Source organism: Actinopolyspora mzabensis, assembly GCF_900101095.1.
GTDB lineage: Bacteria > Actinomycetota > Actinomycetes > Mycobacteriales > Pseudonocardiaceae > Actinopolyspora > Actinopolyspora mzabensis.
Genome location: NZ_FNFM01000001.1, coordinates 287,738 through 401,304 on the forward strand (window position 1 = coordinate 287,738; position 113,567 = coordinate 401,304).

The window sequence follows — 113,567 nt, forward strand, 5'->3', positions numbered from 1 at the left end:
GCTGCGCGGCATCAAGACCCTGGCGGCGCGGATGGAGCAGCACAGCGCCAACGCGGCCAAGATCGCGGCCGCGCTGCGCGAACACCCCAAGGTGACGCGGGTCTACTACCCCGGGCTGCCGGATCACCCCGGCCACGAGGTCGCGGCGCGGCAGATGCGGAGTTTCGGGGGGATGGTGTCGTTCACCCACGCCGACGGGGAACAGGCCGCCGTGGACGTCTGCGCCCGCACCCGGTTGTTCACCCTGGCCGAGTCACTGGGCGGCGTGGAGTCGTTGATCGAACACCCAGGCAGGATGACCCACGCGAGCACGGCGGGATCGCTGTTGCAGGTGCCCGCCGAGCTGGTCCGGGTCTCCGCTGGCATCGAGGATATCGACGACCTGCTGGATGACCTGCTCGCCGCCCTGAAGTGACACCGCGGCGCTGGGGCTGCTCGCCGCGGCGCTGGGGCTGCTCGCCGCGGCGCTGGGGCTGCTCGCGGCGGCGCTGCTCGGGCGGTGTCGATTTCTCGCGAAATCGCCGGGCCGCTGGTGCGGCGCGGCCCGGGCCGCGTAATTTCCCACGAAATCGCCGCGCGGCTGCGGGAGGTCCCGGGCACCGATCTCCCGCCATCCGCACCGGCGGGCAACCCGAGGCGTCGGGCTTCCGCCACGGCCGTTCAGCTCTTGGCGCCCTCGACACTCCAGGACGGCGCCGGCGCGGCGGGCGTGGTTACCTCTTCCGGATTCACCGGCAGGTCCTCGCGGCTCACGCAGCCGCCCACCAGCCGGACGGCCTCACCGTCCGTCTCGTAGCTGCCGGGATCGTCGCAGCCGGAGCTGACCACGGTGAACACGGCGACGGCGCACAGTACTGTCGCCGTGGTCAGTCCCGTAACCAGGGGAAGCGTGCCGGAAGAGGTACTCAGCCGTGGCATGGTGCCTCCATGGGCGGTATCGGTCGGTACGCTGACGACCCGGTCTTGGTGGTGTGACGTCGTCAAGCTTACCGAATCCGTTTTCGAGTGGCGCGTTTCGAGTGAATGGCGCGCGACACTCGGTTACCGGTTTCCGGCGTGGGAATAGCGTGTGAAACGGGTTCCCGGCGATTCGACTGTCCGCTTCGTACCGGCCGTTTCGTACCGGCCGTTTCACGGGGGCGCTTCACGGGGGCGCTTCACGGGGGCGCTTCGAGTCGCCTGTTTCGGGCCGGCCGGTGCGCACTGCTCGCTTCGTGCGAAACACCGACGCCCGTCCCCGACCGAATCGTCGAGGACGGGCTCAATCGGTCATCACCCGACCTGAAACCGATGCTACCCACGAGAGCGCAGCTCTTTCGTGGGTAACGGTGTCGAAGCACTCGGTAGAGTGGCAACTTCAGCCCTTCCGGGTGAGACGTTCGACCGCCGGGTGCTCGGCCACGAATCCCGCGAAACGGCACTCGTGCGTCCTGGCCCCACCGTTCGATGTCTTGCTGTCCGCCACCGGAGAACCGGGGCCTCGGGCGCGCCACCAGCGAGGGGCGAGTTCGATCAGAGGTTGCCGCGCAGTTCCTGCTCCCGCTCTATCGCCTGGAACAGCGCCTTGAAGTTGCCGATACCGAACCCGAGCGAGCCGTGGCGTTCGATCAGTTCGAAGAACATCGTCGGGCGATCCCCGATCGGTTTGGTGAAGATCTGCAGCAGATAGCCGTCCTCGTCCCGATCCACCAGAATCCCGTGCTCCTTGAGCGTTTCGATGGGCAGCCGTACCTCACCGATCCGGGCACGCAGTTGCGGATCGTCGTAATAGGAGTCGGGAACCCCGAGGAACTCGACGCCGGCGGCACACATCGCCGTCACGCTGGCGATGATGTCGTTGGTGGCCAGCGCGATGTGCTGGCAGCCCGAACCGCCGTAGAACTCCAGGAACTCGTCGATCTGCGACTTCTTCCTGCCGACCGCGGGTTCGTTGAGCGGGAACTTGACCCGGTGGTTGCCGTTGGCCACCACCTTGCTCATCAGCGCCGAGTACTCGGTGGCGATGTCGTCACCGATGAACTCGGTCATGTTCACGAAGCCCATGACGCGGTTGTAGAACGATACCCACCGGTCCATCTCGCCCATGGGCACGTTGCCGACGCAGTGGTCGATCGCCTGGAACACCCGTTTCGGTGCTCCCTCCGGTTTGCGGTACCCACCGTCCTTGGCGACGTAGCCGGGGAAGTACGGACCGGAGTACCCCGAGCGGTCCACGAGGCTGTGTCTGGTCTGCCCGTAGGTGGCTATCGAGGCGTAGCGCACCGTGCCGTGCTCGTCGGAGACTTCCGTCGGCTCCTCCAGCACCGTGGCTCCCTGCTCCCGGGCGTGGGCCACGCACTTGTCGACATCGGTGACCTCCAGGGACAGATCGCACACCCCGTCACCGTGCTCGCGGTGGTGGTCGGCCAGGGAGCTGTTCGGGTCGACCGCCCCCTTGAGTACGAACCGCGCGGAACCGGACTTGAGCACGTAGGCCCGGTGGTCGCGGTGGCCGGTTTCCGGTCCCCGGTAGGCGATCAGCTGCATGCCCAGTGCGCTCTGGTAGAACACCGCGCTCTGGGTGGCGTTCCCCGAGATGAACACGACCGCGTCCATGGCTCTGACCGGGAACGGGTCCGTGTCCGGGTCGTGCGGGACCAAGCCGACCAGTTGCTTCATCTGCTCGAACGTCACGTCGTCACGTTCGGCGGTCCCGGTGCGTTGGTTGGCGGTCTCGGTCACGGTGTCCTCCCGCTGAATGCGAACTCGATGCGTACGCAAGCCTGCGAGTACCGCGCACCCTGTGCAACAGGAGGCTCCACGGTTGTACAACCTGCTCGATTCATGGTCGGTTGGGACCGGCTCGGTTGCCCATCCTGTATCACCCGGAAACGTTTGGAGCGTGTCTTGAGTACTACGAGCGGTGAGGAGCCCCTCGACGAGCTGGACGCGCGCCTGCTGCTGTTGCTCTCGGACGAGCCCCGGCTACCGGTGCTGGAATGCTCCCGCCGCCTGGGCGTGGCGCGTGGCACGGTGCAGGCCCGCATGGACCGGATGATCCACCACGGCATGCTGCGTGGTTTTCCGCCGGAACTGGATCTCGCCGCCGTGGGGTACGGACTGACCGCGTTCGCGGTGCTGGAGATCGCCCAGGGGCAGCGCGGCTCGGTGGCCGAGCAGCTCGCCGCGATAGACGAGGTCTGCGAAGTGCACGCCACCACGGGTCAGGGTGATCTGTTCGTGCGCATGGTTGCGCGCTCCAACGACGATCTGCAGCGCGTCATCGACCGGGTGGTGGCGGTCACCGGTGTGTTGCGTACTTCCACTTCCATCGCACTGTCCACACCGGTGCCTCCCCGCGTGCGCCCGCTGCTGGAGCGCCTGGCCGATTCCGAGTGACCGGGCCGGGGGCGTTGTTCGGGGGTGCCCCGCGACGCGGCAGGGCACCCTGCTCACGTTCCGACGTGGGTCCGAGTGAGCAAGCCGCTCCGCACTGTGTTCCGGGAGGGATTCGTGCCGGGGAAACCCGTGAAACGGGAGTGAACCACCCCTGCACAAGGGCGGTTGATGTACGTGGTGTAGCACGCAGGCGGTGGTGCACACCGCCGGGCGGGGTCCTCAGCCCTGGAACGGCTCCGCCTTGATCAGGGTCACCTGCATCTTGCCGCCGTTGGGCAGGTCGTATTCGCAGACGTCGCCCTCGGTGGCGTCCAGCAGGGCCTTGCCGAGCGGCGAGCTGGGGGAATAGACCTCCAGATCACCGTGGGCGCCTTCCTCACGGTTGGCGAGCAGGAACTTCTCCTCCTCGTTCTCGCCCTCGAACCGTACGGTCAGCACCGAGCCGGGACGCGCCACACCGGACTCGGTCGGCACATCCCCGACCTTGGCGTTGCGCAACAGCTCCTGCAGCTGGCGGATGCGTCCCTCCAGCTGTCCCTGCTCCTCGCGCGCGGCGTGGTATCCGCCGTTCTCCTTCAGGTCGCCCTCTTCGCGAGCTTCGTTGATCTTCGCAGCGATCGCCGGGCGCTCGGCCACGAGCTCGTCCAGCTCACCCTTGAGCCGGTCGTAAGCATCTTGGGTCAGCCAGGTCGCCTGGGTATCGCTCACGGTCACCACTCCTCGTCGACTGCGGTTCCGCGTTCCGCGGACCGGTAGCTTTCGCACTCCGAAGAGCTCGGAATGGAAAAACACGGCCCGTGCGGGGCCGTGCTGGTAGCGACAATAACACGAGTAAAGGGGTGTTGTGGGGTATTCAGCCGGTACCACCGGAGTGACGTGACGAGTTCACCCGGATGGCCGTGCACCTTCCCGGAGATACTTCGGCACATCGTAGGAACAACCGAAAACCTCACCGGTCACCGGCTGCTCCGAGGTCGTCAGTGTCGTCTCGACGTAGGTGGTCGTCGCACCCGGTGGGAGGTAGACCTCCTTGCGTCCCGCCTCCTTGCCCGAGATCCCACGGGAACGCACCACGCATTCCGCGGGCCGGGAGGGCTCGTCGCGGCGTACCTCCAGCGTGATGTGCACGGTGTTGTCGTCGCGGAGGTCGAACTGGGAGGCCTTGCCGTCGATGGGGGCGCTTCCGAAGTTCCGGTAGGCCGCGACCGCGAGCACAAGCCCGAGTGCCAGCACCAGCGCGCTTCCCAACCACACCGGCCATCGCCGGTCGCGTCCGGAACCGCGCCTGCCGTATCTGCCCTCGGGCACCCCGTGGCCCGTGCCGGGCGAACCCGGCTCGGATGAACTCGTCACGGCCTCAGCCTCTCGACCTCTCCGGTGATTCGTCCCCCTCGGCAGGGGGCTGCCGCCGGTCGACATCGACGTTCGGGAACAATGGAAAGCGACCTGCGGTTGAGTATCCCTGGGGCGTACCGCCCGGAGTTCGCGGGGGCGGTACAGGTGTCGACAGCCAGACGGGAAGGGAATACCGGACATGGCGGAGAAACTTCGCCTGATGACTGTGCACGCTCACCCGGACGACGAGTCCAGCAAGGGGGCGGCCAGCACGGCTCGTTACGTGGCGGAAGGCCACGACGTGATGGTTGTCACCTGCACCGGAGGTGAAGCGGGCAGCATCCTGAACCCGGCGATGGACAAGCCGGGAGTGGTCGAGAACATGCCGGAGATCCGGCGTCGTGAGATGGCCGAGGCAGCGGAGATCCTCGGTGTGCACCACCGGTGGATGGGCTTCGTCGACTCCGGGCTTCCCGAGGGCGATCCGCCGCCGCCGTTGCCGGACGGGTGTTTCGCCAACCAGCCGTTGGAGCTGCCCACCGAGGAGCTGGTCCGGATCGTGCGCGAGTTCCGGCCGCACGTGCTGGTGACCTACGACGAGAACGGTGGCTATCCGCACCCGGACCACGTGAAGTGCCACGAGGTCTCGATGGCCGCCTTCGACGCGGCCGGTGATCCCGACCGGTTCCCGGACGCGGGTGAGCCCTGGCAGCCGCTCAAGTTGTACTACGGGCACGGTTTCTCCAGGCGTCGAATGCAGCTGTTCCACGATTCGCTGCTGGAACGCGGACTGGAGTCGCCCTACGGGGAGTGGCTGCGGAAGTGGGACGCCTCACGTCAGGATCCCTACGAGCGGGTGACCACTCAGGTCGAGTGTGCGGACTACTTCGAGGTCCGGGACGACGCGCTGCGTGCCCACGCCACGCAGATCGACCCGAACAGCAGGTGGTTCGCGGTCCCGCTGGACATCCAGCGTTCGGTCTGGCCCACCGAGGAGTACGAACTGGTGCGCTCGTTGGTGGACACGACGTTGCCGGAAGACGATCTGTTCACCGGGGTGCAGGAGCGAGTGCACGCATGACGGTGCTCGGTTACGCGGCGGAGCTCGCGACGGAGCGGCAGCCCCTGCTCATGGTGGTGGCGCAGGACTCGGGTCCGGGAGTGCAGGACGAGGGGTTCGGCAAGTCCACCCCGCTCGCGCTGTTCCTGATCCTGGTGCTGCTGATCGCGGTCGTCTTCCTGGCCCGATCCATGACCAAGCAGCTCGGCAAGGTTTCCACCCGGTTCGACGAGCAACGGGCCGCGGCGGCGGCTCCGAAACGCGTCAAACGTGCCGAGGCCGCCCGCCTCGCCAGGCAGCAGGAAGCCGTGGGTACGGCCGGGACCGCCGACGATGCCGCCGAGCGAACCGAGGGGGCCGCCGAGCGAACCGAGGGGGCCGCCGAGCGAACCGAGGGGGCCGCCGAGCGAACCGAGGGGGCCGACTCGTCCGCCGGTTCCGAGGGCCGGGGACGAGCTCCCGGCCCGGGGGTGTCCGCCTCCGAGGTTCCCGGTGGCGAGCACTCCGAGGACAACGCCGCGACGGACGACGCCACGGGAGACGGTTCCGCGGAACCTCGCGAGCGGGATCGTACGGACTGAGCGGAACTCTCCGCCGGGGCGAGCTCGCGGGGGAGCCCCGGTCACATCCGCGCGGAGCGGCCCGCTGCCGGTCCGTTCCGCGCGGAGTGGGTCACAGCCGGGGGTCCACCGGGTCCGATTCGAGCGCCAGCACGGCGGAGACGCACTCGTGCAGCCGCCACAGCGGTTCACCCCCGGCGAGGCGGTCGAGCGCCTCGAGCCCCAGGCCGTGTTCCCGCAGCGCGAGCGAGCGCTTCCTGCCCAGGGAGCGCTTCCGCAGCCGCTCCAGATTGTGCGGCTCGGTGTACTCCGGCCCGTAGACCAGCCGCAGGTACTCCCTGCCCCGCACCTTCACCCCGGGCTGGATCAGGCCGTTCCGGCCGCGCAGCGCCGCCGTGCGCGGTTTGACGACCATGCCCTCCCCGCCCTCGGCGGTCAGTTCCTCCCACCACTCGGTGGCAGCGGTCACCGATCCGGCGTCGTCGATGTCGACCGTGCGTCGCCTGGTCGTGCGGAACACCCCCGGATCCGCCGCGGCGAGTCGGTCGGCCGTTGCCAGGTGCCACTCCTGCTCGGTCTCGCTGTACGCCCGTCCTTCGCTCGCCAGGAGACGAAACGGGGCGAGCCGTACCCCCTCGGTTCCGTCGACCGGGTGACAGTACGAGCGGTATGCGGTGCGGAAGCGCTCGACATCGGTGTACCTGGTCTCGAACCGGGCTCGCAACGCGGCGACGTCGACGCCGCGCCGCTCCGCCTCGCGCAGACCTCGCAGCGTGCTCCGCAACGTGCTCTCGGCGGCCGTGGCCGTGCCCGCGTACCGCTCGTCGATCAGCCCCGCGGCCTTGGCGTTCCAGGGCAGTAACTCCGTGTCCAGCAGTAACCAGTCGGTGTCGAGTTCCTCCCACAGGCCGGTCCGGCCCACGGCGGCGTGGATTCGCGCGAGCAGCGCGGCCGAGGTCGCCTCGTCGAAGAACGCCCGACCGGTACGGGTGTGGATCGTCCCCGGTGTGCCCGAGGGGCGGGGGTCGACCCCGAACCTTTCCCGCGCGGTCCGGTCGTCGCGGCACAGCAGCACCACGGCACGCGACCCCATGTGCTTCTCCTGGCACACCAGTTCCCGCACACCCTGGTGCTGATACTCGGCGAAGGCCCGCTCCGGGTGCTCCAGCAGTTCACCCTCGGTCACCGTGGAGCAGGGCGGCATCGTCGGCGGAAGATACAACAGCAGCCGGGGGTCGATGGCGAACCTGCTCAGCACCTCCAGGGCGGCGGCGGACTGCTCGGCCCCGATCGTCACCCGACCGTGGTGGCCGGTGTGCACCACGCGGCGCCCGGACACGTCCCCCAGGTCGAGCGTTCCCGGTTCGCGTCGCGGGGTCCGCTCGGCGGGATCGTGCCGCTCGTTCCCGTCCCGCGCGGCCGAGTCGCCCACCCGCATCGGGCGTACCGGTTCGCTGTACGTCCGCTCCGCCGGTACCGACACCGTCTGCCGCTCCGGGTAGCGCAACGCCGTGAGTTCCCCGCCGAACACGCACCCCGTGTCCAGGCACATCGTGTTGTTGACCCACTCGGCCTCGGCCACCGGGGTGTGCCCGTAGAGCACCGTCGCGCTACCCCGGTAGTCCTTTGCCCAGGGATAGCGCACCGGCAGTCCCCACTCGTCGGTCTCGCCGGTGGTGTCGCCGTACATCGCGAACGCGCGCACCCGGCCGGAGGCCCTGCCTTGGTAGCGTTCCGGCAGCCCAGCGTGGGCCACGACCAGGTTCCCGCCGTCCAGCACGTAGTGGGCGGTCAGCCCGTCGCAGAAGTCGCGGGCACGTCGTCGGAAGTCCGCACCCAGCCCGTCGAGCTGATCCAGCGTCTCCCGCAGCGACTCCGAGATCCGCACCTTGCGGCCGTCGAGGGCCTTGACCAGCTTGTGCTCGTGGTTGCCGATGATCACCAGTGCGTTGCCCGACTCGGCCATGCCCATGACCAGCCGGAGCGTGCCCGCGCTGTCCGGCCCTCGGTCCACCAGGTCACCCAGCAGTATCGCGCGTCTGCCCGCCGGGTGTTCGGCGTCTACCGCGTTCCCGTCGGCATCGTGCCGCAGCCGGTAGCCGAGCTCGCGCAGCAGTGCTTCCAGCTCCACCCGACAGCCGTGCACGTCGCCGATCACGTCGAACGGGCCGGTGTCGGCACGGCGGTTGTTGAACAGCCTGGTCCACCGTGGTTCCGCCGAGTCCACTTCGGATTCGGAGCGGAGCACGTGCACCCGCCGGAACCCTTCCCGCCGCAACCCCCGCAGCGAGTGGCGCAGGTCCTTGCGCTGCCGCCGAACCACACCCGGATCCGGGGCATCCGGGCGCTCGGCGTTGCGCCGCAGGCAGAGGCTCTCGGGCATGTCGAGCACCACGGCGACCGGCAGCACGTCGTGTTCCCTGGCGAGCCGGATCAGCGACTGCCTGGCGTGGTTGTGCACGTTCGTGGCGTCCACGACGGTCACCCGGCCCGCCGCCAGCCGCTTGCCCGCGATGTGGTGCAGCACCTCGAAGGCGTCGGCCGTCGCGTCCTGGTCGGTGGGGTCGTCGGCCACCATCGCCCGGCAGTGATCGCTCGACAGCACCTGGGTGTGCGCGAAGTGCCTGGCGGCGAAGGTGGACTTGCCGGAGCCGGAAGCACCGACCAGCACGATCAGCGCGAGCTCGGGCAGCTCCAGTTCGGTCCCCGTCGGATCCGTGTTCGCGTCCTCGGTCTCGGTCATGATGTCGTGTCCCTGTCGGAGAGGTCGTTTCGGGTGAACACGGCCAGCTGGGTGGGCTGTCCGAGCCGCTGATCCGCTTCGCCGATACCGCTCGACGTGGCGGCGTAGCCGTGGGTGCTCGCCACCCGCCGCGTCCACTCCGCGAACTCGGCACGGTCGAACTCGAACCGGTGATCGGGGTGGCGCATCCCACCTGCCAGGTCCGGGTAGTGCGAGTTGTACGCCGAGTTCGGGGTGGTCAGCACCACCCGGGCCGGGCGCGCGTGCCCGAACACCGCGTGTTCCAGCGCGGGCAGCCGTTCCGGGTCGACGTGTTCGACCACTTCCATGAGCACGGCCGCGTCGTAGCCCGCCAACCCGGAGTCGGTGTAGGTCAGCGCGGACTGTCGAAGTCGGATCCGGCGGTTCTCGCGTTCCGAACGCCGCTCCAACCGCAGGGTGCGCTCGGCGGCCCGCAACGCACGGGTGGAGACGTCCACCCCCAGGATCTCGCCGAACTCCGTGTCGTCGAGCAGGTCCCGCAGCAGCTCGCCGTCGCCGCAGCCCAGATCGACCACCGAGCGGGCCCCGGTGGTGCGCAGCACTTCCAGCACGGCGGCCCGGCGCTGCGCCGCCAGCGGGCGCGTCTCGGTGGTCTCGTCGTCGTGGTCGGTGCCCTCGTCGCAGGTGAGCCGCCGCAGCGCCTCGTCCACCAGCGGTCGCGCGTGCACCAGGTAGCGCCCGCTGATCAGCTCCCGCTCGGGGTGACTCGCCAGCCAGGCCCCGCCCGCGCGCAGCAGCTTGTCGATCTCGTCCTGGCCGACCCAGTAGTGCTTGGCGTCGTCGAGTACCGGCAGCAGCACGTAGAGCTGGTTCAACGCCTCGGAGACGGTGTGCTCGCCACGCAGTGCCAGCCGCCCGTACCGGGTCTCGCCCCGGTCGGGGTCGTGCAGCACCTCGTGCTCGACCTCCCAGCCCAGCGGTTCGAACAGGCGGCGCGGCAGTTCCCGCTCCCGGCCGTGCGGCACCGCGGGCAGTTCGATCCGCAGCGGCACCGCCCTGGTGACCAGTTCGGGCCGCGCTTCGCAGCGGGCCGCCAGCGCGGTCCGGAACACCTTGCCCAGCGCCACCGCCAGCAGCGAGGAGGCCACGTAGGGGCGGTCGTTGACGTAGGGGCCCAGCGCCCACGAACCGCCCTGGCGGGCCTGGCGCGCCAGCTCCACCGGATCGGTCTCCAGCAGCAGCGCCACGGTGCAGTCGTGCTCGTCGGCACGCGGGTAGTACACGTGCGCCCTGCCCGCCGTCACGTCGAAGGACTGCGCCCCTTCGGGGTGCTTGTGCAGCAGGAATCCCAGATCGCTGGCCGGTCGCTCCCCCATGGTGGTGCTCAACGTCAACAACACGGGCACCAGCATGCCTCGCGGCACGTTCCGCACGCAGCCGTTTCGCTACCAGCCGGCCCGTGGTGCCCCGTCCGCCAGGTGCTCCGTCGGACTCCGGAACGAAGCTGAACGAGGGACGTCGCTTCCCGGATCTCGGTATCCGTCTCGAGGACCGAGCTCTACGATGGGCTCGTTGAAGATCGAAAACCTTTCCGGTTCCGCTTCCGGCGACCGAGCCGGAGCGTGGAAACGGCGACTGCGAACGGCGCTCTACCTGTGCGTGCTCGCCGGGGTGGCTTCGTTGCTGTGGGCGGGCAGCCTCGGGGCCGACCTCTTCGCCCCGTGGGCACAGCTGTCGGCGTTGCGACCCCAGTTGAACGTGCTGGTCCTGCTGTTCGCCGTGGTGCCGCTGTGGCGGCGGCGCTTCGTGATCTCGGCGCTGACGCTGGTCACCGCGCTGGTTTCCACGATCGGGATGCTGCCCCCGACCTGGGGGGCGAGCGGTTCGGTCTCCTCCGGTTCCGGCTCGGTCGGGATAGCCGTCTTCAACGTTTCCGCCGACGGTGCGGACCTGGCCGAGATCGCCCGGGAGATCCGGCGCGCCGATCTGGAGGTGGTCTCGCTGCCGGAAGCTTCCAGGGGTTATGCCGGAAAACTGGTCGACAGGCTCGCCCGCACCGGGGACGAGTACGTGTACGAGACACACGCCCCCCTGGTTGGCGACGTCGAGCACCCGACGCGCAGGCGGACCGGCCCTTATCCCACCTCGCTGCTGGTGAAACCGGAGCTGCGGCCGGAGTTCGGTACCGAAAAAGTCGCGGGCTCGCTGGGCACCATCGACGCGAAGATCAGGGGCTCGGCGGTGACCTGGCACGTGGCCGCCGTGCACCCACCGCCGCCACTTCCGGGAGGGACCTCGGGCTGGTGGGCCAGCCACAGCCTGCTCGAGGAGTACTGCGATTTCGAGCGGCCGTTCGTGCTCGCGGGGGACTTCAACTCCACGCTGAACCAGGGGCCGATGCGGCGACTGACCTCCAACGGATGCACGGACGTCGGCCGCGCCGCGGGTACCGGGTTGAGCACGACCTGGCCGTCCTCGTTGCCGGAGTTCCTCGGGATCACGATCGACCACGTGCTCGTCGGCGGCAGCGAGGTCGGCGCCGCCGACTACCGGACGGTCGACATCAGCGGCACCGACCACAGGGGAGTGATCACCGAAGTGGCCCTGCCGCGACTGAACTGATCCAACTCCGGTCACCCGTTCGGCCGGTCCCGGGCGGCGTCCCGCCCTCGCCGCTCAGGAGCCGTCCCGCTCCGGCGGAACACCGACCGCGTGGGCGGGAACCGGCCCCGCGCGAGTTCCGTCAGGGGCTTCTCGCGGCGGGGCTACTCGGTGTCGGGACCGTCGGCGTGGGACGCTGCGGGTATGGCACAGCGGCTAGCCCGGGCGACGAGTCCGTACCTGCTCCAGCACGCCGACAACCCGGTCGACTGGTGGCCCTGGTGCACCGAGGCGTTCGAGGAGGCACGGCGGCGCGACGTGCCGGTGCTGCTGTCGATCGGCTACGCGGCCTGCCACTGGTGCCACGTGATGGCCCACGAGTCGTTCGAGGACCCCGACACGGCCGGGATCATGAACGAGGAGTTCGTCAACATCAAGGTCGACCGGGAGGAACGCCCGGACATCGACGCGGTCTACATCCAGGCCACGCAGGCCATGACCGGCCAGGCGGGTTGGCCGCTGACCTGCTTCCTGACCCCGGACGGCGAGCCGTTCCACTGCGGCACCTACTATCCGGCCGCGCCGATGCGGGGCATGCCGTCCTTCCGGCAGCTGCTCGACGCGGTGATCAGCGCGTGGCAGGAACGCGCCGACGAGGTGCGGCAGAGCGCGAGCAAGATCGTCGAGCAGCTGGCGAGCCAGCGCGCGGCGCTGCCGGAGTCCGCCGTGGACGACGAGGCGCTGGAAGCCGCCGTGACCGAGCTGGCCGAGGAGTTCGACGCCGATAACGGCGGCTTCGGCAACGCCCCCAAGTTCCCGCCGTCGATGGTGCTGGAGTTCCTGCTGCGCCACCACGAACGCGTGGGCGACACCGGTACCGGCGCGCGGGCGTGGCAGCTCGCCGAGAGCGTGGCCGTGGCGATGGCGCGCGGCGGTATCAACGACCAGCTGGCGGGTGGGTTCGCCCGCTACAGCGTGGACGCGTCCTGGATCGTGCCGCACTTCGAGAAGATGCTCTACGACAACGCGCTGCTCCTGCGGGCCTACACCCACCTGGCGCGGCGGCACGCCGCCGGGGTGCCCGGCACCGAGCCCGAACTGCTCCGGCGGGTCGCGGGGGAGACGGCGGAGTTCCTGGTGCGCGATCTCGGCACCCCGGAGGGCGGTTTCGCGGCCTCGCTGGACGCCGACACCGAGCAGGGCGAGGGGATCACCTACGTGTGGAGCCCGGAGCAGCTGCGCCAGGCGCTCGGCGAGGGCGACGGCACGTGGGCCGCGGAGATCTTCGGGGTGACCTCGGAGGGCACCTTCGAGCACGGCACCTCCACGCTGCGCCTGCTCCACGATCCGGACGACCCCGAGCGGTGGCGGGACGTGCGGGAACGGCTGCTGCGGGAACGCGCGGGACGCCCGCAGCCCGCCAGGGACGACAAGGTGGTCACCGCCTGGAACGGGCTCGCGATCACCGCGCTGACCGAGGCCGCCACCGCGCTGGACCGCCCCGACTGGCTCCACGCGGCGGAGACGGCCGCGCGGCTGCTGCTGGACACCCAGCTGCGCGACGGCAGGCTGCTGCGCACCTCCCGCGCCGGTGTGCCTGGCACCGCCGAGGGCGTGCTGGAGGACTACGGCTGCCTCGCCGAGGGATTGCTGAGCCTGCACCAGGCCACCGGTTCGGCGCACTGGCTGGACACGGCGTGCGAGCTGCTGGACACCGCGCTGCGGCTGTTCGCCGACACCGAGAACCCTGGGGCGTTCCACGACACCGCCTCGGACGCGGAAGCTCTGGTCAACCGCCCTTCGGACCCCACGGACAACTCGAGCCCCTCCGGTGCGTCCTCGCTGGCCTCGGCACTGGTGACGGCGGGGGCGCTCGCGGGTTCCGAGCGTTCCGGGCGCTACCGGGAGGCGGCCGAGCAGGCACTGAACCGGGCGGGGTTGCTCGCGCGGCGTGCTCCGAGGTTCGCGGGGCACTGGCTGGCCGCCGCCGAGGCGAGTAGGCACGGGCCGCTGCAGATCGCCGTGGCAGGTCCCGCTGACGGTGGTCGGGAAGAGCTGATCGCGCTCGCCCGTCGTCACTCGCCGGGCGGCGCGGTGGCCGTGGCGGGTGAGCCCGAGGACGCCGAGGTTCCACTGCTGGCCGACCGGGGACTGCTGGAGGGGGCGGCGGCTGCCTACGTCTGCAGGGGCTACGTCTGCGACCGGCCGGTCGGCACGGCCGAGGAGCTGCTGGCGACGCTGCGCGGCTGATCGCGCACCCTCGTGTCGAACCTCCCGGGGCGGGAACCCCGGGAGGTGCCGCCCACCGATCTCCCGGACGAAGCCGCGCGGAAAACCCCGGTCAGGAGTACAGCGCCAGCCAGATGGCGATGTGGTGGCAGAGCGCGGCGGCCGAGACCGCCGCGTGGAAGAACTCGTGGTACCCGAACACCCTTGGCCACGGGTCGGGGCGGCGCAGCGCGTAGCAGATCGCACCGCCGGTGTAGAGCACGCCACCGACCAGCAGCAGCACCAGCGCCGCGGCCCCGGCGTTGGCCAGCAGGTCGGGCAGTACGAAGACCGCGACCCAGCCGAGGGCGATGTAGACGGGCACCCCGACCCAGCGCGGGCCGTTCGGCCAGGCCAGCTTGAGCACCACGCCGCCGAGTGCGCCACCCCACACCACCGCCAGTACCACCGTCGCCGTGCTCGGCCGCATCGCCATCATGGCCAGCGGTGTGTAGGTGCCCGCGATGAACAGGAAGATCATGGAGTGGTCGAGGCGGCGCATCGTGGTCCGCGCGCCTTCCGTGCGCCACGTTTTGCGGTGGTACAGCGCGCTTATGCCGAACAGGCCCAGCACGGTGGCGACGTAGACGGAGGTTCCCAGCGCGGCCCGTGCGGACACCGTGGTGCCTGCCAGCGCGATCAGCGCGACGCCCGAGGCCAGTGCCCCGAGCGTTGACCACAGGTGGATCCAGCCCCGCAGCTTGGGTTTGACCGGCTGAGCGGCCGAGGGCTCACGCGTGTTGCGGCTCGCAGTTGGCACGTTCCGAGCCTACGGGAAGGCGGGCGTCCCGCTCCGCTCGACATGATGTCGTTCACCCGCCCGGTGGCGGAACGAGTCACGGATCACCCGCCTCGGTGAGCCGCGTGCGGAGCGCGCGTGTCGATCCTGCGGTCGCTTACCGTGCTCGTCGAGCCTCCGAGTAGTCTCGTGGAACGTGGCGCTGAGACTTCGGCTACGAGAGCTTGTCTACGATCTCTACGAACGGCGGTTGCGCCGTCAGCTGGAGGGGGCACAACGCCCCAGACATGTCGGTGTGATTCTGGACGGCAACCGCCGCTGGGCGAAGGAAGCCGGGCTCGACGCCGACTACGGGCATCGTGCCGGGGCACGCAAGATCTCGGACTTTCTCGGCTGGTGCCGGGAGAACCAGGTGGAAGTGGTCACGCTGTGGCTGCTGTCCACCGACAACCTCCGGCGCGCCAGCAGTGAGGTCGACTCGCTGCTGGAGATCATCGCCGGGGTCGTGGAGGAGATCACCCAGCCCGGCACGCCGTGGCGGGTGCGCATCGTGGGGGCGATGGACCTGCTGCCCACCGAGATCGCGGCCAGGATCTCGGCCGCCGCGTTGCGGACTGAGAACCGAAGCGGGATGCAGGTCAACGTGGCGGTCGGCTACGGCGGAAGGCAGGAGATCGCCGACGCCGTGCGCAAGATGCTGCAGCGGCACGCCGAGGCGGGAACCACCATCGAGGAGCTCGCCGAGGTGCTCGACGTCGATCACATCGCCGAACACCTCTACACCTCCGGGCAACCGGACCCGGAGCTGTTGATTCGCACCTCGGGTGAGCAGCGACTGTCCGGTTTCATGCTCTGGCAGTCGGCGCACTCGGAGTTCTGGTTCTGCGAGACCTACTGGCCCGCCTTCCGACGAGTGGACTTCCTCCGCGCACTGCGAAATTTCGCGGCTCGACATCGCAGGTTCGGGAACTGAGGCGTTCGAGCCCGGGTGTTCGAACCCGCTGTCGGATCGAATCCGCTGTCGGATCGAATCCGCTGTCGGAATCCGCGGTGGTGCCGAGAAGCGCTGGGTCCCGGAAGTGTCGCGGTACCGCGAAGTCCTGCGGCGCCGGTGAAGTGCTGCGGCGCCGGTGAAGTGCTGCGGCGCCGACAAGAACCCGGCACCAGAAGCGGGGCCGGACCGCGATGTCCGACCCCGCTCGTTTCACCCCGGTGATTCGGGACGAATCCGTTCAGCCCGTGCTCAGCTGCCGTTGGTGACCGAGGTGGGGTGGTCCACGACCGGCGCGTTGACGCACTGCGAGGGCTGCGAGTGCAGCAGGTTGACAACCGCGCCGGCCACGGCGACGTTGTTGCCGCACAGCTGGACCGGCAGCACGCTCAGGTTGTTGTCGTTGAGCACGTTGATGCCGTCGTTGTCCTTGGTGTCGGCGCTGGCCATGGGAGCCATGGCCATCATGCCCGCGGCGGCGATACCAACGGCGGCGGCGGTCTTCTTCAGCATGGGGGACTTCTCCTTCGATTTACACGTCGATTCCGACGATCCCCGCCGACTCGTACTTCGAGCGGCGGAGGAGATTTTCTCGTGAGGTGGCTCGGAACGAGCCCAGCGGAGTGGAAATCGCCCGGCGGTGCGGGAATCGGGTGCCGAATCGGGTCGCGCGGTCGCGCGGAGGAAACGCACCGGTCTCGTTCCGAGTTCTCCGGGGGTCGTTCGGTTCGCCGCTGAATCCGGAGTGGACGGCGTATACGTCAGCGCCGTCCACTCCGGCTCTTCCGGTTCCTGATGGGATCCGGGCTCAGCTGATCGCCTTGGGGTGGTCCACGACCGGCGCGTTGACGCACTCGGAGGACTGCGAGGTCAGCACGTTGGCGACAACGCCGAGCACGGCGACGTTGTTGCCGCAGGCCTGGACCGGGACGGCGCTGATGTTGTTGTCGTTGAGCACGTTGATGCCGTCGTTGTCCTTGGAGTCGGCGCTGGCCATCGGGGCCATCGCGACCATCCCGGCGGCGGCGATACCCACGGTGGCTGCGGTCTTCTTCAGCATTTTCTCGCTCCCTGTCGGTACGGGTGATTCGTGAAACGCGGTTCGCACGACGGAACCCCAGAAAATTCCGCCGTGGGCGCGCACACGAAAGAAACCTATCGAGTGCATGATCGAGAGGAAAGCTCGATAACACTATCGTGTAAATATCTAATTTGATTTCTAAAGGTATCTTTCGGGTGACACACGAAAGGTGACATCGGTGCTCGAAGTGATCGACCGGGACTTTCCACTCGGGAGTGATCCGTAGCCGGAGCTTTCCGGGAGCGACGACGCGAACGCGGCACGAAAGCCGCGAATTCCGCTATCCTGCCGACATGCCCGAAGCGCCGGTCGCCGAGTACCTCGTCCTCGGCCTGCGACTCGGGAGGCTGTCCCGCGGTTTCGTGCAGAGCTACACCGGCGATCAGGCGCTGCGTGGGCAGGTGGACCGCGAACCCGCACCGCTTCCCGGCGTGCTCGCCTCCCAGGCACGGGCACTGCGTCGAACCGTCCGGCAGGCCGCGCTGGATGCCGACCGCGAGGACTTCCTGCTCGGGCAACTCGCCGCGCTGGACTGCGCCGCCCGCGGGCTCACCGGTGCTCCAGTCTCGTTCGCGGGCAAGCTGCGCCGCTGTTTCCAGCTCGAGGCGGACCGCACCGACCCCGAGCGCTACGCCGCGGTCCACGCCGAACTCGCCCACTGGCTGCCTCGGGGCGCTACCCTCCTCGAACGGATGGCGAATTTCCGCGAACGCGAACGCATCCCGACCAAAGCGCTGCCCGACTGCGTGCGTGCCCTTTCCGAGGTCCTTCGTGCCCTGACTCGCGAGGCGTTCCGGCTACCCGCGCACGAGCGGGTGACTTACCGGTTCCGCCACGAGCCGTCCTTCGGCGGGCTGCAGCACTACCTGGGCGATGGCCGCTCCGTCGTCACCGTCAGCACCGCCGTGCCGCACCGGCTCAGCGACCTCCCCCGGCTGCTGGCGCACGAGAGCTACCCCGGCCACCACACCCAGCACTGCCGCGGCACGCTTCCCGAGCACGAGATCTCGCTCGCCCCCACCCCGCAGTGCGCGCTCTCGGAGGGACTGGCCGAACGGGCGCTGGACGTGCTGCTCGGCCCCGCCTGGAGTGTCCGGGTTTGTGAGGTGCTCCACGGGATCCTGCCGCTGCCCGCGGCGGAGGACCTCGAACGGATGGACGCCGCGCGGCGCGTGCTCGCGGGAGTCCGACGGGACGCCGCGCTGATGCTGCACGAGCACGGCACCGACCCCCACCGGGTGCGCGAGTACCTGCGGCGCTGGTTGCTGCTGGACGACTCGCGGGCCCGGGTGCTGCTGGAACGCCTCTCCGACCCCTCCGCCGCCGCGTACGCCGCCGTCTGCCCGAGCGCGTACGAGCTGACCGGCGGCTGGTTGGACGCCGAAGGCCCCGATTGCCGCCGCGCCCGCTACGCACGGCTGTTGGACCGGCCGCTGCCGCCGCACACCCTGCGGTCCGAGCTCTCCGGCATCATCGCGGCTTGACCACTCCCCGGCGCGAACGCCGGAGTTTCCGCCGATTGGAGGACCGATGAGCCGACGCGCCGTGCTGTGTGCCGGAATGGTGACGCTGGACCTGCTGCAACGGGTGGCCGAGTTCCCCGGGCCGAACGAGAAGACCACCGCCGAGCGGGCCGAGCTGAGCGCGGGCGGGCCTGCCACCGGGGCAGCCGTGACCGCCGCCGCGCTCGGTTCCGGGGTGAGCCTGCTGACGGCGCTGGGGAGCCATCCGATGGCCGGTGTCGTGGCGGACGAGCTCGCCGAGTACGGAGTCGAACTGCTCGACGTCACTCCCGACAGCGGGACGCCGCCGGTGGTCTCCGCCGTGACCGTGCACAGCACGACCGGCAGTCGCAGCGTGGTCTCGCGTCCCCCGCCGGATGCCGCTCCGGAACCGGGAGCACTGCTGCGGGACCTGCCCGACGCGGTGCTCGTGGACGGGCACCGTCCGGTGCTCGCCCGAGCCGCCGTGCGGCACGCCGAACGAGCAGGTGCTCCCGTGGTGCTCGACGGCGGCAGCTGGAAACCCGTGCTCGCCGAGATCCTGCCCCGAGTGGACCTCGCGGTCTGTTCCGCCGACTTCCGGGCGCCCGGTACCACTGAGCTCGAGGAGCAGCCCGCCGCCCTGTTCGAACGTGGTGCGGGGGCCGTGGCGGTCACCCGTGGCCCCCGGGACGTGCTCTGGTGGTCGCCGGACGGCGCGAGCGGCAGCGTTCCGGTACCTGCTGTCGAGGCGGTGGACACGCTCGGCGCGGGCGATGTGTTCCACGGTGCGGTGGTCCACGCCGTAGCCGGTGGCGCCCCGCTTTCCCACCTGCCGGACACGCTGGCGTTCGCGGCCGGGGTCGCCGCCGACCGGGTGCGTCATCCGGGGCACCGGGAGTGGTTGAGCGGCGTCTCCCGTCGCTGACTCGATGGCGGCGGTGCGAACCACGGGATCGATTCCGTGCGGCGTGCGGGATGCGAAACCACCCACTACCCACTGTCGGGTGATGGGTTCACCGTAGGGGCCGTGCGGGTGTGCACACTGTGGCTTTTGGGTGACGATTCGTTTAATCACCTGTGTGGCTGCCTGCCAACGTCCGATCACACGGGTAGCGTCCCCGGTGACGGGTCGTGCAGCTGCGGCCCGTCCGGGGAGGCCCTTCACCCGTGTCGAAGGTCGGATCGGGCTCCACCGGGTGGCTGCCCACGGCCCGACTCCGACGGGGGGTGCGGGGCGGCCCGGCCCGCCGACGAACGGGCACGATCGCTCGTGCCCGTTAGGGAGTAGCCGTGATGACACGACGTTCCCAGCAAGCGGAGCCCCTGTCCGGTTCCGAAAGCGTGAATTCCTCAGCTCCCGCACCGCGTCCGTCGGACGCGTCCGAGGGAAGGGGAGCGCGTAGCTACGTCCTGGACACTTCTGTGCTGTTGTCGGACCCCTGGGCTTTCACCAGGTTCGCCGAGCACAGTGTCGTCCTGCCACTGGTCGTGATCAGCGAGTTGGAAGGCAAGCGCCACCACCCCGAACTGGGCTGGTTCGCACGCGAGGCACTGCGTGGCCTCGACGATCTGCGACTGCGACACGGCAAGCTGGACGAGCCGGTTCCGGTCGGTGAGTCGGGTGGTCGACTGCACGTCGAGTTGAACCACTCCGATCCCGAAGTGCTGCCTCCGGGGTTTCGCAACGAGTCCAACGACGCCCGCATCCTGGCGTGCGCGCTGAACCTGGCCGGTGACGGTCACCTGGTGACCCTGATCAGCAAGGACATGCCGCTGCGGGTCAAGGCCGCCGCCGTGGCGCTCGACGCGGACGAGTACCGGGCGCAGGACGTGATCTCCACCGGCTGGTCCGGCATGGCCGATCTGGACGTGCCGCCCAACGAGGTGGACACGCTGTTCAAGTCCGGCTCGGTGGAGTTGGCGGAAGCCGCCGAACTACCGGTCAACACCGGGTTGCGGCTGCTCGCGGGAACGAAGAACGCGCTGGGTCGGGTGACCCCGGACAAGACGGTGCGGCTGGTGCGCGGTGAGCGCGAGGCGTTCGGGCTGCACGGTCGCTCCGCCGAACAGCGGATAGCCCTGGACCTGTTACTGGACCCCGAGGTCGGCATCGTCTCGTTGGGCGGCCGGGCCGGAACCGGCAAGTCCGCGTTGGCGCTGTGCGCCGGGCTGGAATCCGTCATGGAGCAGAACAGGCACCGCAAGGTGATGGTGTTCCGGCCGCTCTACGCGGTGGGCGGCCAGCAGCTCGGCTACCTGCCCGGCAGCGAGGACGACAAGATGCAGCCCTGGGGCCAGGCGGTCTACGACACGCTGGGCGCGCTCGCGGGGCAGAACGTCATCGACGAGGTCATCGACCGGGAGATGCTCGAGGTGCTGCCGCTGACCCACATCAGGGGGCGCTCGCTGCACGACTCCTTCGTGATCGTCGACGAGGCGCAGTCGCTGGAGCGCAACGTGCTGCTGACGGTGCTGTCGCGGCTGGGTGCCAATTCGCGGGTGGTGCTCACCCACGACGTGGCGCAGCGCGACAACCTGCGGGTCGGCAGGCACGACGGCGTCGCGGCCGTGATCGAGAAGCTCAAGGGGCACCCGCTGTTCGCGCACGTCACACTGACCCGCTCCGAGCGGTCCCCGGTGGCCGCCCTGGTCACCGAGATGCTGGAGGGTGAGTTCATGAGCTGACGCTCCGCTCCGGGGCCGAGTTCTCGGATACCGCGTGGCTGGGCGCGATTTCGCGAGAAATCGCGCCCAGCCACCCCCGCAGCCCGGAAAATCCGAGTACCGATGGTGGCCCGGGGCCGGTTGACGGTTCGACGGCCGTAGCGGTGGGGAAACGCGGCTCAGTAGTAGGCGCAGCTGCCGTACAGCGGTTCGGTCGGCGCGGGTGAGGGCTGCTGCTCCGGAGCGCCGCAGCCGGTCCGCACGAACTTCCCCTCGAACTCCAGGTAGGTCTCCCAGTACCTCGGTGCGTCCGCGTAGTTCGGGTCGTAGGTGCTCTGCCGCAGCGCCACGTCCGGTCGTCCGTTGCCGTCCAGTTGACGGAGCGTCGCGCCCGGGGCCCCGCCCCGCACGCTGTCGGTCTCCTCGATACCGCGATCGGCGGTGAGTAGTGCCGACAACGCGCCCGTGCTGTGCGCACCGGTGTAGTAGGTCACCGCGCACCGCTGCGCGTCGCCGTCCCAACCGCACTCGGCGTCCTGCACGCCCCTGTCGGGCAGCTCCCGGCTGTCGTGCAGCTCGTCCCCGATGTAGTAGGCGAGCACGCTGCGACCACCGGGAGCCGAGTCGTCCCGCCAACCCGTGAAGCGCACGTCGTAGGGCAGCGACAGGTCGAAGACCTTTTCACAGTCCGTCTCACAGCCGGGCGGCGGCTGCTGTCGTGCCGGTTCCGCCGCGCTCGTGGCGGGGAGTACCGCCCCGGAAGCGGCCGCGGCCAGTGCCGCCGCGCCGATCCCGGCAGTGGCCGCTCGGGTTCGTCGAGTACGCAATCTGGACCTCCTCGGTTCCGCCGCGTTGCCGCGCACGACGGGAACGCGATGCGGAAAGCGCCGTGATGGTTACCCTTCGTCGCCGGTTGTACTACAGCCGGAACCACGGGGGCACACCCGGCGCGCGAGCAGGCCAGCCGATCGTGCTAACTCCGTCCCGGTGGACTCGGCGTGGTTTCACCAGCGGCGGTCCTCGGCGGGTTCGGTCGTGGTGTGGAGGAAGGCGCGCCAGGCGTGGTGAGTGAAGGTGTGGACGGGGCCGTCGGGGTTCTTGGAGTCGCGGACGCCCACGGCGGTGTCGGTGAGTCGTACCTCCACGCAGTTGTCGCTGGCTCCGGAACTGCGACTGCTCTTGATCCAGCCGGTGTCGTACATCAGAAGAACTCCTCAAGAGTGCGTTCCATGAAATCTCGCGATTCCTCGTGATCGAGCGCGAGTTCGTGTATTCGGTCGAACAATAGGTAGAACACGTTCGTGTCCTCGATGCCGTCGAGGTAGACCGAAGGGCCGTAAAGTACCGATGAGAAGGCTACCGGCGTGCCTTGCTCACCGAAACCGAACAGCGTGAACCCGCCGCCGCAAGCCGGATTCCACGGAGTGCCCGCAGGTAGTACTGCTACGGAGAGGTTTTCGTACTCGTCCAGTAGTGACATTATCTGCTTCAGCTGCTCGGTCAACAGGGCCGGAGTGGCTTTCAGGTCCGTGATCGCGTGTTCCGAAAGCACGACGCGGACACTTCCGGGTTTCTCACTGTGCAGCGCCCTCGACTGGCGGTGTATCCGGTAGTCGATGCGCTGCTCCACTTCCTCCGGTGTGAAGTCGTTGAGGATGCCCTGCCATGATTCGATGACCGAACGGATGTAGGAAGGCGACTGCAGTAGTCCGGGGACGATGCTCGGTTCGAACGCTTTGATCTCGATCGCGTTGCTTTCCAGATCGGCGAACCGCTGGTAGGCATCGGGCAGCGTGTCCACGTACGCTCTGCGTTTCTGGCGTTTTCGGGCCGAGCCCGCCAGCGCTTGTACCGTTTCCCGTTCCTGAGGCTCTACCGAGCAGAGATCGAGTAGGCTGTCGAGACTGTCCGGTGGCAGGGTTCCCTCGCCGTCCTCGATCTGGACCAACCGCGAGCGCGCCTTGCCGATCTCCTGCGCAGCGGCGTGCTGTGATTTGCCTGCTTGTTCCCGGAGTCGACGCAGGGTGAGCCCCAGTTGCCGCCGCTCGAACGTCTGACGGGCACGGCCCATGCGCTTCCTCTCGTAACTCACCCGATCAGATGGCTGTCAAAGACTGACGGTCAGTCTTATCTTGGTTGTGGTGGCCACCATTCCTGTCAGCTCGATCAACCATCGTATCGACCGGCAAGGAGCTTGGATCATCAGTCTTTACCGGCGCACCGGGGTATCGGTGGAGTCCTACGTGGAGATGGCCCGTGGGGTGGCGGTCCGCTGTGAGGTGGACCGGCTAAACGAGCAGGCCAGCCTCGCGTTCGGTTCCTCGGAGAGTTTCGTGCTCAGTCTGGATCGCGACGCACTCGAACAGCTGGTGTCGCTGGGCAGTCGCGCCATCGTCGAGCTCGACGTCGAGGGCGAGCCGTTGACAGTCATGTGAGCGCGTGGGTCGTCCTCGGTGTTTTCGACAGGTGGCGTCGGTCCCCCGAACGGAACCGAGCACACTGCCTCGGTGTGCTCGGGGCGGAACGAACCTCGCGACTCAAAGGGGCGAGTATGCGTCGTGAGGCCTACACGGCACTGCTGAACCTCGCCGGTTGAGCGCGGGGATGTTGATGCACGTGAGGCGGTACTCGGCGAGCCTGCCGGGCACCGCCTCCTCCTGAAACGTAACCAGCGGAAAATCGGGTTGAGCCGGGCACCGGCAAGGATCACCGAGACCCGGCTGCGGTACTAGAACCAGCCCATGACCGCTTTGATGCTCACCCAGATCGCCAGGGCGGTGGTCAGGACCAGCACGGTGTTCTCCCCGATGTTCGCCTTGTGCTCGCCCAGGTGGCTCGATTTGTTCACGAGAATCATGAGGCCGATCGCCGTGATCGGCACGACTACGGCCTGCATCCCGGTGACGAAGATCGCCATCTCGACGAACCCGGGCATTCCGGGAATGGACCAGATGATGGGCGAGATCAGAATGAACAGGCTGAACCACTTGAACCACGGGTCGTCGTCGAACTTCCGTCCGAACTTCCCCCGGCGCTCCGGCCTGATTATGTGCAAACAGTCGATGATGATTTTGGGGAAACCGTTCGCATACCCGATCACGCTGCTGTAGAGGATTCCGAACGCTCCGAGGTAGAAGACGACGGCGCCGAACGTGCCCAGGTGCAGCGACAGGGCCTTGGAGATGTCCTCCAGGCTGTTGACCTCGATGTTGTTCGGGCTGAGGATCTCGGCGCCGACGACCCAGACCGTCAGGTTGATCACGATGGCGGCGCAGATGCCGAACAGGATGTCGTTGCGCTGGATCTTCTTGTGGCGCACGCCCTTCCAACCCTTCTCCTGCACGAAGTAGGGGTACAGGAAGTTGGCCATCGATCCCGCCACCGCTCCGATCAGCGAGAGGGCGACGGCGAAGACCCCGAAGGCGCCGGTATCGCTCGGGATGCCGAATCCCACCGTGCCCTTGACGATCCCACCCACATCGGGAACCGAGTAGATCGCCAGCCCCAGGAAGGCGGTCGTCATCAACACCAGGAGGAGTTTGAGGAGCTTCTCGATGGTGTTGTAGACATTACGCCCGATGACGAACAGGCTGAGCAGCACCACTGCGCACGACCACAAGAACGGATGGCCGATACTGAATATCCAAGCGAGGGCCTCGCCCGCCCCGGTGATCATGTAGGCATTGAAGAAGTGACCACTGACGAGGATGGCGATTCCGATGAACCACGGGTAGTACTTGGAGACATCGTTGTAGCCCTCGACTATCGTCTGCCCCTTCAGGTTCAGAATCTGATACCTGCCCATGAGGTTCACGATGACGAACCGAACGATCAGGGAAAGGGCGAGCAGCCACATGAGGTTGTACCCGTAGCTCGAGCCCGACACGGAGGCGGTGACGAGGTCACCGGCTCCCATCATGCTCAGGACGGCCACGATTCCCGGCCCGAAATTCCGGATTCGGCCCAGGAATGATCTACCCGGGGTGTCCACGGCCGTCTTGTTGCCTTCTTCTTGTTCCATCAGCAAAAACCTCGGTAATTCGTGGAATCGTCACTACTCGGTCCTGAAGGTTTGCGATACTTTCGGAGATCTCCACCGCCGTGGGTGGGATCGAGGGTGCGGCAGCCGCGGCCACCCCGGGGTTAGAAAGCTACCCGTTCCGAGCGAGCCGTCGCTCCGGTAGGCATCAGCGCCTCCTGCGCGGTGTGGGAGGACCCGGCGGAAAGTGCTTTTCGACCGCCGGGCCGACGCGGTGATCCCATCCGGTGCGGCGCCCGCGACGTGGATGAACATCGCAAGCGACACGTCGAAGTGGTTGTTGGAGTGCGCGCCTCAGCTCAACTCCCGCTCGTGGCGCAGCCGTTTCCACTCGCCGGGTTCGTCGGGTTCTCCGGGTTCTCCGGGGGGCACGGTAGTCCGGAGCGGTCCGCTCGCGGTTACCGAGGAAGAACAGGTGGCCCAGCACGCCCGAGCGCCGTGTTCGCCTCCGCCCGCTTCAGCGCCGTCCCGGTTCGCCGTCGACCCGGCGCCACAGCTGTTCGGGGTTGCCCGGCGCGACCGAGTCGGGCAGCAGCGTCTCGGGGACGTCCTGGTAGGCGACCGGCCGCAGGAACCGCTCCACGGCCAGAGTTCCCACCGAGGTGCCGCGGGAGTCCGAGGTGGCGGGGAACGGTCCACCGTGGACCATCGCGTGGCCCACCTGCACCCCGGTCGGCCAGCCGTCGAACAGGACGCGTCCCGCGCACCGCTCCAGCAGCGGCAGCAGCGCGGCGGCCTCGGAGTGGTCGGCCGTCGCGGCGTGCACCGTGGCGGTCAGCTGGCCCTCCAGGTTCCGCGCGACCTCGCGGAGCTGTTCGGCGTCGCGGCAGCGGACCACCAGTGAGCACGCGCCGAACACCTCCTGGTGCAGCGTCTCGTCGGCGAGGAACTCGCTCGCATCGGTGGCCAGCAGGGCGGGGCGGCAGGTGTTCGGCCGGTCCGTCCCGGTTGCCCGTGCCAGTTCCTCGACCGAGGGGTGTGCCGCGAGTTCGTCCAGTCGTGCGGCGTAGGCGTGGGCGATGTCGGGGGTGAGCATCGTGCTCGGTTCGCTCGCCGCGACCGAGTCGGCGGCGTTGCTCAGGAACTCCCGCAGCTCCGGCCCGTCGACCGCGACCACCAGTCCCGGGTTGGTGCAGAACTGGCCGGCTCCCGAGGTCAGCGAGCCGACGAAACCGGTGGCGATGTCCCCGGCCCGCTCGGCGAGCGCGTTGGGCAGCAGGAAGACCGGGTTGGTGCTGCTCATCTCCGCGAACACCGGGATCGGGCGTGGCCGCGACTGCGCCGCCGCCAGCAGCGCCAGTCCACCGGAGCGGGAACCGGTGAAGCCGACCGCCTGGATCCGCGGGTCCGTGACCAGTGCGGTGCCCAGCTCGGGCCCGGAGCCGAACAGCATCGAGAAGGTGCCGGCGGGCATGTCGAGCTCGGTGACCGCCCGGGTCACGGCTCGCGCGACCAGCTCGCAGGTGCCGGGGTGGGCGTCGTGCGCCTTGACCACCACCGGGCAACCGGCCGCCAGCGCGGAGGCGGTGTCACCGCCCGCCACGGAGAAGGCCAGCGGGAAGTTGCTCGCGCCGAACACCGCCACCGGTCCCAGCGGAATCCGGCGCTGCCTGATGTCGGGCCGGGAACGGGAACCGTCGTCGGCGGCGGGGGAGGGGTCGACACGTGGCGCCTCGAAGTCGCCCTGCCGGACCAGCGAGGCGAACATCCGCAGCTGCCCGGTGGTGCGGCCGACCTCGCCGGTCAGCCGTGCCTTCGGCAGTCCGCTCTCGGAGTGCGCGCGTTCGACCAGCGTCTCGCCGAGCGCGTCGATGTTGTCGGCGATCCGGTCCAGCAGCGCCGCGCGATCGCTTCGCGGGGCGGCCCGATAGGCGGGGAACGCTTCCTCCGCGGCGGCGCAGGCCCGGTCGACGTCGGCGGGGGTGCCGTGGCCGAACTCCGGCTCCAGTGGTTGCCCGGTGGCCGGGTCCACGGCACGGATCCCCGTGCCCTTGCCGAGGATCTCCGCTCCCGCGACGAGCATGTGTCCGGTGGGTCGCGTCATCGTTCTCACTCCTCCGATATCCGTTGCACGAGGTTGTCGAGCATCGCCTGTTCGGTTTCGTCCAGATCCACCAGCGGCGGCCGTACCGGCCCCGCGGGACGGCCGATCACCCGCATGCCCGCCTTGACGATGCTGACCGCGTAACCGGCCCGGCGGTCCCTGATCTCGCAGTAGGGCAGTACGAACTCGTTCAGGTAGCGGTAGACCGTGTCCCGGTCCCGGCGCTGCACCGCCTCGTAGAACCGCAGGGCGAACTCGGGCACGAAGTTGAACATCGCCGAGGAGTACGTGCTCACCCCCATTTCCAGATAGGGCAGTGCGAACGTCTCGGCGGTGGGCAGCCCTCCGATGTAGGTGAGGCGGTCACCCATGCGGGAGTAGATGCGCGTCATCCGCTCGATGTGGCCGACGCCGTCCTTGAAACCGATCAGATTCGGGCAGTCCTCGGCCAGGCGAGCCACCGTGGTGTCGGTGAAGATCGCGTTGGCACGGCTGTAGATGATCACACCGAGGTCGGTGGCGGCACAGACGCGGCGAACGTGCGCCGCGAGTCCCTCCTGGTCGGCCTCGGTGAGGTAGGGCGGCAGCAACAGCAGTCCGTGCGCCCCCGCCCGTTCGGCGGCCCGGGCCATCTCCACCGCTGTGGCCGTGCCGTGTCCCGCCGGGGCGATCACCGGCAGGTTCGGCGGCACCTCCTCGACCGCGGCGGTGACCACCGTCTCGACCTCGGCCGGGGTGAGGGAGAAGAACTCCCCGGTCCCGCCCGCCGCGAACAGCCCGGTGGCGCCGTGCCCGGCGAGCCATCGGATGTTCTCGCGGTAGGCGGACTCATCGAAGCTCAGGTCCTGCCGAAAATGGGTCACCGGGAACGAGAGCAGCCCGGAAGCCAGCCGGCGGGCGACCTCGGTTGGTGAGAGGTGGGGCATCGGTTCGTCTTCCTCCGGTTCCGGACGTTGGTTGGAGGTGACGCTAGAGTTAACCGTCGATGCGCGTCTAACTCCGATTAAGCATCCACCAATACCCCGAAAGTATCGATGTTCACACTCACCCAGCTGGCCGGCTTCGTCGCGGTCGCCGAGGAAGGCCACTTCGGGCGGGCCGCGCAGCGGCTGCGCATGACCCAGCCCCCGCTGAGTCGGCAGATCCAGCAACTGGAGAAGGAACTACAGGTCCGGTTGTTCCACCGGGCCAGCCGAACGGTGTGGCTCACCCCGGCCGGGCGCTCGTTCCTGCCGGACGCGCGGAGGCTGCTCTACGAGGCCGAGACCGCCGCGCTCTCGGTGCGGCGGGTGACCGCGGGCCAGGAGGGCGCGGTGCGGGTGGGATTCACCGCGACCTCGGCCTACGGTGTGCTGGGCGGAATGATCGACACGGCTCGACAACACCTGCCGCACGTCGAGCTCGTGCTGCGCGAACTGGTCACCAGGGAGCAGCTCGAACGGCTCTCCGCCGGAGCGCTCGACCTCGGGCTGGTGCGACCGCCGGGCAGGCAGGACCTGCGCTCCCGGCTGCTGCGCCGCGAGCCGCTGCTGGCGGCGCTGCCCGCGAACCACCCGCTGGCCTCGGCCCCCGGACCGCTGGAGTTGAGCGCCTTCGACGGCGCCGACGTGGTGACCTACTCGCCCTCCGAGGCGCGCTACTTCCACGAACTGCTGGTGGGCGTCTTCCGGGAGGCCGCGGTGCGGCCGAACTACGTGCAGCACGTGAGCCAGGTGCACACCCTGTTGGCGCTGGTGGCGGTGGGTCTGGGGATCACCCTCGTACCGTCCATCGCCACCCGGCTCCGGCTGGAGGGCGTCGTGTTCCGGGAGGTGCGCCTGCCCGAACCGGAACCGGTGGAGCTGCACCTGGCCTGGCGGGACGGCAACGACAACCCGGCGCTGCACGCGCTGCTGGAGTTGCTGTGATGCCTCGCCCGACTCGGGGAGCTCCACTGCCCGCGCGGACGCGGCGCGCGGCCTCCGCTCGTCGACGAGTGACCGTTCTCGGGAACCGGGTGTTGCCGGAAGCCGCGAGGTGGGCCTCCTCCGCTTCCCGCGTCGTGCCGAGCTGGTCCAGCGTCCTCGGCGGAGTCGACGCACGGCACACGCTCCGGGAGGCTCACCGGCCCGCGTCAGTCGCCCGGAGCGTTGGCCCGGCACCACGAATGGACTAGAAATACGATTGTGCTGGATAGTGAACCATTCGTGGGTAGGGAAGCCGAACTCGCCGCGGTGTACGAGGGATTGACCGATCCCCGGTGTTCGGTAATCGCCATCACCGGTTCTCGGGGCACCGGCAGATCCCGGATGCTCGAAGCCGCACTGCGAATGTCGCGGGAGCTCGGTGCGTCGGTGGAGCTCGCCCGGGCCACCTCCGCCGCGCGGAACATCCCGTTCGGTGCCGTGGCAAGGATGCTGCCGCAACACGTTTCGGGATGGTCGGCCCCCACCGAGCTGATTCGCACCATGGTCGCGCTGTACGCGGAGCAGTCCTCGCGAACCCGCCAAGTGGTCGCCGTCGACGACGCGCAGCTGCTCGACCCCGAATCGGCGACGTTGTTGCACGCGCTCGCGGGAAGCGGCCACGCGCTCGTGGTGCTGACTCTGGACACCGACGCGGAGGGGCCGGACACGGTGACCGCGCTGTGGAAGGACCTGGGCGGCCGGTTTGTCTCCCTGCGCCCGTTGCGGATCACCGAGATCTCCACTTACCTGCACGAGAACCTCGGAGGGCCGGTGAACGGCGTCCTGGTGCGCTCGGTCGCGGAGGCCACCGAGGGCAACCTGCTCTGGATGCGGGAGTTGCTGCGCGGCGCGCTGGAAGCCGGAGCCATCGCACGCAACCAGGACGGTCTCTGGGAGCTGCTCGAAGTGCCGCCGTTGTCGGATCGGCTGCAGCGGCTGTTGAGCGACCGGCTGCGCCACGCTTCCGCGGAAGCCCTCGAAGTGGCGACATGGCTGGCGATGGCGGGGGACACGTTGCCGATATCCGCGTTGGAGAGGGTGCTGGAACACCCTGTTCCCTCGGCGGCCGAAGCCGAGGGCGTCGTTCGGCTGGAGGGGCGCGACTCGGTCCGACTGACCCATCCCCTCTACGGAGTCCTGCTGCGCGAATGCACCCCTCGGCTGGAGCGTCGCAGGCGACGCTCCGCGCTCGTCCGTTCGATGCTCGCCGACACGCCCATCGCCAGCGCGGAACTGGTTCACGTGCTGTGCGACAGCGAGGAGTGCGATGAACGGGTCGACACGGATCTCGTGCTGCGGGCCGCGCGGGCCGCGATGGACGGAGGGGACTACGGAATCGGCTGGGAACTCAGCCGCTTCGCGGGAGCGGACTCTCCCGAGGCGACTTCCGAGGCACTGGCCGTCGCGGGTGAGTGCGGGCTGTGGTTGGGGCGCGTGGACGAGGCGGAGAGCTATTTCAGGCGGGCCAGATGTCGTACCTCGGACAAGGATCTGCGCGTCGACCTCACGTTGGGGCTGGCCGCCAACCTGTTCATGGTCGCCGGCCGTGCCAAGGCCGCCGAAGAGTTGGTGAACGAGATCACCGCACATCTACCGCCCGAGGACTCGCGGTATCAGTACGCGGTGGCGCTGCGGGTGGGCATGGCGGCCAACGCGGGACGGATGCGCGCGATACTCGCGGAAGTGGAGGAGTCCTCGATCCCGGCGCTGACCGCCGCCAGGATCAGCGCGCTGACCTGGACGGGGCGGTTGCACGAGGCGGTCGATGCCGTTGGCTCCCTGACACGTGTCTCCGGCCCGGACCAGCGTCCGCCGTCCGATCTCGACCAGATCGTGTCCGTTACCGCGCTCGCCTACGCGGGGGAATTCCACGAGGCCCGGCGACGTGCTCACTCCGGCTATTACGAGACGCTGCGCAATCGCAGGCTGCCGGAGCAGGCGATGTGGGCCGCGGCGTGGAGCGAAGTGGAGATGCTCACCGGGAATCTGCGGACGGCCATGTCGTGTCTGCTGGAGGCAGCGGGCATCATGCGGCGCCGCCCCACGAGTCTGGGGCCGGCCGTGCACGGTGCCTGCCTGGGAAACCTGGCTCGGGTCGCCGCCATGTGCGGGGAGTCGGAGCAGGCGGAACGCGCACTGGAGGAGGGCGAGGAACTGCCCCTGCGGGAGTGCTTCGTGCCCGAGCTCGCCGGCGCCAGGGCGTGGATCGAGAGTGGTGGTACCGACCTGAGCCGGAGGCGGCAAGAACTGTGGGAGTGCGTTGCCGAGGCCAGGAACTCGGGTGCGCTGTTGTACGCGGCACGCACGTTGCTCGACATAGCACGCCTCGGCTGGGGTGAGGAGGCGTCTCGTGCGCTGGCCGAGATAGAGGGGGAGCTGCAGGGCGTGGTCGTGGCGAGCTGGGTCCGTTACGTACGGGCGCTCGCGGCCGGGGAACCGGACGGGTTGGTGCGGGTCTCCGAGGAGTTGGACGCGAGGGGAATGCGGCTGTTGGCCGCGGAGGCTCTGCTGGCTGCGGGAGGTGAGTTCCGCGCTCGTGGCCGCACGGTCGCCGCCACGGGCGTGGAGCACTCCGGTGCCGGTCTGGCCGAGTCGTTGGGCGCCAGAAGTCTGCTCAACGCCGCCCGAGCGGCCGAAGTGCCGCTTACCAAGCGTGAGAAGCAGATCGCGCGTCGGGTGCTCGCGGGGAGCTCGTCGGCCGATGTGGCCGGTGACCTGGGGATATCCACTCGTACGGTCGAGTCGCATCTGCAGAACGCCTACCGCAAGCTGGGGGTGCATTCCAGGGACGAGCTCGCACGGATCTACGGCGATTTCCTGTGAAGCCCTCCCGTCGGGGAGAATTCGGAGGGATTCTTCGCGGTGCATTCGGTTCATCGAAAAATTTCCGTACGGATTTTTCACGGTGTCGTTCCGTGCTCGGATCTACTGCCGCTGTTTTCGGTGAATCCGCCCAGCGGGTGATTCTCGGGCTTTGCCCGACTCGTTCCACGGGGTTGACTTCCGTGGTGTCCTGCGGTTTCCGCGCGCCACGCGCAACAGACCGGTCCCGAGTAGGTTCCGGAAGCACTGACAGCACTTCGTCGGTCGGGGCGGGAGTTCCTCTCCGACAGCGACTGGCACACGGTCGTCCGCTCCTGGACGAGGGTCTACCCGCTCGAACGTCCCTTCGCTCCGCCCCGCCGCCGCTGGGGTGGAGAATACGGGGACGAGGGACATTCGGCGGTGAACCGGGAGCTACGAGGAAGCCGGTGCGCTCGTCGAAGCGGTACTCGAACTCGGGGCGCTGCTCGCGTCGGCACTCGTCCAACCAGTGGGGAGCGTGTATCCCCCACTGGTTGTCACCGGTGGGGCGCGGTTCGCCGGGAACGGCCGCGGTCGTGTGAGGAAGTGTTGCGGGTACGGGGCCGGGACCCCTGGGAATCGGTTCCCGGCCGCGGACCCCACCGCGTGTTACCGGGGGGTGCTCGAAGGTGCGCCGGCCCCTTCGCTCAGCAGGTGGTCGAGCTCGGACGCGACCCCGTCGATCCCGGTGTTTCCGCCAACCCCGGTGTTTCCGCCAACCCCGGAGATCCGCTTCATGCGCTCCATGAGCGCCAGCATCTCCCGCGCGGTCGGGAGCATCCTCCTCCCGGAGTCGGTGAGCCTCACCCCTTCCGGGGTTCGTTCGAAGAGCTTCGTCCGTAGCGACTTCTCCAAGCACTTGATCTGGTAACTGATTGCCGGTTGCGAGTATCCGAGCTGTTGTGCCGCACGGTCCATACGCCTGGCGTCGGCGATGGTCACGAAGGCGCGGATCTCTCTTTCTTGCATCGCTACAGCTTTCCGTGAGCGGGTTCGGGACACCGTTCTCGTAACCGCTCGATCGCCTGTTCGCCTACCTGCTGGTGGTAACCGTCCTTTTCGGCGCACGCGGCTGTCCGGTGCTCTCGTGCAGTGACTCCGAGCCCGTGGAACGGGACAACCTTCACGGACATGTGTAGTCGATCGCGGCGTGGCGCGCATCAGTAACCCGTTACGTAGACTGAGACCCACGCGATGGGCCCGCTCGATCTCCGGAGGCCCGGGACGTCGAAGCGGTGTGCGAGAGGCTCCGCCGCGGGGCGCGAGTGCCCGCCGCGTCTACTGAAAGCGGAGGAACGGAGTCACTCCGGCGCGGGGAGGCTGGGCTCGTTCCGGAGCGGAGCGGGGCCGAGCCGGTGTCGCTCGGCCCCGGTAGAGGTCACCAACCGCTGGGCAGCGGCCTGCCCTCGGCGAAACCCGCGGCCGACTGGATACCCACCACGGCCCGGTCGTGGAACTCCGGGAGCGTGCGGGCGCCCGCGTAGGTGCAGGAGGAGCGCAGCCCCGAACTGATCTCGTCGAGCAGGTCCTCCACACCCGGCGCGTTGGGGTCCAACCGCATCCGCGAACTGGAGATGCCCTCCTCGAACAACGCCTTGCGCGCCTGGTCGAAGCCACTGTCCGAACGGGTGCGCGCGGTGACGGCACGCTTGGAGGCCATCCCGAAGGACTCCTTGTAGGCGTTGCCGTGCTCGTCGCGCTGCATGTCGCCGGGCGACTCGTAAGTGCCCGCGAACCAGGAGCCGACCATCACCGAGGCCGCGCCCGCGGCCAGCGCGAGCGCCACGTCCCTGGGGTGCCGGACACCGCCGTCGGCCCAGATCCGCTTGCCCAGCTCGGCCGCCGCTTCGGCGCACTCGGCGACGGCGGAGAACTGCGGCCTGCCCACGCCGGTCATCATCCTGGTGGTGCACATCGCGCCCGGCCCGACACCGACCTTGATCACGTCGGCCCCGGCCTCCGCGAGGTCGCGCACCCCCTCGGCGGTGACCACGTTGCCCGCCACCACCGGCACCTCGCCGGAGACGGAACGGATCGCACGCAGCGCGGCGATCATCTTCTCCTGATGACCGTGCGCGGTGTCGGCGACCAGCATGTCCACCCCGGCGTCCAGCAGCGCCGAGGTCTTGCCCGCGACGTCGCCGCTGACTCCCACGGCGGCGGCCACGCGCAGCCTGCCCTCGGCGTCAACCGCCGGGGTGTAGATCTCGGAACGCAGCGCGCCCCGCCGCGTCATGATCCCTGCGAGCTCACCCGCGCCGTTCACGGCGAGCGCCACCTCGCTGCCCCGCTGGTGCAGCGACTCGAACACCTCGCGTGGCTTGGTCTCCAGCGGCAGCACCACCGGGTCGCGGTCGGCGACCTCGCCGAGCCGGGCGAACCGGTCCACCCCGGTGCAGCACCGCTCGTCCACCACCCCCAGCGGGCGGCCGTCGTCGTCGACGATCACCACCGCGCCGTGCGCCCGCTTCGGCAGCAGGTTGAGCGCGTCGGCGACCGCGTCGCCCTCGTGCAACACCAGCGGGGTGTCCCAGACGGTGTGCCGCGACTTCACCCAGGAGACGATCTCGGCCACGGCCTCCGGGGCCACGTCCTGCGGCAGCACCACGAGGCCGCCCCGCCGGGCGATCGTCTCGGCCATTCGTCGTCCCGCCACGGCCGTCATGTTGGCGACCACGATCGGCAGCGTCGTACCCGAGCCGTCATCGGTCGACAGATCCACGTCGAACCGGGACTCCACCCCCGAGCGCACCGGGGCGAGGAAAACGTCGTCGTAGGTCAGGTCCGTGGTGGGCCGTTGTCCGTTCAAGAACCGCACAACACACCAGGATACCCCCTGCGAGGCAGCGGCTCACCCTTACGTGCCCGGTCGAGGGCGGTGTTGTGCCGATCCGCCGAGTCGAGTGTCCCCGGAGCCCGGACGCTCGTACGAAAGCACGATCCCGAAGTCACGGCCTCGGAGCCAGGGCTCTCCCCGGAACCGGGCCGGCCGGTCAGGGGTCCTCGCCCTCCAGGGTGGGTTCGAACGAGCGGTACCGCGCGTAGTTCCGGAAGAACCTGCTGTAGAGCTCGGAGCCGTCGTCGAAGGTCGCGTCCTCGATCTGCTTGACCTCCACCACGTGCTTGAGTCGCCAGGTGACCAGCTGCTGGTGCTCGTTGTGGTAGCTGATCTCCTGCTGCTTGCCGTACTCGCGCGCCTTCTCGTGGGCTTCCTCCTCCGAGTGAGCCGTCAACAGCACGAACGACTCCTCGTACAGCGGTTGGAAGTCGGGCGAGTCCGAGGTGGACTCCGTCACCAGAACCGCCACGTAGGCCTCCGGCTCCGCCCCCGCGAAAGCGGAGGCCCTGCCTCCCGTGGTGGGCTCGCCGCCGATGTTGATCGAACGGTCCGCGCCTTCCACCAGCTCGTCGGGAAGCTCCACCGGCGGAGGCATCTCTGGAGACTGCTCGGACTCCGGCTCGCTGCCGCGGTTGCTCATGACCCCACTTTCTCACTAGCGGTGCCGCGGAATCGGACGCCCACCCGTTACGGGTTCTCGGCGGCCACGGTCTTCCGGTTCGAACGCTTGCGGCTCAGCATCGCCCTGTCCGCCGTTTCGAGCGTGCCGGAGACCCCGAACGGTTCCGTCAGGTCGGCCCACCCGATCGTGACCGAGATCGGAGTTCCCGCCACCAACGCGTCCCAGTCCCCGTCGGCCACCGCGCTCGCTATCCGGGCCCCGATGCGGTGCGCGTCCGAGAGTTCGGTGTGCGGCAGCACAGCGACGAACTCGTCGCCGCCGTAACGCGCGACGAAATCACCCTGCCGGAGGGTCCTGGCGAGGATGGCCGCCACGCGCTGCAGCACCAGATCGCCCGAGAGGTGGCCGTAGACGGTGTTGACCTCCTTGAAACCGTCCAGGTCGATGACTCCCACCGCGGCATCGCTGCCGTTCTCGGCCAACCGCGAGACGTAGCGGTCGAAGTGTCTGCGGTTGGGCAGCCCGGTGAGCGGATCGGTGAGCGCCTCCGAGGCGTACTGTTCCACGGTGCGACGCAGCGCCTCGTGGTCGAGCTGCGCCCTGGTCCCGTCCACCAGCCGGTCACGCAGCTGTCCGGTGCCGCTGGTGGCCACCTTGATGGCCTTCCGGTCCGCCTCCCTGGCGGCGCGGTGGTTCCCCTCAGCGGCGTGCGCCAGGGCGCGCAACCGGTGTGGTTCGGCGCTTCCCAGCGTGTAGGGGCTGGTCGGGCGTTCGAGGCCGCGCAGTGCCCCGGCGGTGTCGCCCTCGGCGATCGACTCGCAGGCCGCGGCGAGCATCCGCAGGTCGGCCACTTCCCAGCCGTGCTCCTCGGCGGTGAACAGCGCGCTGTCCACCTCGGCCTGCTCGCCGAGTGCCCGCAGCCGCACCGCCGCGTAGCCGTAGTAGTACTGCTCCGCGGGCCAGAGTCGGCGTGGCTCGGTGCGGTCGGCCCAGGTCCGCAGCACTCGGCGCAGCATGTCTACGCAGCTTTCGGTGTCGCCGAGGTGATCCACCGAAACCGCCCAGCGCACCGCCACCTCGGGTAGCGCGTGGTCCCCGCTGGGCAACCCGAGGACCTGCCCGGCGCGGTAGCAGCGTTCGGCCAGCGGCGCGGCTTGTGCGTGGAACCCGAGGTAGGAGTAGGTCACCGCGAGATCGTGGCGGGCGACGACGGTCTCCTCCGTGGGGCCCCGTTCGTTGTCCAGTTCGCGCTCTGCCTGCACCAGGTGCCGCACGCAGCGTTCCAACGAGTCGGATGCGGCGATGATCCCCGCCAGCGCGTGCAGGTGGCCCCGCAGCGCGGGGGTCCGCCGCTCGGACAGCACGTCGAAGGCCCGGTCCAGCACCGCGGGGCACTCCTGGACACGGCCCAGGTTGAACAGCCTGCCGAGCTTGAGCACGAGTGCCCGACAGATCACCAGCGGATCGGCCGCGGCAGCGGCTATCCCGTCGGCCACCTCGATCGCGCCCGCGTTGTCGCCGTCGCGGGCCAGTGACCGGATGCTGTCGAAGTGCTCGGTGAAGTCCTCGGCAGGACCGACTTCCGATTCCGGAATCCGCATATTCCCTGTCCCCGCAGCGTTCGCCCAGCGGCAAGCCGTACCGGAGTGCCGCAATCGCGTCACGATAGTGCCACGGTCGTGTGAGTACCGTCACGAGCCAGTGCCGTGCGACTTCGGCGTGTTCGAGTCCGATGCGGCGTTACCCGCCAGCCGTGCCCCCGAGGTGCGAGGTAACCGCCCGGTTCCGGGCCACGCGGCGCGAGACACCGCGGGAGGAGCCGTCGGGTGCGGCGGAGGGAGATCCGGGCGCGAGCACCGGTCAGGGGTGGCTTCCAGTGGCACACGGGCGACCGGCACACGCCGCCGCGCGGAACCGGCCCGGCCTGTCCCACGGGGCGTGGCACGGCCGAGCCGGACGAGAGCGGTCGTTCAGCGCTCGGCCCGCGCCATGCTCAGCACGTCCAGGGCCTCGTCGAGCTGCTCCCGGGTGAGCTTGCCCGCCTCGATGTGGCCGCGCTCCAGCACCACCTCGCGGATGGTCTTGCGTTCCCGCAACGCCTGCTTGGCCACGGCCGCGGCCTCCTCGTACCCGATGTAGCGGTTGAGCGGGGTGACGATGGAGGGCGACCCCTCGGCGTACTCGCGGGTGCGCTCGGTGTCCGCGGACACCCCGGCGAAGACCTTGTCCGCCAGCAACCTGGACACCGCGGCGAGCAGCCTCGTCGACTCGAGCACGTTGCGCGCGATCACCGGCAGGTTCACGTTCAGCTGGAAGTTGCCCTGCGAACCAGCGAAGGACACCGTGGCGTCGTTGCCGACCACCTGGGCCACCACCTGCATCGTGGCCTCCGGGATCACCGGGTTGACCTTGCCGGGCATGATCGACGAGCCCGGCTGCAGGTCGGGCAGCGCGAGTTCGGCCAGCCCGGTTCGCGGGCCGGAGCCGAGCCAGCGCAGATCATTGGCGATCTTGTTCAGGCTCACCGCGACGGTACGCAGGTTGCCCGAGGTCTCGACCACGCCGTCCTGGGTGGCCTGTGCCTCGAAGTGGTTGCGTGCCTCGGTCAGCGGAAGACCGGTCACCCGGGCCAGTTCGGACGAGACGGCGGCCCCGAAGCCCTCGGGAGCGTTCAGGCCCGATCCCACGGCAGTACCACCGATGGGCAGTTCCCCCAGCCTGTCCAGTCCGGCACGCAGCCGTTCCACGCCGTACCGCACCTGCGCGGCCCAGGCGCCCGCCTCCTGGCCCAGCGTGATCGGCACCGCGTCCATCAGGTGGGTACGACCCGACTTGACCACCTCGCTCCACTCCGCGGCACGACCCTCGATCACGGCCGCGAGCTGTTCCAGCGCCGGGATCGCGTCGGTCAGCACCGCTTCGGTGGCGGCGACGTGGATCGTGGTCGGGAAGGTGTCGTTGGAGGACTGCGAGGCGTTGACGTGGTCGTTCGGATGGACGTCGCGTCCGAGCGAACGGGTGGCCAGGGTGGCGATCACCTCGTTGGCGTTCATGTTCGAGCTGGTGCCCGAACCGGTCTGGAACACGTCGATGGGAAAGTGGTCGTCGTGACGGCCCTCGGCCACCTCGTCGGCCGCGGCGGCGATCGCCTCGGCCATGTCCGCCTCCAGCACGCCCAGTTTGCCGTTGACCCGCGCGGTCGCGGCCTTGAGCAGCCCCATCGCGCGGATCTGGGCCCGTTCCAACCCCTGGCCGGACACGGGGAAGTTGTCCACGGCACGCTGCGTCTGCGCCCGGTACAGCGCCTCGGCGGGCACCTGTACCTCACCCATGGTGTCGTGCTCGGTGCGGTATTGCTGTTCACTCATGCGAGAAGTGTGAACCGTGTCGACCGCGCGGGTCAGTATGGGTTCGGCCACTCGGTGATCGGTTTGTGCTGCTCGCCCACTCGCGCCCTTCCTCGGGCTAGGCTGGGAACCGGTTGTTGCCGTCACTGGACGAGGTGGACATGAGTCGCGACACGCTGTCGGATGAGAAGGTCTCCGCCGAGGTCGACGTGCTGATCGTCGGAGCGGGACCGACGGGACTCTACGCCGCCTACTACGCCGGTTTTCGTGGTCTCTCGGCCGCGCTGGTGGACTCGTTGCCCGAACCCGGCGGTCAGGTGACGGCCATGTACCCGGAGAAGCGGATCTTCGACGTGGCGGGCTTCCCCGAGATCAAGGGGCGGGACCTGATCAGCGGACTCGTCGAGCAGGCCGACCGCTACGAGCCCACCTACCTGCTGGGCAGGTACGCCACCGACCTCACCGTCGACTCGCGGGGCCTGCTCGTGGGACTGGGGGACGGCAGCGCCGTGCGGGCCGGGGCGATGCTGATCACGGCCGGAATCGGCGAGTTCACCCCCAGGCCGCTGCCCGCCGGGGACGGCTGGCTGGAGCGGGGAGTCGTGCATTTCATCCCCGAGATCGCCGCGCACGAGGGCCGCGACGTGGTCGTGGTGGGCGGCGGGGACTCCGCGTTCGACTGGGTACTGGCACTGCACCCGGTCGCCAACAGCGTCACCCTGGTGCACCGCCGCGCCAGGTTCCGCGCCCAGGACGGGCTCATCCGGGAAGTGGAACGTCTCGACGTGCCGCTGCTCACCGGCGCAGAGGTGACCGAGATCCGCGGTGACGAGCACCGGGTTCGGGAGATCGAACTCGAACTGTCCGGAGGGGACACCAAGGTGCTGCGCGCCCAGACCGTGGTGGCCGCGCTGGGATTCACCGCCGAACTCGGCCCCATAACCGAATGGGAACTCGACCTGGACAAGCGTTCCATCAAAGTGGACACCACGATGCGCACGAACCGGGAACGGATCTACGCCGCGGGCGATGTGGCGTCCTACCCCGGCAAGGTCAAGCTCATCGCCACCGGGTTCGGCGAAGCCGCCACCGCCGTGAACAACATCGCGGTGGAGCTCGATCCCTCGGTGCGACTATTCCCCGGACACTCCACCAACACCGGCTGATTCCGGAACTGTGGCACGGCTCGGGGGCCGTAGCTGGTCGCTTGGCGGAACCTCCGGCGGCGCCTCGCTCCGGGGAGGACCGACATCGGGTAGCGACCTACACAACGTCGGGCCTTCCTCGCGAGGCACTCGCCGGAGAACCCGCGGCGGTGCCGATTGTGAGGGTGGTCGGAGCTCGGCCTGCGGAGTGGTGGGGGCTCGACCTGCGAGGGTGGTCGGAGTTCGGCCTGCGGGAGGGGGCGGAGCTCGGCCCGCGGGAGGGGTGGAGACTCGGCCCGCGAGGGTGGTCGGAGTTCGGCTCCCCGCCGCAGCGGCGCGGCGATTTCGCGAGAAATTGACGCCGCACGGGGCGCACTGCCCCGTGTACCGCCCCCGGCCACCCGCGGCGACTCCGGTGCCGGGGCTTCGGAGCCGGCCGCGGGGTCCCGGATTCGGCCGCGAGGGCCGGATTCGGTCGCGGGTCCTCAGGGCAGCAGACCGTGGCGCGCCGTGGGCTCGCCGTTCGTGAAGTCGAGCTCCGAGTACTCGCTGAGCTTGCTCAGTTTGTGCGATCCCTCGATCAGTCGGACCGTGCCCGACTTGGAACGCATCATCAACGACTGGGTGGTGCAGCGCTGCGCCCGGTAGTGCACGCCGCGCAGCAGCGCCCCGTCCGTGATGCCGGTGGCGCAGAAGAACACGTTGTCGCCGCCCACCAGGTCCGAGGTGGTCAGAATTCGTTCGGGGTCGTGCCCCGCGGCGCGCACCTGCTCCCGCTCGGTGTCGTCCTTCGGCCACAGCCGGGCCTGCAACTCGCCGTCCATGCACTTCAACGCGCACGCGGTGATGATGCCCTCGGGGGTGCCGCCGATCCCCATGAGCATGTCCACCCCGCTGTCCGGCCGCGCGGCGGCGATCGCTCCCGCCACGTCGCCGTCCGAGATGAACTGGATCCGGGCGCCCGCCGCGCGCACCTCGGATATCAGCTGCTCGTGCCGAGGACGATCCAGGATGCACACGGTGACATCCGAGACCTCGATCTGTTTGGCCTTGGCCACCCGCCGGATGTTCTCGGCGACGGGCGCACTGATGTCGACCACATCCGCAGCCTCGGGTCCGACGGCCAGTTTCTCCATGTAGAACACGGCGGAGGGATCGAACATCGCGTTGCGCTCGGCGACCGCCAGTACCGCCAGGGCGTTCGGCATCCCCTTGCTCAACAGGGTGGTTCCGTCGATCGGGTCGACGGCCACGTCGCACTCGGGCCCCTGCCGGTTGCCCACTTCCTCCCCGTTGAACAGCATCGGGGCCTCGTCCTTCTCGCCCTCGCCGATCACGACGACCCCGTGCATCGCCACGGTCCCGATCAGCTTGCGCATGGCCTCGACGGCGGCCCCGTCCCCCGAGTTCTTGTCGCCACGTCCCACCCAGCGGCCCGCGGCCATCGCGGCTGCCTCGGTCACCCGCACCAGGTCCATCGCCAGGTTGCGGTCAGGGGCCTCGGGATGACGGGTGGTCTCGTGCGAAGCGGTGTTGGAACTGCTCATGGCGCCTCCCGTGGGCGAGTGCGACTCGCTGTCTCGGTAACTGTCCGCTGCCTTGGTCGTCGGTCGTCCGGCCCCGTCCCGTCCCGACGGACGAGCCCGGTCGGGCGGAGCGTTCACCGCCCGTGATCCTCTCGATGAGCGGATCTTCGCAGATCCGCGGCCGTGCCGTTCCGGTGAAGTGGCGCAGGCCACGCGCCCGTTCGGCCAGGCGGGCGCGTCGGCACGCGCATCGCGGTGGGTGAGAGCATGCGAGGCGTGGCTGAACAGCGCAACCAGAGCTCGGAGGACAATCGATCCAGTGCTCCGGCGGGAGGCCCGTCCCGTGGGCCTCGCGCCATGTTGTTCGCGATGCTGCCGCTGGTACTCGTGGTGCTGGGAATAGCCGGGCTGACGGGGCGCTGCTCGTTCAGCCCGCTGGGGCCCTCGATGGACCCGGTGACGACCCCCACCATCAACGCCTCCGAGGAGCTCGGCTCCGCGGCTCGTCGGGTGGACTTCCAGGTGTTGCGCCCCGAGCTGCCCGAGGGATGGCGCGCCAACTCCGCGGACGTGCGGCAAGTCGCCCCGGGCACCACCGCCGTGCAGGTGGGCTGGCTGACCGGCCGAACCCACTACGTGCGGTTGTCGCAGTCACCGGCCTCGGAGGCCGAGCTGGTCTCCTACGAGACCGAACAGCGGCCCAAGGCGTTGGGAACCGTCGACGTGGCCGGCCGCAAGTGGGTGATCTACCAGAGCATCCGTTCGGAACGGGCGTGGGTCAGCGAGCGTGCCGACGTCCGACTATTGATCACCGGCAACGGTGACGAGCGGGAGTTCCGCACGATGGCCAGGGCCGTCTCGCGAGCTTCCGTGGTGGAACCCGGGCAGTGACGCGGCCGGGCTCACTGCCCGGTTTCCGCCTGCTCCTCGTGCTGTTCCACCGCCGCCAGGGCCTGGTCCACACGCTGTCGCGCACCGGCCAGATGCCGTTCGCAGACCTTGGCCAGCGCCTCACCACGTTCCCACAGCGCGAGGGAGTCCTCCAGGGAGAGCCCGCCCGCCTCCAGCCGTTTGACGACCTCGGCCAGTTCGTCGCGAGCTCGTTCGTACCCCAGTCCGGCGACGTCCGGGTGGTCGGCTTCGGGATCGATTCCGTGCTCGGAAGCGCTAGCTGGGGCGGTCCCCGCGTTCTCGTCGGGACTTTCCGGTTCGCTGCTGGTCACTGCGTGGCTCTTTCCAAGTTCTGCTGTACCGACATGACCGCCTCGGCGATGGCCTGGTCGTAGCCGACGAAAGCCTCGGCGAACTCCTCGCCGTCGCCCTCGCGTACCGCGTCGTTGATACGTAGTTGTGCCGAGGCGACCCTACGCCGGTACCCCACCCCGCGCTCCGACCACCACCGGTCGCCCACGTACCGTGAGGTCGCTTCCGCGAGTGCGCTGAGCTGTGTCGGCAACGCGCGTCGCTCCGGAGGGTGACAACCGCCGAGCAGCGCCGCCCAGCAGCCGGCCGCCACCGTGTCCGTTTCCTCCGCCCGACTCCGGACCACGCGGGCATCACCCCCGGCGGGTGTGCCCGATGCCGTGGCCGCCGAAGCGGTAACGGCGACGGTGAGGGGGAGGAAGGTGGGCTCTCGCCCGTGATTCAGCACCACGACCTCCATGTGCGCTCTCAACTGCCGGAAACCTCGTCATCGCGGGTCACGTAGCGCGACAGCTCCAGGACAGGCGCTGTCGCGGCGGGCGTGCCGTCGGATTCCGGTGCGGCCGGCTACTCGTCCTCGGTCACGACGGCATGTACGGTGCCGTCCTCCAGACGGATCCGCAGGGGCGTTCCGGGGCGAACCTGCTCCGCCGAACGCAAGATGGACGAATCCGGACCGTCGGCGCGTTGCACGATCGCGTAACCGCGAGCAAGCGTGGCTGCCGGACCCAGCGCCGTCAAGCGCGACCTCGTCGCGGCCAGCTCCTGCCCCTCCCCGGTGATCACCGTCAGCATCGCGCGCCTGCCGCGTTGCCGCAGCGCGTCCACCTCTTCGACCCTTCGGTGCAGCGGACCCTTCGGGTCAGCGAGCGAAGGCCTGCTGCGCAGCGAATTCAGCAGTCCCTGCTCGCGTTCCACCCAACCGCGCAAGGCCCGTCTGGCGCGGTCGGTGAGCTGTCCGATACGTCTGGTCTCCTCGGCCACGTCGGGCACCACCCGCTTGCCCGCACCCGTGGGTGTGGAGCTGCGCACATCCGCGACGTGATCCAGCAGCGGGGAGTCCGGTTCGTGCCCTATCGCGCTCACCACGGGGGTGGCGCACGTGGCGACCGCGCGGCACAGCGTCTCGTCCGAGAACGGCAACAGGTCCTCCACGCTGCCGCCGCCCCGCGCCAGCACTATCACCTCGACGTCCGGATCGCGGTCGAGCTCGGAGAGTGCCTCCAGGATCTGGGGCACCGCGGTGGAACCCTGCACGGCCACGTTGCGCACCGCGAAGTCCACGGCGGGCCAGCGCAACCGGGCGTTGCTGATGACGTCGTGCTCGGCAGCCGAACCACGTCCGGTGATCAGCCCCACACGTCCGGGCAGCAGGGGTGGGGAACGTTTCCGGGCGGTCTCGAACAGTCCCTCGGCCGCGAGCAGCTTGCGGAGCCGTTCGATACGTGCCAGCAACTCGCCGACACCCACCGTGCGGATCTCGTCCACCCGCAGGCTCAGGGTTCCCCTGCCCACGTAGAACGAGGGTTTGCCGTGCACCACCACTCTGCTGCCGTCGGTCAGCGGCGGATCCATGCCCTGCAACAGGGTGTTCGGGCAGGTCAGTGTCAGCGACACGTCGGCGGAGGGGTCGCGCAGCGTCAGGAACGCGGTGGTGGCCTTGGGGCGTGCGGAGATCTGGGTGAGTTGGCCCTCCACCCAGATGTTTCCCAACCGGTTGATCCACTCCGCTATCTTGCGGGAGACGGTACGAACCGGCCAGGGCTCTTCGGCGCTGGTGGCGGAACTCAGCGGACTCGCTCCTTCGGATGACGACTCGGGCTGGGCCGGACCTTTCCCGCCGGGGCGCACGTGCCGGCACGAGCGGCCGGAGGCGACTCGACGGTCGTGTTCCCGACCGCGGGTTCGACGGGTTGTCCGCGAACGGTCAGCCGTCGCGCTCGGCGGCGGCCCGTACGTTGTTCAGCCTGTTGAACAGCATCTGCAGAAAGTCCGGACGCCGGGAATGCGCCCGTTCGTGCTCCAGCAGCCGCACCAGGTCCGACTCGGAGAGCCCGCGTAACTTTCCCCGCAGCTGCGGCAGGGTCATTTCCTCGTAACCGGGCAGCAGGTCCGAGACGTCCCCCGGAACCTCCTCGCTCGACCACTCGTGCTCCGGGGGCGGATGCGCCACGAAACGGTCGGTCTCGGAATCGGTCGCTGCCGCCTGCCGATCGGTCCGGGCCCGCTCCGGGGTGGTGGGCGGCTCGTCCTCGTCGAACGTCGCCCAGTCGGGGTGTTGTTCGGGCTGCCGCGCACCGGCGAGCAGGTCGTCTCCCTTGATCGCCAGCTCCGTGATGTGCTGTTGCACCCGCATGCTCAGCTGCAGTGCCTGACTGGTGACGGTGACGGGCAGACCGAGCAGGTGGTCGGGCAGCCTGCGGGTCTGTTCGACCACCGTGCCCGCCAGCCCCGCTGCCACCCGAATCGGCAAAGGAAACGATCGCATACCGTCAAGCTTGCCCCACGAGCGTGGCCCTCGTCATCACGTGACGGAGTGGTGCCGCGCACCGCGTGCCCGGGAAAGGGCCTCGGCCCGCCGCCGGGCACTGTTCGAGTGGGCACGGCGCCACAGCTCGAGTGCTCACGGCGCCACAGCGCGTTCGGAGCACCTCGTGACCCGAATCCTCGCCTCTCGGGGACGGTGCTGGCTGCTGACCGTTCCGCGCCGCATCCGTACCCTGGGCGGTATGAGCACCTCGCCGCAGGCTTCCGACTCCGGACAGGATACGACAGCCACCGACTCCGCCCCGGCGGGTAAACGCATTCTGCTGGCCAAACCACGTGGCTACTGCGCGGGGGTCGATCGCGCCGTGGACACAGTGGAACGCGTGCTGGAGAAGTACGGCGCACCCGTCTACGTCCGCAAGGAGATCGTGCACAACCAGCACGTGGTGGAGAACCTGCGTGAGCGCGGGGTCGTGTTCGTCGAGGACACCGAGGAGGTTCCGGAGGGCTCGCTGCTGGTCTTCTCCGCCCACGGCGTTTCCCCGGCCGTCCGCGAGGCCGCGACCCGACGCAACCTGCGCACCATCGATGCCACCTGCCCGCTGGTCACCAAGGTGCACAAGGAGGTGAACCGGTTCGCCCGTGAGGACTACGACATCCTGCTCATCGGGCACGAGGGCCACGAGGAGGTCGAGGGAACCTCGGGTGAGGCCCCGGACAATGTCCAGCTGGTGGACAAGGCGGAGGACGTGGACCGGGTCGAGGTGCGCGATCCCTCACGGGTCGTCTGGCTCTCCCAGACCACCCTGAGCGTGGACGAGACCATGGAGCGGGTGAACCAGCTGCAGGACAAGTACCCGGAGATGCAGGCCCCGCCCAGCGACGACATCTGCTACGCCACTTCGAACCGCCAGGTCGCGGTCAAGGCGATGGCCGAGGAGTGCGATCTCGTGCTGGTGGTCGGTTCGCAGAACTCCTCGAACTCCAAGCGCCTGGTGGAGGTCGCGCTGCAGGCGGGCGCCACCTCCTCCCACCTGATCGACTACGCCAGCGAGATCGACGAGTCCTGGCTGGAGGGAGTGGACACCGTCGGTGTCACCAGCGGGGCCTCGGTGCCGGACGTGCTGGTCTTCCAGGTACTGGACTACCTGCAGGAACGTGGCTGGGGTGAGGTCGAGGAGGTCACCACGGCCAACGAGAAGGTCTCGTTCGCGTTGCCCCGTGAGCTGCGCAAGGACTTGGACGAGAACCCGAACAGTCCGCAGAGCGTGCGCTGAACACGCCGGTTCGGGCAGCGGGCCTTCGGGCAGCGGGCCGCCGCGTCCGGTTCGGACGGTTCCGGGCCGGTTCGCTTCCCGGTCCGGGAGTGGTTCCACCCCTCCCGGAGTGATCCCGAGCTTCCGAGCGGGTCCGGCAGCGGGCCCGCTCCGGCATCGTGGCGTCTCCCCGGTGTCTCCGCGACGGCGAGAGCCGGTGGGGCGCCGAGCGGGCAACCCGCCAAGCGGGCAACCCGCCGAGCCGCCTCGCGAACTTCGATCAGCCCTCGTCGCGTCGGGGACGCCGCGGTCGCCCCGGCGGTTCGGTCCGACCCCGCCGCTGGGTCGCCCCGTCGGAGGAATCCCCTTCCCGGGGTGGGCGTTTCGCGTTGCCCCTGCCGGGAGGAGCCGGCCGCCTGTCCTGGTTCGGCGCGGAGCTCTCGCCCGGTTCACCGCCCCGTTGCCGCCCGCGTCCCGACCGTTGCTCGTCCCTTCCGTTCGGCGGCTTCCCGCCGTCCCGTTCGCGCCTGCCGGAATCGCGGGGCGCCTCGCCCTCGGCTCGCTCCGGCGGCCGCTCGGAGCGCGCCCTCGGTCCGGAACCACGTCCGGGGGGCGCTCCGCGCCGCCCCGAGGACTCGGGGGCTTCCGAGCGCTGTTCGCGTGATTCGGAGCGTGGTGACCTCCGCCGGGGCGCACGCTTGTCCGCGTCCTCGGCATCCGCGGTCACCGTAGCGGCTCCGCCCCGGCTCGACGCGCCGTCGTCGTCCTCGGCGGAGCCGCTACGGGAGGCCCGTGCGGAGCCGCCGGCCCTGGAACCGCGTCCGTCGCTCCGGTCGCCGCGAGCCGTCTCGGCCGCCGACTGCCCCGCCGCGTCCCTGTCGCGCCGTTTCATCGGCTGTAGCACGAATATCCGCAGCAGTCCGCCGAGTACCGCCACCGCCGTCGACGCGGCCATCGCCGGAAAGCTGTTGATCAACGGGGTGGCCAGCGAGAGCATCACCTGGCGCAGCCCGTCGCCCGCATTGAAACCGACCCCCATCGCCCACACCACGCTCGGGATGACGATCGCCACGACCAGCGGCGGCTGCACCATCGGGCCGAACAGGCTGCCGCGCTGAACCAGCATGACCGCGAGCAGGGTGCCCACGACGCAGCCCAACGTGAAAACGACACCGGGGCCCGACCAGATCAACGTGTCGATCACGGCACACACGGCGGCCAGTACCAGCGGCAGCAGAAACGCCGCCCACCACGGGATGCCGCGGGTGGTTCCGAAAGCCGACCGTTGTGCCAACTGTCCGGAACGACTTTCGGGGCTGTTGATGTTGCGCTCGGATGTCGCGGTCACGCTTGTCACCGTAACGGTCCAGCGCGGTCGCAACGACACGTCCACGATCCCGGGAGGCTCGTCCCCCGACGGGGAGCGGTTTTTCCGCTCGATGGCGGTAGTGCCGTGACCTGTCCGTTATTGCCACCGAATCGGGTGATAGGCGCGGGCGGAGCGCGCGGAGCCCGGTCACATCGTGTGAGGCTTGACACAACACACGGGTGAGCGGGCGGGGCGAAGCGACCGGTTGTCCGCTCGTGTGCCGCAGGGGGTGACGCAATGGACGCCGCACCACCGCTGGTGGAGCTACGGGCGATCACGAAACGGTTCGGTGGTGTGCTGGCCTGCTCGGGCGCGAATCTGACCGTGCGGGCCGGGGAGGTTCACGCGTTGCTCGGTGAGAACGGCGCGGGCAAGTCCACCCTCATGCGGGTGCTGTCCGGGGATGTCACCGGCCATTCCGGCGAGATCCGCATCGCCGGGAAACCCTTCGTCTTCCGGGGCCCGATCGACGCGCAGCGCGCCGGGGTGGCCATGATCCAGCAGGAGCTGGATCTGGTGCCCGCGCTGTCGGTCGCCGAGAACCTCCACCTCGGACGCGAGCCCCGCACCGCACGCGGCACTGTGGACCGCTCCCGGATGAACGCGCGAACCCGTGGGCTGCTGCGGCGCATCGGGGTGGATCTCGACCCGCGCACTCCCGTGGGGCGGCTCCGCATCGGGGAGCAGCAGCTGGTCACCGTCGCCCGCGCGCTGGCCCGGAACGCGGCGGTGCTGATCATGGACGAGCCGACCTCGGCGCTATCCGGAACCGAGGTGGACAGGCTGTTCGCGGTGATCGCCGAACTGCGCCGCGACGGCACCGGGATCGTCTACATCTCCCACCGGATGGACGAGATCGGCGAGGTCGCCGATCGCGCCACCGTGCTGCGCAACGGCGAGGTGGCAGCGGAGTTCGACGCGCGCAGCGTCACGGCCGAGCAGGCAGCCACCGCCATGGTCGGCGACGATTTCGCCACCGCTTTCACACCGACACGACGGAGTCCGGGCGGTGAATTGCTCGCGCTGTCCGGCTTCGCGGTGCGCACCCGCGGGCGCGACGAGGGCAGGCGGAACCCCGCCGGCGTGGACCTGTCGGTGCACCGTGGCGAGATCGTGGGGCTGTGCGGATTGCTCGGCTCGGGGCGCACCGAACTGCTCGAAGCGCTCTACGGGATGGGGCCGAGCGCCGAATGGCGCGGCGAGGTGCGGTTGCACGCCTCCCGTTACCGGCCGCGCGGTCCCCGGCAGGCGCTGCGTTCCGGGGTCGCGTTCGTGCCGGAGGATCGCGCCGGCAGTGGCCTGGTCACCGAGCACTCGGTGACCGCCAACACGGTGTTGTCCGTGCTGCCCCGGCTCGGCAGGCTCGGGCTGGTCGCGAGGAGGCGGGAGAGCGCGACCGCGCGTCGGAACGCTCGACGTCTCGGGATCAAGCTCGGCTCCACGTCCGATTCCGTGGGAACACTTTCCGGCGGCAACCAGCAGAAGGTCGTGTTCGGACGGATGCTGCTGACCGAGCCCGCCCTGCTGCTGTTGGACGACCCCACGAGGGGAGTCGACGTAGCGGCCAAGGTCGAGATCTACCGGTTGCTGGACGAGATAGCCGGACGGGGTATCGGGGTGCTGCTCGCCTCCTCGGAGCTCGCCGAGCTGCTCGACGTGTGTTCCCGCGTGGTGGTGCTGCGGGACGGCGGATCAGTGGCCGAGTTCGACAGCTCGCGAACCAGCCGTACCGAACTGCTGGCGGCCGCGATGGGAAACCGGAGTGACGCGGCGGAGACGGCGGTGGTTTCCACCGGGGGTGGGAAATGAGCTCGCGTTCCACCAACGAGGAGCCCGCCGACTCCCCGCCCTCCTCCACGACGGGCTCGGCACCGGATGCCGCCACCGTCCCGGATGCCACGGCCGGGAGTTCGAAAGCCGGGAATCCGACGCCCGGAGGTCAGTCGGCCGGAACTCAACGGGCGGGGCGGAGTGGTTCGGGTGGTGCCGAGGCACTGCTGCGATTCCAGAGCCTGTTCGGCCTCGTCCTCGTCTTCCTGGCCTCGGTGGTGTTCTCGCCGCGCGGGGACGACGGCGAGATCATCTTTCTGACCAGCGAGAACCTGTTCAACCTCGTGCGGGCGATCTCCGAGATAGGCATCATCGCGATCGGCCTCACCTTCGTCATCCTCGTCGGCGGCATCGACCTGTCGGTGGGCTCGCTGCTGGGGCTGGCGGCGGTGGGCTCGGCCGTGTTGCTGACCGAGGACAACTTCGGGATGCTCGCCGCGGTCTCGGTGGTGCTGCTCGCCGGCCTGGTGTTCGGCCTGCTGCAGGGGCTGGCGGTGGCGCTGCTGCGGGTGCAGGCGTTCATCGTCACGCTCGCCGGGCTGCAGATCGCCAGAGGGCTGGCCCGCCTGTGGTCCGGGGGAGAGACCGTGCCGATCACCTACGGTCCCGGTACGGACCGGGCGCCGCTGTCGTTCTCGTTGCTGGGGGAGCGGACCTTCGACGGCCTCGTCCCCGTCCCGGCGCTGATCTTCGCCGTGCTCGCGGTACTCGCGGTGGCGTTTCTCAGGGGCAGCGCCTTCTCCCGCCATCTCTACGCCATCGGCGGCAACGAGAGGGCGGCCAGGACCTCAGGAGTGCCGGTAAACCGGGTCAAGGTCATCGCGTTCGGCATCTGCGGACTGTGCGCGGCCCTGGCGGGCATCGTGCACGCCGGTCAGCTCAACACCGGCAGTCCCAACGCCGGGATCTCCTACGAGTTGGACGGGATCGCCGCCGTGGTCGTGGGTGGGACGAGCCTGGCGGGCGGTCGCGGCTCGATGATGGGCACCATCGCCGGCGCGCTGCTGCTGGGGGTGCTCAACAACATCCTCGCGCTCAACACGGTGGACACCGATCTGCAGTTGGTCATCAAGGGTCTCGTGATCGTGGCCGCCGCCGCGGCGCAGCGGCTCTGGCCCACCCGGTAGTGGAAGACCCGGTAGTGGAAGACCCGGTAGTGGAAGACCCGGCAGTGGGGAAGGAGCACGGATGAGTTCTCGGACGCGATCGATGTTCGCGGCGGCCTGCGCAGTCGCGCTGCTCGGTGCCGGCTGCGGGACCACGAGCACGAACGCGGGCGCGGCCGGTGGGGGACCGGATTCGGCGGAGGTGTGCGGCGGACCGGGCGAGGAGTACACCATCGGAGTCAGCCAGGCCAACGTGGCCGAGCCCTACCGGGTGCGGATGAACGCCGACATCAGGCGTGCCGCCGCCGAGGTCGAGCAGTTCGACGAGGTGCAGTTCCTCGACGCCGCGCAGGACAACTCCAGACAGGTCAGTCAGATCCGGACCCTGGTCACCAAACAGGTGGACCTGCTGATCGTCAGCCCCAACGAAGCGGCCCCGCTGACCGGGGTGGTCGGCAGGGCCTACAACAGCGGCATCCCGGTGATCCTGCTGGACCGCAAGGTCAACGGCGAGTCGTACTCCACGTTCATCGGCGCAGACAACGAGAAGATCGGTCGAAAGGCGGGCGAGTACCTCGCCGAGCACCTGTTGCCCGAGGGCGGCAGGATCGTCGAACTGCGCGGCCTGTCCGGCTCCACTCCCGCGGCCGAACGTGGCAGGGGTTTCCGCGCCGGGATCGAAGGCTCGGGAATCGAGATCATCGCCACCGCGGACGGGCAGTGGCTGCGCGCCGAGGCCCGGTCGAAGATGGCGGCGATGCTCAAGGCCCACCCTCGCATCGACGCGGTTTACGGGCACAACGATCCCATGGCCGAGGGCGCCCACCTCGCCGCGCGGGCGGCAGGGCGGGCCGGGGGAACGAGGTTCGTGGGTATCGACGGGCTCCCGACTCCCTCCGGTGGGATCAAGGCGGTGCAGCAGGGTCGGTTGTCGGCGACGTTCGTCTATCCCACCGGGGGTGCGGAGGCGATAACCGCCGCGAAGCGGATACTGATCGACTGCGAGCCGGTCCCCGAGAAGCAGACACTGCCGACCCAGCTGGTCACCCGGGAGAACGCCGCCGAGGTTTACAGCCGGTTGAATTCCCGGTGACGAATCGGGAGGGGAACATCGACGATTCCGCGCTGCGGAACGTCGTGGAAATGTGAAGATCGCTGGTTTTCGGGGTGTCCCGTAGTGTCGATTCCCTCGAACGAACGATGTGGATTTCGGTGCGGAACCGGCCGTGATCGTACGACAATTCCCGGGAAGTGGATCGACCCCGGTGCGTTTTCCCGCAGCGTGGTCGCGGATTCCTAGCCGGGAGGCGAACACGATGGCCGTGGGAACAAGGGCGGGAATCCGCTCCGGGTCCGCCGTTCGCGGACGCGTAGCGCGCGTTCTCGTCGCGTTCGTGCTGGTTCTCGGCACCCTCGGGGCCACCACCGGCGACTCCACCTCGCAACGCGTCCGGGCCCAGGAACCCGGCACACCTGCCGGATCGGCCGACGGCCGCACGGTCGGTTGGGAGACCTACCGCACGCTGGACGAGCTGGGTGGACTCCGACACGGTGGCAACAGCAAGCAGTTCTCCAGCTTCGCCAGAAGCGGCAGCAACGACGACGGGTTCAACGGAACCCACTCGTGCCTGCGCACCACCGAGCGCGGCTGTGTCATCGCCGAGCACACCGGAGCCGGGGAGATCACCTCCGTCTGGTTCACCCGCGACCCCTGGGGCGATGTCACCGCCACCGGCGACATCCACGTCGAGCTGGACGGTCGCACCGTGCTGGACGCCCCGCTGGCCGACGTCGTCGCGGGCGAACTGGGGCCACCGTTCGTCTGGCCCCTGGTCGGCGACGCGCGCGACACCTCCGGTGGCGCGGTCCTGAAGGTACCGATGCCCTACCGGGAGTCCATGCGGATCACCGTGGACGAGAACCCGTACTTCTACCACGTCGACTACCGCTCGTTCGCCGACGCGGACGGCGTCACCACCTTCGATCCGAGCGACCCCGCCCTGGACGTGGTCCGGCGGCTGCGGCGGTTCGGAGTGGCCGATCCCAAACCGGACGCGCCCACGATCGCGGAACGGCGCACCCGGTTCTCGCTGCGCCCCGGCGAGTCCACCACGCTGAAACCGTTCCGCGGACCGGCGATGATCGACGAACTGCGGCTCCGCCTCCCCGGTGTGGTGGCGGCACCGCGCGTCATCGACGACGGGCGCGCGTTCGGGGCGGGCGGCTCCAGCTCCTTCGACGCGCGCATCGCACCGGGCAACGACGGGGTCCGGATAACCCGCCGCTACGACGCCAACGTCGGAGGTCAGGTGGCGCGGCTGCTCGTCGACGACGAACGCGTCGGCAGCTGGCGCAGCGGCCCGGCGCGACAGGGGGAGTGGGGACGCGAGCGGCTCGCCGTGCCCGCATCGCTGACCCGGGGCAAAACCGAGCTGCGCATCACCAACGAGTTCCGGTCCGCCGAGGTGGACATCAACGAGTTCCGCTACGAAGTGCACAGCAGGGTGGACGGCGACTGGATCCGCACCGACGTCCTCGACGTGGGACCGGCCAATCCCGGCGACGAGGCGGCGCACGACTACCGGATCGAGAACCAGGTCTTCCAGCGCCGCAAACTGGTGGCCCACCTGCCGCACGAGCGTGCCCGGGTCGAGGACTCCGACGCGGTGCTGCGCGACGTGCGGCTGCGGATCACCTTCGACGGACGCACCACCGTCGACGCCCCGATCGGCGAGTTCTTCGGCTCCGGTCTCGGCGAGTACGACGTGCGCAGGCTGCTGAGCTCCATCGACGCCGGGGAGGGGTGGTACACCTCCTGGTGGCCCATGCCGTTCGCGCGAGGAGCCGAGATCGAGCTGGTCAACGAGGGATCCGTGCCGGTTCGGCGTGCGGTGCTCGAAGCGACCGCCGCCCCTTCGGCGGGCGCGGGGCCGGGGACCGGTTCGGGCCACTTCCACGCCACGCACCGCCAGGGCCTCACCGAGCCCGGCAAGGACTGGAAGTTCCTGTCCACTTCGGGCAGCGGAACGTTCTACGGCGTGACGCACACGATGCGCGGCAGGATTCCGCCCGGAGTGGCGCGCACCCCCGAGGGGCCGCGTTCCTCGGCGTCCCCACGTGCCAACCAGCGCAACTACTTGGAGGGCGACGAGCGGTTCTACGTGGACGGCTCGGCCAGCCCGGCCTGGTACGGCACCGGAACGGAGGACTTCTACGAGTCGGGCTGGTACTTCCGGGGCGGCACCACCTTCGCCATGCCGCTGACGGGCAATCCCGCCTACGAGTACTCCGGGGAAGGCTGCCGCTACGACTGCACCGGCACCTACCGGCTGTTCGTGTCCGACGCGGTCTCGTTCGACAGTGAACTCGTGGCCGGGATCGAGCACGGACCGGCCAACAACGAGCCGGCGCGCTACAGCTCCACCGCCTACTGGTACGGCAACCCGATCTCCACCATGCGGCGCACCGACCGGATCGACCTGGGCGACCGGTTCAGCCGACTGGCCCACGACTACCGCGCCACCGGTGAGTCGCGTCGTGAGCTCACCGCAACCTTCGAGGGCAGGCGCGACCCGGGCCCGTACCGGTACACGAACACCTCGAGCACCGGTGAGATCGGGTTCCGGGTGCGGATCGACCCGGACAACTCCGGAGTGCGGCTCCGCAGGCTCGCCGATCAGCGCAGCAGCCATCAGCGGGTTCGTGTGCTGGTCAACGGCCGCGACGTCGGTGTCTGGTCGCAGCCGTTGGGCAACAGCGCGCACCGGTGGCTGGAGGACGGTTTCGACATCCCGGCCGAGCTCACCCGAGGCCGGAACACGTTGCGAGTGCGGCTGCTGCCCGCGGCCGACGCGCCGCCCTGGTCGGCGGTGCGCTACACCGCGTTCTCCTACCGGACGGTGGAAAGGTAGTGCCACTCGATCCGATCGGGCGGAGCGAATACGAAAAACGATCGGGAATTCTGGTGTCGGTGTCGAATTGACATCCTTCCGGCAGGGGAATAATTTCTCGTCGGGCGATCAACGATCGTTCCGGGAGTTTTCACAGGCGACGGTACGTCGCGACGATTCCCGGCATTGTCGCCGGAGTTCGGGGGTTTTCGTGGCTCGTATCGGTGTGCTCGGCATTTCGGACGGCCGGGAACACGTGCACCAACGAAATTCGGATTTCATTCGGGAAAAGCAGAGTGTCCTCGTGCGATCGCTGCGGGCGGCGGGTCACGAGGTCATCGAGGGCGGTGACCCGGTGAACTCCAACATCGCCGCCACCGCACAGGCGCGGCGCCTGGCGGACTCCGGCGTCGACGTCACCGTGCTGTACTACGCCGTCTGGGCCTTCCCGCACTTCACCATGCTCGCCGCCTCTGCCCTCGACACACCGCTCGTGCTGGCGGCCAGCACCGATCCGACCGAGCCCGGTCTGGTCGGCATGTTGGCCGCGGGCGGCGCCCTCGACCAGATCGGACGCGACCACACCAGGACGTGGGGCGCTCCCGACGATCCGGAACCGCTGTCCCACATCGGCGCTAGAGCCACCGCCGCCGCTGCCGCCTCGGGGTTGCGCGGCCTGACCTTCGGCCGCTTCGGCGGGCGACCGATGGGAATGAACACCGCCGTGGCCAACACCGACCAGTGGCAGCGCTCGTTCGGGATCGACGTGGAGGAGATCGACCAGTACGAGCTGGTGCTGCGCTCGCAGCACGCCGACCCCGGCGAGGTCCGCAAGGCGCGGGAGTGGTTCGAGCAGTACGCGGGCGAGGTGCGCTACGACGGCGACAAGCTCACCCCGGAACTGCTGGAGCGCCAGATAGCCTCCTACCTGGCCGTACGCGAGATCATCGCCGAACGCGGCCTGGACTTCTCCGGCATCAAGGCGCAGCCGGAGTTGACCGAGAACTTCGCGACCATGGACGTCACCGAAGCCCTGCTCAACGATCCCTACGACTGGAACGGACCGAAACAGCCCCACATCTGCGCGACCGAGGCCGATATGGACGGTGCGCTGACCATGAAGCTGTTCTCGGACGTAGCGGGGACGCCCGCGCTGTTCGCGGACGTGCGGCACTACCACCCCGACCGCGACGTGTGGGACCTGTGCAACTCCGGGCAGCACGCCACCTGGTTCGCCGCGCGTAGCTCCGACCCGGCCGTGAACCTCGCCCGGGTGCGGTTGTGCCCCGAGGTGTTCTTCTTCCCCGCGGGCGGTGCTTCGGTGCGGCACATCGCCGCTCCCGGAACCATGACGCTGGGCAGGCTGACGAGAAGGGACGGCCGCTACCGCATGCAGCTGATGCTCGGCGAGTTCCTCGAGTTCGACCCGGCGACCACGGCGGAACTCGTCGATCGTTCCACCCCGGAGTGGCCGCACGCCTTCGCCCGGTTGGACGTCCCCACCGAGACGTTCCTGTCCCGGTTCGGCGCCAACCACATCCACGCGGTTCCGGGCGATCACCGCGCCGAGCTGCGAGCCGTCGCCCAGCTGCTCGACCTGGGTCTGGAAGAGTGGAGTAAGTAGGGATTTCCGCTCGGTTGTCGTGGCGGTGCGGGTGGCGGAACCTCTCGCACGGCTCTCGCTGCGGGTCCGGCGACATCGGGTAGCGACCTACCCAACGTCTCCGGCGTCCGCGCGAGAGCCGCACGGGAGAACCCGCGGCGGTGCCGACCGCGAGAGTGGTAGGAGTTCTGCTCGAGGCGCCGGGAAGGGCACGGTGATTTCGCGAGAAATCGACGCTGCCGGGGCCGCACCGTGCCACCGAGGCGGCGATTTCGTGGGAGATTGACGCCGAACATCGACGGGAAGTCCGAGCGGGCGAGGGTTCGCCGTTGTTTCGCGACGGCTACGGGAAGTGGGAGCCATGTCCGAAGAGGTACTGCTGGGGATCGACATCGGCACGTCCAGCTCGAAGGGCGTGCTGACCACCACCAGCGGCAAGATCCTGGCCAGGGCCGAACGCGCCCACGCCACGAGCCGCCCGTCACCGGGGCGTGCCGAGCACGACGCGGCGGCGATCTGGTGGCACGACTTCCGCGAGCTGGTGGCCGAACTGCTTCCCGCCGCCGAGCGGGGCGGGATCGCCGGACTCGGGGTCAGCGGTATCGGACCGACGCTGCTGCCCGCCGACGAGGCGGGCAACCCGCTGCGGCCCGCGATCCTGTACGGCGTGGACACCAGGGCCACCGCCGAGATCGCGGAACTGAACTCCGAACTCGGAGCCGAGGAGATACTGCGGCACAGCGGTTCGGCACTGAGCAGCCAGGCGGTCGGCCCCAAGCTCCGCTGGCTGGTCAACAACGAACCCGAGACTTACCGCCGCACCGCGAAACTGCTGATGTGCGGCTCCTACCTGGTGCACCGCCTCACCGGTCGCTACGTGCTCGACCATCACTCGGCCAGCCAGTGCGACCCGATCTACGATCCCCATCGGCGACGCTGGGCTCCCGAGTGGTCCGGCGCGGTGGCACCCGGGCTCGAACTGCCCGAACTGGCCTGGCCCACCGAAACAGCGGGTCGGGTCCACGCCCGCGCCGCTGCCGAGACCGGGCTCCCGGAAGGCCTGCCGGTCACGGTGGGCACCGTGGACGCCTGGGCCGAGGCATGCAGCGTCGGTGTCCGCGACCCCGGCGACGTGATGCTGATGTACGGCACCACCATGTTCTTCGTGCGGGTCGTGGAGCGGCTCCGGCCCCACCCGGCGTTGTGGGGCACTTGCGGTGTCCACCCGGACACCTATACCCAGGCCGCCGGGATGGCCACATCCGGCGCGGTGACCGACTGGCTGCGCGGCCTGTTCGGCGGGGAATTCGCCGAGCTGGCCGCCGCGGCGTCCGAAGTTCCGCCGGGCAGCCGCGGGCTGCTGCTGTTGCCCTACTTCGCCGGTGAGCGCACCCCCGTGTTCGACCCGGACGCGCGGGGCATGCTGTTCGGCCTGACCACCGAGCACGGCCGGGCCGAGCTATACCGGGGCGCCCTGGAGGGAATCGCCTACGGAGTGCGGCACAACCTGGCCGAGATGCGCGGTTCGGAAACCGCCACCGAACGACTGGTGGCGGTGGGCGGTGGCACCACGGGAGGACTGTGGACCCGCATCGTCTCCGACGTGACCGGCTGCACCCAGCTGATCCCGGCGGAAACGGTGGGCGCCTGCTACGGCGACGCGCTGCTGGCGGGGCTGGCCACCGGCACGGCGATCGACCCGGACGGGTGGAACCCGGTGGTCGACCGGGTCGAGCCGGACCCGGCCAACACCGAACGCTACGACGCCTTCTACCGCCACTACCGCACGCTCTACGAGAGCACTGCCGAGACGGCGCACTTCCTCGCCGAACAGCAGCGGCTCGCCACCGCAGGCCCCGGCTGAGCCCGCTTCGGGGCACACCACGGGCGGCACGACCGGAGCGGATCGCGGTGCTTCCCGGCAGGAGAACGGAGGCGGGGGAGCACCGCTCCTCATTCCGCCGCGCCGTCACCCGACCCGTTCCGGGAGGTCACCCTGTCGGCCTGGCCCGGCTCGCCCCCGGAACCGGCCGATCCCTCCGACCCGGCCAGTCCTTCCGAAGCCCGACGCACCTCGGCTACCCCGTTGGCGTCGGCCAACTCGGCCAGCGGCTGCACCGCACCCCGGAAGTGCTCCAGCGCGTCGAGCTCCCTGCGGCGCGCCGAGACGAATCGCTGCAGGTGGGTTCCGGACAGGTTCACCGCCTCGACCGCCGAGGCCGCGGCCCGCTGCGCCTCCACCGCCTGCGCGCGGATCCGCTCGATGTCGGCGGCGATGGTGCGTTCGGTCGCCGCGAACAACGCGGCCGAGGCCAGCACCCCGAACCCGGTCGGTCCACACAGGAACACCCGCTTCTCCAGCAGCCACCCCAGCAGCGTCGGATCGGTGTCCAGCGCCGAGACCACCGCCGCGTCGGAGGGCACGAACATGATCGAGCCGTAGATCGCGTCGGCCCAGCGCTGGTAGTCCCTGCCCGCGAGCTCCTTGGCCCGGGCGCGGATGTTGCGGGCGTGCACCCGCAGCGCCTCGTCGCGCTCCGCCGGGTCGTCGGTTTCCATCGCCTCGGCCCACGCGGCGAAACTGGCCTTGGCGTCCACCGGCACGCGCCGGTCCCCGCTCACGTTCAGCACCAGGTCCGGCCGGGCGGCACCGCCACCTGCGAGATCGGTCTGCTGGGTGAAGTGAACCCCCTCACGCAGCCCCAGCGCCCTGGTGGTTCGTACCAGGGCCTGTTCGCCCAACTCGCCGCGTCCGGTGCTGGAGGCGAAGGTCACCTCGTAGCGCCGCAGCGCCGCTTCGTGCCGCGAGGCGCGTTCCCGCTCCGCCTCCAGCATCCGCAGCGCCTCCTCGGCTCGCCGTGCGGAGTCCTCGGCCCTACGGGCGGAATCCCCGTACAACCGCCAGATCACCAGCAGCGCGGCCGCGAACAGCAGCACCATCACCACCAGCAGACCGCCGAGCATCGCTGACCCCACGAGCGCTCCTCAATTCGTCCCTCGGTTGTCGAACGGATCATCGCCGACGGGCCGGAGTCGCGTCCCACCCGCCGTCCGCGACACGCCGCTGCCACCCGCGCCACACCGCGGCGGACGGGGTGATCGAACCACCGCGGTGTGTCGATAGCGTGCGGCCATGCGCCTGCTGCACACCTCGGACTGGCACATCGGCCGTACGTTCCACGGCCACGACCTGCTCGACGACCAGCGGCGGGTGCTCTCCGAACTGGCCGAGATCGTCCGTGCCGAGAACGTGGACGTCGTGGTGATCTCCGGGGATCTCTACGACCGCTCGGTGCCTTCCGGTGAGGCCGTGCAGACCTGTGTCGACGTGCTCGAACAGCTCCGTCGTACCGGCGCGCGGCTGGTCGTCACCCCGGGCAACCACGACTCGCCGCAGCGGGTCGGCGCGTTCGCGGGATTCGCGGCCGCCGGCGGGCTGCACCTGCACACCCGCGTCGCCACCCTGCACGAGCCCACCGTGCTCTCCGACGAGCACGGACCGGTGGCCTTCTACGGCATCCCCTACCTCGAACCGGACCCGGCTCGGCAGGTGCTGCGCACCAGCACGGCGCCCGGTGCGGCCGAGGACGTCGAGCGCGGTCACCCCGCGGTGCTGGGTGAGGCGATGAACCGGGTGCGGGGCGAACTGGCCGGCCGCGACCCCGGCACCAGGTCCGTGGTGCTGGCGCACGCCTTCGTCACCGGTGGCGGCAGCAGCGACTCCGAACGCAACATCGCCGTCGGCGGGGTGGACCGGGTGCCCGCCGACGTGTTCGCCGGGGTGGACTACGTGGCACTGGGGCATCTGCACGGTTGCCAGCGGATCACCGAGCGGGTGCGGTACTCGGGCAGCCCGATGGCCTACTCGTTCTCCGAGGCACAGCAGCGGAAATCGGTGTGGCTGGTCGAACTGGACTCCGAGGGGCTGTCCGAGACGCGCCGGATCGAACTGCCCGTGCCCCGCGAACTGGCCACGGTGTCCGGAACTCTCGAACAACTGCTGCACGACCCCGAGCACGAATCCGTTACCGACTGCTATGTTTCGGCCACGGTCACCGACGAGGCCCGGCCGGTGGAGGGGATGCGCAGGCTGCAGCAGCGGTTCCCCCACGCCGTGCACATGGAGTGGGAACCGGCGGGCGGCAGGGCCCGTGCCTCGCTGCGATACTCGGAGGCGGTGCGCGGTCGCGACGAGCCGCAGCTGCTGCGGGACTTCGTCGCCAACTGCCGGGGGCAGGAACCGTCCGATTCGGAGGGTGAGTTGCTGGACCTGGCGCTGTCCGAGTTGAACATCGCGGAGGTGCGGCGGTGAGACTGCATCACCTGGAACTGTCGGCCTTCGGCCCGTTCCGGGACCGGCAGCGGGTCGACTTCGACGAGCTCGGCGCGGACGGGCTGTTCCTGCTGCACGGCGACACCGGGGCGGGCAAGACCACCGTGCTCGACGCCGTCACCTTCGCGCTGTACGGCCAGGTCCCCGGTGCCCGGCACCAGGCCAAGGCGCTGCGCTGCGACACGGCGCCGCCGGAGACACCCACCCGGGTCTCGCTGGAACTGACCGTGCAGGGCTGCCGGATGCGCGTGGAGCGCAACCCGGAGTACGAGCGGCCCAAGAAAACCGGTACGGGCACCACCAAGGAGAAGGCCAAGGCCACGCTGACCTGGCTCGACGAGCCACCCGAGGGTGAGCCGCGGGAGGGGATCACGCGTCCCAACGAGGTCGGTCCGACCGTGGAACGGCTGCTCGGGATGGACGCGGGACAGTTCTGCCAGGTCGTGCTGCTGCCGCAGGGCGACTTCGCGCGGTTCCTGCGCGCCGACGCCAAGGAGCGGGCGGATCTGCTGGAAGAGCTCTTCGACACCCGGCAGTTCTCCCGCATCGAGCAGTGGTTCGGCGAGCGACGCAAGCAGCGCCGGGCCGAGCTGCACAGCGCACGGGAGCACAGCGAGAAACTACTGGCCCGGTTCGCCCAGGTCGCGGGCAGCGAACCCGACGAGGGCGCGGACCGCGCCGAATGGCTGGACGAGACGGAGCGGAGCTTCGCCCGCCGCTACGAGCACGCCCGCGCCGAGGACGAGCGGCTTCGACGGCAACGCGAACAGGCCGAGGAGACCCTGGCCCGGCAGCGTGAACTCGCGGGCAAGGTGCGCCGCGTCCGCGACGCCCGCGCGGAGCTCGACGAACTCGCCGCCCTGGCTGAGACCTACCGGGCCGCCGATGTCGAACTCGACGCGGCACGCCGCGCGGCCCCCGTGCTCAACGCGGCCCGGGAACTGGACAGCAGCACCACCCGGCTGCGGGAGGCCGAGCAGGAGCTGCACCGCGCCCTGGCCGACTGTCCCGGTCACGAATCCGACGGCCCGGCGCCAACCGGGAAGGGGGCCGCCGAGAAGGAAGCCGTCGACACCGACGAACTGCACACCCGGTCGCTGCGCTACCGCGAGGAAGCAGCGGTGCTGGCCGATCGGGAGCAGGAAGCCGAGCAGCAGCGCCACGACCGAGCGCGGATCACCGAACTCGACGAGAACATCGCCGCCGACCTCACCACCGACGAGGAACTCGCCCAGCAGCAGCACCAGCTGCCGGAGGCACTCGAACAGGCCCGCACCGCGGCCCACGAAGCCGAACAGGCCCCCGAACGGCTGGAGACGGTCACCGCCAGGTGCGACGAGCTGAACGGGGCGCTGGAAGCCGCCCGGCAACTTCCCGAGGCCGAGAAGCGACGCGACACGGCATGCGAACGGGCACAGCACGCCGTCGACGAGCACCAGAGAGCGCGCGAACAGCTGCAGGACATTCGGGAACGCAGACTTGCGGGCATGGCCGCCGAACTGGCCACCCGACTCGAAACCGACACGGCCTGCCCCGTCTGCGGCTCACGACAGCACCCGCACCCGGCCGAACCGGGCGAGTCGTCCGTCGGACCCGATGACGAACGGCAGGCCCGCGAGACCGAGCACGACCGCCAACAGCGCAGGGACCACGCGCGGGGCGAACTGGAGGAAGCCGAACGGGACCACACCCGCCTCCGCGAACAGCTCGGCGAACGTACCGAAGCACAACTGCGCGCGGAGTTCGAGCGGGCCGCGGCCGAACGCGACCACCTGCGCGAGCTGGCCGACCAGCGGCAGCACCGAGCCGAACGGTTGGCCGAGCTCAACAACCAAGCCGAGCTGCTGAGCGGCAGGCGCACCGAACTCGACAAACGGATCAGCGCCGCGCGCTCCGGCCGGGACTCACTCGTCGAGACCGTCCACGAACGGGAAGAACGGCTGCGCGAGGCACGCGGCGAGTTCGACACGGTCCCGGCGCGACGGCAACACCTGCTCGAACTCGCCGAACGCCTCGAACGCGCGGTGCGGGCACGCGGCGAACACGACAGGGCCGTCACCCGCGAGAACGAACAACGCGAAGCGCTGGCGCGGATCGCCACCGAGCACGGCTTCGACAGCTCCGAGACGGCGCTGGCGGCACGGCGGGAACAGCAGCGCATCGACGAACTCGCCGACTGGATCACCGAGGTGGACCGCCGCGCCGCGACCGCCAGGGCCACCCTCGACGAGCTGCCGGACGTCTCCGCCGACACCGAGGTCGACACCGAAGGGGCCGCGGCGGCGGCCGAACAGGCGCGGCGGCTGGCCGACGACACGACCGCGGTGCTCGGTGATCTCGGTCACCGCAGCTCGCAACTCGCCGAGCTCGGCGAGGAACTGCGGCAGGCCTGGAAGGAACTGGAACCCCTCGAACGGGAGTTCGCCGAACTGCACGCCCTGACCGACGTGATCAACGGGCAGGGACAGAACGCCCGCCTGATGACACTGCGCTCCTACGTGCTCGCCGCGCGGCTGGAGGAGGTCGCCGTGGCCGCCTCCGCCAGGCTGCGGCACATGAGCGACGGGCGTTACGCGTTCGTGCACTCCGACGAGCAGGGCGCGCACGGCAAACGCGGCGGGCTGGACCTGCGCGTGATCGACGACTACTCGGGTCGGACGCGCTCCACCAAAACGCTGTCCGGCGGTGAGTCGTTCCTCGCCTCGCTGTCGCTGGCTCTGGGGCTGGCCGACGTGGTCAGCGATGAGTCCGGCGGCGCGATGCTCGACACGTTGTTCATCGACGAGGGCTTCGGCACCCTGGACGGGGATACACTCGACCTGGTGATGGACGCGTTGGACGACCTGCGCGCCGGAGGCAGGATGGTAGGTCTGGTGTCGCACGTCGACGAACTGCGGCAGCGTATTCCGGTACGCCTGCGGGTGCGCAAGTCGCGCGGCGGTTCGTCACTGGCGATCGAGGCGTAACCCCGCACCGCATTCACCACCTGCCCCCGTCGTGGTCGGGCCGGTGCTCAACTCGGTGTGCCGGTGCGTGAACCCAACCGAGCAGTGTCGATACCGCGGCCCGTCGCGACCGGGCCGGGAAAGGTCGGTTCATGTCCGAGCTGTCCAGCATGCTGGAGACCCACGATCCGAATGCTCGCCGCGAGTACATCGTGAACACCCTGGTGGAGACCTTCTCCGAACTGATGGAGCACAAGCCCGCCGCCTTCCGCACCAAGTTCCGCAAGATGGCCGCCTCCCCGTTCGCCTTCTACCGCGGCACGGCCTGCCTGTTCTACTCCGACGTCGCCCGACTCAAGGACCCCTGGGCGGACGAACGCACCAGCCGGGTCTGGATCCAGGGCGACCTGCACGCCGAGAACTTCGGCACCTACATGGACGGCGAAGGCGTGCTGATCTTCGACGTCAACGACTTCGACGAGGCATACCTCGGACATTTCACCTGGGACCTGCAGCGGTTCGCCGCCAGCATCGCGCTGCTCGGCTGGAGCAAGGCGCTGCCCGACGAGGACATCGTCGAGTTCATCCGCCGTGCCACCCACTCCTACATCGACCAGGTGCGGCACTTCGTGGCCGGTGACGACGACGCGGCCTTCTCGCTGAACCTCGGCACCACCGACGGGCCGATCCACCAGGTGCTGCAGCAGGCCAGGCTGCGCAGCAGGGGAGGACTGCTCGACCGCGAGACCGAGACCGAGGGCTACGACCGCAAGTTCCGCGACGGGGTCGGGGTACGCAGACTCGGCGACGACGAGTACCAGCGCGTCATCGAGGCGTTCCAGCGCTACCTGACCACGATTCCGCAGGACAAGAAGATGCGCGACATCGCCTACGAGGTCAAGGACGTGGTGGGGCGTAGCGGTTTCGGCATCGGCAGTGCGGGGCTGCCCGCCTACAGCGTGCTCATCGAGGGCGAGAACGAGGCGCTGGAGAACGACCTGATCCTGTCGATGAAGCAGGGCAACGTGGCCGCCCCCGCCGCGGTGGTGCCCGACGAGGGGATCCGGAACTACTTCCTGCACCACGGCCAGCGCACCGCGATGTCGCAGCGGGCGTTGCAGGCGCACGCCGATGCGCTGCTGGGCTACACCGAGATCGACGGCACCGGCTACGTGGTCTCCGAGGTCTCGCCCTACGTGTCCGATCTGGACTGGGGTGAACTCACCGAGCCGGATGACATCCGGCCGGTGGTGGACTACCTGGGGCGCGCTATCGCCAAGATCCACTGCGTCGCGGACTCGGACTCTGATCAGACACTGGTTCCGTTCCAGACCGAGGACGCCATCTCGAAGGTGCTCGAAGGCAAGGACGAGGAGTTCGCGGACTGGCTCTGCGACTTCGCGATGAACTACGCCGACGTGGTGCGCGACGACTACCGGCTGTTCGTCGAGGCGTTCCGCAACGGTGAGATCGGAGGGGTTACTTCCACCCGCACCTGATGTTGCTGGGTGACGGTGCCGGTTGCGTACGGGGTCGGCTAGCCGGCACGTGAGGCGGCGCCTTGCGGCGTTGGGCCGCTCTTGAGTAGCGACCTACGCTGCGAGGCGGCCCGGCCTTGCAATGCATCCGCCTCACGCACCGGGGACACTCGTGTTGCGACACGCACGGTCCCGCAACCAAAGTCCCGACCGGACCGAAAAACCGAGCTGCTCCCAAGCGGCGCAGCCGCTTACCGCCACACTGCCCCCGGCACCGCCGCGGGTTCTCCGGCGAGTGCCTCACGAGGACGGTCCCGACGTTGTGTAGGTCGCTACCCGATGTCGGGGCACCCGCAGCGAGGCGCCGTCGGAGGTTCCGCCACGGAACCAATTACGCAGGCCGAGCGGGCACACCATCAACCACGTTCGTGGTCGAGGAGCTGTCGCTTCAGTTCGAGTCCCCAGCGGAATCCGCCGAGCGAGCCGTCGCCACGCAGCACCCGGTGGCACGGCACGAACAGCGCCGCCGCGTTGTGCGAGCACGCGGCAGCGGCGGCCCGCACGGCTTCGGGACGTCCGAGCAGCGCCGCGTAGTCGCGGTAGCTGACGGACTTGCCGCCGGGGATCTCCCGCAACACCCGCCAGGCCTGTTCCCGGAACGGGCCGGAGCGCTGGGAGACCGGGATTTCGGCCGCCGCGTCCAGCTCGCCCTCGTGGTACCGGCGCACGGCGCGGCTCACCTCCCCGAGGTCGGTGGCCTTGCGGATCTCGTGCGGCCGTAGCGGTTCCGCGATGAGCGGCAGCAGTTCGTCGACGGCGCCGGTCCACCCGGAGGCGAGTACCGTGCCCTCGCCGTCGACCATCGTGGTGAACGGGCCGAAACGGGTGTCCATCATGGACCATTTGGCTGTCATGTCGGCTCCTTCGTCGTGGATTCGGGGTGGTGTTCGTGGTTCGTCGTGTTTGGGGCGCTCCGAGCGGCCCGCCACAGGTGCACCGCCGCGTAGGAGCGCCACGGGCTCCACTGCCGCGCGCGATCGAGCAGCGCGGCGTCGTCGGGCAGGCCCAGCAGTCCGGCGCCGCGACGTAACGCGCCGTCGGGGAGGGGGAAGCTGTCGGGCTCACCCAGCACGCGCATGCTCACGTGCTCGGCGGCGCGTTCCCCGAGACCCGCTCCCCGCAGCTCCTCGCGCAGTTCCGCGCCCTCGCGCCCTTCGTCGATGCGCAGCGCCCCGCTGGTCAGCGCGGTGGCGAGCCCGCGGATCGCTGACGCGCTGTCGCCGGATCCGGGTAGCGCGCGCGCCGCTCCGTCGGCGAGCGCCTCGGCGGTCGGGAACAGCACGGCCTCGCTCGTCCCGTCGAGAGCGGGGACTCGCTCGCCGAGCTCGGCGATCAGCTTGGAGAGCTCGGCGCGCCCGTCGCCGGTCGGTCCGGCTTCCTCGGGCCCCGCTTTGCCCAGCAGTGCCCGAACCGCGGTCTCCGTGCCGTCCGCGCTGCCGGGCAGCCGCACTCCCGGTGTCCTCGCCACCGTTCCGGCCAGCGCGGGATCGGAGCCGAGCACCTCGTCCACGGCAACCGGATCGCAGTCCAAGTCGAACAGCCTGCGCAGTCGTGCCACCGCACTGCCGAGATCGCGGAGTTCGGTCAACCGCAGGGTGACCGCCAGGTGGTGCGTTCGAGGGGTGAGTTCCGCGACCCCGTGACCGTGCGGCAGTCGCAGGGTCCGGCCGTAACCGCTTCCGCTCGTCCATTCCACGCCATCGACGGCATGATCTGAGTGGAATCCCAGCGTGCCAGGTGCGTCGAACGGCAGCCGCATCGGCAATCGAAGCCGCAACGTGCCCGCGGGGAGCCCCTCGGGACTGCGGGGCCGGGTCGTCCGCGCCCGCAGTCCCGTCGGGTTGGTGGCGAACACCTCCCGAACGGTCTCGTTGAACTGGCGCAGGCTCGCGAAGCCGGCGGCGTAGGCGATGTCGGTGAAGTTCAGCTCGGTGGTCGCGATCAGCAGCCGCGCGGTGTGCGCCCGGTGGGCGCGTGCCAGCGCGAGCGGCCCCGCCCCCAGTTCCTCGGTGAGTACGCGGGTCAACTGCCGGGTGGAGTAGCCGAGCCGCGCGGCCAGCCCCGGCACGCCCTCCCGCTCCACGAGCCCGTCGGTGACCAGCCGCATCGCGCGCCCCGCGAGGTCGGCCCGCAGGTTCCACTCCGGCGAGCCCGGCACGGCGTCCGGCAGGCAGCGGCGACACGCGCGGTAACCGGCCTGCTGTGCCGCTGCCGCCGTGGCGAAGAACTCGACATTGCCGGACTTCGGGGTGCGCGCGGGGCAGGAGGGCCTGCAGTAGATACCGGTGCTGCGCACGCCGGTCACGAAGCATCCGTCGAACCGGATGTCCCGGGACGTCACGGCGCGGTAGGCCTGTTGCGGTGTGACCAGCATGAGTCGAGCCTGCCACCAGTTGCGAGCCGTTCACCAGCGGAAATCGGACACGATGGTTCGGGTGCGCGGGGCCGTACGCCCGGGGACCGGCCGAGGGGTGTTCCGGTCGCGCGGCGGTCCGGAGCAGTTCGCCGTTGGTCCGTGACGCCCGGACGATGCGGTGCCCCGGTCCGAGGTGCGGACCGGGGACCTTTCGGGCCGAACATCGATTCGCCACTCGAACTCTGGCCACCGGACGGCGAACCGGTGATCGATCGGCCGAGTGAACGTCATCGAGAATCGGGAGGAGGAATCCGGATCAGCACAGCACCACCCGTTCCAGATAGGGGCTGACGCCTCGGGACTTGCTCATTCTGGTCTGTCCCGGTCGTATCGAGAAACATCGGCTGTCCGCGCCGCGAGCCATGATGAGTTTAACCCGATAGTACCGTTTACATTCGTTGGTGACCCACACCGTCGTGTAAACTTTACCTTTGTCCTCCCGGTCGGTGATGCAGTTCGGGGCCGTGCGATCCGGGGCCGCGTTCGTGGGGAGGGCGTTCGCGTATTCGGTGGTCGAGGCGCCCGCCGGTAGTGCCCCCAGCGTCGTGAGCGCGGAGAGGGTCATCGCTGCCGTCAGAACGGACATGCGACGCATCCGGTTGATGGACATTGAATCTCCTTTTGGTTCCGGTCAATTGTGACCGCTCGTCCGGGAACGGTTCTCCGGTATTTCTTCGCGCGGTCGGGATCGATTTTGCCCGCTGGTTGTTCGTCGGTGGTCGGTAATGTGTTGAAACCACTCGATCCGGCGACCGGAAGGGAGATTCCACCTCCGTTGAGGTGTCATTCTTCCGGTGGTTGGCCGGATTGCGGAGCCCTCTCGCGGGCGAGTGTTAGCGGAGTCGTGCCCGGAGTCGCTCCGGGCACGCCGTGCCTGCGGAGCCGGAGCCGGACATCTATCTTCGGGGCATGAATCATGGACGTCACTTCATCCGCTGGTTCGGTGCTGTGCTGGCCGCCCTGGCCCTGCTGACAGCGGGTTCTTGCGAGGAGAGCGAGCAGGGGCCCGGTGGCGGGGAGCAGCAGGAGCAGCAGGAGCAGGACCAGGAGCAGGAGCAGGAACAGGAGCAACAGGATCAGCAGGACGGGGATCAGCAGGACGGGGAACAGGAGGAGGACGGCGGCGGTTACTGACACCGCCGCTCACGACGGTTGACGACGTTTCGCTCGACGAACCTCCGGTGTTCGACGGCGTATGGCACGGCCGAGCCTGTCGGGGGTGCGAGGCAGCATGCCGAACATGATCGAGCCGGAACATTCTCGTACCAACGAGTACCGCATCACGGGGTCCGTCGAGGATTCGTCTCCCACCACGTACGGTTTCGTCGGCACGGGTGAGATCACCGCCGCTCTGGTCGAGGGCCTGCACGCGGGCGAAGCCGAACCGCCCGTGGTCTTCCTCTCGCCCCGAGGGCGCGATGTCGGGCGGGCACTGGCCCAACGGTTCGAAGGCGTGCACGTGTGCGGCAGCAACCAGGAGGTGCTGGACAACGCCACGACGATCGTGCTCGGGGTACGACCACCGGTCGCTCACGGTGTCGTCACCCAGCTGAGGTTCCGACCTCACCACGTGGTGTTGAGCGCGGTGGCCGGTGTGCCGTTGGCACAGCTGTACGACTGGGCCGCGCCGGTTGGTCGAATCGTCCGAGCCGTTCCGCTGCCCCAATCGGAGAGCGGTCGAGGTCTGACGGCGATGTACCCGGAGAACGCGGTAGCTCGTGAACTGTTCGGCCGGGTCGGCGGTCTGCTCGTTCCCGAGCACGAGGCCGCCCTGGAGGCGATCAGCGCGGCAACCGCGACCTTCGCAGCCCATCTCGACCACCTCACCACCATCGCGGGCTGGATGGCCGAGCACGGCGTCGATCACGAATCCGCGACCACGTACACGAGACACGTCTTCGGCCAGCTCGGCCGGTCCTTGCTGCGAAACACCGAATCACTCACCGAGCTGGCCGACAGGCACACGACTCCCGGTGGGATCAACGAGCAGGTCATGACCGAGCTGCGGAACGAGGGCGTCCCCCAGGCGGTGCGGCAGGCACTGGACCGAGTGCTGACTCGGCTCCGTGAGTAGCCCACCCCGACGGACGGGTGCTCGACTCGCCCGCCTGACCGTGATCCGAATCGGGCTCCTAGACTTGGACAGCTGTGACCCTCACTCTCGGAATCGTCGGCCTGCCCAACGTGGGCAAGTCCACGCTGTTCAACGCGCTGACCCGCAACGATGCGGTCGCGGCCAACTACCCGTTCGCGACCATCGAGCCCAACGTCGGTGTGGTTCCGCTGCCGGACCAGCGGCTGGACAGGCTCGCCGAGATGTTCGACTCGGCGCGCACCGTGCCCGCGACCGTGTCGTTCGTCGACATCGCCGGGATCGTGCAGGGGGCCTCCGAGGGGCAGGGGTTGGGTAACCAGTTCCTCGCCAACGTTCGTGAGGCGGACGCGATCTGCCAGGTGATCCGCGTGTTCGACGACTCGAACGTGGTTCACGTCGATGGTCAGGTGAACCCGTCCAGCGACATCGAGACCATCAACACCGAGCTCATCCTCGCGGACCTGCAGACGATCGAGAAGGCGCTGCCCCGCATGGAGAAGGAAGCGCGCACCAAGAAGGAGCGCAGGCCCGCCGTGGAGGCCGTGCAGGCCGCCAAGGAGGTGCTGGAGGAGGGCAAGACCCTGTTCTCGGCGGGGCGCGGCACCGAGGTTCCCGAGCTCGCCGAGCTGAACCTGCTGACCACCAAGCCGTTCCTCTACGTCTTCAACTGCGACGAGGGCGTGCTCAACGACGAGGCCAAGCTCAAGGAGCTGCGCGAGCTCGTGGCGCCCGGCGACGCGGTGTTCCTGGACGCCAAGGTCGAGTCGGAGCTGCTGGAGCTGGACGAGGAGTCCGCCCGCGAGCTGCTGTCCTCGGTGGGGCAGGAGGAGCCGGGGCTGAACGCGCTGGCCAGGGCGGGTTTCCACACGCTGGGGCTGCAGACCTACCTCACGGCCGGGCCCAAGGAGGCCCGCGCCTGGACGATCCGCAAGGGCGCGACCGCGCCGGAGGCCGCCGGAGCCATCCACACCGACTTCCAGCGCGGCTTCATCAAGGCCGAGATCATTTCCTACGAGGACCTGGTCGAGGCCGGTTCGATGAACGCCGCCCGCTCCGCCGGCAACGTCCGGCTGGAGGGCAAGGAGTACGTGATGCAGGACGGCGACGTGGTGGAGTTCCGATTCAACGTGTGAGGTCGTAAACCGGGGGCTTGTGCCGCGCCCCCGGTCACGGTTGTCGAAATGCCTGTTCAGTGACGTTGCGAAACCGTTCGGCGAACCGTTTCATTGCTCCGGTTTCCTGCCATTGCTCGGCGCTGTGCTGATTAGGTGCTGACTCCGTGAGGTTGAGAGACCTCCCGTGCCTCCGGGGTTGATCCTGGTCGCAGACCGCAGCCCCCGACAGCCTCACTCAGCCCCGGAGCCAGGCCGCCGTCCTCTTTTCTTGCGAGCCGGAGGCGATCCCCGAGTCCCGGGTCCCGCGTGGACCCGTAAGGCTGCGAGCCCCCCTCGATCTCGGGGGAGCCGTGTATTCGACACACCTCTCCCGGGATCGAGGGGGAGGTGAAGACTCTCGGTATACCGGAATTGTGACTTTGGAGCTTCACCCCACGCGGGGTGTTACACCCGCGCCGAGCCGGGGGTTACGCGCATTGCCGGGATGATGGCCGGGCTACACGAGCGTGAGCGCCAGGGCTTACCAAGTACACGGCCGGGTTCGCCTAGATCGTGCGTTGCCTGACGCGCGGACTTCACCCCCTCTAACCGCGAGCCGCACGGCTGTGAACCGTGGCCAGGACTTGTAGCCCTACCCACACGCTGCCTGGACCGCATGCGGAGGGAAGCGTATTCCGTGCTACGCTCAGCACTGTTAACTGAACCTTGGCGGAAGTAAGTTAACACGAGCCCTCTGGTTTCGATCAGGGGGCTCTTCTGCGTTCGTGACCGAGCGTGCATATACGAATGCGCCCCGGAGCGGCTCCTAGGGTGCGGAACTGTTCGGCTGGAGAGCAGTCGAATCGGGGTTCAATCGAGTTCGCGAATCCGCTGTGTGGCAGCGTCGCCCTCCCATCCGGCGAGGGCACGGTGATCCGCCGCCCACTCGGCGCGAGTCCAGGCTTCCGACATTGCTTCCGGAGATTCCCTCGCGGTCCGGCGGGCCTGCCAGAAGTCTCTGAGGGCGTGCAGCACGAATCCGTTGTGCCCATTGAGGACAGGCGGTATGTGCCAGTACGAACCGTCCGATAGTTCTTGGGGATCGGGAGCGTTCTCGATCAGGCGATCGGCTTGGTTAAGCATCCGCGTGGCGGTATGGGCATCCCCGTCGTAGGCCGCGATCCTCGGCGGCCTAGCAGTGCGTGTAGGCGTAAATTCCCGGATCGACCCGGCTGGCACGCATCGCCGCTCGGCGCGACTCACGTACTCACCGGCCACGCGAGCCGATTCCGCCGCGTGCCGTGCGGCCTTGAGGTGATCGTTGCCGACCGTGTACGCCAGTCTGTCACCGAGCTACCCCGCGATGACCCCCATTCAGCCACTGTGCACGAGTCCAAACCACGTCGATGCTGTGGGTAATGAGTGCGATCAGTGCCGTGCGATCCGGTCGCGAGCTGGGCCGGGCCGTCGTGGAACGGGGGAACTGCGTGGAGATCAGTGAGGAGAGCAGCCGGGTTGTGGTGTCGTGGTTCGTGCCGGAGGGCGACACGCACCAGCACGCCACGTTGGACGCGCTGCCGACCGAGGGCGGCGGGGTGAGCACGCTCGGCGGGCACGACTACGCCGACGCTCCCGCCGCCCGTGACCGCCGGATGCAGCACCTCCGGCCGTTCTGCGACCGCTGCTTCACCGCGTACCTGAAGCTCAACCGGGCCCAACCGAGTTGGAAGGGGTAGCCGGGGAAACCACCGCACGACACCGCGAACCGTTCGCACGCGGCAGCTCCGCTCCGCGGCTCCGAAGCGGCTACGCGGGAGTCAGTGGCTTGGTGGCGGTGATCCGTGAGGTGTGGATCAGGACGTCCAGGCACTCGTGCAACGGACCCGCATCGACTCGGAAGTCGTGGTCGCGTGTCGGCTCGTAGTGGGGGCCGATCATGCGGGTGCGCAGCGGGCTGCGCGACCAGTCGGTCACCGGCTGCGGAGCACCGGTCATGTTCTCCAGCTCCAGGAGTGCTACCTCGTGGGGCACCTCGGCGAACGCGTGCTCGGTGAAGTCGTACGGCGGAGGCGGCACGGGGAACGGTGCCTTCCCCGAGCCCACTGTGAGGGCGGCGACGCCGTAGTCGCCCCCGAGCTCGGCGCGCATGATCCCGCCCGCGTTGCGGTGGGTTTGATCGGGTGGCACGGTGCGCGGGTCACCAGCTACGACGTGGGCAGTACCGCCCAGGTGCACGATCCGCTGCCCGGTTCGGGCATGCCAAGCGAGATCGCTGCTGGCCAGGTACGTTTCGATCTCGGCGAGGCCGACGGGGCGCTTGACGTGGGCACCGTCGTGCACGATCGATACCGGGTCGTCCGGGTGCGCCTCGGTCCAGTTGCGCAGCCACCGCACGATGTCCAGCGCCTCACGGGTGCGCAGGAAGCCCTGGCTCGCGGCGATGAGTCGGGCCGGATCCCCATCTCCGGTGCGGACGTAGCGGTCGAGTGCCAAGGCCGTCTCACTGGTGCCCTCGATGGCCACCGCCCGGAAACCGGCTCGTTCGACCAGGCCCCGCAGCAGGACACGGGAGGCAGCGACCAACTCCCCGGCGGAGCGAACCGACGATGCCAGGCCGACTATCGCGGCTCGCGAGAGCGACTCCGGCAGCGGCGGCGTCTGGGGGCCGAGTGGCAAGGAGCGTGTCCGCGCAGCGATCCACTCGTGAAGCCCGGTTGCGGCAGTCATGCCGATGCCTCCTCTTCGGCTGTCTCGGCGGCGACGCTAGGACTTCGATCGAGCTTGAGGTCAACCTACGCTCGGGAACCACCGAGCGAAGGGAAGAACGAGACCGCTCGAACCGGTCCCGCCGCTGCAACCGATGCCGCTTCGAACTCCCGAACACGCGAGTCGGCGGGTTCATACAGGGCTGGCCAGGGTGTGAGCCGACCGTGGCTGTCTTACCCGATCGATACCCTGCGTGGGTCAAGCACAGGAAGTGCTGCCCGAGATGCTCAGCGAGGAGGTCGCACCGGCGCTTCGCGAGCTTCAGCTGCAAGGGTTCCGGCAAGTGGTACGGGGCGTCACGGATCTCGTGGCATCCGTGCGGGACGTCGCTCTACCGGCGCTGCACGCGCGCATCGAGGGGCGGGCTTAGCTCCACATCCGGTCGGTTCCCCCGTTTCACGGGGAGTTCTCCGGAATAATCATTTTGGCCGGCCGACCGTGCTGCTGGTGCCTGTCGGGGGATAGGCATCGGTGTTGATCGGTCCGAGTACCGGGTCGAACACCGTGATCCGTTCGGCGCGTTTTCCGGAATCGGCTTTCTGCCGACGGTTTTGCCAGAGGTCGAGCTGTGAGTTCTTCGTGCGGGTCTTTCCGTGGTATTCGCACCGTCCACCGCCGGTGGCGACCGTGCATCGGGTGCCCCTTTTTGTGGTCCCGCCGCACTGCACCGCCGGGTCGTGGATGTGGCACAGCCCGGAGGGACGCGCCCCGTTGGGGCAGGGCTTACCGGCCTTCGTGCTCGTTCGACAGCGCATGATCGGATCATGCCACTTTCCAGCATCAACCGGATGCACAAGGTAGCTGTTCGCGGTGTCACCGAGGCCTCAGACACGGATGTTCCAGGAGAGCACACCGTCCGCTGCATCCACTCGAACCGTGTGTGTGCCGTCCTGAGTCACGGTGAGTTCGTACTGCCACGGCCCTGGCCTTCCGGTATCTGACCACCAGGTGTAGGCCGCCTCCACCTCGTCCCACAGTCGGCGCGGGCCGAGTTGATGGACGATCCACGGATGTTCGTCACGCACGAGGATCACCCGTGCCCATGACTCCGAACGGATATCGTGTAGTTCGACGTGGCGGTGCTTCTCGTCGATGTCCACCACTGTCGGGTAGCAGTGCGGTACCCGAAGTCCGATCGTGAACGCGGCATGCTCGAAATCGAGCATCTCGAACAGCTCGCGGCCAATTCGTGCGGTGACTGACCGCTCCGCACCGAGCAGTTCCTTGTCCGTGGGATCCAGGAAATTCCGACGTTGACCCCGCACCCGCATGAAAGCGAGCCGCATGCCGAAACGACCGGATGCCGAGCCGTCCTCTTGCACTCGAAGCCGCGTCAGCGCGTCCTCACCGTAGTCGGTGCCCCACGGTGCCACGATCAAGCCACCGGCCTGCGTTTGGTCGAGCCATGCGGGAGGAATCGACCGGACGGATGCCGTGGCGACCACCCTGTCGTAAGGCGCTTCGGCCGGGTAACCCTCGACACCGTCCGCGGTAACCAGCAGTGGAAAGTAGCCTTCGGTTGCCAGAGCATTCCGAGCTCCTTCGGTCACTCGTGGATCGACATCGACCGAGACCACCCGCCCGGATCGGCCGGCTCGGTCGATCAGCAGAGCGGCGTTCCAGCCGGTTCCGGTGCCGATCTCCAGCACCCGGTGGCCCGTCCGTATGTCCAGAACGTCCAGCACGTCCGCCACCACGGACGGTTTGCTGCAGGAGCTGGTCGGCAGGAACCCAACACCTCTCACCGGCTCTGTCCCGTCGTCGACCTGTGTCGTCACTGGTTCGTCCGCCGCCACCATCCCATGCCAGCGTTCAGGCTCCCGTTCCTTGAAGACCGGGCGGAATCCACCAGTGATCGGATCGTCATCCCAGATCACGGACGGTATGAAACCAGCACGGGGGACGGTGAGCCTGTCGCGCCAATCGGTCACTTCGCCTACTTCTCGTCGTCGCTCTCGTGTTTGTTCCCGTCGCCCTTCTCGCCCCAGTTCTCCCACTTGTCCGGTTGGGGTTGTCCTTGTCCGTCCCGGTCCGTGTCGCGTTTGCCCATTGCAGGTTGTCTCCTTTCGTTCAACTGCCGTGAGGATCAGGCTGCCCAACATCATCGATGGCACGGAAGACCACGTGCGTAACCCGGTTATGCGACATCGTGAATACGGCCTTGTCCGGATCGGTCCCGTGATCGATGCTTCCGGACATGGAACTACGTAAGGTCTCCGGCTGTGACGACGACGAATGTCCGGCTGTTTACCTCTCGGACCTTGGAACAGCGGTTGTGCGGGGCGATCAAGTGCCGATTCGCGACGGCCCCACGTTGAGCTCGGGGGAAGCCGCTGTCGAGCTGCCGGTCGAAACCGTGCTGCACGCTGTGGCGGCGTTGTCCGGATCGGCGGCGCTGCGACCGGGCGAGGACTCGGGGAGGTACTGAAGTGCTTCTGGACGCCGAGGAGTTCGGCAGGAGGTTCGTCGAGTGTGAGCGTTCCGCCTGGCGCTTCGAATGCCAGTCCACCTACAACATGAGCAGGGAGCAGGAGAACTTACGGCTGTTCCGGGCCGGGGCATCGAAACCGGAGGGGCACAATTCGAGGTGGCACGAGCGGGTCCGTGCGTTCTCGGCGGCCGGTAAGACCATCGGACGTGTTCGGACTGTCCGTCGGCCGCTCAGCGAGTACCAGCGCTACCAGCTTGCCTGGGGGATTCCCGGTAATCTCGATGCCGGAGAAGACATCCGGATTCTCGACCTGACCGACCTGGAGTTCGACCTTCCCCCGCACGACTTCTGGTTGTTCGACGAGTCGCTGGTGGTGGAGTTGTGTTTCGACTCCGACGGCACTCTGGTCACCAGACAACAGCTGGAGAATCCCGATTTGACGCGGTATCTGGCGTGGCGGGACACAGCCTTGTCACATGCCGAGACGTTGAGCGACTGGAATGCTCGAACCCGACACTGAGCAGCGGGACCGCAGGAGCCTGGCTGAGACGCTCAGGCAACTGCGTGACGCGGCCGGGCTCTCCGGCGAGAGGCTGGCGGTCAGGACCGCGATGTCCCAGTCCAAGATCAGCCGAATCGAGTCCGGTCGAATCGTGCCGACCGTCGCGGATACCGAGCGGATCATGAGGGCTCTCGACGTCCCGCGCGAAACGAGGGAGGAGCTACTTTCGCTGGCCAGAGCCGCGAACATCGAGTACACCTCGTTGCGCTCCTCGGCTCGGGTGGGAATTTGGCGTAGGCAAGCCGAGATCAAGTCTCTTGTCGATTCGTCCTCGGTCGTCCGCCAGTTCCTTCCCGCGGCTCCTTCCGGGCTCCTCCAGACGCGAGAGTACGCGCGAGCCGCTTTGACTCCGGGCGTCGAAGGCAGACCGGCGCGTGACATCGAGCGTGCTGTACGCGCACGGCTGGAACGTCAGGGTGCGTTGCACGACGAGTCACGACGCTTCCGTTTCCTGCTGACGGTGCAAGCAGTGCGTACGAAGCGTGCCGAACCGGACGTCATGGTGGATCAGCTGCACCACATGATCGAGGTGGCGAACCTGCGGAACGTGGAACTGGCCGTGCTTCCCGACGACGCGCTGGTACGAGCTTCACCGTTGAACGTGTTCGTCGTCTACGACGATCGGCTCGTGACCGCCGAGTTGTTCTCCGGATCGGTCGCGTTGCGCGACCACCGAGACGTTACCTACCACCTGAACCTGTTCGCCCACTTCCGGGAACACGCCTTGTTCGGTGCGGAGGCGCGGCAACTGCTGCTCTCGATCGCCGAGGAATATCGTGGCGCGTGAGTGAAGCAGTGCACTGGAAACGCGGTCGACTGGCTCTTGCGGCGTTTCTCGTTCAGCTCGCGGAGTTGGCGCTTCACGTCGTCGAGCTCCCAGCGATATTGACCACCGGGAGTCGTCAAGCTGGGCTCCAGCTGCCCTGTCTTGGCGTAATGGGTGATCGACCGGTGTGAGATCCCGAGAGCTCGCGCCAGCTCCCCGCTCGTCAGCAGTCGATCGGACATGGTCCGAAGATAGTTCGCTCGATCGGTCGACGCTGCTCGCTTCGCTTGTTTAGCTAATAAAGCTACAATGGCTTTGATTGCTTGTTTTGCTAGTTTGAAGGTGAGGAAGGCATGACCAGTGGAAACGATCCGGCCCCGCACTTCTGGATGCCGATCCCGGCCCCCGAGTCGAAGCGGCACGCCTTCCGGGGCAGGCAGTGGGACGGATCTCCGGCGGCCGAGAGCCTGTGTGGTTCGGCGCTGCCGATGGCGCGCCCCAGCGAGATGGACTGGATCCAGTGCCCCACCTGTTGGCACTGCTGGCAGGAGTTGCTGGAACGGGCTCCCGAACCGGAGCCAACCTGCCAGGGCTGTCCCCACCGCTCCGGAAGGCGCGATCCGGAGACCATCCGCGCCGAACTGGAGCGAACCGAATCCCCTTGATTCCGCGGCAGCCGTGGAAATTCCGACCGACCGGAACGAGCGCGTCGGTCTCGGGTGGGAGACATGTACTCGTAAATTCGCCTCGTGTGGCGACCGGATCGTCGAAAACCCGTTGACGGCGGTGGTTCGATGACTCCATGGGTAGGGCTCAGTACAGCAAAACCATCCAACAAGAGATCTCCGGTTCGCGACGCAACGCCTACAAGTGCAAGAAGTCGAGGAAAACCGGGAAGGGCCAGGACATCCAGGGTCCGGTCAAGGGAAGACTGAAGCGTCCACTGGAGCAGGACGCCGCCGATCGGAAAGAGGAGAAGTACGGCAACTCGGTGCGAACCAGCTCCGCGGGACTACCGAGCAACGGAAAGCGTCGCTGAATCTCTCCGCGGCAGAGCATCCGCACTGCCGCGGGATTTCTAGTACCTACCGACTAATCTCGTTGCTGCATTCGGATGAATTTTCGGCGGAGCTCGAATTCGGTAATTCCAGCCGCTGTTGGGCTCCGTCGACACATTTCGACCCCCCACATGAAACATCCCGCCCCGCACTGAAACCGGATCACGCGTGCGGTCTCGACGCGTCCCGCTAACCCGAGCGCGCAACCGGTGACGGAATGCCCTGGGGCGCCCCTCCCGGCCTGCGTGGAGCGTGAGGTGGTGCGACCGTACGGGCACGCGGCGACACCCCGCCGCGTCATTCCATGATGATCTCGGGGGACATCGCATGGGCACCATCACCACCAACGACGGCACGGAGATCTACTACAAGGACTGGGGCGCGGGGCAACCGATCGTGTTCAGCCACGGTTGGCCGCTCTCGGCCGACGACTGGGACGCCCAGCTGCTGTTCTTCCTGCACCACGGCTACCGGGTCATCGCGCACGACCGGCGCGGCCACGGGCGTTCCGAGCAGACCGGCGAGGGTCACGACATGGACCACTACGCCGACGACCTCGCCGCGCTGACGGCGCACCTCGACCTGTCGAACGCGATCCACGTGGGCCACTCCACCGGCGGCGGTGAGGTAGTCCGCTACCTGGCCCGGCACGGTGAGAGCCGGGTCGCCAAGGCGGCGCTGCTCTGCGCGGTGCCACCGCTGATGGTGCGAACCGAGAGCAACCCGGACGGCCTGCCCAAGGACGTCTTCGACGGTTTCCAGCAGCAGCTCGCGGCCAACCGCTCGCAGTTCTACCGCGACATAGCCGCGGGCCCGTTCTACGGCTTCAACCGGCCCGGCGCGGAGCCCTCGGAAGCGGTGATCCAGAACTGGTGGCGCCAGGGCATGATGGGCGGCGCGAAGGCGCACTACGACGGTGTGGTCGCCTTCTCGCAGACCGACTTCACCGAGGACCTGAAGCGGATCACCGTCCCGGTGCTGGTGATGCACAGCCAGGACGACCAGGTCGTGCCCTACGTGGCCTCCGGGCCGCTGTCGGCGAAGCTGCTGCGCAACGCCACGTTGCGGACTTACGAGAACTTCCCGCACGGTATGCCCACAACGCAGGCAGAGACGATCAACGCGGACCTGCTGGAGTTCCTGCGCGGGTGACCCCCCACCGATGCCACGCGAGTGGCCGCTCCTGCCGTGCGAGTGGCCGCGACTGGCACGCGACGCCGTGCCCGGCATCGGTCGCGCGGCCGGGAAGGGGCGGTCCACGATGGGCCGCCCCACCCGGAATCACCGGCGCACCGCCGGTCAGACCACGGCCGTCATGCCGCCGTCGACGAACAGTATCTGCCCGTTGACGAACGACGCTGCGTCCGAGGCCAGGAACACCGCCGGGCCGAGCAGATCGTCGGTGCTGCCCCATCGACCGGCGGGAGTGCGCCCGGTCACCCAGCCGCTGAACTCGGGATCGGCGACCAGGGCCGAGGTCAGCTCGGTCGCGATGTAGCCGGGTGCGATGCCGTTGATCTGCAGGCCGCTGCCCGCCCACTCGGCGGTCATGGCCCTGGTCAGGTTCCGCAGCCCGCCCTTGGCCGCCGTGTACGGCGCGATCGACGGCCGGGCGAGCTCGGTCTGCACCGAGCAGATGTTGATGATCCTGCCGCTGCCGCGCCGCACCATGTCGCGCGCCACCGTGCGCCCCACGAGGAAGGCACTGGTCAGGTCGGTGCGCAGCACCTCCTCCCAGCGCTCGACCGAGAGGTCGAACATCGACTCGCGGTGCTGGAAGCCGGCGTTGTTGACCAGCACGTCGATTCCGCCGTGCCGGTCGGCGATCTCGGCCACCCCTTCGACGACCTCGGTCTCGGCGGTGACGTCGAAGCAAACCACGTCGCACTCGGCTCCGGGGACCGCCGCGCGCAGCGCGTCACGGGCCTCGGCTGCCCGCTGTCGGTCGCGGCCGTTGAGCACCACCGTGGCCCCGGCCTCGGCCAGCCCGTTGGCGACGGCGTTGCCGATGCCGCGACTGCTGCCGGTGACCAGCGCGACCCTGCCGGTCAGGTCGAACAGTTCGGATACCAAGGGGTCCTCCACTCAGGCGACGACGAACAGCAGGGAGGCGATGGCGAAGCCCATCAGTCCGATGGTGGTCTGCATGACCGTCCAGGTCTTCAGCGTCGTCTTCACGTCCATCCCGAAGAACCGGCCCACCAGCCAGAATCCGGAGTCGTTGACGTGGCCCGCGGTGACCGAGCCCGCCGCCAGCGCCAGCACCAGCGCGGCCAGCTGCACCGAGTTGAAGTCCTGTCCGAGCACCACCGGCTGGACCAGTCCGGCCGCTGTGGTCAGCGCGACGGTGGCCGAGCCCTGCGCGATGCGGATCACCGCGGCGATCACGTAGGCGGCGACGATCACCGGCATTCCGATGTCGGACATCACGTCCGAGAGCGCGTCGCCGATGCCGCTCGCCTGCAGCACGCCGCCGAACATCCCGCCCGCGCCGGTGATCAGGATGATCGCGCACACCGGGCCGAGCGCGGAGTCGAGCAGCTTCTCGATGACGTCCTGGCCGCGTCCCCGGCGGGTCCCGAGGACGTAGGTAGCCACGAACACGGTGATCAGCAGCGCGACCGGCGTGGCACCCAGGGTGCGGGCTACCTGGAACCAGCCCGCTTCGGGGTTCGCCCATCCCGCTTCACCGGCGGTGTTCAGCCCGGTGTTGGCGAAGATCAGCAGCAGCGGAAGCAGCAGCAGCGAGATGACGGTGCGTGCGCGGGGCGGGTTCTCGTCCTGCTCCACGGGAGCACCGCCGTTGAGCAGTTCCGGCACCGGCAGCACGATGCGCTTGCCCGCCCAGAGGCCGTAGAGGTAGCTGGTCAGGTACCACGTCGGGATCGCGACCACGAGAGCCAGCGCCAGTACCAGCCCGACGTCGGCGCCCAGCAGCCCGCTCGCCGCCACCGGGCCGGGGTGCGGTGGAACGAAGATGTGCATCACCGAGAAGGCGCCCGCCGTGGGCAGGCCGTAGCGCAGCACACCACCGCCGAGCCTGCGTGCCACCGCGAACACGATCGGCAGCATCACGACGAGTCCCGCGTCGAAGAAGATGGGGAAACCGAAGATCAGTGAGGCGATACCCAGCGCCATCGGTGCGCGTCGTTCGCCGAACCTGCTCAGCAGCGCGTCGGTCAGCGACTGGGCTCCTCCGCTGACCTCGAGGAGTCTGCCGAGCATCGCGCCGAGCCCGACCAGCAGCGCCACGCTGGCCAGCGTGGAGCCGAATCCGCTGGTGAGGGTATCGACGATGCTGTTCGCCGGGATACCCGACGCGAAGGCGGTGGCGAGGCTGACCAGCACCAGCGCGAGGAAGGCGTGCACTCGCAGTTTGATGATCAGGAACAGCAGCACGGCGATCGCGGCCGCCGCTATGCCGAGTAATGGGCCCGAACCCATTGTTTGTGTCCAGCCATCGATGTTCATTCAAAAGCTCCGTTGCTTTGTACCGGTTTCGATGGTTATCGCGCGGCGTGGCATGTGCCGGGGTCGAGAGCCGCGAGGGTCTGCCGCACGATGTCCTGCGGGGTATCGACGATGTCGACGGTCAGGCCGGCCTCGTCGGGGTGTAGCGGTTCGAGGTCGTCGAACTGCGACCGCAGCAGTGAGCTGGGCATGAAATGCCCGGAACGGCTAGTGAGCCTTCCCTCGATCGTTTCGGCGGAGCCGGACAGGTGCAGGAACCGCACGTTCGCCCGGGCCTGGCGCAGGACGTCCCGGTATGTCCGCTTCAACGAGGAGCAGGTCACGATCGTGTTCGTTCCGCTCGTGGCGTGTCGGGTGATCCAGTCGCGGATCCGCCACAACCAGGGCATCCGGTCCTCGTCGGTGAGCGGGACACCGGCCGTCATCTTGGCGATGTTGGCTTCGGGGTGGAACTCGTCGGCCTCGGCCGAGGGCCGATCGAGCTGTTGGGCGAGCAGCTGCGCGACGGTGCTCTTGCCCGCCCCCGAAACGCCCATCACCACCAGGCATGTGGCTGTCATACGACTCCCTCGTCGAGCTGCGTCCGTTTCCGTGTCGTGTCCACGCGGCTAAAAAGTATTACCTTTGACGGCGAAAGTTATCACCAAATGATGTGACTGGGAAGACATTCGGAACTCGGTAATCTGTACGGGTAAACCCGGTAGCCGTGGAGCAGGAGAACAACGTGACGAGGTCCGGACACGGACACGAGGGGAGTGAGCAGCGGACGGGTTCTGCGAACGGCACCGCATCCGTGCGTGCTTCACCGGCCGGTGCGGTGGGACGCGGTGGCGGGGATTCGAGTGTCGAAGTGCTGCACAGTGGTGTGTTGGACACGCTCGGTCAGGAGATCGCCGACGGTCGGTTGCCCACCGGGCACGTGCTGACACTCGACATGCTCGAGGAACGGTTCGGGGTCTCGCGCACCGTGATGCGGGAGAGCGTGCGGGTGCTGCAGTCGATGGGACTGGTCACGTCCCGACGACGGGTCGGCATCACGGTTCAGCCGAGGCGGTCCTGGAACGTGTTCGACCCACGTGTGATCTGGTGGCGACTGGCGGGGCAGGGGCGGGACGCCCAGCTGCGTTCGCTGACCGAGCTTCGCATCGCGGTCGAACCACTGGCCACCGCCGACGCCGCGCGCAACGCTCCGGGCGAGGTGAGATCACGTGTGGTGGAGCTGTCGTCGATGATGCGCGCCAAGGGCGAAGCGGGCGAGCTCGACGACTTCCTGGAGCTGGACATCGAGTTCCACACCGCGTTGTTGCGAACCAGCGGCAACGAGATGTTCGAGGCGTTGGCCGATGTGGTCGCCGTGGTGCTGCGGGGGCGGACCCAGCTGGGCCTGATGCCGCACCAGCCGGTTCCCCGGGCGCTGGACCTGCACGAGCGTGCCGCCCACGCCGTGGCCAACGCGAGATCGGAGGAGGCCGAGGAAGCCATGCGCGAGATGCTCGCCGAGGTCCGGGACGCTGTCGTTCCGGTCTGGGGGAATCCTCCGGTGGGCAGGTAGAGCTCCGCCGACAAGCTCCTCTTCGGTGGGGCGGCCGGATTCTTCCGGATGGTTGCGACGACGAGTGGACCTCCCCGCCGCGTGGTGGTCGGCCGCGTCGGCCGCGCTCACGGCAGGTGGCCGAGCGCGCTCGAGATGCTGTCGGCGGCGCGCATCACCGTCGGGGCCAGCGTGGCGAGCTCGTCCATGCTGTGCTCCAGGGACAGCGCTGAGCCGCTGACGCCGCCGATGACCGCCGCGGCCATCGCCGGGGGAGGCGGTTCCGTCGAGGACTCCGGTCCCGAGCGGGATCACCGTTCAGAGGTGGTACGCGCCTTCGCGCCCTACGTGATCATCATCCTGGTCTTCTCGCTGGTACGGATCGAAGCGCTTCGAGCGCCGCTGGCGGCGATCGGAACCACCTTCGCCTGGCCGGGACTGGACATCGTCTCGGCATCCGGTGCGTCCGTCGACACCGACTACGAGTTCACCTTCGGGTCGACGACCGGCACCCTGCCGCTGATCTCCGGGCTGCTGTCCCTGCCGTCCCTGCGCGTCTCGCCGCGCGACGGGGTGCTGGTGTGGGGCCGGACCGTGCGCCAGTTCGGCTGGGCGATCCTGGCGATGTTCGCGCTGTCCTACGTCATGAACTTCTCCGGTCAGATCACCACGCTCGGCAGGTGGCTGGCCGACACCGGGCCGTTCTTCGCGTTCCTGTCGCCGATCGTCGGCTGATTCGGCGTCACGATCACCGGTACCGACGCGGGATTCAACGCGCTGTTCGGCAAGCTGCAGAGCACGGCGGCCTCCCGGATCGGCGCCGACCCGGTGCTGCTCGGTGCGGCGAACTCCTCCGGCGGCGTGATGGCCAAGATGATCTCACCGCAGAACCTGGCCGTGGGGACCGCCGCGGTCGGCCTGGTCGGCCAGGAGGGCGTGCTGTTCCGCCGCATCTTCGGATGGAGCCTGCTGTTGCTGCTGGCCGTGTGCTGTCTGGTGTTCCTGCAGTCCACCCCGGTCCTCGGGTGGATGGTGCCTTGACCGTCGATCGGAGACGGATGTTCAGCCGCGAATCCCTGGTGACGGCGGCCTCTACCGGTGCGGCGGCCGCGTGGCTGCCCGGTTCCGCGCCGCTACCCCCCCGGGGCGCGATAGTCGAGATGCCGCGACGATTTCGCGCGAAATTTTCGCCCGGTCGGTGGCCGGATCGCCTCGTAAGCGGCGATTACGTGGGAACGAATCCCATGTGCCGGTGACGGGCGGCGTGGGTGGTGTGCCCACGCCGGACCCACTGGGAGGATCTACGGCGCGGACCACCACCGGATGAGTGCGCCAGTGACCGGAACGAACCGGGACGGCACTTTCACCGGGTCACGGTCGCACCACCGCGCGGGCAACGACCGCGTCGTTACCCATTGCTCGCGGCGCGCTGCCGCAGTTCGCCGGCCAGCTCCAGGTTGTGCTGCTTGATCCAGCCGGGGATGAGGAAGGCGTCCACGAGTACCCACACGGCACTGATGGGGCTGGTGATGACGAGCACCGTGCACACCAGCTGCGCCACGGCGGTCCCCACGCGGTTGCCCGCGTAGAACCGGTGGGCACCGAACAGGCCGAGAAAGAACCACAGCACGTAGCTGACCACCAGCGACTTCTGTCTGGCCTGGTACTCCATCATGTCGTATTCAGCGTTCAACCGGATATCTCCTCATGGGGCGCCTTGGCAGAGCCGCCTTATTCTATGTTCCTCCCGGTTGCGGTCCCGATCGGGGCCGCAAGGTGCGCCCGTGGGGTTCACGAGGTGGTTTTCAGGTGCGTGACCAGCGGTTTCGGTGTCGCGAATTCCTGTGGTGCGGTGTGAGGTTCACCTGTCGTGAAAGCGAGATCGCGCCGAGCGAGCGGGAGAACACGAATTCGTATCCGTTCGGTTTTCCGGTCGTTGTGATTCGTCCGGACGTAAGGGAACGGCAGCGCCGGAATCCCACTCCGGAGTTGTCGCATCGTTGTTTCGCGGGAATTTCGCCGGAAATTCACGGGCCTCGGTGAGTCACTCCGGTACCTGGGCCAGCCCGGCGTAGATCCCGCTGGGCTCGGTGGGGCCCGCGATCTCGCCGTGGTGCCAGTGCTGGGCGTAGCGGACTCCCGGTTCGACTAGTCGGGTGCCCTCGAACAGGCTCAGTACCTCCTCCAAGTCCCGCGGGTACGCCTGGTGGTCGGCCCGGCTGCTGCGGATGCGCTCGGCTACGCCGCTCGCGTTCACGTCGCCGTCGTCGGTGGTCAGGTGCGAGATCGCGATGTAGCTGCCGGGCGCCAGCCCCGCCCGGTAGCTCGCCACCGTCTCGCGCAGCCGATCGGTGTCGGGGAAGTACTGCAGCACGCAGAGCAGCGACACCGCCACCGGCCGGTTCAGATCCAACATGCCGCGGGTGATCGGCGAGTTCAGCACCTCCGCCGGGTCGGTGAGATCCCCCCGCAGGATCGTGGCCCGGTCGACCCCTTCGAGCAGCAACTCGCTGTGCGAGACCGCCACGGGCTCGTTGTCCACGTACACCACCCGGGAATCCGGGGCGTGCCGGTGCGCGATCTCGTGCACGTTGCCGATCGTGGGTACTCCGGAGCCCAGGTCGAGGAACTGGTCCACCCCCTGCCGACAGCAGTGGGTCACCATGCGGCGCAGTAGTGACCTGTTCTCGCGAGCCATGTTCGCGATCCGGGGCTCGCTCTCGGCGATGTGATCCCCCAGCTCGCGGTCCACGGCGAAGTTCGCCGACCCGCCGAGCCAGTAGTCGTAGAGCCGCGCGGGGTTGGGAAGCCCCACGTCGGTGTCGCCGGAGAACCGGTGAGCGCGTTCGGGCGATTCGTCGATGCCGGTCATAAGCTCTCCCAAACCGGAGGTTCGCGACGAACACAGCCTACGCCCCGCCCCGAGCCGACACACCCAGAAGTGAATACGGTTTGGATCCGCCGTTCGACGCGGAACCGGACGGCTCGTGCGCGGGTCCCGCTCGCCGGTGATCGACCTTCTGCTTGACCGCCTCGGACACGACCCGACCGCGTCGGGCACGAAAGGTCGGGTGGACGCGACGGCCGAGGACAGCCCGGCCGAGTTCCTGCAGGGTGTGGTGTCCTCGGCCGCCGTCCCCGAGGAGGAAGGCGTCGCGGAGCGCGTCGTGCCCGCCGGGACGTGGGCCGTGTTCCACTCCGAGGGCGACCCCCCGGAATCCGCGCAGTACATCTGGCGGGACGTGTTCGCCCGGTGGTTCCCCGCCCGAGCCCTACCGCGGCGTGCCCGATCCGGAGATCCTGAGTGCCCAGCCGTCCGGTGACGGCACCCGGATGAAATACGAAGTGTGGCTGTCCGTGGCACACACCGGGTGAGCCGAGTTCGCCGTTCCGCACGGGGCCTTGCCGTGGTGCACGGCTCCGTGCGGTTCCCGGGTACACCGTGGTCGTCCGGCACCGGGGGGCGGCGGTGAAATCCCTTCCCGTAACGGGGGATGTTCGACGTGAGTTCGCACCGCGGGCGGACTGCGCGCGTACGATGATCAGTGAACCCCGCTCTGCCACGGGTGTCGTTCGAGATCACCGCCCTACACGATCAAGAGGCGATTTTCGGAATGGACTCGGAGATAACCCTGCGGGTGGACGGACGGCGGGAAACGCTGTCCGTGGACACCCGAACCACTCTGTTGGACGCACTACGCGAACGATTGGGGGTGACCTCCCCGAAGAAGGGATGTGACCACGGGCAGTGCGGCGCCTGCACCGTGCTGCTGGACGGCAGGCGCGCCACCAGCTGTCTGACCTTCGCCGTCGCCAACGAGCACAGTGAGGTCGTCACCGCCGAAGGGCTGGCCGAGAAGGACGAACCGCACCCGGTGCAGCAGGCGCTGCTGGACAACGACGGTTTCCAGTGCGGCTACTGCACGCCGGGACAGGTCTGCTCCGCGGTGGGCATGTTGGACGAGGTCAAGTCGGGCTGGCCCAGCTACGTGACCGATGACCTCGAGGAGCCGGTGGAACTCGACGAGGACGAGATCCGCGAACGCATGAGCGGCAACCTCTGCCGCTGCGGTGCCTACGCCAACATCGTCACAGCCATCCGAGAGGCCGCCGAGTGAAACCCTTCGACTACCAGCGCGCCACCGACGCCGACAGCGCCATCGCGACCGTCAGCCGCGATCCCGAAGCGCGCTACATCGGTGGTGGAACCAACCTCGTGGACCACATGAAGCTGGGGGTCACCCAACCCGGGAAACTGGTCGACATCACCCGGCTGCCCTACGACTCGGTCGAGTCGCTGCCCGACGGCCGGGTCCGCATCGGCGCCACGGTACGCAACAGCGACCTGGCGGCGGAGCCGGTGATCCGGCAGCGCTACCCCCTGCTCGCGCAGGCACTGCTGTCCGGGGCCTCCGGGCAGCTGCGCAACCTCGCCACCACCGGCGGCAACCTGCTGCAGCGCACCCGCTGCCCCTACTTCCAGGACGTCACCACCCCGTGCAACAAGCGCGAACCCGGCTCGGGGTGCTCGGCGCTCGAGGGCTGGAACCGGCACCACGCCGTGCTCGGTGCCTCCGAGCGGTGCGTGGCTACCCATCCCTCGGACATGGCGGTCGCGTTGGCCGCGCTCGACGCCGACGTGCTGGTGGAGGGGCCGGACGGGCAGCGCACCGTGCCGGTGACCGAGCTGCACCGGCTGCCGGGCGACGAGCCGGAACAGGACACCGTGCTGCGGCACGGCGAGCTCGTCACAGCGGTCGAGCTACCCCCGCTGCCCTTCGCAGTCCGTTCGCGCTACCGCAAGGTGCGGGACCGGGCCTCCTACGCCTTCGCCCTCGTCTCGGTGGCGGCGGCGGTCGAGGTCTCCGACGGCGCGATCACCGAAGCCCGGATCGCCTTCGGCGGTCTCGCGCACAAGCCCTGGCGGGCAACGGCGGCGGAACGGGCGCTGCACGGCGCTCCGGCCACGGAGGAGACGTTCCGCGCCGCGGCCGATGCCGAACTCGCCGAGGCGGAGACGCTGCGCGACAACGAGTTCAAAATCCCCATGACCCGCAACACCCTGGCAGCGGTGCTGCGCGAGCTCACCCAGCAGGAGGGATCATGACCGGAATGACGCGGGCCATCCCGCCGGGCCCGGAACGGGTCGAGGGCCGCGCCAAGGTGACCGGCACCGCGCCTTACGCCTTCGAACATCCCGTCACGGATCCGCTCTACCTGCACCCGTTGCGGGCGACGATCGCGCGGGGGCGCGTCACGCGCATCGACACCGACGCGGCCGAACGGGTCGACGGGGTGCACACCGTGCTGACCCACCACAACGCGGCCACCCTGAATCCCGTCGGTGATCCCGAACTGGCCGTGCTGCAGTCCGACGGGATCGACTACCGCGGCCAACTCATCGGAGCGGTGGTCGCCGAGACGCCGGAGATCGCTGCGCACGCCGCCGGGCTCGTGGACGTTCGCTACGAGCGACTACCGCACGACAGCGAATTCCGGGACGACGCGGCCATCGTCTACACCCCGGATGCCGATGCCAGCCCCATGCTTTCGCCGGATCTGGAGCGGGGCGACGTGGACGCCGCGTTCGCCGAGGCGGCCCACACGGTGGACGCCACGTACACCACCCCGCCCGAGCACCACAATCCGCTCGAACCCCACGCCGTCATCGCGACGTGGGACGAGGAGGGGCTCACCCTCCACGACTCGAATCAGGGCTCGCACCTGGTGCGGGACCTGCTGGCCGCGCTGGTCGGCATCGACAAGGAGCGGGTCAGCGTGATCGCGCCGCACGTCGGGGGTGCCTTCGGATCCAAGGGGATGCCGCACGGCCACGTGGCGCTGACGGTGCTGGCCGCGCGCCGGACGGCGGGCAGGCCGGTCAAGTGCGCGTTGTCGCGCACCCAGATGTTCGAGCTGGTGGGTTACCGCCCGCCCACCCGGCAGCGGGTGCGGCTCGGTGCCGACCCCGAGGGCCGACTCACCGCCACCGAGCACGACTCACTGGAGCAGACCTCCCGGTTCAAGCAGTACGCCGAGCAGAGCGCGAGCGCCTCGCGGGAGATGTACGCCTCCCCGAACCGCCGCGTAACCAACCGGCTCGCCGCGCTGGACGTGCCCGCGCCGACCTGGATGCGGGCTCCCGGTGAGGCTCCCGGGATGTACGCGTTGGAAACCGCTGTGGACGAGCTGGCGGTTCGGGTCGGGATCGATCCGATCGAGCTCCGGGTGCGCAACGAACCCGAGGTCGCTCCGGTCTCCGGGTTGCCGTTCTCCAGCCGCAACCTGGTCGCCTGCCTGCGGCAGGGTGCCGAGCGGTTCGGATGGCACGAGCGCGATCCCCGGCCGGGAACACGGCGGGAAGGCGACTGGCTTGTGGGCACCGGGGTGGCCGCCGCCAGCTTCCCGACCCTGTTCTTCCCGGGATCGCTGGCCACGATCCACCACGAGTCCGCCGGGAAGTACCGCGTGGAGATCGGCGCGGTCGACATCGGAACGGGATCCCGCACGGCGCTGACCCAGCTCGCGGCCGAGGCGCTGGAGGTCCCCCTCGAGAACGTGGAGCTTCGGCTCGGCAGCACCGAGCAGCCGCACGCCAGCCTGGCGGGCGGGTCCACCGGAACGGCCTCGTGGGGATCGACCGTCGTGGAAGCGGCGCGTTCGTTCCGCACCGAACACGGCAGCGAGCCGGCCGAGGGGGTCGAAACCACGGCGGGTGCGGCCGACAATCCGGACATCGGAAAGTACGCGATGCACGCCTACGGTGCGCAGTTCGCCGAGGTGCGGGTCCACGTCGACACCGGTGAGGTGCGGGTTCCCCGGATGCTGGGAGTGTTCGCGGCCGGACGGATCGTCAATCCGCGCACCGCGCACTCGCAGTTCCTCGGCGGGATGACGATGGGGCTCTCCACGGCGCTGCACGAGCACAGCGTCGTCGACGAACGGTTCGGTCACGTCGTCAACCACGACCTCGCCGGGTATCACATCGCCGGCAACGCGGACGTGGGCTCGATCGAGGTGAGCTGGGTCGACGAGCACGATCCGCACGTCAACCCGGTGGGCGCCAAGGGAATCGGCGAGATCGGGATCGTCGGCACGGCGGCGGCCATCGGCAACGCCGCGTACCACGCCACCGGCGTGCGGGTGCGGGATCTGCCGCTGACTCCCGAGAAGTTCCTGTACTGATTCCCGCGCGGCACTAGGCACCGGTTCCGCCGGGAACCGGTGCCGGGACGTGCCCGGCCGACCGGGAGATCGAAGCGAGCCGTGGGCGTCACCTGCGGCCCGTGGTGGGCCGCCTGCCGGTGGAGGTGGGCCTGCCGCCAGAGGTGGCTCTGCCGCCCGACTTCGAGCTGGCCCCCGGCCTCGAACCGCTGCCCGACCTCGAACCCCCGGAGCGGGCCGAGCCGCGAGCCGCTTCCTGCCGCCTGCCCCAGGTGTTGTGCCAGCGCCAGTTGATCCAACCGTCCAGCACGAGGACGAGGATTCCCAGCACGGCCATGATCAGGCCCAGCACGGGCATGATCGCCAGGCCCACGAATAGCGCCGCCACCAGCAGCGGGACGACCGCTATCCAGCAGAAGGGATCGATACTGCCGACGAACGTCGGGTTGCGTTCGGCTCTGCTCGGTTCACGCGCCAACGGAGTGCTCGCTTTCCAGCGGGTCGGGGGCAGCAGCGATTATCGGCGGTTCCCGCGTTCGAACCGACCGCAGGGGTGCCGTTGTGCTTCCACCCTGCGTCAACTCCCGTGATGTCGGCACGGTTTCACCTCAAGGTGTGGAATTGGTCACGCTCGGTTCGAATTCGGCGGTAAGTGCCCACTCGGGATAACACTCTATAGTGTGAGTTCTTGATGATCTTGCCGAGCGTTCGTGCTGCCGGTACAACCGGCGCGGTTGCCGGACGCGGTCTGCCGGTCCGGAGGTGGAGTTTGGCTATCGGTTCGTCGCGTACTTCGCGGAGGAGATCGTTTGTTACGGCTTTCGTGGCGTGGTCCTTCGTCACGCTGCTCAACTTCGTGACACTGCTGATCACGTTGAGCCAGGTGCCGGACCGCAACTACTGGGTTCTGCTGATCAACCTCCTCTGCGTCCTGCTGGGTGGCCCGATGGCGATGCTGTACGGGGTGTTTCTCTACCGTGCGAGGCAGCGTGGTGAGGCCGACGGGAGCGCGCGGGCGGACACCCAGCGTGTGTCGTAGTTACCCAGGATTAGTCCTGTCAGGAGCGCTGCTCGACCGGAGCGCTGCCGAGAAACACCGCGGTGGCATAGCCGTCAGCCCTCGCGGCCGATCCCGTCGCCGTCCGAGTCGAGCCGATGCGGGTCACCCGGTCGCGCGCCACTGATCGTATTCCCGTGCTTGTCGTTCGGTCGGTGGAGCGCCGCCTTGGCGAACCCGTCGCGCACCAGCTCCGGCACGTGAACACCTCGACATCCGTCCGGTGGGGAGCGTCAGTCGGTCCCTTCCGCCGTTTCCGCGGAGCGGTGCTTGTTCGGCCGCAACGTCGAGCGGTCGGGGAAGCCGAACCGCCATTTCTCGGGTTTCAGCGGTCCCGTGGGACTCGTTTCCATGGTCGTGAAGCGCCGCAGTACGAGGAATCCGGCACTGCCGGCCGCCACGACCGTGAGCAAGCCCACCCAGAGTGGCGGCTGCAGTACGTTCACGACGAGGGAAGCCAACGGAGCCGACATCATCCCCACGCCGCGCCAGAAGTGCTCCCGCTTGGAGAGCTGCTGGAAAATCCCGTTGTCGAGTCCCATGATCGTCTCCGATGCGCGCGTCCCCGGGACCAGATCACCATGCCGGGAGATCACGGGTCAACGCGGAAGTGCGTCCGATCACGACGGTCGTGGTCCCGACCGTTCGTTGCGGTGTTGCTGCCCGCCCGAACGGGGCTGGCGCTGATCTCGGTCGCCACGACCGGAAGGACGAGAGTGAGGGCCGGTCAGCCGTACAGCTTCGCCGCGTACTCCGCGCCGTAGTACCCCTCCAGCTCGGCAAGGCTCTTCTCCGGAGTCTCCAGCGCCTTGGCGATGGCCGGGCGCGAGTCCACCGCCTCGGGGTTCCAGCTCTCCGGGTTCCAGAGCCCGGAACGCATGAACACCTTGGCGCAGTGGTGGAAGACCTGCTCGATCTCGACCACCAGTGCCAGCCCCGGGCGGTGTCCCTTCACTTCCATGCGTTCGAAGAACGGGGCACGCCGCACGATCCGCGCGCGTCCGTTGATCCGCAGCGTGTCGCCTCGCCCCGGCAGCATGTAGAGCAGCCCGACATGCGGATTGCGCAGGATGTTGCGAAAGTTGTCCGCGCGGCGGTTACCGGGCCGTTCCGGCAGCGCGATCGTGGAGTCGTCCAGCACCAGCGTGAATCCGGGCGGGTCTCCCTTGGGCGAGACGTCGCAGTTACCCAGTTCGTCGGAGGTCGCCACCAGGCAGAACGGGGAATGAGCCAGCCACTGTCTGTCCAGTCCGTGCAGTCGGCCGCGTTCCTTGTCCAGCGTACGCCGCAACGGAGTGCCCAGCAGTTCCCGCAGGTTCTCCTCGTCGGTCACTTCGAGCTGCTCGGATTCCGAGCCGCCGTATCCCGCACTCCCGGTTGGATCGTCCATTCGAGCCACTTCTCCTCCGGCGAGATTTGCCCGCCTCGAACACGGTAGACCGTGGTTACGAGGCGGGCAGTGATCCCGGTCATGCCGGCCGGAACTTCCGGGCCGATGACGGCCGCGCGGTTTCGGAAGGTTTTTCCGGCGGTAAGGGAGGTAGGGCTACCGACGGATCTCGGGGGCCCCAGGTGGGCGCGGTTTCAGAATCCCGCTGCGACCAGTAGGGCTCCGGGCGTGTGGTCGTCGGGAAGTTCGAGCAGCCGGTCGAGCACGTCGCAGACCCGGCCACTGGAATGCCACCAGGTGGTGCTCGGTTCGAAGACGTTCTCCTCGTAACTCGGCATTCTGGTGGCCGTCACGCTGTCCTCGGATTCGATGCGGACCACGTCGATGACGTTGTCGTGCCCCCGCACGCCGACCAGCGCCTGCAGTTCGCCACGGGAATCGGTGGACTGCATGAACTGAAAACCCCGGGCCATAAGTTCACGCAGTCGCGCGTCCGAATCGCACTGGGTGTCAGTTGATGAAGTCATCGAACTCCCCGTCCTTCGCGCCCGCCACGAACGCGGCGATCTCGGCACGGGTGTAAACGAGAGCGGTGCCCTCCGGATCGCGGGAATTGCGCATGGCGACTTCGCCGCCGTTGAGCGCGGCGACCTCCACACAGTTCCCGATCGCACCGCTGTGCCTGCTCTTGCGCCACCGCGCACTCGGCAGCTCGGCCGCCGAGGTGCTGGTGCGGATCATCTCGCTCATGTGGTCACCTTTTCTGCGTGTTGTGCATCTGCACGTGCACGAGATCTTGCCAGCGGTATACCGAAAAGGCAATGCATCTGCACGTGCAGCTGCACGAATACACACGATCGTGCGAGATTGTTCAGGCTTCCTGTGCAGGGTGTCGTCGGGGTATCCTGCCCGGAAAACCGGTCCTCGGCCGGTTGTGCCACGTGAGCCGCTGGCATCGCGCGCTTCGCGGGGCTATGTCCGGGAAATCCGATTCCCGGTTCGTATCGGTGGAGCCCCTCGGGTTCGGCGATGCGACTCACCTGAATGGGCGACTGAGGTGGCCGTGAGTGATCGGCGTGCCGAGACCGGCCCCCGCCCTCGGGAAATCCAGTCCTCGCCTTCGGGAAATCCACCCGTCGGAAACCCACCCGCGGGGCCGGTGACGCGGCTCCCCAGTGACGCGGCCCCGGAAGCGGCGAGGCACGTGGCGTAGGCGGTTACCGGGTGGTCGGCCCTCCCGAAGCGCTGGTCAGCGGGAGGTTCCGCCACGTAACCACCTACGAGAACCGGACCGAACCGGGACTCAGAGTTCCGCCCGCACCTTGTGCAACAACTTCCTGGACTCCTCCGGAGTCTCGGCGTCCACGGTCAGATGGTCGAACACCCTGCTGTACTGTTCGATCTCCTCCGGTTTGTCCAGGTGCAGCGCGCCCGCGAGATGTTCCACGTAGACCAGGTTCGGCAGCTCGGGTTCCGCGAAGCGCAACATGCTGAACGAGCCCTCGGCGGCGTAGCCGCTGAGCCGGTACGGGAGCACCTGCAGGGTGATGGTGGAACGCTTGGTCATTTCCAGCAGGTGGTCCAGCTGTTGCCGCATCACGCCGAGTCCACCGATGGGCCGGTGTAACACGGACTCGTCGATCACCGCCCACACCCGAGGGGCTTGCGGCCCGTTGAGCAGTTTCTGCCGCTGCATGCGCAGTGCCACCCTGCGCCGAACGCTCTCGTCGGCCAACTCCGGCCTGCCGTGACTGGCGATGGCTTTGGCGTAGGGCTCGATCTGCAACAGCCCCGGTACGAACTGAAGTTCGTAGGCCTGGATCCGCGAGGCCGACTCCTCCAGGCCGACGAAGTCCTGGAACCAGTCGGGCATCAGATCGCTGTAGCGGTTCCACCAGCCGGGCTGTTTGGACTCGCGAACCATTTCCAGGAACGGTCGTTGCTGCTCGTCGTCGGTGACCCCGTAGCACTTGAGCAGGTCGCGGACATCGCGTTCCTTGAGGCTGACCTTGGCGAGCTCGATCCGGCTGATCTTGGATTCGGAGCCACGAATCTCGTCCGCTGCCTGGGCTCGTGTGATGTCGGCGTTCTCACGCAGCCTGCGCAGCTGTGCGCCCAACACGATTCGTCTGGCTGTCGGCTTCGGATGTTCCTCGACGTGTTCGTCATCGGATTCGCCGGAATCGACGGTGGTCATCCCCACTCCTGTTCGTCGGTGTACACACCGGATTCTCGCTTTCACACTGTAGTCGGCAATGAACTCGTTCGGGGGGAAGGCGATCCGGCATTCGTGCCAATCGAAGTTCTGCCGCACGGTTTCGTGAGGTTACCTCCTCGTGCTTGCATTTACAGCATGCGCTGACACTCCTACGCCGAGTGCACCGTCCGACTCTGAACCCCACCCCGACACGAGGTCGAGATGATCGAAGCAGGAGCCCCGCCGGAAAGCGACACTCCGGTCCACATCGATACGAGCAAGGCGAGTATCGCCAGGGTCTACGACGCGTTTCTCGGTGGCAAGGACAACTACGAAGTCGATCGGCAGGTCTTCGAGGGAGTCAAGCAGGCAGCGCCGGAAGCGGCGGATCTGGCCTGGGACAACCGCGAGTTCCTGATTCGGACGATCCGATTCCTGGCCAGCCAGACCGACATCTCGCAGTTCCTGGACTGCGGTTCCGGCTTACCCACCGCCGAGAACACCCACCAAGTGGCGCAGCGGCTCAGACCCGAGTCCAGGGTCGTCTACGTGGACAACGATCCGGTGGTGCTCGCCCACGGCCGTGCGTTGCTGGAGGAGAACGAGAATACGCACTTCAGCCCGGCCGACATCTTCCAACCGCGGGCCATTCTGGAAGACCCGGTGGTCAACGAGCACATCGACTTCTCCCAGCCGCTGGCACTGCTCCATGTAGGAACGCTGCACCACCACGTCGGCGAACGCGATCCCGGCGACATCATGCGGGAGTACATCGAGGCGTTGCCCTCGGGATCGTTCGTGGTGTTGAGCCATTTCTTCGATCCGCAGGACGACGGCCACTACACCGCGTTGGCCAACAGGATGGACGATCGCTTCACCCACAGTCCGATGGGAAGCGGGAAGTTCCGCACCGAACAGCAGATCCGGAGCATGTTGCCCGGGTTGGAACTGGTGGACCCGGGGCTGGTGCGGTGCTGCGACTGGTGGCCCGACGGCCCCCGCTACAAGCAGGAGCCGGAAGTGTCGAACTGCATCGTCGGGGCAGTGGGCCGCAAACCCTGAGCGAGGTCCCCGAGCACCTCTCCGAACCCGCTCGGTGGAATCTCCCGCCGAATTTCCCGCGAAATCTCGCCGGGGCGGAACCCGAGACGGCGACGACCTCGGGCAGTGCCCCTGTGGTGCCGCGCCTACGGCACTCTCGTGTCGCAGGCGCCCCGCCGCGACGTCCGCTTCGGGAGAACTCCGAGCGCTCGAGGAGTTCCGAGGCTCGGGTTCGTGGCCGTGATCGTCGAGACCCGTCTCACCCGGAGCCCTCCGGGGCGGTTTCGGCGATCACGGCCGCGACCTCGGTGATCCGCTCCGATCCCAGTTCGGCCCGCGCCGTCAGCCGCAACCGCGCGTCACCGTCCGGGACGGAGGGTGGCCGGAAGCACCCCACTCGTACGCCGCGGCGCAGGCATGCCGCGGCCCACGCCACGGCGGTGTCCGCCCCGCCCACGGGAATTCCCAGCACCGCGGCCCCGGGCCGGCTGGCGGGCACGCCGCGTCGCACCAATTCCCGGTGCAGTCCTTCGGCCACCTCACGCACCCGTGCGTGACGTTCCGGTCGTTCCCGCAACACACCCAGGGCTGCCGCTGCCGCCGCCACAGCGGGAGGGGCCAGGCCGGTGTCGAAGACGAAGGTGCGGGCCGTCTGCCTGAGGTGCTCGATCACGCGGTGCGGCCCCAGCACCGCCCCACCCTGCGCTCCCAGCGACTTGGACAGGGTCACCGTGCTCACCACGTCCGGTGCTGCGCGCACGCCCAACTCGCTCAGCGCACCCGCGCCGCCCTCGCCGAGCACGCCGAGGCCGTGCGCGTCGTCGAGCAGCAGTGCCGCTCCGTTCGCGCGGCAGACCCGCAGCGAGTCCCGCAGCGGGGCGGTGTCACCGTCCACGGAGAACACCGACTCGGTAAGCAGCAACCCGGCCCCCGGAGAGCGGGAGAGCTCGTTCGCCGCCGCGTCGGGATCGGCGTGGTCCACGATGCGCACCTCTGCTCGGGAGAGCCTGCAACCGTCGATCAGCGAGGCGTGGTTGTGCCGGTCGGAGACGAGTAGCGAACGTTCGTCGGCCAGCGCCGTGATCATCGCCAGGTTGGCGGTGTATCCCGAGGAGAACACCAGTGCCGATTCCGTGCCGTAGAACTCCGCGAGCTCGGTCTCCAGCGTGGTGTGCAACTCAGTCGTCCCGGTTACCAGGCGGGAACCGGTCGAGCCCGCTCCCCATCGCCGTGCGGCGTCCGAGGCCGCTTCGGTGACCGCGCGGTGGGTTGCCAGCCCGAGGTAGTCGTTGCCCGCGAGGTCCAGCGTGTTCTCCCGCGCCGATCTCGTCGGTGGTCTCCTGGTCAGTCCCGCGCGGTCGCGGCGTTCGGCTTCCCGGTCCAGCCGGTCGAACACGGTTTCCCGAGCCGGCCCGTCGGGGGTGGTGCTTCGAGGGGACATGTCGGCAGAGCCTGCGGGAGCGGCGAGCCGGTGGCCAGTGGTCGGGAGGTACAACCGCGGTCCCGGGGATTTGTTCCCGCCGCGAATGGGGCTTCGCCGGGCGGCGCGGCAGCATTCCGGTGTGCTCAGAACCCTGTCGGACACACCGCTGTCGCCGGAAGAACTGTCCCGCCTGGACAGAAATCACGTCTGGCACCCCTATTCGGGGATGCCCGCCGGCACGGAACCGCTGACCGTGACCGACGCCCACGGGGTGAGACTGCGAACCAGTTCCGAGCGGTACGGGCAGCGGGAACTCATCGACGGCATGTCCTCCTGGTGGGCGGCGATCCACGGCTACCGTCATCCCGCGCTCGACGAGGCGGTCCGGCGGCAGCTCGACCGCGCGAGCCACGTGATGTTCGGCGGTATCACCCACGAACCCGCCGTGCGGCTCGCCGCGAGCCTCGTGGAGATCACCCCCGACCCGCTGCGACACGTCTTCCTGGCCGACTCCGGCTCGGTGGCGATCGAGGTCGCCGTCAAGATGTGTCTGCAGTACTGGCGCGGCCGGGGACGTGCCGGAAAACGACGGTTGCTCACCTGGCGCGGCGGCTATCACGGCGACACCTGGCACCCGATGTCGGTGTGTGACCCGGAAGGCGGGATGCACCACCTGTGGCGCGGTGCGCTGCCCGAACAGCTCTTCGCTCCGGCCCCACCCGCCGGGTTCGGAGCCGAGGTCGAGCGCGACTACCTCGAACGCTTCGAGGAGCTGCTGCGGCGCCACCACGAGGAACTGGCCGCCGTCGTGGTCGAACCGGTCGTGCAGGGCGCGGGCGGCATGCGGTTCCACTCGCCCGAGTACCCGCGCGCGCTGCGCGAGTTGGCCGACCGCTACGAGGTGCTGCTCGTCTTCGACGAGATCGCCACCGGCTTCGGACGCACGGGCGAGCTGTTCGCCGCCGACCACTCCGGGGTGGCGCCGGACGTGATGTGTCTGGGAAAGGCGCTCACCGGCGGTTACCTGAGTATGGCCGCGACGTTGTGCGCCACCCACGTCGCCGACGGCATAGCGCGGGGGTCGGTGCCCGTGCTGGCGCACGGCCCCACCTTCATGGGCAACCCCCTCGCCGCCGCGGTGGCCTGCGCCTCGTTGCGGGCACTGCTGGAACGGGACTGGCGCGGAGAGATCGGTGCGATCGAATCCGGGCTGTGGGCCGGGCTCTCCCCGCTTCGGGAGCTGCGCGGGGTGCGTGATGTGCGGGTGCTCGGAGCGATCGGCGTCGTACAACTCGACCACGAAGTGGACACCACCGCCGCGAGTCGTGCCGCGATCGAGCACGGGGTGTGGCTGCGTCCGTTCCGCGACCTGATCTACACCATGCCGCCCTACGTGATCGGTCCCGAGGACCTGGCCACGGTGACCGAGGCCGTTCGCGCGGCGGCGGAAGCGGGGTGAGCACGGTGGGCAGGACGCTTTTCGTGACCGGGACCGGCACCGGCGTCGGCAAGACCGTGGTCACCGCCGCGCTGGCCGCCACCGCGTCCGGCTCGGTGGCGGTGCTCAAACCCGCGCAGACCGGAATCGTGGGCGACGAGGAGGGCGACGCCGCGGCGATCGGGCGAATGACCGGCGGGATCGGGCGAATGACGGGCGGGGTCACCACTTCGGAACTCGCGCGCCACCGCGACCCGTTGGCCCCCGCCGTGGCGGCGCGCCGCGAGGGGGCCCCGCCGGTCACACCGGGACGGATCGTCGCGGCGGTCGCGCGGTTGGCCGCCTCGCACGACCTCGTGCTGGTGGAGGGGGCCGGTGGCTTGCTGGTTCCCTACGACGACCACGGCGGCACGCTCGCCGACGCGGCGGGCCCACTGGCCGCGCCGGTGCTGGTGGTGTGCCCGGCAGGGCTGGGGGCGCTGAACGCGAGCGCGCTGACCGTGCGGGAACTGCGTCACCGTGGCTTGGACTGCCCCGGCCTCGTGATCGGAAGTCGACCGAGCGCCCCCGAGCTCGCGGCGCGCTGCAACGCGGTCGACCTTCCCGCCGTGACCGGCGTTCCGCTGCTCGGAGCGCTGCCGGAGGGAGCCGGGCGACTGCGGGGAGCCGAGTTCCGTGCCGTAGCGGCAGCGGGGCTGGCACCCGCACTCGGCGGGGAGTGGGACGCGGCCGAGGTCGGAGCCGAACGGTGACACCGCCCTGGTGCGGCGACACCTCCCCGGCGTGGCGAACCACGTCGCGTCACTTCTCGGGGAGGGTGTCCGGTGGGCGAGACCGGTGCCCGTCCCCGCGAAGAAGGTGTCTCGAGTGCTCGCCCGGTGCTACCGTCACTTCGTGAAGAGTCGATCCTCGGACGTTCTGGTCATCGGTGCCGGTGTCTCGGGACTCACCACGGCCGTGTTGCTCGCCGAACGCGGCTGTCACGTGCGTATCAGAACCACCGAGGCACCCGGTGAGACCACCTCGGCGGTGGCCGGAGCGATCTGGGGACCGATCTCGTTGGGTCCCCGCGACCGCGCCCTCGGCTGGGCGCGACGCTCCCACGAGTCGTTCCTGGAGCTGGCGGGCGTTCCGAGCACGGGGGTGCATCTGGCCCTCGGCACGGTGGCCAGTCGGGAGCCCATCGCGGCGAAGCGGCCCGAGGAGACCCTGCTGCTGACGGATCTTCGTGCCTGCGAGCCGGGTGAACTGCCGCACGGGTTCACGGCCGGCGCGCGGGCCACCCTGCCGTTGATCGACATGCCCCGCTATCTGGACTACCTCACCCGGCGGTTTCGCGCGGCCGGTGGTGAGCTGCTCCGCAGCCCGGTTTCCAGCCTCTCGGACGCCGCCGGGGAGAGCCGCACCGTGGTCAACTGCACCGGGGTGGGAGCACGGGAACTGGTCGGCGACCCCGGTGTGCTGCCCGTGCTCGGGCAGCACGTGGTCGTGGCGAACCCGGGTATCGAGGAGTACTTCGTCGAGCTCTCCGACAGCGGCCGGTGGGCCAGTTACATGCCGCACGGCGATCGGCTGGTGCTCGGCGGTGTCGCGGTGCCGTACGCCTGGGACCGCGTTCCGGACGGGGAGGTCACGGCGGGAATCCTGCGTCGCTGCGCCGAGATCCGGCCCGAGTTGCGCGAGGCGCCCATCCGGGAGGAGATCGTCGGGCTGCGTCCCCGGAGCGAGAGCGTGCGGCTGAAGGTGGAGCACTACGAAGGCGCCCGCATCGTGCACAACTACGGCCACGGCGGCGACGGGGTGGCGGTCTCCTGGGGATGTGCGTACGAGGCGGCCGAGCTGGCCACGGGCGAATAGCGGTGCCACCGCCCTCGGGAAGTTCCGCCCGGGAAGTTTCACTGGGTGAGTAGCCGGTAAGGCTGGGCGGAGGAGGCCCGACCGGAGTGAATCACTCTCGGGTCGGGATCGTGGGATGCAGTAGACTTCCGGTTCGCCACGGGAGTCCAGTGCGCTGGGCTGAGAGGAGGACACGGGGTCCTCGACCGTCCTACCTGAACCGGGTAATGCCGGCGCAGGGAGGCGTGCGATCAGCTCGGTGTCGCACTCGTGGTGTGACCACGGGAGGATCGTTGAGACGCAGCACCGCACGCCGAACGCGTGCCGCACTGGCAATGGCAGTCACTTTACTGGTGGCCGGTTGCTCACTCATGGGCACCGGCCGTGACTCGCAGGCCCCCACCGTGACACTGGTCACGCACGATTCGTTCGTGATCAGTGACGAATTACGGAAGAGATTCCGGCAGGACTCCGGCTATCGCCTCCGGATCCTGCGCAAGGGGGACGCGGGCGAACTCACCAACGAGCTGGTGCTCACCAAGGACGCCCCCATCGGCGACGTCGCCTTCGGGGTCGACTCCACGTATCTCTCGCGCGCCGTCGACAACGGAGTGTTCGCCTCCTACTCCCCAGAGAACGGGGACCACATCCCGATCGAGTACGCCTACGGCGGCAACGACAGCCCGACCCCCGTCGACGCGGGCGACGTCTGCGTCAACATCGATCTGCGCTGGTTCGAACAGCACGACCTGGAACCGCCCGCCGAGCTCGCGGACCTGGCCGAGCCGCGCTACGCGGGCCTGTTCGCGGTTCCCGATCCGGCGACCTCCTCGCCCGGTCTTGCCTTCCTGCTCAACACCGTGTCCACGTTCGGCGAGCAGGGGTGGCAGAACTACTGGCAACGACTGCTGGCCAACGACGTGCGCATCTCCTCGGGCTGGCAGCAGGCCTACAAGCAGGACTTCTCCGGCTCGTCCGGCGGCGGGTCCCGGCCCATCGTGCTGTCCTACGCCTCCTCACCCGCCGCCGAGGTCGACCGGAACGGACAACCGCGTACCAAGGCACTGCTGGAAACGTGCTACCGACAGGTCGAGTACGCCGGAGTAATCGACGGGACCACGAACCTCCAGGGAGCGCGGGAGCTGATGGACTTCCTGCTCTCGTGGAAGTTCCAGCGCCGGATGCCCGAGCAGATGTACGTCTACCCGGTGCTACTGGGGGTCGAGCTGCCGGATAGTTGGCGGGACGTCGCCCCGCGGCCGTCCGAACCCACCGAGATGAAGCCGCAGCGGGTGGAGCGCAACCGCGCCGAGTGGATACGCCAGTGGCGTTCCCTGACGAACCGGTGACGACCGAAGAGGCCGCGGGAAGCGGTGGGGCGGCGAACGGTGGCTCGCCGAACGGGGAGTCGCCGAACGGTGGCTCGCCGAACGGTGGCTCGCCGAACGGTGGCTCGCCGAACGGAGCCGGGGCCGACGGCACCGCGATTCCCGGTGCGCGCCCAGGCGGGCACGCCGCGTTCATCACAGTGGGCTCGGCGCTGGTGTTGGGGTTTCTCGGCGTCTTCTTCGCGTGGCCGGTGGCGGCCATCCTGCGCCTCGGGCTGAGCTCGGGGCTCGACGAGATACTGACCGCTCCGGAAACCTGGCGGATCGTCGCCTTCACCCTCGGGCAGGCGGCGGCCTCCACCCTGCTGGCCATCGTGGCCGGGATGCCGCTGGCCTACCTGCTCGCGCGGGTGCCCGTGCCGGGAAAGGCCCTGCTGCGCGCCCTGATCACCGTCCCGTTCGTACTACCCACCCTGGTGGTGGGAATGGCCTTCCGCGCCCTGCTCGGCACCGCCGAGCCGAACGCGTGGGCGATCGTGCTTGCCAACGCGTTCTTCAACGTAGCCGTCGTCGCCCGGACCGTCAGCGGACTGTGGACCCAGCTCGACCCGAGAGCGACCGACGCGGCACGCAGTCTCGGGGCGGGACCTCTCCGGGCCTTCCGCACCGTGACGCTACCCGCGTTGCGCCCCGCGCTGTGGTCGGCCGGGGCGGTGGTCTTCCTGTTCTGCTCCACCAGCTTCGGTGTGGTGCTGGTACTGGGTGGCGGGCGATACCGGACGCTGGAAACGGAGATCTACCTGCGCACCGTGCGACTGCTCGACCTTTCCGGCGCGGCCGCGCTGTCGCTGCTGCAGCTCGCGGCGGTGTTGGCCGCGCTGGCCGTCGCCGCGATCGCCCGCGGCCGCAGGGAGAACGCGCTCGCACTGCGCCGGTCACGAGCCGCCGTACGGCGCCCGAGCGGTCTCGAGTGGATACCGGTGGGCTGCGCGGTCCTCGTGCTCGGTGCCCTGGCCGCTCCGATCGTCGCACTGCTCGTGCGTTCGGTGAACTCGCGAGGGGGGTGGAGTCTGGCCGGGTATCGGGCGTTGTCCGGAACCGGGGGAGTACTGGACGTGTCGGGGTGGCAGGCCGCGTGGAACTCGCTGCGTGCCGCCACCGACGCCACTTGGATGTCGTTGCTGCTCGGCGTGCTCGCCTGCCTGGTGCTGACGAGTCTGCGCAGCCGCTGGACGGCAGAACTCATGGACGCCGGCCTGATGCTGCCGCTGGGGGTGTCCGCCGTCACCGTCGGCTTCGGCTATCTCGTCACGCTGCACGTGTTGCCGGGTGATCTGCGGACCTCGCCGCTGCTGGTGCCGTTCGCCCAGGCCCTGGTGATCACACCGCTGGTGATCAGAACGATACTGCCGGTCCTCCGCTCGGTGGATCCACGGGTACGTGCTGCCGCCGCGACGCTGGGGGCCGGACCGTGGCGGATCCGTCGCGAGGTGGACCTGCCGTTGGCGGGGCGGGCGGTGATGACCGCCGCGGGCTTCGGTTTCGTCGTCGCCCTGGGCGAGTTCGGCGCCACCGGCTTCCTGGCCCGCCCGGAGACACCGACACTTCCCGTGGCGATCAGCACGCTGATCAGCCGCCCCGGCGAGCTGAACACCCAGATGGCCTACGCGGCCTGTGCGTTGCTGATGCTGGTCACCGCCGGGGCGGTGCTGCTCATCGAAACCCTGCGTTCCGATTCGGCGGGAGAATTCTGATGCGTTCCGTACTCGGGTCCGGCGAAACAGCCACGGCTCCGGAATCCCACCGTGAGCCGGACGACGGCCTGCGGCTGGAAGGCCTGACGGTGCGCTACGGCGGCACCACGGCATTGTCCGATGTGGACCTTCACGTGCCGCGCGGCCAGGTGCTGGCCGTGCTGGGGCCCTCCGGTTGCGGCAAAACCACTCTGCTGCGAAGCGTGGCCGGGCTGGAGCGCCCCTCGGAAGGACGGATAGCCTTCGACGGTGTCGAGCTCTCCGAGGTGCCGGTGCATCGACGCGGTTTCGGCATGGTCTTCCAGGAGGGCCAGCTCTTCGGCCACCGCGACGTGGCGGGCAATGTGGACTTCGCGCTGCGCATGCGATCGGTCGGTAGAAGCGAGCGCCGCGACACGGTGACTCGACTTCTCGAACTGGTCGGACTGGGCGGGTATCAGGACCGACGAGTCACCGAGTTGTCCGGTGGGCAGGCACAACGGGTCGCGCTGGCACGAGCGCTGGCGGCCGACCCCCGGTTGCTGCTGCTCGACGAGCCGCTCTCCGGGCTGGACCGGAGGCTGCGGGAGCGGCTGGCCGTGGATCTGGCGCGTGTGCTCGATCGGAACCGGATGACCGGTGTGCTGGTGACCCACGACCACGACGAGGCCTTCACGCTCGCCGATCGGACCGCGGTACTCGTGGCGGGGCGGATCGAACAGCTCGACACCCCGTGGCGCCTCTGGCACCGGCCCGCCACCGAGGAGGTGGCACGCTTCCTGGGATGCGGCACCGTCCTCCCCGGCCACGCCGAGGACGAGACGATCCGCTGCGAACTCGGTACGGTGCCCCGTCCTGCGGACTGCCCTTCGGGGACTGTCCGGATAGGACTACGTGCGGCAGGACTGCGGGCCGCGCCCGCCGGGGAGGAAGCCCCGATCGGACAGCCGCGCGCCGTGGTGCGGGAACGAGTCCATCGACAGGACCACGTGCGGTTGACCGTGACCGTGCCGGACGCGCCGGGACTCGCACCGCTGGAAGCCGTCACCTCGCTCGACGACGTTCCCCACCTCGACGAGGAGGTGACGCTGACCCTCGAACCGAGCGGAACGGCCCTGATCACCGAGACCTAGCACGGTCCGGCCGACTCGACTCGCTCAGGTTAGAGCGAGTTCACGTAGGTTCGACCCGGTTTCCGTGGGTGTGCCCGGCAGAGCCTTCCACCGCCTGCGCATCACGGGAGCTCCGACCTCGGGTGGGTACCACCGCTGGAAATTCCCGGTCAGGCGATCCGGGCGGCGGCGGTTCCCAGGCCGGTGGGGCCGAAGCCGAAACCGAAGGGATTCGCGATACGCCGCAGTTCGGCCTCGGTGTAGCGCACGCAGCGGCGATGCCACTCCAGGATGCCCGACATCCAGTCCTGCAGCTCCGCAACGTGACGCTCCAACTGGCGCCGCACGTCCTCGCCCAGCTCGAACTGCTCGTACAGCCCTGGCAGTTCGTTGGCGATGATGTGCTGGAACTGGGCCATTCGGGAGTTGGCCAGTTCTCCCACCACGTCCCGTGCACGTTGCTGGTCGACTCCCAGGAAGTCGCGCACCACCAGCACCATGTTGTGCAGTTCGCCCTCGAACTCGATCTCCTTCTGGTAGGAGAACAGATCGTTTACGAAGCAGGCGTAGTCCTGTGCGGCGGTGTCCAGTTCCCGCAGCGTGCGGGTGCGGTAGATCTCCGGGGGGATCGAGTTCTCCGCCGAGAGCCGGGACAGACTCATGGTCATGTCCGAACCGAAAGTTCTGCGACGCATCTCGATGTAGTCCACCGGATCCGGTATCCGGTTGGCCGTCTGGTTGTCCAGCTCCCAGACCCAACTCGACGTCATGTCCAGCACTGCCTTGCGGAACTCGTCACGGGCAGCGGGGGACATCGGTGTGGCGGTGCGCTGCCACAGATCCGCCAGGCCGCGTTCGACGGGATTGCTCGGCTCCGGTGTGTCGCTCATGTCCAGCGGCATGAAGGCCGGGAGACGGGCGTCCTGCTGCTTGGCTGCCGCCACGTTGCGGGTGGCCCCGAACACCAGCGGGAAGTAGTCGTCACCGTAGGTTCCCCAGGCCAGCCAGTCCGAGGACAGCTTGAGCTGGTCCAGCTCCGCGTCGGCGTGGATCATCGAGGCGCAGTGCGGCAGATCCAGATTCACGAAACGCTGTTCGTCCCAGACGCCGCCGAGTTCGACCCCGGGCACCGAGTCGAACATTCCCGTCCCGCGCGCCCAGTCGACCGCGTAGGCGCGTGCCGTGTCGATGTGTCGACTGGTGCGGAAGGCGTAGGGCATGTCCAACTCGGGCAGGGAAAGCGGTCCCACCCGTTCGAACGGGTGGTGGGAGTGCTGCCGCGAGCGGTGCGCCACCCCGATCGCCACGGTGGAGGTGTGCAGCCCGCTCGCCGAGGTTCCCAGCCCGTTCGGGCCGCCCAGCACTCCCAGCACCGGGCTCTCCCGGGATTCGAGTTGTTCGTTGGTGTAGCGGCTGGACTTGGCGTGCCATTCGTGGCCACCGGCCTGCCAGTCCTGCAGTCCTTTGACGTAGGCCGCCACCCGGGCCTGCTCGTCGACGGGAAGACCGTTGTCGGCGAACAGCGCGGGAACATCGTGCAGCGCCGCGTTCTCGAACTGTTGCAGTCGCGAGGTCAGCAGGTCGTTGACCAGCTCGGCCGCCTGCTGTGTGGTGCAGTCCAGGAATCGTTCGAACACCAGCACCGCATTGGAGTTCTCGCCTTCCTCGGCGACCTCCCGCTGGTAGGAGAACAGGTCGTTGCGCAGGTGCACCGCGTCCGAGAAACTTTCGGACAGCACCTCGATCGGGCGAAGAGCGGTGATGTGGTCCGGCAGCTCCGCCTTGACGGCGCACTCCACGAGGTTGGCCGACCACGGCGCACCACCCACCCTGCGCCGCATCTGCACGTACTCGATCGGATTGGCGATCCTGCCCCGGGTTATGTTGTCCAGTTCCCACATCGACTCGACCATCAGATTGTGGGTGCTGCGGGTGAATCGCCTGCGCCAACCGCTCGACATCGACGGTGCGGTGCGTTGCCAGAGGTCGTGCAGCCCCGCCTCCGCGGCGTTGGCGGGTTCCGGGGCCTGCTGGTCCGCCTCGGGCATGAACAGGTCCAGCCTGTCCAGGTACCGCTGGGCGCCGCGCAGATCCCGGGAGTACTTGAACTGCTCGAGGAAGTCGTCGTCGAAGAAGAACACCCACACGTACCAGTCGGTGATCAGATCCAGCATCGGCCCGTCACAGTCGGGATGGGTGTAGGCGCACATCAGCGCGTAGTCCATCTTCTCCAGCGCCTGCCGGTCCCAGATCACACCACCTCCCGGCTTGGGAGCCTCCAACATGCCCATACGCTCCGCCCACTCGGTGCTGTGACGTCGGGAACGTTCCAGGTGCGGATTCAGCCGGGCGGGGTGGGGCAGGTAGAACTCCGGGTAGGTGAAAGCGACCATCGGTCCGCCTACTCTGTCGACTGCGGGATGCCGAGGAGCAGGTTGGCAATTCGGAGTAGTGCGTTGCTACGACCATCCGAGCGATGCTCGTGTTCTATCGGGTGACATCCGTCCGCTGCTCGAACCAACCGGTTGATGTCCGTCGGCGACCGTTCCGCCACGGCCGCCGACTCACGACGTCGCTGAGCCCGCTCGGCGGGCGTCGATTTCCCGCTCGGGAAATCTTGGGGGAGGTGGGACGGTACGGCCCGGTCGTTGTCAATTTCCCGCGAAATCGCCGCGCCGCTACGGACAAACCTTCCTCGCGGTCGGGTCAGGTGTCCTTGGTGGCCATCCGTGCCACCGCCGCCGAAAAGCCCACCAGCGTGTAGCAACCGGCGCGCCACAGTCCGTCCACCAGATTGTTCCAGCGGATCGGATCACTCAGTACGTCGCTGATGGAGTACCAGTCGGCGGTTATGAAGATCGGCTTGAGCCACTCCAGGGACGGAATGGCCTCCAGCACCCCGAACACGATCAATCCCCCCACCGTGGCGATGAGCACCAGCAGCGAGTGCTCGGTCGTCGCGGATATCGCCAGCGCGACGGCGCCGACCGCGGCCATCTGCACCGCGCACCAGGCCGTTGCCAGTGCGACCCTGCCAAGTGCCTCACCCAGCGGGAGAGTGGTGCCGGACAGGGTGACCAGACCGTCGCTGCCGACGATCAGCAGTCCGGTCAGCACTCCGCTCAACGCGACGACACCGACGGCGAGCACCACCATCAGCAGCACGCCCAGTGCCTTGACCACCACCAGCCGCACCCTGCCGATCGGTGCCAGCAGCAGCCCGCGCAACGTACCGTTGGCCGCCTCGCCCGCCAGTCCGTCGGCGGCCACCATCGCGGTGATCAACGGCAGCAGCAGGTTCTGCGTCAGCATCAGGGCCAGCACCGGAAGGACAAGCCCGTTGCCCGCGACCGCCGAGAACAGTCCCGTTCCACCGGAAGGTCCTCCGGTTATCGCGAGCACCGTTCCGATCAGGACGGGGATCAACGCCAGCCCGAGCAGCGCGAGCAGATTGCGCGGCCGGTGCAGTATCCAACTCAGCTCGGAGCTCACCACTCGTCCGAACGGCGCCGAAGTGCGTTGCCGGATGCCGGACGGCAGCTCGACCCGTGAGGCCGTTCCCGTCATGACTCCCCCTCGGTGAGTCGAGCGAAGATCTCCTCCAGGCCCGCACGGTTCCGGCGTGCCTCGTGCACCCCGATCCCGGCGTGTACCAGTGCCGCGACCACTTCGGGTGCGTCCGTTTCGGACAGTTCCACTCGTAGTTCTCCCCGTTCCACGCGAGCCGGTATGCCGCTCTGCCGTAGTGTCTCCAGCCCCGACTCGTTGTCGGAAACCCGGAGCAGCAGATTGGGCCCGCCGGACTCCAGCAGGGTCGCCAACTCGCCCTGCGCGATCAGCGACCCGGCCTGCAGTACGGCCGCATGGGTGCAGGTCGCCTCCACCTCGGACAGCAGGTGTGAGGAGACCACCACTGTCGTCCCGCTCGCGTGCAACTCCGCGATTATTCGGCGTACCTCCCTGGTACCCGCCGGATCCAGGCCGTTCGTCGGTTCGTCGAGCACCACGAGGTCGCGCGGCACGAGCAGCGCCGCGGCCAGCCCGAGCCGCTGCTTCATACCCAGCGAGTAGGAGCGGTACTTGCGTTCCGCGGCCTCGACGAGCCCCACTCGCTCCAGTGCCTGCCGCACCGCCGTGGTTACGTCCGAGCCGTACAGCGCGGGCTCCATGGCGGCACAACGGAGCAGGTTCCGCCTACCCGACATGAAGGGGTGAAACCCCGGACCTTCCACCAGGGCTCCCACCGAGGGCAGTGCGCGACCGCTCTGGTCCGGCATGCGGTATCCGAGCAGTTCGACCGACCCGGCGGACGGTTCGGTCAGCCCCAGCAGCATCCGGATCGTGGTGGTCTTGCCCGAGCCGTTCGGACCGAGCATGCCGACCACCGCACCGCGCGGTACCCACAGGTCCACGTCGGCGACCGCCACGGTCCCGCCGTAGGTCTTGCGTAGCGAGCTGGTGCGCAGTGCGGGTTCCGATTCTTCCCGCCCGGAGGCGGGGGCGCTCGTAACCCCCGCCTCGGCGGTGTCAGCGGGTCCGGTCATCAGGAGTCCCGCAGTGCCTCGATCAGTACCTGCTGCGGAACCGCACCGGCGGCCACCCGGCCGTCGGAGGTCAGCACCGCCGAGCCGACCGAAGTGTTGATCACCCAGCCGTGGCCCCACGAGCCGCTGACCGGCGACCCCATGCGTTCGGCCATGGCGCGAACGCCGGTTCCGCCCGTTTCGGCCGCGCCGGGTCCGGACCGTTCACCATCACCGGTGGACGAACGCATCGCGCTCTCCGGCAGCCGGCTCAGCACCACCGTGTCCCAGCCGGTTCCCTCGATCCGGGGTCGGTTCCCGTCGCCGGGGCCGGAATCCCCCTCCCGGGAGGGGGCGGAACCCTGCTCCTCGGGCTTTTCTGGGGTGCGCACCTTCGCGTTCTCCGGCGGGGTGAACTGGAACAGCTCCGCGTCCTGCTCGCCCGTGCTCAGTTCGGAGAACCCGGCCCGCAGCGCTGGATCGCTCGAACCGTTGGCGTTGACCTCCACCCGAAGTGGGATCCGAGTCTCGGCTCCCACGCCGATCCGGACCTCGCGCAGCTTGGTGCGTTCGTTCGGTTTCGGTGTCAGCACCAACTCGTAGGCGTCCCGCCCCGCGACGCTCGCGGTGCCGTCCACCTGCACGGTGCTGGTCTCCCGCAGTTTGCCGACGAGCCGCTGGGCGAGCTCCGAGGGATCCGCCGGAGCGTCCGCCTCCGGACGTTCCGTCCCGGAGTCCTCCCGGGAGGACTCCCCGTGGGGGTACTTGACCACGGTGCGTTCGGCGGAGTCCCACTTCCACACCGTGTTGCCGTCGTCGACCACGGTGGTCTCACCGCTGCCGTCGGACATCGAGATCCGTTGCCGCTGCTGACCGTCGTACCAGACCCGCATCGACTTCTCGCCGCCCGAGAGCAGCTCACCGGCCTCGCCCGCCCCCGGAAGCGCGGGTAACCCGAGCTCGTTCTGCACGGTGATCCTGCCCGAGAGCGCCGGTGGATCCGATTCCATCACCGAAGCGAGCAGCTCGTTGGCGGACACCTGGGGAAGCTGGGGGCTCTGCGCCCCCGCGGGAAGCGTCATGGAGGTGAGTCCGAGCGCTCCGGCGGCGATTCCGGCCGACGCGGTAAGCGCGATGTTCCTGCGTCTCATCCGATTCCCTTCGAGTTCTTTGCGGTCGATACCCACCTTGCACCCGTCCCGCTGAGATGATCCTGAGAATACGGTTCCGGTGATCCCGTCAGGGGCGTGTGCGGGGGCGCCGCGCTCGGTGAGTGGTGCCTGCCGCCGGGAACCACTCCCCGGCGGACCGTGCCGACTTCCGCGATGGAAACCGGGCGTGCGATGCGTTGTCGATGGTGTCGCAGGCATGCTGAGAGTCGTGAACCATGAGAACACTCCCGTCCGAGTACTGGTGGTCGACGACGAAGCGGGGGTCCGGACCGCGTTGCGTCGCGGCCTGTCCGCCGAAGGTATGGAGGTCACCGTCTGCTCCGAGGGCCACGAAGCGCTCCGGCAGGGCGCGACGGGATCGTTCGACGTCATTCTGCTGGATGTGCTGCTTCCCGGCCTGTCCGGGTACCGGGTGCTGGAGCGGTTACGGCATCGCGGGATACACACACCGGTGCTGCTGGTCTCGGCCAAGGACGGTGAGTTCGACCAGGCGGACGGGCTGGATCTGGGAGCCGACGGGTACGTGGTCAAACCGTTCTCGTTCGTGGTGCTGGCCGCGCAGGTGCGGGCGCTCGTCCGGAGAGGGGACACCCCTGCCAGGCAGGACAGCCTCCGGGTCGGTGAACTGGAGATCGACCGCTCCGGACGCAAGGTCAGTTGGGCCGGGGATCCGATAGCGTTGTCCCCCAGGGAGTACAAACTGCTGGTCGCGTTGGCGAGCCGCCCGGGCACGGTGCTGACCAAGGAGGACCTGCTGCAGGCGGTGTGGGGCAACGACCAGGAAGTCACCCGCAACGTGGTGGAGGTCTACGTCGGCTATCTGCGACGCAAGCTCGACGCGGTCGGCGCGGGTGAGCTGGTGGAGACCGTGCGCGGCCACGGCTACCGGATGAACGATGCGTGAGTCCGTTCCCGGCACCGCTGTTCCCACCCGACGCGAAGGGCGCGTCCTCCCATGAGACGCCGTTTCCGGTTCGGGGCCGGTCGCGGTCCCCGCGCCTGGTGGAGGCGGCGAACCGTGCAGTTCCGCACCAGCGTCGCCGCCGTGTTCGCCTCGTTGCTGGGGCTGGCCGTGATCGTGTCCATCAGCGGGGCGTTCATCGGGCTGCTCTCGCTGGAGTCGGTGGACACGAGGCTTCGTACCGAGTCGCGCACCGCAGCGGAGAGCCTGACCGAGGGTTCCGCTCCCGGACGGGTCGCCGGAGACGGCATCCGGGTGCTGGACACGGCGGGGAGCCCGGTGGACGGGAAGGGAACCACCGCGCTGCGACCTTGGGAGATCAACAGTCTGAAAGCCGGCAAGGGAGTCACCAGGTCCGGCGGAACCGCCGATTCCGGTGCGGGAGTCCGCTGGGTGGGCCGCGTGGTGGCCGCTCCGAGCGGCAAACCCCTGCTGGTGCTGGCCCAGGCGGATCTCTCGGCCTATCGTGACGTTCGTACCACCGCGAACCGGGTGCTCGGGCTCGGATCGCTGGTGGTCGCGCTGCTCGTGGGCACGGCGACCTGGTTGGCGGTACGCGGAGCCCTTCGCCCGGTGCGCCGGATGCGGTTGGCCGCCGCACGGCTGCCGGTGGGGGAGCGGCTACCGCTGCCCGAAGCCGACGACGAGCTGCGCTCGCTCGCTCGGGCGACCAACGACATGCTCGCCCGGCGTGACGCGGACACCGAGCGGCTGAGCAGGTTCACCGGGGACGCTGCGCACGAACTGCGCAATCCGGTGGGCTCGATCCGCGCACAGGCCGAGGTCGCGGTGGTGCACCCCGACCCGGAACTGGCCCAGGAGACGTTGCTGCAGATCGAGCAGGAGGCCCGGCGCCTGTCCGAACTGGTGGAGGGGCTGCTGGCGCTGGCGCGCTCGGATACCGCGACACCCCCCGAGGGCGGGCCGGTGGAGCTCGTGGCGGCGGCGCGCCTGGTGGTCGACCGGGCGAACACGGCGGGCACGGGGACCAGGGTGCGACTGGCCACACCGCTGTCCGCCGTCACCGTGTGGGCCACGTCCGCCGAGGTCGCCACCGTGCTGGACAATCTCGTCGCGAACGCGCTGCGTTACGCGCGGGTGGTCGTGCGTGTCTCCGTGCTGCCGACTTCCCGGGGTGCACGGCTGCTCGTGGACGACGACGGGCCGGGCATAGCACCGGAGCACCGTCCCCACGTGTTCGAACGGTTCTACCGTGCCGAGGCCGACCGCGCACGCGACGGCGGTGGCTCGGGACTGGGGCTGGCGCTGGTCGCCGAAGTGGTCCGACGGCGTGGCGGTTCGACACTGGTGGGGACTTCCCCGGAAGGGGGCGCGCGGCTCGAGGTTCGCCTGCCCGACCGAAAGCGGTGAGCGGAGCGGGGTGCGGCGAGTTCTCGGGGTGCCGGCGGAGCTTCCCGACCCGGAGGAACCGGCCCGCGCCGGGACGGGCAGGATGCCGGTCGTGCCGGAATCCGCTCTGACCTTCGACGCTCCCGTCCACGTGGTCGCCGCCGCGCTGCGGCACACCCGCACCGTGACCGGCTTTCTCGGCGCGACGGCGGAACGAGCGTCCGAGGCGGTGGGGGAGCTGTTGCTGGCCGGTGATCGGTTCCCACTCGCCGTCGGCGCGGACGGCGCGGCCGATGTGGGCGGTGCGGGCGGTGGGAGTGGCGTCATGGGGACGGTGCTGCGTGCGGACGAGGCGGGGCTGCGGTTACGCCTCGACTCGCCGATGTTCCGGGGCTCGGCTCTGCTGGGGTTCGTCCTGACGGAGCGTGCGACGGGTAACCGCTCCCGTTGCGAGGTTCACGTGGCAGGGGAAAGCGTTCCGCAGTGGTTGTCCGGGCGAGTGAGTGCCTATCTCGCCGCGGTGCGCGAGCTCGCCTCGGGATGGGCGTCCGAACCGGTCGTGGTGGGTACCGCGTTGGTCGAGGGCGGGATGCTGCTAGCGCAGCAGCGGCGTTATCCCGCTCATCACGCGGGCAGCTGGGAACTACCCGGCGGCAGGGTCGAACCGGGTGAGGGCGAGCCGGATGCGGTGGTCCGGGAGTGCCGCGAGGAGCTCGCCACCGAAGTGGTTCCGCTGGAGAGGGTGGGAACGGACATTCCGCTGTCGGCGGAGTCCGGGATGCTGCTGCGGGTTTGGCGGGCACGGCTCGCGGTGGGTGCGCACCCACCGGTTCCGGTGGAGCACCGGGCGCTGC

102 protein-coding genes, 2 pseudogenes and 1 riboswitch (2 of these 105 running past the window's edge) are annotated in these 113,567 nt (G+C 68.8%); of the genes and pseudogenes, 53 read left to right on the top strand and 51 right to left on the bottom strand.

Going from position 1 to position 113,567, the window contains the following annotated elements; translation table 11 throughout:
* On the top strand, positions 1-415 hold the 3' end of the coding sequence (locus tag BLR41_RS01265) for a cystathionine gamma-synthase (protein ID WP_092625514.1). It extends 725 nt beyond the left edge of the window; 415 of the gene's 1,140 nt are visible here — the last part of the coding sequence; the start codon falls outside the window, past its left edge; the stop codon is at positions 413-415.
* Positions 416-660: 245 nt separating this feature from the next.
* Here the strand turns inward: BLR41_RS01265 and BLR41_RS01270 are convergent, their stop codons facing one another.
* Together BLR41_RS01270 and hppD are read right to left on the bottom strand one after the other, a co-directional pair.
* The gene (locus tag BLR41_RS01270; RefSeq protein ID WP_176797750.1) at positions 661-918 is read right to left on the bottom strand and encodes a hypothetical protein; all 258 of its coding nucleotides are present in this window, start codon (positions 916-918) and stop codon (positions 661-663) included.
* Between the two features lie 594 nt (positions 919-1,512).
* Entirely contained in the window at positions 1,513-2,658 is a 1,146-nt protein-coding gene (hppD, locus tag BLR41_RS01275; protein WP_092626011.1) for a 4-hydroxyphenylpyruvate dioxygenase, read from the bottom strand.
* A gap of 228 nt (positions 2,659-2,886) precedes the next feature.
* On the opposite strand from hppD, the gene BLR41_RS01280 reads away from it, so the two are divergent.
* Positions 2,887-3,378, top strand: coding sequence for an Lrp/AsnC family transcriptional regulator (locus tag BLR41_RS01280; protein ID WP_218119841.1), 492 nt, complete (start codon positions 2,887-2,889; stop codon positions 3,376-3,378).
* Between the two features lie 219 nt (positions 3,379-3,597).
* On the opposite strand, the gene greA is transcribed toward BLR41_RS01280, so the two are convergent.
* Together greA and BLR41_RS01290 are read right to left on the bottom strand one after the other, a co-directional pair.
* A complete protein-coding gene (greA, locus tag BLR41_RS01285) occupies positions 3,598-4,086 on the bottom strand; it encodes a transcription elongation factor GreA (protein WP_176797752.1) in 489 nt (162 codons plus the stop codon).
* A 177-nt stretch (positions 4,087-4,263) separates the two neighbouring features.
* Positions 4,264-4,731, bottom strand: a complete 468-nt coding sequence (locus BLR41_RS01290; protein WP_218119842.1) for a DUF4307 domain-containing protein — start codon at positions 4,729-4,731, stop codon at positions 4,264-4,266.
* A 181-nt stretch (positions 4,732-4,912) separates the two neighbouring features.
* On the opposite strand from BLR41_RS01290, the gene mca reads away from it, so the two are divergent.
* Entirely contained in the window at positions 4,913-5,794 is an 882-nt protein-coding gene (gene mca / locus BLR41_RS01295) for a mycothiol conjugate amidase Mca (protein WP_092625522.1), read from the top strand.
* A complete protein-coding gene (locus tag BLR41_RS22640; protein WP_176797753.1) occupies positions 5,791-6,354 on the top strand; it encodes a hypothetical protein in 564 nt (187 codons plus the stop codon). Before mca ends, BLR41_RS22640 begins: the two co-directional genes overlap by 4 nt.
* A gap of 91 nt (positions 6,355-6,445) precedes the next feature.
* Here BLR41_RS22640 and BLR41_RS01305 read toward each other — a convergent pair whose 3' ends face one another.
* Both BLR41_RS01305 and BLR41_RS01310 read right to left on the bottom strand, forming a co-directional pair.
* On the bottom strand, positions 6,446-9,076 hold the full coding sequence (locus BLR41_RS01305; RefSeq protein WP_092625524.1) for a polynucleotide kinase-phosphatase: 2,631 nt from the start codon (positions 9,074-9,076) through the stop codon (positions 6,446-6,448).
* Positions 9,073-10,470 (bottom strand): 3' terminal RNA ribose 2'-O-methyltransferase Hen1, encoded by a 1,398-nt coding sequence (locus BLR41_RS01310; protein ID WP_218119843.1) that lies wholly within the window; start codon positions 10,468-10,470, stop codon positions 9,073-9,075. The genes BLR41_RS01305 and BLR41_RS01310 overlap by 4 nt, the downstream gene beginning before the upstream one ends.
* 160 nt (positions 10,471-10,630) lie before the next feature.
* Here BLR41_RS01310 and BLR41_RS22645 point away from each other — a divergent pair, with 160 nt between their 5' ends.
* Together BLR41_RS22645 and BLR41_RS01320 are read left to right on the top strand one after the other, a co-directional pair.
* Positions 10,631-11,680, top strand: coding sequence for an endonuclease/exonuclease/phosphatase family protein (locus tag BLR41_RS22645; protein ID WP_176797754.1), 1,050 nt, complete (start codon positions 10,631-10,633; stop codon positions 11,678-11,680).
* Between the two features lie 183 nt (positions 11,681-11,863).
* Positions 11,864-13,909, top strand: a complete 2,046-nt coding sequence (locus tag BLR41_RS01320) for a thioredoxin domain-containing protein (protein WP_092626015.1) — start codon at positions 11,864-11,866, stop codon at positions 13,907-13,909.
* A gap of 91 nt (positions 13,910-14,000) precedes the next feature.
* On the opposite strand, the gene trhA is transcribed toward BLR41_RS01320, so the two are convergent.
* Positions 14,001-14,687: a PAQR family membrane homeostasis protein TrhA gene (trhA, locus tag BLR41_RS01325; RefSeq protein WP_092625528.1), complete on the bottom strand. Its 687-nt coding sequence runs from the start codon at positions 14,685-14,687 to the stop codon at positions 14,001-14,003.
* Between the two features lie 175 nt (positions 14,688-14,862).
* Between trhA and BLR41_RS01330 the strand changes: the two genes are divergently transcribed.
* Positions 14,863-15,639: an isoprenyl transferase gene (locus BLR41_RS01330; protein WP_092625531.1), complete on the top strand. Its 777-nt coding sequence runs from the start codon at positions 14,863-14,865 to the stop codon at positions 15,637-15,639.
* A gap of 270 nt (positions 15,640-15,909) precedes the next feature.
* Here BLR41_RS01330 and BLR41_RS01335 read toward each other — a convergent pair whose 3' ends face one another.
* Together BLR41_RS01335 and BLR41_RS01345 are read right to left on the bottom strand one after the other, a co-directional pair.
* Positions 15,910-16,170, bottom strand: coding sequence for a hypothetical protein (locus BLR41_RS01335; protein ID WP_176797755.1), 261 nt, complete (start codon positions 16,168-16,170; stop codon positions 15,910-15,912).
* Between the two features lie 295 nt (positions 16,171-16,465).
* Positions 16,466-16,717, bottom strand: coding sequence for a hypothetical protein (locus BLR41_RS01345; RefSeq protein ID WP_176797756.1), 252 nt, complete (start codon positions 16,715-16,717; stop codon positions 16,466-16,468).
* A 314-nt stretch (positions 16,718-17,031) separates the two neighbouring features.
* On the opposite strand from BLR41_RS01345, the gene BLR41_RS01350 reads away from it, so the two are divergent.
* The 3 genes from BLR41_RS01350 to phoH2 all read left to right on the top strand — a co-directional run bounded on the left by BLR41_RS01350 (position 17,032) and on the right by phoH2 (position 20,907).
* On the top strand, positions 17,032-18,222 hold the full coding sequence (locus BLR41_RS01350) for a hypothetical protein (protein WP_092625535.1): 1,191 nt from the start codon (positions 17,032-17,034) through the stop codon (positions 18,220-18,222).
* 46 nt (positions 18,223-18,268) lie between these two features.
* Positions 18,269-19,147, top strand: a complete 879-nt coding sequence (locus tag BLR41_RS01355; protein WP_092625537.1) for a PfkB family carbohydrate kinase — start codon at positions 18,269-18,271, stop codon at positions 19,145-19,147.
* Positions 19,148-19,515: 368 nt separating this feature from the next.
* The gene (phoH2, locus tag BLR41_RS01360) at positions 19,516-20,907 is read left to right on the top strand and encodes an RNA 5'-3' helicase PhoH2 (RefSeq protein ID WP_092625539.1); all 1,392 of its coding nucleotides are present in this window, start codon (positions 19,516-19,518) and stop codon (positions 20,905-20,907) included.
* Between the two features lie 158 nt (positions 20,908-21,065).
* Here phoH2 and BLR41_RS01365 read toward each other — a convergent pair whose 3' ends face one another.
* From BLR41_RS01365 to BLR41_RS01375, 3 genes are all read right to left on the bottom strand, one after another.
* Positions 21,066-21,713 (bottom strand): hypothetical protein, encoded by a 648-nt coding sequence (locus BLR41_RS01365; protein WP_092625541.1) that lies wholly within the window; start codon positions 21,711-21,713, stop codon positions 21,066-21,068.
* Positions 21,714-21,890: 177 nt separating this feature from the next.
* Positions 21,891-22,088, bottom strand: a complete 198-nt coding sequence (locus tag BLR41_RS01370) for a DUF397 domain-containing protein (protein WP_092625543.1) — start codon at positions 22,086-22,088, stop codon at positions 21,891-21,893.
* Complete coding sequence (locus BLR41_RS01375) at positions 22,088-22,957, bottom strand: helix-turn-helix domain-containing protein (protein ID WP_092625544.1); 870 nt, start codon at positions 22,955-22,957, stop codon at positions 22,088-22,090. Before BLR41_RS01375 ends, BLR41_RS01370 begins: the two co-directional genes overlap by 1 nt.
* A gap of 70 nt (positions 22,958-23,027) precedes the next feature.
* Here BLR41_RS01375 and BLR41_RS01380 point away from each other — a divergent pair, with 70 nt between their 5' ends.
* Positions 23,028-23,321, top strand: a complete 294-nt coding sequence (locus tag BLR41_RS01380; RefSeq protein ID WP_143012967.1) for a hypothetical protein — start codon at positions 23,028-23,030, stop codon at positions 23,319-23,321.
* 293 nt (positions 23,322-23,614) lie between these two features.
* Here BLR41_RS01380 and BLR41_RS01385 read toward each other — a convergent pair whose 3' ends face one another.
* The 4 genes and pseudogenes from BLR41_RS01385 to kdgD all read right to left on the bottom strand — a co-directional run bounded on the left by BLR41_RS01385 (position 23,615) and on the right by kdgD (position 27,895).
* The gene (locus BLR41_RS01385; protein WP_092625548.1) at positions 23,615-24,907 is read right to left on the bottom strand and encodes an Nramp family divalent metal transporter; all 1,293 of its coding nucleotides are present in this window, start codon (positions 24,905-24,907) and stop codon (positions 23,615-23,617) included.
* Positions 24,908-25,135: 228 nt separating this feature from the next.
* Positions 25,136-25,219, bottom strand: a pseudogene (locus BLR41_RS23925) (enolase C-terminal domain-like protein); the annotation flags it as partial.
* Between the two features lie 163 nt (positions 25,220-25,382).
* Complete coding sequence (locus BLR41_RS01395; protein ID WP_092625550.1) at positions 25,383-26,969, bottom strand: aldehyde dehydrogenase (NADP(+)); 1,587 nt, start codon at positions 26,967-26,969, stop codon at positions 25,383-25,385.
* Positions 26,970-26,974: 5 nt separating this feature from the next.
* On the bottom strand, positions 26,975-27,895 hold the full coding sequence (gene kdgD, locus BLR41_RS01400; protein ID WP_092625552.1) for a 5-dehydro-4-deoxyglucarate dehydratase: 921 nt from the start codon (positions 27,893-27,895) through the stop codon (positions 26,975-26,977).
* A 108-nt stretch (positions 27,896-28,003) separates the two neighbouring features.
* Here kdgD and BLR41_RS01405 point away from each other — a divergent pair, with 108 nt between their 5' ends.
* Complete coding sequence (locus tag BLR41_RS01405; protein WP_092625554.1) at positions 28,004-28,876, top strand: LysR substrate-binding domain-containing protein; 873 nt, start codon at positions 28,004-28,006, stop codon at positions 28,874-28,876.
* A gap of 279 nt (positions 28,877-29,155) precedes the next feature.
* A complete protein-coding gene (locus BLR41_RS01410) occupies positions 29,156-31,738 on the top strand; it encodes a LuxR C-terminal-related transcriptional regulator (RefSeq protein WP_092625556.1) in 2,583 nt (860 codons plus the stop codon).
* A 630-nt stretch (positions 31,739-32,368) separates the two neighbouring features.
* On the opposite strand, the gene BLR41_RS01415 is transcribed toward BLR41_RS01410, so the two are convergent.
* The 5 genes from BLR41_RS01415 to BLR41_RS01435 form a co-directional block, all read right to left on the bottom strand.
* Positions 32,369-32,728, bottom strand: a complete 360-nt coding sequence (locus BLR41_RS01415; protein WP_092625558.1) for a LysR family transcriptional regulator — start codon at positions 32,726-32,728, stop codon at positions 32,369-32,371.
* A 409-nt stretch (positions 32,729-33,137) separates the two neighbouring features.
* Entirely contained in the window at positions 33,138-34,577 is a 1,440-nt protein-coding gene (guaB1, locus tag BLR41_RS01420; RefSeq protein WP_092625559.1) for a GMP reductase, read from the bottom strand.
* Positions 34,578-34,752: 175 nt separating this feature from the next.
* Positions 34,753-35,238 carry a DUF4288 domain-containing protein gene (locus BLR41_RS01425; RefSeq protein ID WP_092625561.1) on the bottom strand — a complete coding sequence of 162 codons (486 nt, stop codon included), beginning with the start codon at positions 35,236-35,238 and terminating at the stop codon, positions 34,753-34,755.
* 47 nt (positions 35,239-35,285) lie between these two features.
* A complete protein-coding gene (locus BLR41_RS01430) occupies positions 35,286-36,821 on the bottom strand; it encodes a GGDEF domain-containing protein (protein ID WP_092625563.1) in 1,536 nt (511 codons plus the stop codon).
* Between the two features lie 369 nt (positions 36,822-37,190).
* Entirely contained in the window at positions 37,191-38,588 is a 1,398-nt protein-coding gene (locus tag BLR41_RS01435) for a class II fumarate hydratase (RefSeq protein WP_092626021.1), read from the bottom strand.
* Between the two features lie 140 nt (positions 38,589-38,728).
* Here BLR41_RS01435 and BLR41_RS01440 point away from each other — a divergent pair, with 140 nt between their 5' ends.
* Positions 38,729-39,733 carry an NAD(P)/FAD-dependent oxidoreductase gene (locus tag BLR41_RS01440; RefSeq protein WP_092626023.1) on the top strand — a complete coding sequence of 335 codons (1,005 nt, stop codon included), beginning with the start codon at positions 38,729-38,731 and terminating at the stop codon, positions 39,731-39,733.
* Positions 39,734-40,197: 464 nt separating this feature from the next.
* Here BLR41_RS01440 and glpX read toward each other — a convergent pair whose 3' ends face one another.
* The gene (glpX, locus tag BLR41_RS01445) at positions 40,198-41,259 is read right to left on the bottom strand and encodes a class II fructose-bisphosphatase (protein ID WP_092625565.1); all 1,062 of its coding nucleotides are present in this window, start codon (positions 41,257-41,259) and stop codon (positions 40,198-40,200) included.
* Positions 41,260-41,505: 246 nt separating this feature from the next.
* On the opposite strand from glpX, the gene BLR41_RS01450 reads away from it, so the two are divergent.
* On the top strand, positions 41,506-42,129 hold the full coding sequence (locus tag BLR41_RS01450; RefSeq protein WP_092625567.1) for a DUF4245 domain-containing protein: 624 nt from the start codon (positions 41,506-41,508) through the stop codon (positions 42,127-42,129).
* Positions 42,130-42,140: 11 nt separating this feature from the next.
* Here the strand turns inward: BLR41_RS01450 and BLR41_RS01455 are convergent, their stop codons facing one another.
* From BLR41_RS01455 to BLR41_RS01470, 4 genes are all read right to left on the bottom strand, one after another.
* Complete coding sequence (locus BLR41_RS01455) at positions 42,141-42,389, bottom strand: exodeoxyribonuclease VII small subunit (RefSeq protein ID WP_092626025.1); 249 nt, start codon at positions 42,387-42,389, stop codon at positions 42,141-42,143.
* Positions 42,390-42,457: 68 nt separating this feature from the next.
* Entirely contained in the window at positions 42,458-42,901 is a 444-nt protein-coding gene (locus BLR41_RS01460) for a hypothetical protein (protein WP_425426868.1), read from the bottom strand.
* 107 nt (positions 42,902-43,008) lie between these two features.
* Positions 43,009-44,232, bottom strand: a complete 1,224-nt coding sequence (gene xseA, locus BLR41_RS01465; RefSeq protein WP_092626029.1) for an exodeoxyribonuclease VII large subunit — start codon at positions 44,230-44,232, stop codon at positions 43,009-43,011.
* A 136-nt stretch (positions 44,233-44,368) separates the two neighbouring features.
* Positions 44,369-44,929: a lipid droplet-associated protein gene (locus BLR41_RS01470; protein WP_092625569.1), complete on the bottom strand. Its 561-nt coding sequence runs from the start codon at positions 44,927-44,929 to the stop codon at positions 44,369-44,371.
* Between the two features lie 241 nt (positions 44,930-45,170).
* Here BLR41_RS01470 and BLR41_RS01475 point away from each other — a divergent pair, with 241 nt between their 5' ends.
* A complete protein-coding gene (locus BLR41_RS01475) occupies positions 45,171-46,205 on the top strand; it encodes a 4-hydroxy-3-methylbut-2-enyl diphosphate reductase (protein WP_092626031.1) in 1,035 nt (344 codons plus the stop codon).
* A 259-nt stretch (positions 46,206-46,464) separates the two neighbouring features.
* On the opposite strand, the gene BLR41_RS01480 is transcribed toward BLR41_RS01475, so the two are convergent.
* Positions 46,465-47,532, bottom strand: coding sequence for a DUF6542 domain-containing protein (locus BLR41_RS01480; RefSeq protein WP_092625571.1), 1,068 nt, complete (start codon positions 47,530-47,532; stop codon positions 46,465-46,467).
* 258 nt (positions 47,533-47,790) lie between these two features.
* Here BLR41_RS01480 and BLR41_RS01485 point away from each other — a divergent pair, with 258 nt between their 5' ends.
* The 6 genes from BLR41_RS01485 to BLR41_RS01510 all read left to right on the top strand — a co-directional run bounded on the left by BLR41_RS01485 (position 47,791) and on the right by BLR41_RS01510 (position 57,846).
* Positions 47,791-49,362, top strand: a complete 1,572-nt coding sequence (locus BLR41_RS01485) for a sugar ABC transporter ATP-binding protein (protein ID WP_092625574.1) — start codon at positions 47,791-47,793, stop codon at positions 49,360-49,362.
* On the top strand, positions 49,359-50,510 hold the full coding sequence (locus BLR41_RS01490) for an ABC transporter permease (RefSeq protein WP_092625576.1): 1,152 nt from the start codon (positions 49,359-49,361) through the stop codon (positions 50,508-50,510). The genes BLR41_RS01485 and BLR41_RS01490 overlap by 4 nt, the downstream gene beginning before the upstream one ends.
* 61 nt (positions 50,511-50,571) lie before the next feature.
* On the top strand, positions 50,572-51,582 hold the full coding sequence (locus BLR41_RS01495; RefSeq protein WP_092625578.1) for a substrate-binding domain-containing protein: 1,011 nt from the start codon (positions 50,572-50,574) through the stop codon (positions 51,580-51,582).
* A 223-nt stretch (positions 51,583-51,805) separates the two neighbouring features.
* Positions 51,806-54,400, top strand: coding sequence for a glycoside hydrolase family 172 protein (locus tag BLR41_RS01500; protein ID WP_092625580.1), 2,595 nt, complete (start codon positions 51,806-51,808; stop codon positions 54,398-54,400).
* 190 nt (positions 54,401-54,590) lie between these two features.
* Positions 54,591-56,003 (top strand): L-fucose/L-arabinose isomerase family protein, encoded by a 1,413-nt coding sequence (locus BLR41_RS01505; RefSeq protein WP_092625582.1) that lies wholly within the window; start codon positions 54,591-54,593, stop codon positions 56,001-56,003.
* 340 nt (positions 56,004-56,343) lie between these two features.
* Positions 56,344-57,846 (top strand): FGGY-family carbohydrate kinase, encoded by a 1,503-nt coding sequence (locus tag BLR41_RS01510; RefSeq protein WP_092625584.1) that lies wholly within the window; start codon positions 56,344-56,346, stop codon positions 57,844-57,846.
* 89 nt (positions 57,847-57,935) lie between these two features.
* On the opposite strand, the gene BLR41_RS01515 is transcribed toward BLR41_RS01510, so the two are convergent.
* Positions 57,936-58,958, bottom strand: coding sequence for a DNA recombination protein RmuC (locus BLR41_RS01515; RefSeq protein ID WP_092625586.1), 1,023 nt, complete (start codon positions 58,956-58,958; stop codon positions 57,936-57,938).
* A gap of 157 nt (positions 58,959-59,115) precedes the next feature.
* Here BLR41_RS01515 and BLR41_RS01520 point away from each other — a divergent pair, with 157 nt between their 5' ends.
* The 3 genes from BLR41_RS01520 (at position 59,116) to BLR41_RS01530 (ending at position 64,759) form a co-directional block, all read left to right on the top strand.
* On the top strand, positions 59,116-60,294 hold the full coding sequence (locus BLR41_RS01520; protein ID WP_092625588.1) for an exonuclease SbcCD subunit D: 1,179 nt from the start codon (positions 59,116-59,118) through the stop codon (positions 60,292-60,294).
* On the top strand, positions 60,291-63,281 hold the full coding sequence (locus BLR41_RS01525) for an AAA family ATPase (RefSeq protein WP_092625590.1): 2,991 nt from the start codon (positions 60,291-60,293) through the stop codon (positions 63,279-63,281). Before BLR41_RS01520 ends, BLR41_RS01525 begins: the two co-directional genes overlap by 4 nt.
* A gap of 131 nt (positions 63,282-63,412) precedes the next feature.
* A complete protein-coding gene (locus BLR41_RS01530) occupies positions 63,413-64,759 on the top strand; it encodes a DUF2252 domain-containing protein (RefSeq protein WP_092625592.1) in 1,347 nt (448 codons plus the stop codon).
* Between the two features lie 395 nt (positions 64,760-65,154).
* Here the strand turns inward: BLR41_RS01530 and BLR41_RS01535 are convergent, their stop codons facing one another.
* From BLR41_RS01535 to BLR41_RS01545, 3 genes are all read right to left on the bottom strand, one after another.
* Positions 65,155-65,652, bottom strand: a complete 498-nt coding sequence (locus tag BLR41_RS01535; RefSeq protein WP_092625594.1) for a methylated-DNA--[protein]-cysteine S-methyltransferase — start codon at positions 65,650-65,652, stop codon at positions 65,155-65,157.
* Positions 65,649-67,172, bottom strand: a complete 1,524-nt coding sequence (locus BLR41_RS01540) for a DNA-3-methyladenine glycosylase 2 family protein (RefSeq protein WP_092625596.1) — start codon at positions 67,170-67,172, stop codon at positions 65,649-65,651. The genes BLR41_RS01535 and BLR41_RS01540 overlap by 4 nt, the downstream gene beginning before the upstream one ends.
* A gap of 298 nt (positions 67,173-67,470) precedes the next feature.
* Positions 67,471-67,824 carry a hypothetical protein gene (locus BLR41_RS01545; RefSeq protein WP_092625598.1) on the bottom strand — a complete coding sequence of 118 codons (354 nt, stop codon included), beginning with the start codon at positions 67,822-67,824 and terminating at the stop codon, positions 67,471-67,473.
* Positions 67,825-68,123: 299 nt separating this feature from the next.
* Here BLR41_RS01545 and BLR41_RS22650 point away from each other — a divergent pair, with 299 nt between their 5' ends.
* From BLR41_RS22650 to BLR41_RS01565, 4 genes are all read left to right on the top strand, one after another.
* A complete protein-coding gene (locus BLR41_RS22650) occupies positions 68,124-68,348 on the top strand; it encodes a hypothetical protein (RefSeq protein WP_176797757.1) in 225 nt (74 codons plus the stop codon).
* Positions 68,349-68,445: 97 nt separating this feature from the next.
* On the top strand, positions 68,446-69,288 hold the full coding sequence (locus BLR41_RS01555) for an NAD(P)-binding domain-containing protein (RefSeq protein ID WP_218119847.1): 843 nt from the start codon (positions 68,446-68,448) through the stop codon (positions 69,286-69,288).
* A 74-nt stretch (positions 69,289-69,362) separates the two neighbouring features.
* Entirely contained in the window at positions 69,363-70,442 is a 1,080-nt protein-coding gene (gene ychF / locus BLR41_RS01560; protein ID WP_092625602.1) for a redox-regulated ATPase YchF, read from the top strand.
* 1,379 nt (positions 70,443-71,821) lie between these two features.
* A complete protein-coding gene (locus BLR41_RS01565; protein WP_245693699.1) occupies positions 71,822-72,139 on the top strand; it encodes a hypothetical protein in 318 nt (105 codons plus the stop codon).
* A 70-nt stretch (positions 72,140-72,209) separates the two neighbouring features.
* On the opposite strand, the gene BLR41_RS01570 is transcribed toward BLR41_RS01565, so the two are convergent.
* A complete protein-coding gene (locus tag BLR41_RS01570) occupies positions 72,210-73,130 on the bottom strand; it encodes an erythromycin esterase family protein (protein ID WP_092625604.1) in 921 nt (306 codons plus the stop codon).
* Positions 73,131-73,362: 232 nt separating this feature from the next.
* On the opposite strand from BLR41_RS01570, the gene BLR41_RS22655 reads away from it, so the two are divergent.
* Entirely contained in the window at positions 73,363-73,539 is a 177-nt protein-coding gene (locus BLR41_RS22655; RefSeq protein ID WP_176797758.1) for a hypothetical protein, read from the top strand.
* Between the two features lie 454 nt (positions 73,540-73,993).
* Here BLR41_RS22655 and BLR41_RS01580 read toward each other — a convergent pair whose 3' ends face one another.
* On the bottom strand, positions 73,994-74,914 hold the full coding sequence (locus BLR41_RS01580; RefSeq protein ID WP_176797759.1) for a methyltransferase domain-containing protein: 921 nt from the start codon (positions 74,912-74,914) through the stop codon (positions 73,994-73,996).
* Positions 74,915-75,459: 545 nt separating this feature from the next.
* Between BLR41_RS01580 and BLR41_RS23290 the strand changes: the two genes are divergently transcribed.
* From BLR41_RS23290 to BLR41_RS01595, 3 genes are read left to right on the top strand one after another with little or no spacing between them, the layout of a single operon-like run.
* Complete coding sequence (locus tag BLR41_RS23290) at positions 75,460-75,597, top strand: hypothetical protein (RefSeq protein ID WP_245693701.1); 138 nt, start codon at positions 75,460-75,462, stop codon at positions 75,595-75,597.
* 1 nt (position 75,598) lies between these two features.
* Positions 75,599-76,120, top strand: coding sequence for a DUF6879 family protein (locus tag BLR41_RS01590; RefSeq protein ID WP_092625610.1), 522 nt, complete (start codon positions 75,599-75,601; stop codon positions 76,118-76,120).
* Complete coding sequence (locus BLR41_RS01595; protein WP_092625612.1) at positions 76,101-76,949, top strand: helix-turn-helix domain-containing protein; 849 nt, start codon at positions 76,101-76,103, stop codon at positions 76,947-76,949. Before BLR41_RS01590 ends, BLR41_RS01595 begins: the two co-directional genes overlap by 20 nt.
* Here BLR41_RS01595 and BLR41_RS23760 read toward each other — a convergent pair.
* Positions 76,847-77,170 (bottom strand): helix-turn-helix domain-containing protein, encoded by a 324-nt coding sequence (locus tag BLR41_RS23760; protein ID WP_176797760.1) that lies wholly within the window; start codon positions 77,168-77,170, stop codon positions 76,847-76,849. The genes BLR41_RS01595 and BLR41_RS23760 overlap by 103 nt on opposite strands.
* A gap of 111 nt (positions 77,171-77,281) precedes the next feature.
* Here BLR41_RS23760 and BLR41_RS01605 point away from each other — a divergent pair, with 111 nt between their 5' ends.
* The 3 genes from BLR41_RS01605 to BLR41_RS01615 all read left to right on the top strand — a co-directional run bounded on the left by BLR41_RS01605 (position 77,282) and on the right by BLR41_RS01615 (position 79,138).
* Positions 77,282-77,593 (top strand): hypothetical protein, encoded by a 312-nt coding sequence (locus BLR41_RS01605; RefSeq protein WP_092625614.1) that lies wholly within the window; start codon positions 77,282-77,284, stop codon positions 77,591-77,593.
* A gap of 137 nt (positions 77,594-77,730) precedes the next feature.
* The gene (locus tag BLR41_RS01610) at positions 77,731-77,967 is read left to right on the top strand and encodes a hypothetical protein (RefSeq protein ID WP_092625616.1); all 237 of its coding nucleotides are present in this window, start codon (positions 77,731-77,733) and stop codon (positions 77,965-77,967) included.
* Positions 77,968-78,313: 346 nt separating this feature from the next.
* Positions 78,314-79,138, top strand: coding sequence for an alpha/beta fold hydrolase (locus BLR41_RS01615; RefSeq protein ID WP_092625618.1), 825 nt, complete (start codon positions 78,314-78,316; stop codon positions 79,136-79,138).
* A gap of 147 nt (positions 79,139-79,285) precedes the next feature.
* Here the strand turns inward: BLR41_RS01615 and BLR41_RS01620 are convergent, their stop codons facing one another.
* From BLR41_RS01620 to BLR41_RS01630, 3 genes are read right to left on the bottom strand one after another with little or no spacing between them, the layout of a single operon-like run.
* Positions 79,286-80,059: an SDR family oxidoreductase gene (locus BLR41_RS01620; protein WP_092625620.1), complete on the bottom strand. Its 774-nt coding sequence runs from the start codon at positions 80,057-80,059 to the stop codon at positions 79,286-79,288.
* Positions 80,060-80,071: 12 nt separating this feature from the next.
* A complete protein-coding gene (locus tag BLR41_RS01625) occupies positions 80,072-81,457 on the bottom strand; it encodes a GntP family permease (protein ID WP_092625622.1) in 1,386 nt (461 codons plus the stop codon).
* Between the two features lie 35 nt (positions 81,458-81,492).
* Positions 81,493-82,017, bottom strand: a complete 525-nt coding sequence (locus BLR41_RS01630; protein WP_092625624.1) for a gluconokinase — start codon at positions 82,015-82,017, stop codon at positions 81,493-81,495.
* A gap of 257 nt (positions 82,018-82,274) precedes the next feature.
* Here BLR41_RS01630 and BLR41_RS01635 point away from each other — a divergent pair, with 257 nt between their 5' ends.
* The gene (locus BLR41_RS01635; RefSeq protein ID WP_092626039.1) at positions 82,275-83,009 is read left to right on the top strand and encodes an FCD domain-containing protein; all 735 of its coding nucleotides are present in this window, start codon (positions 82,275-82,277) and stop codon (positions 83,007-83,009) included.
* Between the two features lie 228 nt (positions 83,010-83,237).
* A pseudogene (locus tag BLR41_RS23295) lies at positions 83,238-84,029 on the top strand (L-lactate permease).
* Between the two features lie 367 nt (positions 84,030-84,396).
* Here BLR41_RS23295 and BLR41_RS01650 read toward each other — a convergent pair.
* Together BLR41_RS01650 and BLR41_RS01660 are read right to left on the bottom strand one after the other, a co-directional pair.
* Entirely contained in the window at positions 84,397-84,681 is a 285-nt protein-coding gene (locus tag BLR41_RS01650) for a TM2 domain-containing protein (protein WP_092625630.1), read from the bottom strand.
* Positions 84,682-85,032: 351 nt separating this feature from the next.
* A complete protein-coding gene (locus BLR41_RS01660; RefSeq protein WP_092625634.1) occupies positions 85,033-85,860 on the bottom strand; it encodes an SAM-dependent methyltransferase in 828 nt (275 codons plus the stop codon).
* 199 nt (positions 85,861-86,059) lie between these two features.
* On the opposite strand from BLR41_RS01660, the gene BLR41_RS01665 reads away from it, so the two are divergent.
* From BLR41_RS01665 to BLR41_RS01680, 4 genes are all read left to right on the top strand, one after another.
* Complete coding sequence (locus BLR41_RS01665; RefSeq protein ID WP_176797761.1) at positions 86,060-86,311, top strand: GyrI-like domain-containing protein; 252 nt, start codon at positions 86,060-86,062, stop codon at positions 86,309-86,311.
* 291 nt (positions 86,312-86,602) lie between these two features.
* On the top strand, positions 86,603-87,106 hold the full coding sequence (locus tag BLR41_RS01670; RefSeq protein ID WP_092626041.1) for a 2Fe-2S iron-sulfur cluster-binding protein: 504 nt from the start codon (positions 86,603-86,605) through the stop codon (positions 87,104-87,106).
* Positions 87,103-88,095: an FAD binding domain-containing protein gene (locus BLR41_RS01675; protein ID WP_092625638.1), complete on the top strand. Its 993-nt coding sequence runs from the start codon at positions 87,103-87,105 to the stop codon at positions 88,093-88,095. The genes BLR41_RS01670 and BLR41_RS01675 overlap by 4 nt, the downstream gene beginning before the upstream one ends.
* Positions 88,092-90,173, top strand: coding sequence for a xanthine dehydrogenase family protein molybdopterin-binding subunit (locus BLR41_RS01680; RefSeq protein ID WP_092625640.1), 2,082 nt, complete (start codon positions 88,092-88,094; stop codon positions 90,171-90,173). Before BLR41_RS01675 ends, BLR41_RS01680 begins: the two co-directional genes overlap by 4 nt.
* 88 nt (positions 90,174-90,261) lie before the next feature.
* Here BLR41_RS01680 and BLR41_RS01685 read toward each other — a convergent pair whose 3' ends face one another.
* Positions 90,262-90,630, bottom strand: coding sequence for an ABC transporter ATP-binding protein (locus BLR41_RS01685; RefSeq protein WP_176797762.1), 369 nt, complete (start codon positions 90,628-90,630; stop codon positions 90,262-90,264).
* Positions 90,631-90,975: 345 nt separating this feature from the next.
* On the opposite strand from BLR41_RS01685, the gene BLR41_RS01690 reads away from it, so the two are divergent.
* Positions 90,976-91,191: a hypothetical protein gene (locus tag BLR41_RS01690; protein ID WP_092625642.1), complete on the top strand. Its 216-nt coding sequence runs from the start codon at positions 90,976-90,978 to the stop codon at positions 91,189-91,191.
* A gap of 74 nt (positions 91,192-91,265) precedes the next feature.
* On the opposite strand, the gene BLR41_RS22665 is transcribed toward BLR41_RS01690, so the two are convergent.
* From BLR41_RS22665 to BLR41_RS01715, 6 genes are all read right to left on the bottom strand, one after another.
* Positions 91,266-91,409 (bottom strand): hypothetical protein, encoded by a 144-nt coding sequence (locus tag BLR41_RS22665; protein WP_176797763.1) that lies wholly within the window; start codon positions 91,407-91,409, stop codon positions 91,266-91,268.
* Between the two features lie 33 nt (positions 91,410-91,442).
* Positions 91,443-91,751: a hypothetical protein gene (locus BLR41_RS01695; RefSeq protein WP_092625644.1), complete on the bottom strand. Its 309-nt coding sequence runs from the start codon at positions 91,749-91,751 to the stop codon at positions 91,443-91,445.
* A 185-nt stretch (positions 91,752-91,936) separates the two neighbouring features.
* The gene (locus BLR41_RS01700) at positions 91,937-92,599 is read right to left on the bottom strand and encodes a pyridoxamine 5'-phosphate oxidase family protein (RefSeq protein WP_092625646.1); all 663 of its coding nucleotides are present in this window, start codon (positions 92,597-92,599) and stop codon (positions 91,937-91,939) included.
* Between the two features lie 194 nt (positions 92,600-92,793).
* On the bottom strand, positions 92,794-93,126 hold the full coding sequence (locus BLR41_RS01705; protein ID WP_092625648.1) for a hypothetical protein: 333 nt from the start codon (positions 93,124-93,126) through the stop codon (positions 92,794-92,796).
* Positions 93,110-93,349 (bottom strand): DUF397 domain-containing protein, encoded by a 240-nt coding sequence (locus BLR41_RS01710; protein ID WP_092625650.1) that lies wholly within the window; start codon positions 93,347-93,349, stop codon positions 93,110-93,112. Before BLR41_RS01710 ends, BLR41_RS01705 begins: the two co-directional genes overlap by 17 nt.
* Before the next feature lie 553 nt (positions 93,350-93,902).
* Positions 93,903-94,796, bottom strand: coding sequence for a helix-turn-helix domain-containing protein (locus BLR41_RS01715; protein WP_092625652.1), 894 nt, complete (start codon positions 94,794-94,796; stop codon positions 93,903-93,905).
* Positions 94,797-95,018: 222 nt separating this feature from the next.
* Between BLR41_RS01715 and BLR41_RS01720 the strand changes: the two genes are divergently transcribed.
* The gene (locus tag BLR41_RS01720) at positions 95,019-95,858 is read left to right on the top strand and encodes an SAM-dependent methyltransferase (protein ID WP_092625654.1); all 840 of its coding nucleotides are present in this window, start codon (positions 95,019-95,021) and stop codon (positions 95,856-95,858) included.
* 238 nt (positions 95,859-96,096) lie between these two features.
* Here BLR41_RS01720 and BLR41_RS01725 read toward each other — a convergent pair whose 3' ends face one another.
* On the bottom strand, positions 96,097-97,278 hold the full coding sequence (locus BLR41_RS01725) for an 8-amino-7-oxononanoate synthase (RefSeq protein ID WP_092626043.1): 1,182 nt from the start codon (positions 97,276-97,278) through the stop codon (positions 96,097-96,099).
* Between the two features lie 85 nt (positions 97,279-97,363).
* Here BLR41_RS01725 and BLR41_RS01730 point away from each other — a divergent pair, with 85 nt between their 5' ends.
* From BLR41_RS01730 to BLR41_RS01755, 6 genes are all read left to right on the top strand, one after another.
* Complete coding sequence (locus BLR41_RS01730) at positions 97,364-98,719, top strand: adenosylmethionine--8-amino-7-oxononanoate transaminase (protein ID WP_092625656.1); 1,356 nt, start codon at positions 97,364-97,366, stop codon at positions 98,717-98,719.
* Between the two features lie 5 nt (positions 98,720-98,724).
* Complete coding sequence (bioD, locus tag BLR41_RS01735) at positions 98,725-99,450, top strand: dethiobiotin synthase (RefSeq protein ID WP_218119848.1); 726 nt, start codon at positions 98,725-98,727, stop codon at positions 99,448-99,450.
* 142 nt (positions 99,451-99,592) lie between these two features.
* A complete protein-coding gene (locus tag BLR41_RS01740) occupies positions 99,593-100,555 on the top strand; it encodes an FAD-dependent oxidoreductase (RefSeq protein ID WP_092626045.1) in 963 nt (320 codons plus the stop codon).
* A gap of 128 nt (positions 100,556-100,683) precedes the next feature.
* Positions 100,684-100,793: riboswitch (TPP riboswitch) on the top strand.
* Between the two features lie 76 nt (positions 100,794-100,869).
* Positions 100,870-101,883: a thiamine ABC transporter substrate-binding protein gene (locus BLR41_RS01745; protein WP_092625660.1), complete on the top strand. Its 1,014-nt coding sequence runs from the start codon at positions 100,870-100,872 to the stop codon at positions 101,881-101,883.
* A 137-nt stretch (positions 101,884-102,020) separates the two neighbouring features.
* A complete protein-coding gene (locus BLR41_RS01750) occupies positions 102,021-103,616 on the top strand; it encodes an ABC transporter permease subunit (protein ID WP_092626047.1) in 1,596 nt (531 codons plus the stop codon).
* Complete coding sequence (locus BLR41_RS01755; RefSeq protein ID WP_092625662.1) at positions 103,616-104,728, top strand: ABC transporter ATP-binding protein; 1,113 nt, start codon at positions 103,616-103,618, stop codon at positions 104,726-104,728. Before BLR41_RS01750 ends, BLR41_RS01755 begins: the two co-directional genes overlap by 1 nt.
* A 149-nt stretch (positions 104,729-104,877) precedes the next feature.
* Here BLR41_RS01755 and BLR41_RS01760 read toward each other — a convergent pair whose 3' ends face one another.
* The 4 genes from BLR41_RS01760 to BLR41_RS01775 form a co-directional block, all read right to left on the bottom strand.
* Complete coding sequence (locus tag BLR41_RS01760) at positions 104,878-107,100, bottom strand: terpene synthase family protein (protein ID WP_092625664.1); 2,223 nt, start codon at positions 107,098-107,100, stop codon at positions 104,878-104,880.
* Positions 107,101-107,413: 313 nt separating this feature from the next.
* A complete protein-coding gene (locus tag BLR41_RS01765) occupies positions 107,414-108,274 on the bottom strand; it encodes an ABC transporter permease (RefSeq protein WP_092625667.1) in 861 nt (286 codons plus the stop codon).
* A complete protein-coding gene (locus BLR41_RS01770) occupies positions 108,271-109,251 on the bottom strand; it encodes an ABC transporter ATP-binding protein (RefSeq protein WP_092625669.1) in 981 nt (326 codons plus the stop codon). The genes BLR41_RS01765 and BLR41_RS01770 overlap by 4 nt, the downstream gene beginning before the upstream one ends.
* Positions 109,251-110,381: a LolA family protein gene (locus tag BLR41_RS01775; RefSeq protein WP_092626049.1), complete on the bottom strand. Its 1,131-nt coding sequence runs from the start codon at positions 110,379-110,381 to the stop codon at positions 109,251-109,253. Before BLR41_RS01775 ends, BLR41_RS01770 begins: the two co-directional genes overlap by 1 nt.
* Before the next feature lie 217 nt (positions 110,382-110,598).
* Here BLR41_RS01775 and BLR41_RS01780 point away from each other — a divergent pair, with 217 nt between their 5' ends.
* The 3 genes from BLR41_RS01780 to BLR41_RS01790 all read left to right on the top strand — a co-directional run.
* Complete coding sequence (locus tag BLR41_RS01780) at positions 110,599-111,306, top strand: response regulator transcription factor (protein ID WP_092625671.1); 708 nt, start codon at positions 110,599-110,601, stop codon at positions 111,304-111,306.
* A 114-nt stretch (positions 111,307-111,420) separates the two neighbouring features.
* Positions 111,421-112,734, top strand: a complete 1,314-nt coding sequence (locus BLR41_RS01785) for a sensor histidine kinase (protein ID WP_245693710.1) — start codon at positions 111,421-111,423, stop codon at positions 112,732-112,734.
* A gap of 91 nt (positions 112,735-112,825) precedes the next feature.
* On the top strand, positions 112,826-113,567 hold the 5' portion of the coding sequence (locus BLR41_RS01790) for a (deoxy)nucleoside triphosphate pyrophosphohydrolase (protein WP_218119850.1). The gene runs 116 nt beyond the window's last position; only the first 742 of its 858 coding nucleotides appear in the window; the start codon lies at positions 112,826-112,828; its stop codon lies off the right edge, out of view.

What these genes read in the sequence shown, in the direction of transcription:
- BLR41_RS01270 (WP_176797750.1), bottom strand. Translation starts at nt 918, where the DNA reads ATGCCACGGCTGAGTACCTCTTCCGGCACGCTTCCCCTGGTTACGGGA.
- hppD (WP_092626011.1), bottom strand. Translation starts at nt 2,658, where the DNA reads ATGAAGCAACTGGTCGGCTTGGTCCCGCACGACCCGGACACGGACCCG.
- mca (WP_092625522.1), top strand. Translation starts at nt 4,913, where the DNA reads ATGGCGGAGAAACTTCGCCTGATGACTGTGCACGCTCACCCGGACGAC.
- BLR41_RS22640 (WP_176797753.1), top strand. Translation starts at nt 5,791, where the DNA reads ATGACGGTGCTCGGTTACGCGGCGGAGCTCGCGACGGAGCGGCAGCCC.
- BLR41_RS01305 (WP_092625524.1), bottom strand. Translation starts at nt 9,076, where the DNA reads ATGACCGAGACCGAGGACGCGAACACGGATCCGACGGGGACCGAACTG.
- BLR41_RS01310 (WP_218119843.1), bottom strand. Translation starts at nt 10,470, where the DNA reads ATGCTGGTGCCCGTGTTGTTGACGTTGAGCACCACCATGGGGGAGCGA.
- BLR41_RS01320 (WP_092626015.1), top strand. Translation starts at nt 11,864, where the DNA reads ATGGCACAGCGGCTAGCCCGGGCGACGAGTCCGTACCTGCTCCAGCAC.
- BLR41_RS01335 (WP_176797755.1), bottom strand. Translation starts at nt 16,170, where the DNA reads ATGCTGAAGAAGACCGCCGCCGCCGTTGGTATCGCCGCCGCGGGCATG.
- BLR41_RS01345 (WP_176797756.1), bottom strand. Translation starts at nt 16,717, where the DNA reads ATGCTGAAGAAGACCGCAGCCACCGTGGGTATCGCCGCCGCCGGGATG.
- BLR41_RS01350 (WP_092625535.1), top strand. Translation starts at nt 17,032, where the DNA reads ATGCCCGAAGCGCCGGTCGCCGAGTACCTCGTCCTCGGCCTGCGACTC.
- BLR41_RS01355 (WP_092625537.1), top strand. Translation starts at nt 18,269, where the DNA reads ATGAGCCGACGCGCCGTGCTGTGTGCCGGAATGGTGACGCTGGACCTG.
- phoH2 (WP_092625539.1), top strand. Translation starts at nt 19,516, where the DNA reads ATGACACGACGTTCCCAGCAAGCGGAGCCCCTGTCCGGTTCCGAAAGC.
- BLR41_RS01370 (WP_092625543.1), bottom strand. Translation starts at nt 22,088, where the DNA reads ATGTACGACACCGGCTGGATCAAGAGCAGTCGCAGTTCCGGAGCCAGC.
- BLR41_RS01375 (WP_092625544.1), bottom strand. Translation starts at nt 22,957, where the DNA reads ATGGGCCGTGCCCGTCAGACGTTCGAGCGGCGGCAACTGGGGCTCACC.
- BLR41_RS01385 (WP_092625548.1), bottom strand. Translation starts at nt 24,907, where the DNA reads ATGGAACAAGAAGAAGGCAACAAGACGGCCGTGGACACCCCGGGTAGA.
- BLR41_RS01395 (WP_092625550.1), bottom strand. Translation starts at nt 26,969, where the DNA reads ATGACGCGACCCACCGGACACATGCTCGTCGCGGGAGCGGAGATCCTC.
- kdgD (WP_092625552.1), bottom strand. Translation starts at nt 27,895, where the DNA reads ATGCCCCACCTCTCACCAACCGAGGTCGCCCGCCGGCTGGCTTCCGGG.
- BLR41_RS01405 (WP_092625554.1), top strand. Translation starts at nt 28,004, where the DNA reads ATGTTCACACTCACCCAGCTGGCCGGCTTCGTCGCGGTCGCCGAGGAA.
- BLR41_RS01415 (WP_092625558.1), bottom strand. Translation starts at nt 32,728, where the DNA reads ATGCAAGAAAGAGAGATCCGCGCCTTCGTGACCATCGCCGACGCCAGG.
- BLR41_RS01425 (WP_092625561.1), bottom strand. Translation starts at nt 35,238, where the DNA reads ATGAGCAACCGCGGCAGCGAGCCGGAGTCCGAGCAGTCTCCAGAGATG.
- BLR41_RS01430 (WP_092625563.1), bottom strand. Translation starts at nt 36,821, where the DNA reads ATGCGGATTCCGGAATCGGAAGTCGGTCCTGCCGAGGACTTCACCGAG.
- BLR41_RS01435 (WP_092626021.1), bottom strand. Translation starts at nt 38,588, where the DNA reads ATGAGTGAACAGCAATACCGCACCGAGCACGACACCATGGGTGAGGTA.
- BLR41_RS01440 (WP_092626023.1), top strand. Translation starts at nt 38,729, where the DNA reads ATGAGTCGCGACACGCTGTCGGATGAGAAGGTCTCCGCCGAGGTCGAC.
- glpX (WP_092625565.1), bottom strand. Translation starts at nt 41,259, where the DNA reads ATGAGCAGTTCCAACACCGCTTCGCACGAGACCACCCGTCATCCCGAG.
- BLR41_RS01450 (WP_092625567.1), top strand. Translation starts at nt 41,506, where the DNA reads ATGCGAGGCGTGGCTGAACAGCGCAACCAGAGCTCGGAGGACAATCGA.
- BLR41_RS01460 (WP_425426868.1), bottom strand. Translation starts at nt 42,901, where the DNA reads ATGGAGGTCGTGGTGCTGAATCACGGGCGAGAGCCCACCTTCCTCCCC.
- BLR41_RS01470 (WP_092625569.1), bottom strand. Translation starts at nt 44,929, where the DNA reads ATGCGATCGTTTCCTTTGCCGATTCGGGTGGCAGCGGGGCTGGCGGGC.
- BLR41_RS01475 (WP_092626031.1), top strand. Translation starts at nt 45,171, where the DNA reads ATGAGCACCTCGCCGCAGGCTTCCGACTCCGGACAGGATACGACAGCC.
- BLR41_RS01485 (WP_092625574.1), top strand. Translation starts at nt 47,791, where the DNA reads ATGGACGCCGCACCACCGCTGGTGGAGCTACGGGCGATCACGAAACGG.
- BLR41_RS01490 (WP_092625576.1), top strand. Translation starts at nt 49,359, where the DNA reads ATGAGCTCGCGTTCCACCAACGAGGAGCCCGCCGACTCCCCGCCCTCC.
- BLR41_RS01495 (WP_092625578.1), top strand. Translation starts at nt 50,572, where the DNA reads ATGAGTTCTCGGACGCGATCGATGTTCGCGGCGGCCTGCGCAGTCGCG.
- BLR41_RS01500 (WP_092625580.1), top strand. Translation starts at nt 51,806, where the DNA reads ATGGCCGTGGGAACAAGGGCGGGAATCCGCTCCGGGTCCGCCGTTCGC.
- BLR41_RS01510 (WP_092625584.1), top strand. Translation starts at nt 56,344, where the DNA reads ATGTCCGAAGAGGTACTGCTGGGGATCGACATCGGCACGTCCAGCTCG.
- BLR41_RS01520 (WP_092625588.1), top strand. Translation starts at nt 59,116, where the DNA reads ATGCGCCTGCTGCACACCTCGGACTGGCACATCGGCCGTACGTTCCAC.
- BLR41_RS01530 (WP_092625592.1), top strand. Translation starts at nt 63,413, where the DNA reads ATGTCCGAGCTGTCCAGCATGCTGGAGACCCACGATCCGAATGCTCGC.
- BLR41_RS01535 (WP_092625594.1), bottom strand. Translation starts at nt 65,652, where the DNA reads ATGACAGCCAAATGGTCCATGATGGACACCCGTTTCGGCCCGTTCACC.
- BLR41_RS01540 (WP_092625596.1), bottom strand. Translation starts at nt 67,172, where the DNA reads ATGCTGGTCACACCGCAACAGGCCTACCGCGCCGTGACGTCCCGGGAC.
- BLR41_RS01545 (WP_092625598.1), bottom strand. Translation starts at nt 67,824, where the DNA reads ATGTCCATCAACCGGATGCGTCGCATGTCCGTTCTGACGGCAGCGATG.
- BLR41_RS22650 (WP_176797757.1), top strand. Translation starts at nt 68,124, where the DNA reads ATGAATCATGGACGTCACTTCATCCGCTGGTTCGGTGCTGTGCTGGCC.
- BLR41_RS01555 (WP_218119847.1), top strand. Translation starts at nt 68,446, where the DNA reads ATGCCGAACATGATCGAGCCGGAACATTCTCGTACCAACGAGTACCGC.
- BLR41_RS01565 (WP_245693699.1), top strand. Translation starts at nt 71,822, where the DNA reads ATGAGTGCGATCAGTGCCGTGCGATCCGGTCGCGAGCTGGGCCGGGCC.
- BLR41_RS01570 (WP_092625604.1), bottom strand. Translation starts at nt 73,130, where the DNA reads ATGACTGCCGCAACCGGGCTTCACGAGTGGATCGCTGCGCGGACACGC.
- BLR41_RS01595 (WP_092625612.1), top strand. Translation starts at nt 76,101, where the DNA reads ATGCTCGAACCCGACACTGAGCAGCGGGACCGCAGGAGCCTGGCTGAG.
- BLR41_RS23760 (WP_176797760.1), bottom strand. Translation starts at nt 77,170, where the DNA reads ATGTCCGATCGACTGCTGACGAGCGGGGAGCTGGCGCGAGCTCTCGGG.
- BLR41_RS01605 (WP_092625614.1), top strand. Translation starts at nt 77,282, where the DNA reads ATGACCAGTGGAAACGATCCGGCCCCGCACTTCTGGATGCCGATCCCG.
- BLR41_RS01610 (WP_092625616.1), top strand. Translation starts at nt 77,731, where the DNA reads ATGGGTAGGGCTCAGTACAGCAAAACCATCCAACAAGAGATCTCCGGT.
- BLR41_RS01615 (WP_092625618.1), top strand. Translation starts at nt 78,314, where the DNA reads ATGGGCACCATCACCACCAACGACGGCACGGAGATCTACTACAAGGAC.
- BLR41_RS01625 (WP_092625622.1), bottom strand. Translation starts at nt 81,457, where the DNA reads ATGAACATCGATGGCTGGACACAAACAATGGGTTCGGGCCCATTACTC.
- BLR41_RS01630 (WP_092625624.1), bottom strand. Translation starts at nt 82,017, where the DNA reads ATGACAGCCACATGCCTGGTGGTGATGGGCGTTTCGGGGGCGGGCAAG.
- BLR41_RS01660 (WP_092625634.1), bottom strand. Translation starts at nt 85,860, where the DNA reads ATGACCGGCATCGACGAATCGCCCGAACGCGCTCACCGGTTCTCCGGC.
- BLR41_RS01670 (WP_092626041.1), top strand. Translation starts at nt 86,603, where the DNA reads ATGGACTCGGAGATAACCCTGCGGGTGGACGGACGGCGGGAAACGCTG.
- BLR41_RS01680 (WP_092625640.1), top strand. Translation starts at nt 88,092, where the DNA reads ATGACCGGAATGACGCGGGCCATCCCGCCGGGCCCGGAACGGGTCGAG.
- BLR41_RS01695 (WP_092625644.1), bottom strand. Translation starts at nt 91,751, where the DNA reads ATGGGACTCGACAACGGGATTTTCCAGCAGCTCTCCAAGCGGGAGCAC.
- BLR41_RS01700 (WP_092625646.1), bottom strand. Translation starts at nt 92,599, where the DNA reads ATGGACGATCCAACCGGGAGTGCGGGATACGGCGGCTCGGAATCCGAG.
- BLR41_RS01705 (WP_092625648.1), bottom strand. Translation starts at nt 93,126, where the DNA reads ATGACTTCATCAACTGACACCCAGTGCGATTCGGACGCGCGACTGCGT.
- BLR41_RS01710 (WP_092625650.1), bottom strand. Translation starts at nt 93,349, where the DNA reads ATGAGCGAGATGATCCGCACCAGCACCTCGGCGGCCGAGCTGCCGAGT.
- BLR41_RS01715 (WP_092625652.1), bottom strand. Translation starts at nt 94,796, where the DNA reads ATGACCACCGTCGATTCCGGCGAATCCGATGACGAACACGTCGAGGAA.
- BLR41_RS01720 (WP_092625654.1), top strand. Translation starts at nt 95,019, where the DNA reads ATGATCGAAGCAGGAGCCCCGCCGGAAAGCGACACTCCGGTCCACATC.
- BLR41_RS01725 (WP_092626043.1), bottom strand. Translation starts at nt 97,278, where the DNA reads ATGTCCCCTCGAAGCACCACCCCCGACGGGCCGGCTCGGGAAACCGTG.
- BLR41_RS01730 (WP_092625656.1), top strand. Translation starts at nt 97,364, where the DNA reads ATGGGGCTTCGCCGGGCGGCGCGGCAGCATTCCGGTGTGCTCAGAACC.
- BLR41_RS01745 (WP_092625660.1), top strand. Translation starts at nt 100,870, where the DNA reads ATGGCAGTCACTTTACTGGTGGCCGGTTGCTCACTCATGGGCACCGGC.
- BLR41_RS01755 (WP_092625662.1), top strand. Translation starts at nt 103,616, where the DNA reads ATGCGTTCCGTACTCGGGTCCGGCGAAACAGCCACGGCTCCGGAATCC.
- BLR41_RS01760 (WP_092625664.1), bottom strand. Translation starts at nt 107,100, where the DNA reads ATGGTCGCTTTCACCTACCCGGAGTTCTACCTGCCCCACCCCGCCCGG.
- BLR41_RS01765 (WP_092625667.1), bottom strand. Translation starts at nt 108,274, where the DNA reads ATGACGGGAACGGCCTCACGGGTCGAGCTGCCGTCCGGCATCCGGCAA.
- BLR41_RS01770 (WP_092625669.1), bottom strand. Translation starts at nt 109,251, where the DNA reads ATGACCGGACCCGCTGACACCGCCGAGGCGGGGGTTACGAGCGCCCCC.
- BLR41_RS01775 (WP_092626049.1), bottom strand. Translation starts at nt 110,381, where the DNA reads ATGAGACGCAGGAACATCGCGCTTACCGCGTCGGCCGGAATCGCCGCC.
- BLR41_RS01780 (WP_092625671.1), top strand. Translation starts at nt 110,599, where the DNA reads ATGCTGAGAGTCGTGAACCATGAGAACACTCCCGTCCGAGTACTGGTG.